This window comes from Knoellia sp. B-D-2, from assembly GCF_057714695.1.
This window is the reverse complement of the sequence record NZ_CM173189.1, coordinates 2,885,086-2,998,447: the sequence shown is the minus strand read 5'-3', so window position 1 is coordinate 2,998,447 and position 113,362 is coordinate 2,885,086. Positions and strand designations below refer to the sequence as shown.

The 113,362-nt window shown below is 72.7% G+C and carries 104 protein-coding genes, 2 tRNA genes and 1 pseudogene (2 of these 107 running past the window's edge); 52 read left to right on the top strand and 55 right to left on the bottom strand.

What is annotated here, in order from left to right; all coding sequences use genetic code 11:
- Positions 1-863 carry the 5' portion of a homocysteine S-methyltransferase family protein gene (locus tag AC3EU2_RS14165; protein WP_488176931.1) on the bottom strand. 121 nt of this gene lie to the left of the window's left edge, so only the first 863 of its 984 coding nucleotides appear in the window; it begins with the start codon at positions 861-863; its stop codon lies beyond the left edge, outside the window.
- A 198-nt stretch (positions 864-1,061) separates the two neighbouring features.
- On the opposite strand from AC3EU2_RS14165, the gene AC3EU2_RS14160 reads away from it, so the two are divergent.
- Positions 1,062-1,694, top strand: a complete 633-nt coding sequence (locus AC3EU2_RS14160) for a YceI family protein (RefSeq protein WP_488176930.1) — start codon at positions 1,062-1,064, stop codon at positions 1,692-1,694.
- Between the two features lie 133 nt (positions 1,695-1,827).
- On the opposite strand, the gene AC3EU2_RS14155 is transcribed toward AC3EU2_RS14160, so the two are convergent.
- Positions 1,828-2,295, bottom strand: a complete 468-nt coding sequence (locus tag AC3EU2_RS14155; protein WP_488176929.1) for a regulatory protein RecX — start codon at positions 2,293-2,295, stop codon at positions 1,828-1,830.
- 438 nt (positions 2,296-2,733) lie between these two features.
- Positions 2,734-3,732, bottom strand: a pseudogene (gene recA, locus AC3EU2_RS14150) (recombinase RecA); the annotation flags it as partial.
- Positions 3,733-4,046: 314 nt separating this feature from the next.
- On the opposite strand from recA, the gene AC3EU2_RS14145 reads away from it, so the two are divergent.
- The gene (locus tag AC3EU2_RS14145) at positions 4,047-4,946 is read left to right on the top strand and encodes an RNase H family protein (protein WP_488179494.1); all 900 of its coding nucleotides are present in this window, start codon (positions 4,047-4,049) and stop codon (positions 4,944-4,946) included.
- Positions 4,947-4,998: 52 nt separating this feature from the next.
- Here AC3EU2_RS14145 and AC3EU2_RS14140 read toward each other — a convergent pair whose 3' ends face one another.
- Both AC3EU2_RS14140 and AC3EU2_RS14135 read right to left on the bottom strand, forming a co-directional pair.
- Positions 4,999-6,006 (bottom strand): nitronate monooxygenase, encoded by a 1,008-nt coding sequence (locus AC3EU2_RS14140; protein WP_488176928.1) that lies wholly within the window; start codon positions 6,004-6,006, stop codon positions 4,999-5,001.
- 4 nt (positions 6,007-6,010) lie between these two features.
- The gene (locus AC3EU2_RS14135) at positions 6,011-6,235 is read right to left on the bottom strand and encodes a DUF3046 domain-containing protein (RefSeq protein WP_488176927.1); all 225 of its coding nucleotides are present in this window, start codon (positions 6,233-6,235) and stop codon (positions 6,011-6,013) included.
- Between the two features lie 96 nt (positions 6,236-6,331).
- Here AC3EU2_RS14135 and AC3EU2_RS14130 point away from each other — a divergent pair, with 96 nt between their 5' ends.
- Genes AC3EU2_RS14130 through AC3EU2_RS14115 form a run of 4 tightly spaced genes read left to right on the top strand, consistent with a single transcriptional unit; the run spans position 6,332 to position 13,833 of the window.
- Positions 6,332-6,919 carry a helix-turn-helix domain-containing protein gene (locus AC3EU2_RS14130; RefSeq protein ID WP_488176926.1) on the top strand — a complete coding sequence of 196 codons (588 nt, stop codon included), beginning with the start codon at positions 6,332-6,334 and terminating at the stop codon, positions 6,917-6,919.
- Positions 6,916-8,178 (top strand): MFS transporter, encoded by a 1,263-nt coding sequence (locus AC3EU2_RS14125; protein ID WP_488176925.1) that lies wholly within the window; start codon positions 6,916-6,918, stop codon positions 8,176-8,178. The genes AC3EU2_RS14130 and AC3EU2_RS14125 overlap by 4 nt, the downstream gene beginning before the upstream one ends.
- A gap of 15 nt (positions 8,179-8,193) precedes the next feature.
- Positions 8,194-12,921, top strand: coding sequence for an ATP-dependent helicase (locus tag AC3EU2_RS14120; RefSeq protein ID WP_488176924.1), 4,728 nt, complete (start codon positions 8,194-8,196; stop codon positions 12,919-12,921).
- Between the two features lie 45 nt (positions 12,922-12,966).
- On the top strand, positions 12,967-13,833 hold the full coding sequence (locus AC3EU2_RS14115) for a DNA-formamidopyrimidine glycosylase family protein (protein ID WP_488176923.1): 867 nt from the start codon (positions 12,967-12,969) through the stop codon (positions 13,831-13,833).
- Here the strand turns inward: AC3EU2_RS14115 and AC3EU2_RS14110 are convergent.
- From AC3EU2_RS14110 to rimO, 5 genes are all read right to left on the bottom strand, one after another.
- Entirely contained in the window at positions 13,818-14,384 is a 567-nt protein-coding gene (locus AC3EU2_RS14110) for a GrpB family protein (protein ID WP_488176922.1), read from the bottom strand. The two genes, AC3EU2_RS14115 and AC3EU2_RS14110, sit on opposite strands and share 16 nt — an antisense overlap.
- An 11-nt stretch (positions 14,385-14,395) precedes the next feature.
- Positions 14,396-14,695, bottom strand: a complete 300-nt coding sequence (locus AC3EU2_RS14105; protein ID WP_035933792.1) for a helix-turn-helix domain-containing protein — start codon at positions 14,693-14,695, stop codon at positions 14,396-14,398.
- 142 nt (positions 14,696-14,837) lie between these two features.
- Complete coding sequence (locus AC3EU2_RS14100) at positions 14,838-15,341, bottom strand: CinA family protein (RefSeq protein WP_488176921.1); 504 nt, start codon at positions 15,339-15,341, stop codon at positions 14,838-14,840.
- Positions 15,338-15,994: a CDP-diacylglycerol--glycerol-3-phosphate 3-phosphatidyltransferase gene (gene pgsA, locus AC3EU2_RS14095; RefSeq protein WP_488176920.1), complete on the bottom strand. Its 657-nt coding sequence runs from the start codon at positions 15,992-15,994 to the stop codon at positions 15,338-15,340. Before pgsA ends, AC3EU2_RS14100 begins: the two co-directional genes overlap by 4 nt.
- Positions 15,991-17,391 (bottom strand): 30S ribosomal protein S12 methylthiotransferase RimO, encoded by a 1,401-nt coding sequence (rimO, locus tag AC3EU2_RS14090; RefSeq protein ID WP_488176919.1) that lies wholly within the window; start codon positions 17,389-17,391, stop codon positions 15,991-15,993. Before rimO ends, pgsA begins: the two co-directional genes overlap by 4 nt.
- Before the next feature lie 78 nt (positions 17,392-17,469).
- Between rimO and AC3EU2_RS14085 the strand changes: the two genes are divergently transcribed.
- Positions 17,470-18,654 (top strand): dipeptidase, encoded by a 1,185-nt coding sequence (locus tag AC3EU2_RS14085; protein WP_488176918.1) that lies wholly within the window; start codon positions 17,470-17,472, stop codon positions 18,652-18,654.
- Between the two features lie 9 nt (positions 18,655-18,663).
- On the opposite strand, the gene AC3EU2_RS14080 is transcribed toward AC3EU2_RS14085, so the two are convergent.
- Positions 18,664-19,371 (bottom strand): ion channel, encoded by a 708-nt coding sequence (locus AC3EU2_RS14080; RefSeq protein ID WP_488176917.1) that lies wholly within the window; start codon positions 19,369-19,371, stop codon positions 18,664-18,666.
- Between the two features lie 71 nt (positions 19,372-19,442).
- Here AC3EU2_RS14080 and AC3EU2_RS14075 point away from each other — a divergent pair, with 71 nt between their 5' ends.
- Both AC3EU2_RS14075 and AC3EU2_RS14070 read left to right on the top strand, forming a co-directional pair.
- The gene (locus tag AC3EU2_RS14075; protein ID WP_488176916.1) at positions 19,443-20,189 is read left to right on the top strand and encodes a MauE/DoxX family redox-associated membrane protein; all 747 of its coding nucleotides are present in this window, start codon (positions 19,443-19,445) and stop codon (positions 20,187-20,189) included.
- On the top strand, positions 20,186-20,485 hold the full coding sequence (locus AC3EU2_RS14070) for a hypothetical protein (RefSeq protein ID WP_488176915.1): 300 nt from the start codon (positions 20,186-20,188) through the stop codon (positions 20,483-20,485). The genes AC3EU2_RS14075 and AC3EU2_RS14070 overlap by 4 nt, the downstream gene beginning before the upstream one ends.
- Positions 20,486-20,520: 35 nt before the next feature.
- Here AC3EU2_RS14070 and AC3EU2_RS14065 read toward each other — a convergent pair whose 3' ends face one another.
- From AC3EU2_RS14065 to dapA, 3 genes are all read right to left on the bottom strand, one after another.
- Complete coding sequence (locus tag AC3EU2_RS14065) at positions 20,521-23,238, bottom strand: FtsK/SpoIIIE family DNA translocase (protein WP_488176914.1); 2,718 nt, start codon at positions 23,236-23,238, stop codon at positions 20,521-20,523.
- A 245-nt stretch (positions 23,239-23,483) separates the two neighbouring features.
- Entirely contained in the window at positions 23,484-25,169 is a 1,686-nt protein-coding gene (locus tag AC3EU2_RS14060) for a ribonuclease J (protein WP_488176913.1), read from the bottom strand.
- The gene (gene dapA, locus AC3EU2_RS14055; RefSeq protein WP_488176912.1) at positions 25,166-26,053 is read right to left on the bottom strand and encodes a 4-hydroxy-tetrahydrodipicolinate synthase; all 888 of its coding nucleotides are present in this window, start codon (positions 26,051-26,053) and stop codon (positions 25,166-25,168) included. The genes AC3EU2_RS14060 and dapA overlap by 4 nt, the downstream gene beginning before the upstream one ends.
- 50 nt (positions 26,054-26,103) lie before the next feature.
- Here dapA and AC3EU2_RS14050 point away from each other — a divergent pair, with 50 nt between their 5' ends.
- Complete coding sequence (locus AC3EU2_RS14050) at positions 26,104-26,895, top strand: thymidylate synthase (RefSeq protein WP_488176911.1); 792 nt, start codon at positions 26,104-26,106, stop codon at positions 26,893-26,895.
- A 116-nt stretch (positions 26,896-27,011) separates the two neighbouring features.
- Entirely contained in the window at positions 27,012-27,476 is a 465-nt protein-coding gene (locus tag AC3EU2_RS14045; protein WP_488176910.1) for a dihydrofolate reductase, read from the top strand.
- On the opposite strand, the gene AC3EU2_RS14040 is transcribed toward AC3EU2_RS14045, so the two are convergent.
- A complete protein-coding gene (locus tag AC3EU2_RS14040; protein ID WP_488176909.1) occupies positions 27,464-28,273 on the bottom strand; it encodes an FAD-binding oxidoreductase in 810 nt (269 codons plus the stop codon). The two genes, AC3EU2_RS14045 and AC3EU2_RS14040, sit on opposite strands and share 13 nt — an antisense overlap.
- Positions 28,274-28,314: 41 nt before the next feature.
- Between AC3EU2_RS14040 and AC3EU2_RS14035 the strand changes: the two genes are divergently transcribed.
- From AC3EU2_RS14035 to AC3EU2_RS14015, 5 genes are all read left to right on the top strand, one after another.
- Entirely contained in the window at positions 28,315-29,043 is a 729-nt protein-coding gene (locus AC3EU2_RS14035; protein WP_488176908.1) for an enoyl-CoA hydratase-related protein, read from the top strand.
- Positions 29,040-29,633, top strand: a complete 594-nt coding sequence (locus AC3EU2_RS14030; protein WP_488176907.1) for an N-acetyltransferase family protein — start codon at positions 29,040-29,042, stop codon at positions 29,631-29,633. The genes AC3EU2_RS14035 and AC3EU2_RS14030 overlap by 4 nt, the downstream gene beginning before the upstream one ends.
- Complete coding sequence (locus AC3EU2_RS14025; RefSeq protein WP_488176906.1) at positions 29,630-30,376, top strand: AzlC family ABC transporter permease; 747 nt, start codon at positions 29,630-29,632, stop codon at positions 30,374-30,376. Before AC3EU2_RS14030 ends, AC3EU2_RS14025 begins: the two co-directional genes overlap by 4 nt.
- The gene (locus tag AC3EU2_RS14020; protein WP_488176905.1) at positions 30,373-30,687 is read left to right on the top strand and encodes an AzlD domain-containing protein; all 315 of its coding nucleotides are present in this window, start codon (positions 30,373-30,375) and stop codon (positions 30,685-30,687) included. The genes AC3EU2_RS14025 and AC3EU2_RS14020 overlap by 4 nt, the downstream gene beginning before the upstream one ends.
- Before the next feature lie 125 nt (positions 30,688-30,812).
- Positions 30,813-31,754, top strand: a complete 942-nt coding sequence (locus AC3EU2_RS14015) for a hypothetical protein (RefSeq protein ID WP_488176904.1) — start codon at positions 30,813-30,815, stop codon at positions 31,752-31,754.
- Positions 31,755-31,819: 65 nt separating this feature from the next.
- Here AC3EU2_RS14015 and dapB read toward each other — a convergent pair whose 3' ends face one another.
- Positions 31,820-32,578 carry a 4-hydroxy-tetrahydrodipicolinate reductase gene (gene dapB / locus AC3EU2_RS14010; RefSeq protein ID WP_488176903.1) on the bottom strand — a complete coding sequence of 253 codons (759 nt, stop codon included), beginning with the start codon at positions 32,576-32,578 and terminating at the stop codon, positions 31,820-31,822.
- A gap of 121 nt (positions 32,579-32,699) precedes the next feature.
- On the opposite strand from dapB, the gene AC3EU2_RS14005 reads away from it, so the two are divergent.
- Positions 32,700-32,840, top strand: coding sequence for a hypothetical protein (locus AC3EU2_RS14005; protein WP_488176902.1), 141 nt, complete (start codon positions 32,700-32,702; stop codon positions 32,838-32,840).
- Positions 32,841-33,308: 468 nt separating this feature from the next.
- On the opposite strand, the gene AC3EU2_RS14000 is transcribed toward AC3EU2_RS14005, so the two are convergent.
- From AC3EU2_RS14000 to AC3EU2_RS13980, 5 genes are all read right to left on the bottom strand, one after another.
- On the bottom strand, positions 33,309-35,786 hold the full coding sequence (locus tag AC3EU2_RS14000; RefSeq protein ID WP_488176901.1) for a polyribonucleotide nucleotidyltransferase: 2,478 nt from the start codon (positions 35,784-35,786) through the stop codon (positions 33,309-33,311).
- Between the two features lie 156 nt (positions 35,787-35,942).
- Positions 35,943-36,212, bottom strand: a complete 270-nt coding sequence (gene rpsO / locus AC3EU2_RS13995; RefSeq protein ID WP_035936369.1) for a 30S ribosomal protein S15 — start codon at positions 36,210-36,212, stop codon at positions 35,943-35,945.
- A 226-nt stretch (positions 36,213-36,438) separates the two neighbouring features.
- Positions 36,439-37,125, bottom strand: a complete 687-nt coding sequence (locus AC3EU2_RS13990) for a PglD-related sugar-binding protein (RefSeq protein ID WP_488176900.1) — start codon at positions 37,123-37,125, stop codon at positions 36,439-36,441.
- A gap of 235 nt (positions 37,126-37,360) precedes the next feature.
- Positions 37,361-37,552 carry a hypothetical protein gene (locus AC3EU2_RS13985; protein WP_488176899.1) on the bottom strand — a complete coding sequence of 64 codons (192 nt, stop codon included), beginning with the start codon at positions 37,550-37,552 and terminating at the stop codon, positions 37,361-37,363.
- 247 nt (positions 37,553-37,799) lie between these two features.
- Positions 37,800-39,323, bottom strand: a complete 1,524-nt coding sequence (locus AC3EU2_RS13980; protein ID WP_488176898.1) for an amidohydrolase — start codon at positions 39,321-39,323, stop codon at positions 37,800-37,802.
- Positions 39,324-39,371: 48 nt separating this feature from the next.
- On the opposite strand from AC3EU2_RS13980, the gene heR reads away from it, so the two are divergent.
- The 6 genes from heR (at position 39,372) to AC3EU2_RS13950 (ending at position 43,975) form a co-directional block, all read left to right on the top strand.
- Positions 39,372-40,142, top strand: a complete 771-nt coding sequence (gene heR / locus AC3EU2_RS13975) for a heliorhodopsin HeR (protein WP_488176897.1) — start codon at positions 39,372-39,374, stop codon at positions 40,140-40,142.
- Between the two features lie 92 nt (positions 40,143-40,234).
- The gene (locus tag AC3EU2_RS13970; protein ID WP_488176896.1) at positions 40,235-41,098 is read left to right on the top strand and encodes an alpha/beta fold hydrolase; all 864 of its coding nucleotides are present in this window, start codon (positions 40,235-40,237) and stop codon (positions 41,096-41,098) included.
- 61 nt (positions 41,099-41,159) lie between these two features.
- The gene (locus AC3EU2_RS13965; protein WP_488176895.1) at positions 41,160-42,599 is read left to right on the top strand and encodes a pyridoxal phosphate-dependent decarboxylase family protein; all 1,440 of its coding nucleotides are present in this window, start codon (positions 41,160-41,162) and stop codon (positions 42,597-42,599) included.
- 31 nt (positions 42,600-42,630) lie between these two features.
- Positions 42,631-42,969, top strand: coding sequence for an ArsR/SmtB family transcription factor (locus tag AC3EU2_RS13960; RefSeq protein ID WP_488176894.1), 339 nt, complete (start codon positions 42,631-42,633; stop codon positions 42,967-42,969).
- Entirely contained in the window at positions 42,966-43,418 is a 453-nt protein-coding gene (locus AC3EU2_RS13955) for an SRPBCC family protein (RefSeq protein ID WP_488176893.1), read from the top strand. The genes AC3EU2_RS13960 and AC3EU2_RS13955 overlap by 4 nt, the downstream gene beginning before the upstream one ends.
- A gap of 167 nt (positions 43,419-43,585) precedes the next feature.
- Positions 43,586-43,975 (top strand): VOC family protein, encoded by a 390-nt coding sequence (locus AC3EU2_RS13950; RefSeq protein ID WP_488176892.1) that lies wholly within the window; start codon positions 43,586-43,588, stop codon positions 43,973-43,975.
- Positions 43,976-44,091: 116 nt separating this feature from the next.
- Here the strand turns inward: AC3EU2_RS13950 and lpdA are convergent, their stop codons facing one another.
- The 9 genes from lpdA to AC3EU2_RS13905 all read right to left on the bottom strand — a co-directional run bounded on the left by lpdA (position 44,092) and on the right by AC3EU2_RS13905 (position 53,465).
- Positions 44,092-45,489, bottom strand: a complete 1,398-nt coding sequence (lpdA, locus tag AC3EU2_RS13945) for a dihydrolipoyl dehydrogenase (protein ID WP_488176891.1) — start codon at positions 45,487-45,489, stop codon at positions 44,092-44,094.
- 49 nt (positions 45,490-45,538) lie between these two features.
- Complete coding sequence (mrdA, locus tag AC3EU2_RS13940) at positions 45,539-47,548, bottom strand: penicillin-binding protein 2 (protein WP_488176890.1); 2,010 nt, start codon at positions 47,546-47,548, stop codon at positions 45,539-45,541.
- Positions 47,545-48,033, bottom strand: a complete 489-nt coding sequence (gene mreD / locus AC3EU2_RS13935) for a rod shape-determining protein MreD (protein ID WP_488176889.1) — start codon at positions 48,031-48,033, stop codon at positions 47,545-47,547. Before mreD ends, mrdA begins: the two co-directional genes overlap by 4 nt.
- Entirely contained in the window at positions 48,030-48,869 is an 840-nt protein-coding gene (mreC, locus tag AC3EU2_RS13930) for a rod shape-determining protein MreC (RefSeq protein ID WP_488176888.1), read from the bottom strand. Before mreC ends, mreD begins: the two co-directional genes overlap by 4 nt.
- A complete protein-coding gene (gene mreB / locus AC3EU2_RS13925) occupies positions 48,866-49,876 on the bottom strand; it encodes a rod shape-determining protein MreB (protein ID WP_488179493.1) in 1,011 nt (336 codons plus the stop codon). Before mreB ends, mreC begins: the two co-directional genes overlap by 4 nt.
- A 206-nt stretch (positions 49,877-50,082) precedes the next feature.
- On the bottom strand, positions 50,083-52,182 hold the full coding sequence (locus AC3EU2_RS13920; protein WP_488176887.1) for a M14 family zinc carboxypeptidase: 2,100 nt from the start codon (positions 52,180-52,182) through the stop codon (positions 50,083-50,085).
- A gap of 182 nt (positions 52,183-52,364) precedes the next feature.
- Positions 52,365-52,787, bottom strand: a complete 423-nt coding sequence (ndk, locus tag AC3EU2_RS13915) for a nucleoside-diphosphate kinase (protein WP_035936455.1) — start codon at positions 52,785-52,787, stop codon at positions 52,365-52,367.
- 10 nt (positions 52,788-52,797) lie between these two features.
- Positions 52,798-53,202: a DUF4233 domain-containing protein gene (locus AC3EU2_RS13910; protein ID WP_488176886.1), complete on the bottom strand. Its 405-nt coding sequence runs from the start codon at positions 53,200-53,202 to the stop codon at positions 52,798-52,800.
- On the bottom strand, positions 53,199-53,465 hold the full coding sequence (locus AC3EU2_RS13905; RefSeq protein ID WP_488176885.1) for a hypothetical protein: 267 nt from the start codon (positions 53,463-53,465) through the stop codon (positions 53,199-53,201). The genes AC3EU2_RS13910 and AC3EU2_RS13905 overlap by 4 nt, the downstream gene beginning before the upstream one ends.
- A 39-nt stretch (positions 53,466-53,504) precedes the next feature.
- Between AC3EU2_RS13905 and AC3EU2_RS13900 the strand changes: the two genes are divergently transcribed.
- The gene (locus AC3EU2_RS13900; RefSeq protein WP_488176884.1) at positions 53,505-54,158 is read left to right on the top strand and encodes a cation efflux transmembrane domain-containing protein; all 654 of its coding nucleotides are present in this window, start codon (positions 53,505-53,507) and stop codon (positions 54,156-54,158) included.
- A gap of 132 nt (positions 54,159-54,290) precedes the next feature.
- Here the strand turns inward: AC3EU2_RS13900 and AC3EU2_RS13895 are convergent, their stop codons facing one another.
- Positions 54,291-55,691, bottom strand: coding sequence for a bifunctional folylpolyglutamate synthase/dihydrofolate synthase (locus AC3EU2_RS13895; protein ID WP_488176883.1), 1,401 nt, complete (start codon positions 55,689-55,691; stop codon positions 54,291-54,293).
- A 179-nt stretch (positions 55,692-55,870) separates the two neighbouring features.
- On the opposite strand from AC3EU2_RS13895, the gene AC3EU2_RS13890 reads away from it, so the two are divergent.
- Positions 55,871-57,046, top strand: coding sequence for an IS30 family transposase (locus AC3EU2_RS13890; RefSeq protein WP_488176163.1), 1,176 nt, complete (start codon positions 55,871-55,873; stop codon positions 57,044-57,046).
- Between the two features lie 50 nt (positions 57,047-57,096).
- Here the strand turns inward: AC3EU2_RS13890 and AC3EU2_RS13885 are convergent, their stop codons facing one another.
- The 3 genes from AC3EU2_RS13885 to ileS all read right to left on the bottom strand — a co-directional run bounded on the left by AC3EU2_RS13885 (position 57,097) and on the right by ileS (position 61,493).
- Positions 57,097-57,540 carry a VOC family protein gene (locus AC3EU2_RS13885; RefSeq protein ID WP_488176882.1) on the bottom strand — a complete coding sequence of 148 codons (444 nt, stop codon included), beginning with the start codon at positions 57,538-57,540 and terminating at the stop codon, positions 57,097-57,099.
- Positions 57,537-58,037, bottom strand: coding sequence for a helix-turn-helix transcriptional regulator (locus AC3EU2_RS13880; RefSeq protein WP_488176881.1), 501 nt, complete (start codon positions 58,035-58,037; stop codon positions 57,537-57,539). The genes AC3EU2_RS13885 and AC3EU2_RS13880 overlap by 4 nt, the downstream gene beginning before the upstream one ends.
- A gap of 141 nt (positions 58,038-58,178) precedes the next feature.
- Positions 58,179-61,493, bottom strand: a complete 3,315-nt coding sequence (gene ileS / locus AC3EU2_RS13875; protein ID WP_488176880.1) for an isoleucine--tRNA ligase — start codon at positions 61,491-61,493, stop codon at positions 58,179-58,181.
- Between the two features lie 535 nt (positions 61,494-62,028).
- On the opposite strand from ileS, the gene AC3EU2_RS13870 reads away from it, so the two are divergent.
- The 6 genes from AC3EU2_RS13870 to AC3EU2_RS13845 are packed head-to-tail and all read left to right on the top strand — an operon-like array spanning position 62,029 to position 68,761.
- Positions 62,029-63,621: a hypothetical protein gene (locus AC3EU2_RS13870; protein ID WP_488176879.1), complete on the top strand. Its 1,593-nt coding sequence runs from the start codon at positions 62,029-62,031 to the stop codon at positions 63,619-63,621.
- Positions 63,618-64,550 carry a hypothetical protein gene (locus AC3EU2_RS13865; protein ID WP_488176878.1) on the top strand — a complete coding sequence of 311 codons (933 nt, stop codon included), beginning with the start codon at positions 63,618-63,620 and terminating at the stop codon, positions 64,548-64,550. Before AC3EU2_RS13870 ends, AC3EU2_RS13865 begins: the two co-directional genes overlap by 4 nt.
- 37 nt (positions 64,551-64,587) lie before the next feature.
- On the top strand, positions 64,588-65,715 hold the full coding sequence (locus AC3EU2_RS13860; protein ID WP_488176877.1) for an energy-coupling factor transporter transmembrane component T: 1,128 nt from the start codon (positions 64,588-64,590) through the stop codon (positions 65,713-65,715).
- Entirely contained in the window at positions 65,712-67,346 is a 1,635-nt protein-coding gene (locus AC3EU2_RS13855) for an ABC transporter ATP-binding protein (RefSeq protein WP_488176876.1), read from the top strand. The genes AC3EU2_RS13860 and AC3EU2_RS13855 overlap by 4 nt, the downstream gene beginning before the upstream one ends.
- The gene (locus AC3EU2_RS13850) at positions 67,343-68,191 is read left to right on the top strand and encodes an ECF transporter S component (RefSeq protein WP_488176875.1); all 849 of its coding nucleotides are present in this window, start codon (positions 67,343-67,345) and stop codon (positions 68,189-68,191) included. Before AC3EU2_RS13855 ends, AC3EU2_RS13850 begins: the two co-directional genes overlap by 4 nt.
- Positions 68,192-68,221: 30 nt before the next feature.
- Positions 68,222-68,761: an NUDIX hydrolase family protein gene (locus tag AC3EU2_RS13845; RefSeq protein ID WP_488176874.1), complete on the top strand. Its 540-nt coding sequence runs from the start codon at positions 68,222-68,224 to the stop codon at positions 68,759-68,761.
- A gap of 38 nt (positions 68,762-68,799) precedes the next feature.
- Here AC3EU2_RS13845 and AC3EU2_RS13840 read toward each other — a convergent pair whose 3' ends face one another.
- Both AC3EU2_RS13840 and eccCa read right to left on the bottom strand, forming a co-directional pair.
- Positions 68,800-69,564: a lysophospholipid acyltransferase family protein gene (locus AC3EU2_RS13840; RefSeq protein ID WP_488176873.1), complete on the bottom strand. Its 765-nt coding sequence runs from the start codon at positions 69,562-69,564 to the stop codon at positions 68,800-68,802.
- Positions 69,565-69,588: 24 nt separating this feature from the next.
- On the bottom strand, positions 69,589-73,554 hold the full coding sequence (eccCa, locus tag AC3EU2_RS13835; RefSeq protein WP_488176872.1) for a type VII secretion protein EccCa: 3,966 nt from the start codon (positions 73,552-73,554) through the stop codon (positions 69,589-69,591).
- 101 nt (positions 73,555-73,655) lie between these two features.
- Here eccCa and AC3EU2_RS13830 point away from each other — a divergent pair, with 101 nt between their 5' ends.
- Entirely contained in the window at positions 73,656-75,296 is a 1,641-nt protein-coding gene (locus AC3EU2_RS13830; protein WP_488176871.1) for a hypothetical protein, read from the top strand.
- A gap of 92 nt (positions 75,297-75,388) precedes the next feature.
- On the opposite strand, the gene AC3EU2_RS13825 is transcribed toward AC3EU2_RS13830, so the two are convergent.
- The 5 genes from AC3EU2_RS13825 to AC3EU2_RS13805 all read right to left on the bottom strand — a co-directional run bounded on the left by AC3EU2_RS13825 (position 75,389) and on the right by AC3EU2_RS13805 (position 79,674).
- Entirely contained in the window at positions 75,389-76,933 is a 1,545-nt protein-coding gene (locus AC3EU2_RS13825; protein ID WP_488176870.1) for a hypothetical protein, read from the bottom strand.
- On the bottom strand, positions 76,920-78,392 hold the full coding sequence (locus tag AC3EU2_RS13820) for a S8 family peptidase (protein ID WP_488176869.1): 1,473 nt from the start codon (positions 78,390-78,392) through the stop codon (positions 76,920-76,922). The genes AC3EU2_RS13825 and AC3EU2_RS13820 overlap by 14 nt, the downstream gene beginning before the upstream one ends.
- Before the next feature lie 2 nt (positions 78,393-78,394).
- Positions 78,395-78,940 (bottom strand): hypothetical protein, encoded by a 546-nt coding sequence (locus tag AC3EU2_RS13815; RefSeq protein WP_488176868.1) that lies wholly within the window; start codon positions 78,938-78,940, stop codon positions 78,395-78,397.
- A gap of 120 nt (positions 78,941-79,060) precedes the next feature.
- A complete protein-coding gene (locus AC3EU2_RS13810) occupies positions 79,061-79,357 on the bottom strand; it encodes a WXG100 family type VII secretion target (protein WP_488176867.1) in 297 nt (98 codons plus the stop codon).
- Complete coding sequence (locus tag AC3EU2_RS13805; protein ID WP_488176866.1) at positions 79,357-79,674, bottom strand: WXG100 family type VII secretion target; 318 nt, start codon at positions 79,672-79,674, stop codon at positions 79,357-79,359. The genes AC3EU2_RS13810 and AC3EU2_RS13805 overlap by 1 nt, the downstream gene beginning before the upstream one ends.
- 214 nt (positions 79,675-79,888) lie before the next feature.
- Here AC3EU2_RS13805 and eccD point away from each other — a divergent pair, with 214 nt between their 5' ends.
- The 4 genes from eccD to valS all read left to right on the top strand — a co-directional run bounded on the left by eccD (position 79,889) and on the right by valS (position 86,531).
- On the top strand, positions 79,889-81,220 hold the full coding sequence (eccD, locus tag AC3EU2_RS13800) for a type VII secretion integral membrane protein EccD (RefSeq protein WP_488176865.1): 1,332 nt from the start codon (positions 79,889-79,891) through the stop codon (positions 81,218-81,220).
- A gap of 9 nt (positions 81,221-81,229) precedes the next feature.
- Positions 81,230-82,570 carry a type VII secretion protein EccB gene (gene eccB, locus AC3EU2_RS13795; RefSeq protein ID WP_488176864.1) on the top strand — a complete coding sequence of 447 codons (1,341 nt, stop codon included), beginning with the start codon at positions 81,230-81,232 and terminating at the stop codon, positions 82,568-82,570.
- On the top strand, positions 82,567-83,781 hold the full coding sequence (locus AC3EU2_RS13790; RefSeq protein ID WP_488176863.1) for a S8 family serine peptidase: 1,215 nt from the start codon (positions 82,567-82,569) through the stop codon (positions 83,779-83,781). Before eccB ends, AC3EU2_RS13790 begins: the two co-directional genes overlap by 4 nt.
- Positions 83,782-83,873: 92 nt before the next feature.
- Entirely contained in the window at positions 83,874-86,531 is a 2,658-nt protein-coding gene (gene valS, locus AC3EU2_RS13785) for a valine--tRNA ligase (RefSeq protein ID WP_488176862.1), read from the top strand.
- A 45-nt stretch (positions 86,532-86,576) separates the two neighbouring features.
- Here the strand turns inward: valS and AC3EU2_RS13780 are convergent, their stop codons facing one another.
- Entirely contained in the window at positions 86,577-87,260 is a 684-nt protein-coding gene (locus AC3EU2_RS13780) for a hypothetical protein (protein ID WP_488176861.1), read from the bottom strand.
- Between the two features lie 116 nt (positions 87,261-87,376).
- Here AC3EU2_RS13780 and AC3EU2_RS13775 point away from each other — a divergent pair, with 116 nt between their 5' ends.
- Genes AC3EU2_RS13775 through AC3EU2_RS13755 form a run of 5 tightly spaced genes read left to right on the top strand, consistent with a single transcriptional unit; the run spans position 87,377 to position 91,603 of the window.
- Positions 87,377-88,078 carry a DUF4129 domain-containing protein gene (locus AC3EU2_RS13775; protein WP_488176860.1) on the top strand — a complete coding sequence of 234 codons (702 nt, stop codon included), beginning with the start codon at positions 87,377-87,379 and terminating at the stop codon, positions 88,076-88,078.
- Positions 88,075-88,572: a hypothetical protein gene (locus AC3EU2_RS13770; RefSeq protein ID WP_488176859.1), complete on the top strand. Its 498-nt coding sequence runs from the start codon at positions 88,075-88,077 to the stop codon at positions 88,570-88,572. The genes AC3EU2_RS13775 and AC3EU2_RS13770 overlap by 4 nt, the downstream gene beginning before the upstream one ends.
- On the top strand, positions 88,573-89,568 hold the full coding sequence (locus tag AC3EU2_RS13765) for an AAA family ATPase (protein WP_488176858.1): 996 nt from the start codon (positions 88,573-88,575) through the stop codon (positions 89,566-89,568).
- A complete protein-coding gene (locus tag AC3EU2_RS13760; protein ID WP_488176857.1) occupies positions 89,565-91,049 on the top strand; it encodes a DUF58 domain-containing protein in 1,485 nt (494 codons plus the stop codon). The genes AC3EU2_RS13765 and AC3EU2_RS13760 overlap by 4 nt, the downstream gene beginning before the upstream one ends.
- The gene (locus AC3EU2_RS13755) at positions 91,046-91,603 is read left to right on the top strand and encodes a hypothetical protein (RefSeq protein WP_488176856.1); all 558 of its coding nucleotides are present in this window, start codon (positions 91,046-91,048) and stop codon (positions 91,601-91,603) included. The genes AC3EU2_RS13760 and AC3EU2_RS13755 overlap by 4 nt, the downstream gene beginning before the upstream one ends.
- Before the next feature lie 56 nt (positions 91,604-91,659).
- Here AC3EU2_RS13755 and clpX read toward each other — a convergent pair whose 3' ends face one another.
- The 5 genes from clpX to AC3EU2_RS13730 all read right to left on the bottom strand — a co-directional run bounded on the left by clpX (position 91,660) and on the right by AC3EU2_RS13730 (position 97,177).
- Positions 91,660-92,937, bottom strand: coding sequence for an ATP-dependent Clp protease ATP-binding subunit ClpX (gene clpX / locus AC3EU2_RS13750; protein ID WP_488176855.1), 1,278 nt, complete (start codon positions 92,935-92,937; stop codon positions 91,660-91,662).
- 310 nt (positions 92,938-93,247) lie between these two features.
- Positions 93,248-94,201: a hypothetical protein gene (locus AC3EU2_RS13745; protein ID WP_488176854.1), complete on the bottom strand. Its 954-nt coding sequence runs from the start codon at positions 94,199-94,201 to the stop codon at positions 93,248-93,250.
- A gap of 251 nt (positions 94,202-94,452) precedes the next feature.
- A complete protein-coding gene (locus AC3EU2_RS13740; protein WP_488176853.1) occupies positions 94,453-95,112 on the bottom strand; it encodes an ATP-dependent Clp protease proteolytic subunit in 660 nt (219 codons plus the stop codon).
- 26 nt (positions 95,113-95,138) lie between these two features.
- Positions 95,139-95,762 carry an ATP-dependent Clp protease proteolytic subunit gene (locus AC3EU2_RS13735; RefSeq protein ID WP_488176852.1) on the bottom strand — a complete coding sequence of 208 codons (624 nt, stop codon included), beginning with the start codon at positions 95,760-95,762 and terminating at the stop codon, positions 95,139-95,141.
- Positions 95,763-95,881: 119 nt separating this feature from the next.
- Positions 95,882-97,177: an MFS transporter gene (locus tag AC3EU2_RS13730; RefSeq protein ID WP_488176851.1), complete on the bottom strand. Its 1,296-nt coding sequence runs from the start codon at positions 97,175-97,177 to the stop codon at positions 95,882-95,884.
- A 131-nt stretch (positions 97,178-97,308) separates the two neighbouring features.
- Between AC3EU2_RS13730 and AC3EU2_RS13725 the strand changes: the two genes are divergently transcribed.
- Positions 97,309-98,370, top strand: a complete 1,062-nt coding sequence (locus AC3EU2_RS13725; protein ID WP_488176850.1) for a LacI family DNA-binding transcriptional regulator — start codon at positions 97,309-97,311, stop codon at positions 98,368-98,370.
- A 126-nt stretch (positions 98,371-98,496) separates the two neighbouring features.
- On the opposite strand, the gene AC3EU2_RS13720 is transcribed toward AC3EU2_RS13725, so the two are convergent.
- Entirely contained in the window at positions 98,497-98,964 is a 468-nt protein-coding gene (locus AC3EU2_RS13720) for an SRPBCC family protein (RefSeq protein ID WP_488176849.1), read from the bottom strand.
- 211 nt (positions 98,965-99,175) lie between these two features.
- Positions 99,176-100,528, bottom strand: coding sequence for a trigger factor (gene tig / locus AC3EU2_RS13715; protein WP_488176848.1), 1,353 nt, complete (start codon positions 100,526-100,528; stop codon positions 99,176-99,178).
- Between the two features lie 275 nt (positions 100,529-100,803).
- Between tig and AC3EU2_RS13710 the strand changes: the two genes are divergently transcribed.
- On the top strand, positions 100,804-101,298 hold the full coding sequence (locus tag AC3EU2_RS13710) for a hypothetical protein (protein ID WP_488176847.1): 495 nt from the start codon (positions 100,804-100,806) through the stop codon (positions 101,296-101,298).
- Positions 101,295-101,750 carry a zinc metalloprotease gene (locus tag AC3EU2_RS13705; RefSeq protein ID WP_488176846.1) on the top strand — a complete coding sequence of 152 codons (456 nt, stop codon included), beginning with the start codon at positions 101,295-101,297 and terminating at the stop codon, positions 101,748-101,750. The genes AC3EU2_RS13710 and AC3EU2_RS13705 overlap by 4 nt, the downstream gene beginning before the upstream one ends.
- Before the next feature lie 62 nt (positions 101,751-101,812).
- On the opposite strand, the gene AC3EU2_RS13700 is transcribed toward AC3EU2_RS13705, so the two are convergent.
- Positions 101,813-101,886: transfer RNA gene (locus AC3EU2_RS13700), tRNA-Gly, on the bottom strand.
- A gap of 119 nt (positions 101,887-102,005) precedes the next feature.
- Here AC3EU2_RS13700 and AC3EU2_RS13695 point away from each other — a divergent pair.
- Positions 102,006-102,082 (top strand) — tRNA-Pro (locus tag AC3EU2_RS13695).
- Positions 102,083-102,162: 80 nt separating this feature from the next.
- Here the strand turns inward: AC3EU2_RS13695 and trmB are convergent.
- The 4 genes from trmB to AC3EU2_RS13675 form a co-directional block, all read right to left on the bottom strand.
- Positions 102,163-102,846 (bottom strand): tRNA (guanosine(46)-N7)-methyltransferase TrmB, encoded by a 684-nt coding sequence (gene trmB / locus AC3EU2_RS13690; RefSeq protein ID WP_488176845.1) that lies wholly within the window; start codon positions 102,844-102,846, stop codon positions 102,163-102,165.
- Between the two features lie 19 nt (positions 102,847-102,865).
- Positions 102,866-103,978, bottom strand: a complete 1,113-nt coding sequence (locus AC3EU2_RS13685; RefSeq protein ID WP_488176844.1) for a PP2C family protein-serine/threonine phosphatase — start codon at positions 103,976-103,978, stop codon at positions 102,866-102,868.
- Positions 103,979-104,074: 96 nt separating this feature from the next.
- Positions 104,075-104,542, bottom strand: coding sequence for a ribose-5-phosphate isomerase (locus AC3EU2_RS13680; protein WP_488176843.1), 468 nt, complete (start codon positions 104,540-104,542; stop codon positions 104,075-104,077).
- A gap of 55 nt (positions 104,543-104,597) precedes the next feature.
- Positions 104,598-105,212: a mycothiol-dependent nitroreductase Rv2466c family protein gene (locus AC3EU2_RS13675; RefSeq protein ID WP_488176842.1), complete on the bottom strand. Its 615-nt coding sequence runs from the start codon at positions 105,210-105,212 to the stop codon at positions 104,598-104,600.
- A gap of 110 nt (positions 105,213-105,322) precedes the next feature.
- Here AC3EU2_RS13675 and pepN point away from each other — a divergent pair, with 110 nt between their 5' ends.
- From pepN to AC3EU2_RS13645, 6 genes are all read left to right on the top strand, one after another.
- Positions 105,323-107,881, top strand: a complete 2,559-nt coding sequence (gene pepN / locus AC3EU2_RS13670; RefSeq protein WP_488176841.1) for an aminopeptidase N — start codon at positions 105,323-105,325, stop codon at positions 107,879-107,881.
- Entirely contained in the window at positions 107,878-108,819 is a 942-nt protein-coding gene (locus AC3EU2_RS13665; RefSeq protein WP_488176840.1) for a mechanosensitive ion channel family protein, read from the top strand. Before pepN ends, AC3EU2_RS13665 begins: the two co-directional genes overlap by 4 nt.
- A complete protein-coding gene (locus AC3EU2_RS13660) occupies positions 108,816-109,274 on the top strand; it encodes a globin (protein WP_488176839.1) in 459 nt (152 codons plus the stop codon). The genes AC3EU2_RS13665 and AC3EU2_RS13660 overlap by 4 nt, the downstream gene beginning before the upstream one ends.
- 102 nt (positions 109,275-109,376) lie before the next feature.
- A complete protein-coding gene (locus tag AC3EU2_RS13655; protein ID WP_488179492.1) occupies positions 109,377-109,895 on the top strand; it encodes an RNA polymerase sigma factor in 519 nt (172 codons plus the stop codon).
- The gene (locus tag AC3EU2_RS13650; RefSeq protein ID WP_488176838.1) at positions 109,888-110,751 is read left to right on the top strand and encodes a hypothetical protein; all 864 of its coding nucleotides are present in this window, start codon (positions 109,888-109,890) and stop codon (positions 110,749-110,751) included. The genes AC3EU2_RS13655 and AC3EU2_RS13650 overlap by 8 nt, the downstream gene beginning before the upstream one ends.
- Positions 110,752-110,835: 84 nt before the next feature.
- Positions 110,836-111,495, top strand: coding sequence for a hypothetical protein (locus tag AC3EU2_RS13645; protein ID WP_488176837.1), 660 nt, complete (start codon positions 110,836-110,838; stop codon positions 111,493-111,495).
- Positions 111,496-111,541: 46 nt separating this feature from the next.
- Here AC3EU2_RS13645 and AC3EU2_RS13640 read toward each other — a convergent pair whose 3' ends face one another.
- Positions 111,542-112,120 (bottom strand): dihydrofolate reductase family protein, encoded by a 579-nt coding sequence (locus tag AC3EU2_RS13640; protein ID WP_488176836.1) that lies wholly within the window; start codon positions 112,118-112,120, stop codon positions 111,542-111,544.
- Between the two features lie 128 nt (positions 112,121-112,248).
- Between AC3EU2_RS13640 and AC3EU2_RS13635 the strand changes: the two genes are divergently transcribed.
- A protein-coding gene (locus tag AC3EU2_RS13635; RefSeq protein ID WP_488176835.1) for a glycoside hydrolase family 13 protein crosses the window boundary here: on the top strand, positions 112,249-113,362 show its 5' portion. It continues 662 nt past the right edge of the window; 1,114 of the gene's 1,776 nt are visible here — the first part of the coding sequence; its start codon is at positions 112,249-112,251; the stop codon falls past the right edge of the window.

The following is a 113,362-nucleotide window of genomic DNA, read 5'->3' as shown; positions in this document are numbered from 1 at the left end:
AGGTCGCCCTCGTCCAGCTCCTCGGCCGCGTCGAGCTGGGCGTGCGACTGGCGTGAGGCGTTGACCCGCAACCCGGTGACCCGCTCGGTCCAGGAGTCTCCCTCGTCGAGCGCGGCGGCGACGTGGGCCGGATGCGCACAGTTGACGAGCAGGCCGTCGGGCGCCGCCTGGCTCCACAGGGACTCGACCGCCGCGTCGAGCGGCGTGCCGTCGGGCAGCCGCCCGTCGGTCTCCACGGTGAACGAGACCGCGACCTCGACGTCGTGGCCGCGGGCGGCCTGGACGACGCCCACCGCCTCGGAGACGCTGGTGAGCGTGTAGGCGGTGATCCGCTCGGCCCCCGCTTCGGCGAAGGCGCCGACCTGGAAGGAGTGGTAGGCGGAAAACTCGTCGGCGGAGCCGGTCGCGCCCGGGACGTAGCCGTCACCGCGCGGACCGATGACACCGACGACCTTGGTCCTGGAGCGGGTGAGGCGCCCCGCCGCCCCGAGGTTCTCCGCGAGACCGGCGAGGAAGACGATGCTCTCGAAGTTCACCTGGAGGACGTCGGCGAGCGAGCCGCCGAGGGCCGTCACCCAGTCCGGGCTGGCCCGCCACGTCGGCGTCTCGAGGAGGAGCCCGGCACCGGCGGCGCGGGCCACGTCGGCGAAGCCGGAGTAGTACGAGGTGAGCAGGGAGCGTCCGTGCGGCTCCGACAGGAGCGGGAAGGCGGCGAACATCGGCAGGTCCACCCCGTGGTGGAAGATGAGGTCCGTCTCCAGGCCCCCGTCGGTGACCCACCGGGGACCGGTCCGGGACGCCTCCCCTGACGCGGCCGATCCCGACGGGACCGGGTCGGAACCGTGACGCGTGCCAGCGCTCATCCAGGGCCTGCCTTCGGCGGTGCGGAGGTCCTAGCCTCTCCCGCCGCGGCCGCCCGCGCCAGACCCCGTCCGAATGGTCGTCGCCACCCCGAGGTACGCCCTCACGACACACCCCTCCCGGCCAATAGTTGACATGACAACTAATGTGGTGCACACTATCGATTGAAGGTTCAACCACCTACCACCGAAGGATTGATCATGGGACTGTTCACCCGCACCGCCAGGACCACCACCCCCGCCCCCACGTCGGCGCCCGCCGCCACCGAGCCGTCGTCGAGCTTCGTCTCCGACATCGCCGGCGACTACGTCCTCGACCCGAGCCACTCGCGTCTCGGCTTCTCGGCCCGTCACGCGATGGTCACCAAGGTCCGCGGCAACTTCGACGAATTCGAGGGCACCGCCCACGTGGACACCGCCACCCCGGCCAACTCCAAGGTCGACGTCACCATCCAGGCCGCCTCCGTCACCACGGGCAGCGAGCAGCGTGACGGTCACCTCAAGACCCCCGACTTCTTCGACATCGAGAACCACCCGACGCTGACCTTCGTCTCGACCGACGTGGTCCGCGACGGCTCCGAGTGGGCCATCACCGGTGACCTGACGATCAACGGCGTCACCAAGCCCGTCACCATCGACTTCGAGGAGACCGGCTCGGCCAAGGACCCGTACGGCAACACCCGGATCGGCTTCGAGGGCTCGACGACCATCGACCGGACCGACTGGAACCTCAACTTCAACGCGGCCCTCGAGACCGGCGGCGTCCTGGTCAGCGAGAAGGTCAAGCTGGAGTTCGACATCTCGGCGATCGCTCAGGTCCCGTCCCAGGTCTGACCGACCCGAGGGAGCGAAGGGCGGGGACCACACGGTCCTCGCCCTTCGTGGCGTCCCGGTGAGGCCGGCGCCTCGTGACGCTCCCGCGACCGGCCCGCCGTCCCACCCACCGTCAGGCCTCTTCGGCCCGACGTCAGTCGCGCTGGTGCTCCGGCGTCCCCGCGATCGCCTCACGGATGACGCGCATCGAGACGTCGGAGGGGTAGCCCTTGCGGGCGAGCATGCCCGCGAGCCGCCGGGTCTGCACGGTGGCGTCCAGGCCGTGCAGGCGGCGCAGACGCTTCTCGACGAGCGCCCGGGCGCGCTCCTCCTCGTCCGCGGGGTCGACGTCCTCGAGGACGGCCTCGGCCACCTCGTCGGACACCCCCTTCTGGCGCAGCGTCTGCGCGAGGGCACGCCGGGCGAGCCCGCGCCCGGCCCGTTGCGAGCGCACGAGCATGCCCGCGTACGCCTCGTCGTCGACCAACCCGACGTCCTCCATGCGGTCGAGGACCGCGGAGGCGACGTCGGGGTCGCACTCCCGTCGCGCCAACGCCTGCTCGAGCTGGGCGCGTGACTTGGGCGAGTTCGTCAGCTGGCGCAGGACGATCTGACGGGCCACGTCGTGCGCGTCCGGCTCGGTGCCCGTCGCCTCGGCGTCGGGCGGCGGAGGTGCTGATGCGGCGCGGCCGCGTCGGGACCCGCCCCCTCGGCCCGTCCGACCCTCCGCTGGCCCCTGCCCGCGCCGCTGACCCCGTCGTGACGACGATGACGCGGACGACCGGCCGGGCGTGGGTGAGGAGGAGACGGTCCCCGACCTGCCGGCTCCGTACCCCAGCGGCTCACCGCCCGCGAGCTCACGGCCCGCGGGATCGGAGCCCGGGCTCGCCGGCGGGGACGGGGAGGGCAGGGCGGGACACGCCGCCGCCCACGGGGGCGGCGGCGCGTCCGCGTCGGCGAAGGTCATCGCGTCAGCTCCGGGCAGCGGTCAAGGGTCGCCGGGTCAGAAGTCGACCGGGACCTCGGGGACGGCCTCCAACGGCGTGTCGACCCGGGGGCCGATGCCGAGCTTCTCCTTGATCTTCTTCTCGATCTCGTCGGAGAGGTCGGGGTTGTCCTTGAGGAAGTTGCGGGCGTTCTCCTTGCCCTGGCCGAGCTGGTCTCCCTCGTACGTGTACCAGGCGCCGGCCTTGCGCACGAAGCCCTGCTCGACCCCCATGTCGATGAGCCCGCCCTCGCGGGAGATGCCCTGGCCGTAGAGGATGTCGAACTCGGCCTGCTTGAACGGCGGCGCCACCTTGTTCTTGACGACCTTGACCCGGGTGCGGTTGCCGACCGGGTCGCTGCCGTCCTTGAGGGTCTCGATGCGGCGGACGTCGAGACGCACGGACGCGTAGAACTTCAGGGCCTTGCCACCGGTCGTGGTCTCGGGCGAGCCGAACATCACGCCGATCTTCTCGCGCAGCTGGTTGATGAAGATCGCCGTCGTGCCGGTGTTGTTGAGCGCGCCGGTGATCTTGCGCAGGGCCTGGCTCATGAGCCGGGCCTGGAGACCGACGTGGCTGTCACCCATCTCGCCCTCGATCTCGGCGCGCGGCACGAGGGCGGCGACGGAGTCGATGACGATGATGTCGAGGGCGCCGGAGCGGATGAGCATGTCGGCGATCTCGAGCGCCTGCTCACCGGTGTCGGGCTGGGACACGAGCAGGTTGTCGGTGTCGACGCCGAGCTTCGCGGCGTACTCCGGGTCGAGGGCGTGCTCGGCGTCGATGAACGCCGCGATGCCCCCCGCGCGCTGGGCGCTGGCCACGGCGTGCAGGGCGACGGTCGTCTTGCCCGAGCTCTCCGGGCCGTAGATCTCGACGACGCGACCCCGGGGCAGGCCACCGATGCCGAGCGCGACGTCGAGCGCGATCGAGCCGGTGGGGATGACCTCGATGGGGGGACGCACGTCGTCGCCGAGGCGCATGATCGCGCCCTTGCCGTGCTGCTTCTCGATCTGTCCGAGGACCACGCCGAGGGACTTCGCGCGGTCGTTGCTGACGGCTGTTGCAGCCATGTCGCACCTGCTCTTCCTGTGTCGTTCGATGTGCGCGCCCGCCGGCGACCCGTGTCCGCGGTCGGTCTCGTCGCGATCTCGGGTCAGACGCTAGGTCGTCGCACCGACAGCGGTCTGCAGCTGCCGTGGTGGCTGTGGACAGGGGCTGCGGATCCGGCGACCTGTGCACAAGAGTAGACGAACACGTGTTCGACGCACGGGAGGGCGGGGTCGCGACACGCCGGACCGTCCACCCGTTCGGCGACGCGCCGGACCCGGAGACGCGAGGCGACTGGCCCACGGGCGGAGCCCGGGCACTGGCAGACTCCTGCGCCGTGACGATCATCGCGGCAGCAGACGGCTCGGCCCTGGGCAACCCCGGACCCGCGGGGTGGGCCTGGTACGTCGACGACGCCCACTGGGCCGCCGGCGGGTGGCCGCACGGCACCAACAACCAGGGGGAGCTCACCGCGGTGCTCGACCTCCTCGAGCAGACGGCGGACGCCGACGACGACCTCGTCATCTACTGCGACAGCACCTACGTCATCAAGTCCATCACCCAGTGGATGCCCGGCTGGAAGCGCAAGGGGTGGAAGAAGGGCGACGGCAAGCCGGTGATGAACGTCGAGATCATGCAGGCGCTCGACCGCGCGATGACCGGCCGGACGGTGCGCTTCGAGTGGGTCAAGGGGCACTCCGGGCACGAGCTCAACGAGGAGGCCGACCGCCTCGCCAACGGGGCGGCGACGGCGTGGCAGCGCGGCGCCGCCCCCGACCCCGGCCCCGGCTGGGCCGGCGCGGGCACCACGCCCCCGGAGCGCACCGCCCCCGCCGCGGCACCCGCTCCCCCGGCGCCGGAGCCGGACCTCTTCTCGGACCTCGACGACACGCCCGTCCCCACCGACGAGGAGCAGGTCATCGCCCTCGAACGCGCCCTCCTCGAGGACGCGACCCGCTCCGACGGCGCCGCGGTCGCCGCCCTCCTGCACCCGCAGTGGTCGGAGGTCGGCCGGTCCGGCCGGCTCTGGACCCGCGCCGAGATCCTCGACGAGATCGGCCCGCTCGCGTCGCCGGTGACGCTCGACGTCATCACCTGCCTCCGGGTGGGTGAGGACGCGCTGCTGCTCACCTGGCGGGCGTCGACCGACTCCGGCTCGACGCTGCGGTCGTCGCTGTGGGTGCGCACGTCCGGCCACTGGCAGCAGCTGTTCCACCAGGGCACCCCCGAGGCCTGACCCACGCGGCTCGGCCGACCGGCACGCACGCGGGCAACCGGACCCGAGCGGGTCAGGCCTTCGACAGCAGCTCGGCCACGATGTCGGCGGCGGGCGCCTGGCGGGCGCTGCGGTGCCCGGTGCCCGCCCACAGGTGGACGAGGTCGGGCTGGCCGGTCGCCTTCCCGTGGCGGCGCAGCGGCGCCGTGAGGTGGTGCACCTGCGGGTATGCCGCGGGGGCCGCCTCGCTGAACACCTCCGTCCACGACGTGGAGAGCGCGCGGGCGCTGCGCCCGGTGAAGGCACGGGTCACGACGGTGTCGGCGCGGTGGGTCAGCTCGTGCCGGTGCACCTCGGCGGTGCCGGCCTCGTCCGCGCGCAGGAACGCCGTCCCGCAGGCCACGGCGTGCGCTCCGGCGTCGAGCAGCGCGGCCAGGTGCGCGGGGTCGGACACACCACCGGCGGCGATGACCGGCAGCGAGGTGAGCTGCCGGATGCTCTGCAGCAGCATGCGGGTCGGCGCCTGGTGGTGCCCGGTGTCGACCGGCCCCCCGCGGTGCCCCCCGGCCTCCCAGCCCTGGGCGACGATCGCGTCGACGCCGAGCTCGTCGGCCCACGCCGTCTCGCTGGCCTCGTTGAGCGTGACCCACACCTCCATGCCGGCGGAGCGGAGACGGTCGACGACGTCGGCGGGCGGCCACGCGAACGCGAAGGACACGACGGCCGGGCGTTCGGCGAGGACGACCTCGATCTTGGCGTCGAACGAGTCGTCGTCGTGGACCGGCTCCCCCAGCGCGACCCCGGCCTTCTCCGCCAGCGGCCGCAGCCGAGCGGCGTAGTCGTTGACGCGGGCCGCGCTGCCCGGCTCGTAGGGCGAGGGCGCGAAGAGGTTGACCCCGAACGGGGCGCCGCCGACGGCCGAGCGCAGCAGGACGATGTCGTCGCGCAGACGGTCAGGCGGGAGGTAGGCGCCGGCGAGGAAGGCGAACGCCCCGGCCCGCGTCGTGGCGGCCGCGAGCTCGACCGTGCCGGGCCCGCCGGCCATCGGCGCGAGGACGACGCGGCGGTCGAGGAGGGTCACGGGCTCAGGCGCGCTCGGGCGCGTCCTCGCGACCCAGCCGGCGCTCGTGCGGCACGTCCATGTCGTCGCACAGGGCGAGCCACACGAGGCGCGGGTGCATGCCGTCGTCGAGGGCCTGCATGACGCTGCGTCCGCCGAGGACTCCGAGGACGTGGTCACGCGCCAGTGTGGGTGCGTAGGTCTCGCCGAACTCGTCGTACATCAGCGTCCAGAAGTGGCTGATCCGCATGGGCGCGAGTGTGTCACACCGACCTCGTCGTCATGGATCGCCGAAGATCCGGGCCAGATCCTGCGATCCCACACATTCCTTTGTAGGGTCATCGCCATGGCGACCCCACTGGAGCCCGACCCGCGGCGGGACGTCGTCCTGGACGCGACGACGCTCAAGGCGTTGACGCACCCCCTGCGTCCGCGGATCCTCAGCGCCCTGCGCCTCCACGGACCGGCCACCGCCTCCCGTCTCGCGGCCCACCTCGGGGTCAACACGGGGGCCACGAGCTACCACGTCCGCCAGCTCGCCGAGGCCGGCTTCGTCGTCGAGGCGAGCGAGCTGGGCAACGCCCGCGACCGGTGGTGGCGGGCCGCCCATGCCCGGACCTACTTCGACACCCACGACGCGGACCAGGAGACGTCGGCCGCGTACCTGTCCGCGGTCGCGGCCGGGTACGCCGACAACGCCCAGCGGGCCATCGCCGAGATCGCCACCCTGCCGCCGGAGTGGGAGGACGCGGGGACGTTCAGCAACTTCACGCTGCGCCTCACGCCGGAGGAGACCACGACGCTCATGGCCGACCTCACCGCGGTCATCCGGGGCTACCGCCCGCACCAGGGCACCGAGGACGCCCCCGCCGACGCCCGGCCCGTCTCCGTCAACCTCGAGGTCTTCCTCGCCCCCGGGATGTCACCGGAGTGACCGCCGCACCGACGCGCCCGAGCCGGCGTGGTCTCTACGGCATGCTCGTCGCATCGGGCGTGTCCATCGCGGGCACGCGCGTCTCGACGATCGCGCTCCCGGTGTTCGTCTACACCCAGACGAGGTCACCCAGCCTCACCGGCCTCGTCCTCGCCGCCGAGATGGGGCCCTACGTCGTCTCGAAGGCGCTCGGCGGCCCCCTCGTCGACCGTCGCGGTCCGCGCGCCATCAGCGTCGTCGGGGACCTGCTGAGCGGCGCCTTCCTCGCGGTCATCCCGATCCTGTATGCCGTGGGGCAGCTCTCGCTGCCCGAGCGGGTCCCGCTGCTGCTGGCCCTCGTCGCCCTCGCCGGCGTCTTCCGCGGACCCGGCGACGGCGCCCGCAACACGATGATCCCCGCGGTCGCCGACGCCTCCGGGCTCCCGATCGAGAAGGTCACCGGGCTGGACAGCACGATCGACCGGGCGAGCGGGCTGCTCGGGGCCGGCATCGGCGGCCTCCTCGTCGCCGGGTTCGGTGCGCCCGAGACCGTCGCCGTGACCGCCGGCGCCTCCTTCCTCAGCGCGCTCGTCGTCGCGCTCCTCGTGCCACCCCTGGCCGCGGCCGGCTCGACGGACACCGGCTCCTACGTGTCCCGGCTCAGGGCGGGGGCGTCCTTCCTCCGCCAGGACCGGCTGCTGCGCTCGGTCCTCGCGATGATCGCGGTGACCAACCTGCTCGAGGCCGCCTACATCTCGGTGATGCTCCCGGTCTGGGTGCTCGACCAGGGGCGCGGGCCGGAGCTCATCGGCCTGCTCGGGCTCCTCTTCGGGGGCGCCGCCGTGGCGTCGAGCGTGGTGGCGACGACGATGTCGGGGCGCTTCAGCCGGCGCACGGCCTACCTCGTCGGCTTCACCTTCGCCGGGGCGCCGCGCTACCTCGCGCTCGCGGTCGACGCACCGCTGTGGGTCATCGTCGTGACCAACGTCGTCGCCGGTTTCGGGGCGGGGTTCATCAACCCGACGATCGGGGCGATCTTCTTCGAGCGCGTCCCGCGCCATATCGTCGGCCGGGTGGGATCGCTCGCCGACGCCCTCGCGTGGGCCGGCATCCCCATCGGCGGGATCGTCGGGGGCGCGGCGGTCGCCGCCGTGGGGGTGGCACCGGCGCTGGGAGCCGCGGGGACGGCATACCTCGTCTCGACGACCGTGCCGGGGCTGCGTCCGGAGTGGAGGGAGATGGACCTCGCCCGGAGCCCGTCGACTGTCGGACGTGAGTGAGAGGCTGGCCCTCTCATGACGACCGACGTTCTCGAGCGCTTCTCCCCGCCCACGGCGACGTGGTTCCGGGACTCGTTCAGCGCACCCACCCCGGCCCAGGCCGGGGCGTGGGAGGCCATCAGCAGCGGGCACCACGCGCTCGTCGTGGCACCGACGGGGTCGGGCAAGACGCTGTCCGCGTTCCTCTGGGCCCTCGACCGTCTCGGGTCCGAGCCCGTCCCCGAGGAGAAGCTGCGTCGCTGCCGGGTCCTCTACGTCTCGCCGATGAAGGCGCTGGCCGTCGACGTCGAGCGCAACCTCCGCAGCCCCCTCGTCGGCATCGGTCACGCCGCGACCCGGCTGGGCTCCACACCGCCCGACATCACGGTGTCGGTCCGCAGCGGCGACACTCCCGCCGCCGAGCGACGCGTCTTCGCGCGGGCGCCCAGCGACATCCTCATCACCACCCCCGAGTCGCTCTTCCTGCTCCTCACCTCGCAGGCCCGCGAGGCGCTGCGCGGGGTCGAGACCGTCATCCTCGACGAGGTCCACGCCGTCGCCGGCACCAAGAGGGGCGCCCACCTCGCCCTCTCGCTCGAGCGCCTCGACGCGCTGCTCGACCGGCCCGCGCAGCGCATCGGCCTGTCGGCCACCGTCGAGCCCGTCGACGAGGTCGCGCGGTTCCTCGCGGGCGGTCGACCGGTCGACGTCGTGCGCCCGCCCTCGACCAAGGAGTGGGACCTCGACGTCGTCGTGCCCATCCCCGACATGTCCTCGCTGGGCGAGGTCGTCGAGGGCGACCTCAGCGGTCCAGCCGCCGGGGCCGAGCGGCGCGCGTCGATCTGGCCTCACGTCGAGGAGCGCATCGTCGACCTCATCGCGTCGCACCGGGCCACGCTCGTCTTCGCCAACTCGCGTCGGCTGGCCGAGCGGCTCACCGCGCGGCTCAACGAGATCTGGGAGGAGCGGCTCGAGCTGGAGGCGCAGGCCCGGGCGCTCGAGGACGGCGAGCCGGCGGAGGCGGACCCCCGCCAGGCGCGCTCCCGCACCCCGGCCCAGGTGATGGCGCAGGCCGGCAGGTCCGCCGGCGCCCCGGCCGTGCTCGCACGGGCCCACCACGGGTCGGTGAGCAAGGACCACCGCCAGCTCATCGAGGAGGACCTCAAGGCCGGCCGGCTGCCCGCGGTCGTCGCCACCTCCAGCCTCGAGCTCGGCATCGACATGGGCGCCATCGACCTCGTCGTCCAGGTCGAGTCGCCCCCGTCCGTCGCGAGCGGCCTCCAGCGCGTCGGACGCGCCGGGCACCAGGTCGGGGCCGTCTCGCACGGCATCCTCTTCCCCAAGTTCCGCGGCGACCTCGTCCAGACCGCCGTCGTCGTCGAGCGCATGCGGCTCGGGGCCATCGAGTCGCTGCGGGTCCCGGCCAACCCGGTCGACGTCCTCGCCCAGCAGATCGTCGCGATGACCGCGCTCGACGAGTGGGCCGTCGACGACCTCGAGCAGGTGGTGCGGCGCGCCGCCCCCTTCGCCTCCCTCCCCCGCTCCATCCTCGAGTCCGTCCTCGACATGCTCTCCGGTCGCTACCCGAGCGACGAGTTCGCCGAGCTCCGCCCGCGCATCGTCTGGGACCGCGTCACCGGGGTGCTCACCGGGCGCCCGGGCGCCCAGCGCCTCGCCGTCACCTCGGGCGGCACGATCCCCGACCGCGGCCTGTATGCCGTGTTCCTCGCCACCGGTGAGGGCACCGGACGGCGCGTGGGCGAGCTCGACGAGGAGATGGTCTACGAGTCGCGGGTCGGCGACGTCTTCACCCTCGGCACCTCGACGTGGCGGATCGAGGACATCACCCACGACCGCGTCCTCGTCACCCCGGCCCCGGGCCAGCCGGGCAAGCTCCCGTTCTGGAAGGGCGACCAGCTGGGGCGGCCGGCCGAGCTCGGCCGGGCCGTCGGGGCGTTCGTGCGCGAGGTGGCGGCGTCGACCCCCGCGCAGGCCCGCAAGCGGGTGTCCGCGGCCGGGCTCGACGAGTGGGCCACCGACAACCTCGTCGCCTACCTCGAGGAGCAGCGCGCGGCCACCGGGCACGTCCCCGACGACCGCACCATCGTCGTCGAGCGCTTCCGGGACGAGATCGGCGACTGGCGCGTCGCCGTCCACTCCCCGTTCGGTGGCCAGGTCCACGCCCCCTGGGCCCTGTGCGTCTCGGCGCGCATGCGCGAGCGGTTCGGGGTCGACGTGCAGGCCATGCACGGCGACGACGGCATCGTCTTCCGGCTGCCCGACCTCGAGTTCGACGGCGAGGGCTCGTCCGGCCGCGGCGCCGCGGCGGAGCTGCTCGACCTGGTCCGGCTCGAGCCCGACGACGTCCACGACCTCGTCACCGGCGAGATCGGCGGGTCCGCCCTCTTCGCCGCCCGTTTCCGCGAGTGCGCGTCCCGGGCGCTGCTGCTGCCCCGGCGCCGGCCCGACCGGCGACAGCCGCTGTGGCAGCAGCGCCAGCGCGCCGCCCAGCTGCTCGAGGTGGCGAGCCAGTACGCCTCCTTCCCCATCGTCCTCGAGACCGTCCGCGAGTGCGTGCAGGACGTCTTCGACGTGCCCGGTCTCACGGCCCTCATGTCCTCGATCGCCTCTCGCGAGGTGACGCTCGTCGACGTCGAGTCGAGCCAGCCCTCCCCCTTCGCCCGGTCGCTGATGTTCGGCTACGTCGCCCAGTTCCTCTACGAGGGCGACTCACCGCTGGCGGAGAAGCGGGCCGCGGCACTGTCGCTCGACCCGACGCTGCTCGCCGAGCTCCTCGGTCGCGGCGAGGGCCTGTCCCTGCGCGACCTCCTCGACCCGGAGGCCGTGGCGCGCACCGAGTCCGAGCTGCAGCGCCTCGCCGAGGAGCGACGCTGCCGCGACGGCGAGGACGTCGCCGACCTCCTGCGCACCCTCGGCCCGCTGACGCTGGCGCAGATCGAGGCCCGCACCCGCGACGGCGCGAGCACGAGCGAGATCGGTGGCTGGCTCGTCGAGCTCGAGGGCGCGCGCCGCCTCATCCGCGTCCGGGTCGGCGGCGAGGAGCGGTGGGCCGCCATCGAGGACGCCTCCCGGCTGCGCGACGCCCTCGGGGTCTCGCTGCCGGTCGGTGTCCCCCAGACCTTCCTCGACCCCGTGCCCGACCCGCTCGGCGACCTCGTCGCCCGCTACGCACGTACGCACGCCCCCTTCCCTGTCGTCGCGGTCGCGCAGTGGTGGGGCGTCGGCCCGGCCGTCGCCATGGACGCGCTGCGCCGGCTGGTCTCGGCCGGTCGGATCGTCGAGGGCGAGCTGCTGCCGACCGAGAGCGGCGGTGGCCAGCACGGCCTCGACTACTGCGACGCCGAGGTGCTGCGCACGCTGCGCCGACGCTCCCTCGCCGCCCTGCGGGCCGAGGTCGAGCCGGTCGCGGCGGTCGAGCTCGCCCGGTTCCTGCCGCAGTGGCAGTCGGTCGGGGGAGGCCTGCGCGGGCGCGAGGGCCTCATCCGGGCCGTCGAGCAGCTGGCCGGGGCCGTCCTGCCGGCCAGCTCCCTCGAGACCCTCGTCCTGCCGGCGCGCGTCGCCGGCTACTCCCCCGCGATGCTCGACGAGCTGATGAGCGTGGGCGAGGTGGTCTGGCGCGGCCACGGCTCCCTCCCCGGCGACGACGGCTGGGTCTCCCTCCACCTCGCCGACACGGCCCACCTGACGATGACCGCGCCAGACGACGCCGAGCTCGGTGACCGGGCGCAGACCGTCCTCGACGTGCTCTCCCGAGGAGGCGCCTACTTCTTCCGCGCCCTGGCCGACGCCGTCGAGGCGAGCGACACCGAGGTCGTCGACGCCCTCTGGTCGCTCGTCTGGTCGGGACACGTCTCGGGCGACACCTTCACCCCGGTGCGCGCGCTGCTCGCCGGGGGACGCACCGCCCACAAGCGGGCCACGTCCGGTCCCCGCTCGACGAGGTATGCCGGCCGCACCGGTTCCCTCGGCACCCTCGGGGGGCGACGGGGTGGCTCACGCCCGCTCAACGTCGCCCGGTCCGCCCCGGCGACCGTCGCCGGGCGCTGGGCGCTGCTGCCCGAGGTGGAGACCGAGACCACCGTGCGCACCCTCGCCACGGCCGAGATCCTCCAGGACCGCTACGGCGTGCTGACCCGGGGCAGCGTCGTCGCCGAGGACGTGCCCGGCGGGTTCGCCGCCGTCTACCGCGTCCTCGCCGCGGCCGAGGAGTCCGGTCGGGTGCGCCGCGGCTACTTCGTCGAGTCGCTCGGGGCGGCGCAGTTCGCGACGACCGGGGCCATCGACCGGCTCCGCGCCGGGGCCCGGGCCCTCGGGGCGTCCCCGGAGCCCAGCGACCAGCGCGCCCTCGTCCTCGCCGCGACCGACCCCGCCAACGCCTACGGCGCGGCGCTGCCGTGGCCGGACCGCCCGGTGCCCGAGGGTGCCGACGAGTCCGACGTCCCCGGACGCAAGGGGCACCAGCCCGGTCGCAAGGCGGGCGCGCTCGTCGTGCTCGTCGACGGTGAGCTCGTCCTCTACGTCGAGCGGGGTGGCAAGACGCTGCTCTCGTGGACCGACGACGGCGTGAGCCTGCAGGCCGCCGCCGACGCCCTCGCCCTGGCGGTGCGTGAGGGTGCCCTCGGGCGCCTCACCGTCGAGAAGGCGGACGGTGGCGCGCTCCTCGGGTCCGGCCACCCGCTCGTCGACGCGCTGGCCCAGGCCGGCTTCCACGCGACGCCGCGCGGGCTGCGCCTGCGGCGATGACCACCGTGGCGGCGTCGTGCCCGGCCCCGGCTCGGGTGGGCCAACGTGCCTGAGGGTGACACCGTCTGGCGCACTGCTCACCGGCTCAACCAGGCTCTGTCCGGCGAGACGATCACGCTGAGCGACTTCCGGTTCCCCGAGATCGCCACGGCCGACCTGCGCGGCGCGGCGACCATCGGCGTGGTGAGCCGGGGCAAGCACCTGCTGCACCGCGTCGACACCGGGCTGACCATCCACTCCCACCTCAAGATGGAGGGGCAGTGGAGGGTCGAGCGCGTCGCGGACACGGCGCGCTGGCTGCGTCGGGCCGACCTGCGTGCCGCGGTCGGCACGCAGACCTGGTCGGCCCTCGGCCTCCGGCTGGGCCTGCTCGAGATCGTGCCGACCTCCCGGGAGGGCGACGTCGTCGGCCACCTCGGACCCGACGTCCTCGGGCCCGACTGGGACCCGGAGCGCGCCGTCGCGAACCTCCTCACCTCGGGCACCGTGGTCGGGGCGGCCCTGCTCGACCAGCGGGTGCTCGCCGGCGTCGGGACCCTGTGGGCGTCGGAGTCCCTCTTCATCGAGCGCGTCGGCCCGTGGACCCCGGCCGGCGAGGTGGGCGCGGACCGGGTGGAGGCCCTCGTGGCGCGGATCCACCGCCTCATGGACGCGTCACGCCACCACGCCGTCCAGTCGAGCACCGGCGTGCGGCGTCGCGGCGAGGAGCACTACGTGCACGCGCGCTCCGGACGAGCGTGCCGTCGCTGTGGCGGCCCGGTGCGGGTGTCGATGATCGGGCCCGCCGGACGGGAGCGGACGATGTTCTACTGCCCGGCCTGCCAGGGAGGCATGGCCCCCGGCGACGACGGCCGGGCGCAGCGCCCGCTCGGCTCCTCGGGCGGACGGTCGAACCCCTACCGCCGCGCCTGAGCGGCCCGGCGCAGGATGTCCTCGACGATCTCGGACTTCGCGTCCGCGTAGTCCTGGACGTAGCGCCACCGGCGCGTGGCCAGCTCGCGCTTCACCGCGGCATACCGCTCCCGGTCCCCCGGGTGGGAGCGGAGCCGCTCCCGGAAGGTGAGCATGCGCGCGATCTCCGACGACGCGAGGCCGGGCGAGAGCACGTGCAGGTTGACGTTGTGCGTGCTTCCCCGTGCCGTCGTCCGGTAGAGCACGCGGTGCTCCAGCCAGTCGGGCTCGCGGATCTGCAGCCAGTAGCCGAGCGAGACCAGGGCCGGGACGTAGGCGTCCTCGTCCGCCGAGTCCGGCACCTGGAGGAGGATGTCGATGACCGGCTTGGCCGGGAGGTCCGGCACCGAGGTCGACCCCACGTGCTCGACGGCGAGCGCCGTCGGTCCCAGGGCGGCACGGATCTCGGCGGCGTCCTTTGTCGCGACGGCCGGCCACGTCGGATCCGGGTCGTGGAGCACGACGGGGACGGACCAGGGTTCCGGCTTCTCCCCGACGACCGGGTCGGCCACCGCAGGTGGGCTCAGGCCGCGGACGCGGAGACGACGGCGCGGTCCCCGACGGGCAGCGAGACCGGGGCGCTGAGCGACTCGACGTGGGCGACGCGGCGGCTCACGTCGTCGAGGACGATGGACATCGGCACGTCGAGGGCGTCGCACACGGCGGCGAGGAGCTCGGAGGAGGCCTCCTTGACACCGCGCTCGATCTCGCTGAGATAACCGAGGGACACCGATGCCGAGGCGGCCACGTCACGCAGGGTGCGGCTCTGGTCCTGGCGGCGCTCACGCAGAACCTCACCGAGCTCGTGTCGGAGCAGGATCATGAGCGGGCCTCCCTTCGCTGTGTGCCGGTGGTCGTGGACTCCACGCTACATCGCGGGGGGCACCTCACGTCGAAGGGTTCGGCGAGTTGGGCTATTCCCGCAGGTCGCCGGTCGTCGCGGTCGGGAGAGCGCCGGTGTGTCGTCAGGGCGACGGGGTCAGCGCCTCGGCGAGCAGGTCGAGCACGGCGACCACCGACGCGGACCGGACGGCGTCGCGGTCGCCGGTGAGGGTCAGGGCGCGGGTCGTCGGCTCGGGAGCCCACGGGCCGGACACCGCGACGTGGACGGTGCCCGCCGGCACGCCGTCGGAGGGTCCCGGGCCGGCGACTCCCGTGGTCGCGAGACCCACGTCGGTGCCGAGCAGACGTCGCACGCCGAGGGCCATCTGCGCGGCCACGAGCGCATCGACCGGCCCCACCTCGGACAGCCGGCGGCGGTCGACACCGAGCAGGTCCGCCTTGACGTCGGTGGCGTAGGCGACGACGGCCCCGCGCACCGTGTCCGACGAGCCCGGCACCGAGGTCAGCGCGGCGCAGACGAGCCCGCCCGTGAGCGACTCGGCGGTGCCGACCGTCCACCCCCGAGCGACGAGGAGCGGCACGACGGCCTCCGGTCCGCGACCGGGTGCGGGGTCCGGTGCGGTCACCCGCGCTGCTCCGGGTCCCGCCTGGCGGCGCGGGCAGCCTTCTTGGCCAGGGCGCGCGGGCTGGTGCGGCGCAGGCGGAGGGCGTCGACGGCGTAGTCCACGCCGGTGACCACGGTGACGACGAGGGCCGCGACGAGCGTCACCCACGCCACCACGTCGAGCGCACCGTGGAGCGGGAGCGAGAAGCGCGGGAGGACGAAGAACCCGAGGGCAAGGGCCTGGAGGAGGGTCTTGACCTTGCCCCCGCGTCCGGCCGCCATGACGCCGTGGCGGATCACCCAGAACCGCATGGCGGTGATGCCCCACTCCCGCACGACGATGACGACGGTGATCCACCACGGGATGTCGCCGATGAGGGAGAGCCCGATGAGGGCCATGGTCACGAGCGCCTTGTCGGCGATCGGGTCCGCCACCTTGCCGAAGTCGGTGATGAGGCCGCGACTGCGCGCGATGTCGCCGTCGATCCGGTCGGTGATCATCGCGACGGTGAAGACGCCGAGGGCCCACCACCGGGTCGACGCGTCCTGGCCCTCCCCCCAGAGGAGCAGCCACCCGAACACCGGCACGAGGAGCAGCCGGAGCACGGTCAGCCCGTTCGCGACGTTCCACGCGCTGGGGGCGATCCGGGAGACCGGGGTCGTACGCTCGGTCATGTCGGGTCCGCGACCAGGTCGATGCCCTCGGTCCCGACGACCGTCGCGAGCACCGTCTCGCCGGGGGCGGCCGTGACCCCCACGACCCGGGTGGTGCCGTCGACGTCGGGACCCTGGTGCTCCGCGCGACCGACGGCGTCGCCCGTCTCGTCGTCGGTCTCCTCGACGAGCACCCGCACCGTCTCACCGATGCGGTCCTCAGCGCGCTGGGCCGTGAGCTCCTCGATGAGGTCGGTGATGCGCTCGACCCGATCGGCGATGGCCGCGGCGGGGACCTTGTCGGACAGCAGCTCGCCCTCGGTGCCGTCCTCGTCCGAGTAGCCGAACACCCCGACGACGTCGAGGCGCGCCGCCGTGAGGAACTGCGCGAGCTCGTCGACCTCGGCCTCGGTCTCGCCCGGGAAGCCGACGATGACGTTGCTGCGGATGCCGGCGAGCGGTGAGCGGCGGCGGACGTCGTCGATGAGGCCGAGGAACGCCTCCGTGCCGCCGAAGCGCCGCATGCGACGCAGGAGCGGCGCCGACGCGTGCTGGAAGGACAGGTCGAACCACGGCATGACCTCGGGGATCGCGACCATGGCGTCGAGCAGCCCGGGTCGGACCTCGGCCGGCTGGAGGTAGGAGACGCGTACGCGCTCGATCCCGTCGAGCCCGGCGAGCTCGGGCAGGAGGGCGTCCATGAGGGCGAGGTCCCCGAGGTCCTTGCCGTACGACGTGGAGTTCTCGCTGACGAGGAAGAGCTCACTCACGCCCTGGGTGGCGAGCCAGCGCGCCTCGTCGATGACGTCGGTGGGGCGGCGCGACACGAAGGACCCGCGGAACATCGGGATCGCGCAGAAGGCGCACCGACGGTCGCAGCCGCTCGCGATCTTCAGCGGGGCCCACGGTCCGGTCCCGAGCCGGGCGCGCGGGGCCGAGTGCCCGGGCAGCGCCACGTCGGCGGCGGCGCTCTGACGGGTGGCCGGGGAGAGCGGGAGGAGCTTGCGGCGGTCGCTGGGCACGTGGCTGGGCACGGTGCCGCCGTCGAGGATGGTCCGCAGGTGGGTCGACATGTCGGCGTACGTGTCGAAGCCGAGGACCGCGTCGGCCTCGGGGAGCTCGTCGGCCAGGGTCTGGCCGTACCGCTCGGCGAGGCAGCCCACCGCCACGACCTTCTGGGTGCGGCCGGTCTCCTTGAGGGCGGACGCCTCGATGAGGCTGTCGATCGAGTCCTTCTTGGCCTGCTCGACGAACCCGCACGTGTTGACGACGGCGACGTCCGCCTCCGATGCGTCATCGACGAGGGTCCAGCCGCCCGCGGCGAGCCGTCCGGCGAGCTCCTCGGAGTCGACGTCGTTGCGGGTGCAGCCCAGAGTGACGACGGCCACCGAGCGGGAGGTCGTGTCGGAAGCAGGCATGGGGGCCACTCTAGTTGCGCCGGAGCAGTCCGCCTGCAGGCCCGGATCCGCAGCCCTGAGGTGACCTAGGTTGGGGCGATGACCTCATCGCCCCGACGCATCGCCGACCTGCTCGCGAGCCACCCCGTCTGGGACGGTCACAACGACCTCCCGTGGGCGGCTCGCGAGCAGGTGGCGTACGACCTCGACCGCCTCGACATCGGCGGCGAGGTCCCCTCGACCCACACCGACCTCCCCCGGATGCGCCGCGGTGGCGTGGGCGCGCAGTTCTGGTCGGTCTACGTCGACGCGAAGTGGGCCGGTGAGCGGGCGGTCACGGCCACCCTCGAGCAGGTCGACTTCGTGCGGAGGATGACGAGCCGGTATGCCGGTGAGCTCGCTCTCGCCGTCAGCTCGGCCGACGTCCGCGAGGCCCGCGCGTCGGGCCGCATCGCCTCGCTCATGGGCGCCGAGGGCGGTCACAGCATCGACAGCTCGCTCGGTGCGCTCCGGATGCTGCATGCGCTCGGTGTCCGGTACCTCACGCTGACCCACAACGACAACGTCCCGTGGGCCGACTCGGCGACCGACGAGCCGGCCCTCGGCGGCCTCTCGCCCTTCGGTCGCGAGGTGGTGCGCGAGATGAACCGCATCGGCATGGCCGTCGACCTCTCCCACGTCTCGGCCGACACGATGCGCCACGCGCTCGACGCCTCGGTCGCACCGGTGATGTTCTCGCACTCCTCGGCCCGGGCCGTGTGCGACCACCCGCGCAACGTCCCCGACGACGTCCTCTCGGCGCTCGCGACCAACGGCGGGCTCTGCATGGTCACCTTCGTCCCGAAGTTCATCTCGCCGGCCGTGCGCGAGTGGGACCTCGAGGCCGCCGACGCGGCCGCGACGGAGGACGTCCACTGGGCCGACCACACGGCATACAGCGCCTTCATCGAGCGGTACAAGCAGACGAACCCGCAGCCCCACGCCACCGTCGACGACGTCGTCGCGCACGTTGAGCACGTCCGTGAGGTCGCCGGCATCGAGCACATCGGGCTCGGTGGCGACTACGACGGCGTCGACCAGCTCCCCACCGGGCTCGAGGACGTCGCGAGCTACCCGAGGCTGTTGGGCGCGCTCGCCGAGCGCGGCTGGTCCGACGACGACCTCGGCAGGCTCACGTGGGGCAACGCCATGCGGGTGCTCGAGGGCGTCGAGGAGGTCGCGCGCGACGTCTCCGCGACCCGTGGCCCGAGCGTCGCACGGATCGAGGACCTCGACGGCCGCTGAGCCGGCGACTCAGCGCTGGTTGCGCATCACGGTGAGCGCGACGAGCCGCGAGATGACCATGGCGACGTACATGACGCCGGCCAGCGACTCGAGGATCGCGATCGCACGCGCCTGCGGACCCACCGCGACGACGTCGGAGAGCCCGACGCTGGTGAGGTTGGCAGCGGAGTAGAAGAGCAGCTCGAGGAACGTGCGGTCCGTTCCCTCGCGGTGACCGATGAAGGAGCCGGTCCACACCTCCTGCACGGCGAGGAACAGGTAGGCGAAGGCGAAGAGGAGCACCGTGAACGCCGCGCCCACCGCGAACAGCTCGTCCTTGGTCACCCAGGCGTCCTCGAACATGTACGCGACAAGGCCGTAGGCCGTGTAGAAGTAGAAGAGCGACAAAGTGGTGTGGGCCAGTGCCACGATGAGCGAGTTGTCGTCCGAGACCGTGGACCAGACCTCGAGGATCCCGGCCGGCAGACCAAGGAGCACCGAGAGCCACGTGAGGGCCGGGGTGCTGCGCACCGTGAAGACGGCGACCGTGAGGGCACTGAGGCTGAGCACGCTCAGGGCGACGCGGCCGTACGTGAGGTCCTGCAACCACGGCAGCAGCACGATGACGAGCAGCTGGACGGCGAGGAGGAAGGCGGACGGCTGCTTGCGCAGCACCGCGGCCCACCGCTCGGTGCGGGTCGGAGGCTCGCGCAGGTCGTCCCAGAGAGTGGTCTCCATGGGCGTCACTCTAGGCGCGTCCGCGGATGGCAGCGCCGACCAAGGAAGACGACATGCGCCACGCCGCCTGAGTGATCCCGCCGCTCGTGCTCGCGGGGGGTGCTGGGCCTGGCCGCCGCCGCCAAGGGGGCAGGGGCGAGTCGCTGCGCTCGGTCGTGGCCAACCTCGAGCTCCCTGCCTGGCTGCTCCCGCGGGCCCTGGCCGGCGCCGTTCCCGTGGCCGAGCTCGCCCTCGTCGCCGGGCTCCTCACGCCCTGGCAGCCGGTGTTCGCCCTCGCCAGTGGCGGCGCGCTCGTCCTCATGGCGGTCTACTGGGGGCTCATCGCGCGCGGGCTCACCCTCTCCCCCCGCCCGTCCTGCGACTGCTTCGGCGAGGTCGGCAACCACGAGGTCATCGGGCGGACGCTGCTGCGCAACACGCTGCTCGTCAAGGCCGCCGTGGCCTCCACGGCCCTCGCGGTCTCCGGCCGCACCGTCTGGTCGCTCCTCGGCGGAGCCGACCGCGGCGACGGGTTGTGGCTGGCGCTCGGCGCGCTCGCCTGCGTCGTCACCGGGCTCGTCCTCGGGGGGTCTTCGGCGCCCCGGGCCGCCGGCGCGTCGACGCCCGAGCCGGGCGGGCCGGTCGGATCGGTCGGCCCTGCCGCGTTCCCCGGCGAGGCGAGGACGGAAACGACGACGGGTACGCGCGGGTCCCCACGCCCTCGGCCGTGCTCCACCGACCCGACCGGGGGCCGGTCACCCTTCTCGAGCTGTCCCACCACAAGGCCCAGCTGCTCGTCTTCGTCAACTGCTACTGCGCGTCGACCAAGGCGGCGATGACCGATCTCGACGGCTGGAACGCGCGCCTCGCCCGGGTCGACGTGCGGATCGTCTCCGCCGTGCCCATCGCGGAGAAGCTCGTCGGCACCCCGCCGGCCGGGACGCTCCTCGACCACGCCGCGCTCCTCTGGACGAGCCTGGGCCTGACGAGGTCGCCCAGCGCGGTGCTGATGGGAGTGGACGGCCACCTCGCCGGGGGGCCGGTGGGCGGCTCGGACGAGGTCGTCCTTCATCGACGACGTCGAGGACGCCCTGCAGGAGGTGTCCGACACGCCCGCAGACGCGCCGACGGCTGATGACCCGGTGTCGGCCCCTGCCGAGCCGGACCCGGTCACCTCCGACCGGTGAGCTCCCAGGCGTCCTCGCTGTCGTCCTCGTCCTCGTCCCACGACTCGACCCGCGGCCGGCTCTCGAGGTCGGCAGCCACGGCGTCGACGCCGTAGCGGTCGTGCGGGGCAGGTCGCGGCTCCGGGCGCGGTGACGCCTCCGACGGGGCGTCGAGCGCCTCGTTGTCGAAGGCAGGGTCGGCGTCGAGCACCTCGTCGCCGCGCATCAGGGCGAGGGTCGTCGGCAGGTCGTCGGGGCGGACGAGCACGTCGCGGGCCTTGGAGCCCTCGGACGGGCCGACGACGCCACGGGACTCCAGGAGGTCCATGAGTCGGCCGGCCTTGGCGAAGCCGACCCGCAGCTTGCGCTGCAGCATCGACGTCGACCCGAACTGCGTCGTCACGACGAGCTCGGTGGCCTGCAGCAGCAGGTCGAGGTCGTCGCCGATGTCGTCGTCGATCTGCTTCTTGGACGCGACGACGGTGACGTCGTCGCGGTAGGTCGGCTTGAGCTGGCCGGTGACGTGGGCGACGATCTCCTGGATCTCGGACTCGGTGACCCAGGCACCCTGGACACGCATGGGCTTGCTCGAGCCCATGGGCAGGAAGAGTCCGTCACCCTGGCCGAGCAGCTTCTCGGCGCCGGGCTGGTCGAGCACGACCCGGCTGTCGCCCAGCGACGACGTCGCGAACGCCATCCGGCTCGGCACGTTGGCCTTGATGAGGCCGGTGACGACGTCGACCGACGGGCGCTGGGTGGCGAGCACGAGGTGGATCCCGGCGGCCCGCGCGAGCTGGGTGATGCGGACGATCGACTCCTCGACGTCGCGCGGCGCGACCATCATGAGGTCGGCGAGCTCGTCGATGATGACGAGCAGGTAGGGGTAGGGGTGGATGACGCGCTGGGAGCCGGGCAGCGGCTGCACCTTGCCCGACTTGACCGCCTTGTTGAAGTCGTCGACGTGCTTGTAGCCGTAGGCCGCGAGGTCGTCGTAACGGGTGTCCATCTCGCGCACGACCCACTGGAGGGCCTCGGCGGCCTTCTTGGGGTTGGTGATGATCGGGGTGATGAGGTGCGGGATGCCCTCGTAGGCCGTGAGCTCGACCCGCTTCGGGTCGACGAGGACCATGCGCACCTCGTCCGGCGTGGAGCGCATGAGCACCGACGTGATCATCGAGTTGATGAAGCTCGACTTGCCCGAGCCCGTCGCACCGGCCACGAGGAGGTGGGGCATCTTCGCGAGGTTGGCGATGACGTAGCCGCCCTCGACGTCCTTGCCGACGCCCATGACCATGGGGTGGTGGTTGTCGCGCGCGACCCGGCTGCGCAGGACGTCGCCGAGGCAGACCATCTCCTTGTCCGGGTTCGGGATCTCGATCCCGATCGCGGACTTGCCCGGGATGGGGCTGAGGATGCGCACGTCGGCCGACGCGACGGCATACGCGATGTTCTTGGAGAGCGCGGTCACGCGCTCGACCTTGATGCCGGGGCCGAGCTCGACGACATAGCGGGTGACCGTCGGGCCGCGGGTGAACCCGGTGACCTGGGCGTCGATGCCGAACTCGTCGAGGACGGTCGTCAGCGACTCGACGACCCGGTCGTTGGCCTCGGAGCGCTCCTTGTGCGGCGCGCCCTGCTTGAGTGCGGCGTTGTCGGGGAGCGTGTAGGTGATGTCGCCGGCGAGGGACAGCTGCTCGACGCGCTGCGGCAGCGGCGTCGTCGGGGGCGCCTCGAGCCGGACCTGCTCGACCGGTGCCGCGGAGGGGGCGAGGACCCCGGGAGCGGTCGGGCGCTTCTGGCCGGGGCGGAAGCCGCTGTCGTCCGCGGCCGGGGCCGGCGTCGCCGGCGCCTTGCCCTTGCCGGACCTGCCCTTCTCCTCGTAGTCGACGATCGCCGCCTGCTCGTAAGCCTCGTCGCCGACCATCGGCTCGTCGGTGAAGTCACGGCGGCGCCGCGGCTTCTTGACCGGGACCTCGTCGGTGACGTCGGCGTCGCGCTCGGGCAGCGGGTGCCCGAGGAGCGCGGCCCGCAGGTGGTCGAACCGGTTCGGGATCTCGTGCACGGGCGTCGCGGTGAGCACGAGCAGCCCGAAGATGCCGAGGAAGAGGAGCAGCGGGATCGTGCCGTAGACGGAGACCGCCGCCTCGAGCGGGCTCGAGGCGAGGAAGCCGATGATGCCGCCGGCCGCGCGCATCCCGTCGGCCCCGGCCGGGGGCTGGGGGATGCCGGCGGAGACGTGGACCACGCCGCAGGCCGCGAAGGCGAGCAGGGCGGTGCCGATGGACATGCGGTTGGTGGCCGAGTGTCCCCGCGGGGTGCGCCACAGGTGGAGGCCGAAGAGGAGGAGGACGATGGGGAGGGCGTAGGCGACGCGCCCGAAGGTGCCCGCGACCACGGCGTGGACGGCGTTGCCGACGACACCGGTGAGACCCCACCACTCGCGGGCGGCGACGACGACGGCGAGCGCGATGAGGGCGAGGCCGGCGCCGTCGCGGCGGTGCTCGGGCTCGAGGTCCTGGCCGACGTAGGAGACCTTGCGGACGGTCCCGCCGGTGACGTGGGCCAGGCCCATCCAGGCGCCCTTGACGGCGGCGAGGGGCAGGGGGGTGGCGCCCTTGGCGGGTGCCTTCTTGCGGCTCGTCGTGCGAGCGGGCGCGCGCCGGTTCGCCGGACGGCTGCTCGCCGTGCGGGAGCGCGCTGGTGTCGTCGAACGAGAGGCCATGCTCCGCACCCTAGGCGAAAGTCACCCTGGACACACGCGTCACACGCGCCCCACCGACTGATTGCGCATTCCGCCCGACGAGCCCCCCGACTGATTGCGCATTCCGCCCGACGAGCCCCCCGACTGATTGCGCATTCCGCCCGGCGAGCTCCGGCGAGCCGGTCGGAATGCGCAATCAGTCGGTCAAGAGACGGCGAGCGCCAGCGAGCCGGTCGGAATGCGCAATCAGTCGGTCACGAGACGAGTCACGCTTCGATGACGACGGGGATGATCATCGGGCGGCGACGGATCTTGCGGCCGACCCACCCGCCGATGGCGCGCCGCATGACCTGCTCGAGCTGGTAGCTGTCGACGACCCCCTGCGCCGTCGCGTCGTCGAGCGCCGCGACCAGGCTCGGCATGACGTCGTCGAAGACCACGTCGCTCTCGATGAAGCCGCGGGCGGTGATCTCGGGTCCGGCGACGATCTTGCCGCTCGAGGAGTCCATGACGACGATGACCGAGATGAAGCCCTCGTCGCGCAGGATCCGGCGGTCCTTGAGCAGGCCCTCGTCGGCCTCCCCCACCGAGGACCCGTCGACGTAGACGTAGCCGCAGGGCACCGCCCCCGCCACGCGGACCCGGCCGTCGACGAGGTCGACGACGACGCCGTCCTCGACGACGACGACACCCCGGGGGTGGACGCCCGTCGCGAGCGCGAGGTCGGCGTTGGCCCGCAGGTGCCGCCACTCGCCGTGCACCGGCATGACGTTGCGCGGCTTGACGATGTTGTAGCAGTAGAGGAGCTCGCCTGCGCTGGCATGGCCCGAGACGTGGACGCGGGCGTTGCCCTTGTGGACGACGTCCGCGCCGAGGCGCATGAGCCCGTTGATGACGCGGTGGACGGCGTTCTCGTTGCCCGGGATGAGCGAGGAGGCGAGGAGGACGGTGTCGCCCTCCCCCACCTCGATCTGGTGGTCCCGGTTGGCCATCCGCGACAGGGCCGCCATCGGCTCACCCTGCGAGCCGGTGCAGATGAGCGTGACCTTGTCGTCCGGCAGGTCTCCGAGCCGCTTGAAGTCGACGAGGATGCCGTCCGGCACCTTGAGGTAGCCGAGGTCGGCGGCGATCCCCATGTTGCGGACCATGGAGCGGCCGACCATCGCGACCTTGCGGCCGGACTTCTCGGCGGCGTCGAGGACCTGCTGCACGCGGTGCACGTGCGAGGAGAAGCACGCGACGATGATCCGGCGGCGCGCGTCGCGGAAGACCCGGTCGATGGCGGGGGCGATGTCCTTCTCGGGGGTCGTGAACCCCGGCACCTCGGCGTTGGTCGAGTCGGTCATGAAGAGGTCGACGCCCTCCTCACCGAGACGCGCGAAGGCACGCAGGTCGGTGAGCCGGCCGTCGAGCGGCAGCTGGTCCATCTTGAAGTCGCCGGTGTGCAGGATCGTCCCGCCGGGCGTGCGCACGAACACCGCGAGCGCGTCGGGGATGGAGTGGTTCACGGCGACGAACTCGCAGTCGAAGACGCCGAACGTCTCGCGGTCGCCCTCCTTCACGGTGAGCGTGAGGGGCGTGATCCGGTGCTCCTTGAGCTTGGCCTCGATGAGGGCCAGGGTCAGCTGCGAGCCGACGAGGGGGAGGTCGGGCTTGAGGCGCAGCAGGAACGGGACGGCCCCGATGTGGTCCTCGTGGCCGTGGGTGAGGACGACCGCCTGGACGTCGTCGAGCCGGTCGGCGATGTGGCTGAAGTCCGGGAGGATGAGGTCGATGCCCGGGTGGTGGTCGTCGGGGAAGAGGACGCCACAGTCGATGACGAGCAGCTGGCCGCGGTGCTCGATGACGGCCATGTTGCGGCCGACCTCGCCCAGGCCGCCGAGGGCGACGACACGGACGCCGCCGTCCACGAGGGCCGGCGGCAGGGTGAGCTCGGGGTGCGGGTGGCTCACCGCAGCCCTGCTTCCGCGAGGCCGTGACGCAGGACGTCGAGGTGCTCCGGGGGCGACTCGACCAGCGGCAGCCGCACGAACGCCGACTGGATGACGCCGAGCTCGACGAGGGCCGCCTTGGCCATGATCGCCCCCTGCGACTGGGTCATGATCGCGTCGACCGCGGGGATGAGCCGGTGGTGGATCTCCCGGGCGGACGCGTAGTCCCCCCGGTTCGTGGCAGCCAGCATCGCGGCATACTCCCTGCCGGCGACGTGGCCGACGACGGAGACGACCCCGACGGCGCCCTGGGCGAGGTGGGCGAGGCTGAGGACGTCGTCGCCGCTGAACCAGAGCAGGTCGGTCGCGGCCATGACGTGGCTCGAGGCCCAGAGGTCGGCCTTGGCGTCCTTGACGGCCAGGATCCGCGGGTGCTCGGCGAGGGCGATCAGCGTCTCCGTCGCGAACGGCGTGCCGGTCCGCCCGGGGATGTCGTAGAGCATGATCGGCAGCTCGGTCGAGTCGGCGACGGCGCGGCAGTGCGCGAGCAGCCCGGCCTGGGTCGGCTTGTTGTAGTACGGCGAGACGAGCAGCAGCGCGTGGGCTCCGACCGCGGCCGCCCGGGCCGCCATCTCGATGCTGTGCGCGGTGGCGTTGGACCCGACCCCGGCGGTGACGGCGGCCCGGTCCCCGGCCGTCTCGACCGCGATCCGCACGACGTCGATGCTCTCGTCGTCGGTCAGCGTCGCGGACTCGCCGGTCGTGCCGTTGACGACGATCCCGTCGTGACCGGTCGCAACGAGGTGCTCGACGACCGCACGCACCCCCACCTCGTCGACCGATCCGTCGGGATGCATGGGGGTGACCATGGCCGTGAGGACCCGGCCGAAGGGGTTCGTCGTCATGCGGCTCAGGGTAGTGGGTGCCGTCCGAGGGCGCGGCTACGCTCTGGCCCATGCGCCAGTACCTCGACCTGCTCGACCGCATCCTCGACGAGGGTGTCGAGAAGTCCGACCGGACGGGCACCGGCACCCGCTCGGTCTTCGGCCACCAGATGCGGTTCGACCTCGCCGAGGGGTTCCCCGTGGTGACGACGAAGAAGCTGCACCTCAGGTCGATCATCGGCGAGCTGCTGTGGTTCCTGCGCGGCGACACCAACGTGCGCTGGCTGCAGGAGCGGGGCATCTCGATCTGGGACGAGTGGGCCGACGAGCTCGGCGACCTCGGCCCCGTCTACGGGCACCAGTGGCGCTCGTGGCCCACCCCCGACGGGCGCGAGGTCGACCAGATCGCCAAGGTCATCCACTCGATCCGCACCAACCCCGACAGCCGCCGCCACATCGTCAGCGCCTGGAACGTCGCCGACGTCGACGACATGGCGCTCCCTCCGTGCCACGCCCTGTTCCAGTTCTACGTGAGCGACGGCCGCCTGTCGTGCCAGCTCTACCAGCGCTCGGCCGACGTCTTCCTCGGGGTGCCGTTCAACATCGCCTCCTACGCGCTGCTCACGATGATGGTGGCCCAGCTCACCGACCTCGAGCCGGGCGAGTTCGTCCACACTCTCGGCGACGCGCACCTCTACTCCAACCACCTCGAGCAGGCCCGCCTCCAGCTCACCCGTCAGCCGCGGGCCCTCCCGACGATGACGATCGCGCGCAAGGACAGCATCGACGCCTACGACCTCGACGACTTCGAGCTCGTCGGCTACGACCCGCACCCGCCGATCAAGGCGCCCATCGCGGTCTGACCTCACGACGTCCGTATGCCGTCCGCGCGAGGTCCGTGTGCCGTCCGCGCACGCCGTGCGCACGACGTGAGCGGACGGCATACCGGCGGGTGTCGGTGGGTCATACAGTGAGCGGCATGACCCAGGTGACACTCATCGCGGCGGTGGGACGCAACGGCGTCATCGGTGCCGACAACGACATGCCATGGCACCTGCCCGAGGACTTCGCCTTCTTCAAGCGGACGACGATGGGCCACGCGATGATCATGGGGCGAAGGACATTCGACTCGATCGGACGGGTCCTCCCGGGTCGGCGCACCATCGTCATCACCCGGCAGCCGGACTGGCACCACCCCGACGTCGAGACCGTCCACTCGCTCGACGACGCGCTCGGACTCGCGGGTCCCGAGGGTGAGGTCTTCGTCGCCGGTGGCGGCGAGGTGTACCAGCAGGCGATGCCGTTCGCGCGCCGCCTGCTCATCACCGAGGTGGACCAGGAGCCCGAGGGCGACGTGCGCTTCCCCGAGATCGACCGGACGCAGTGGCGCGAGACCGCGCGCGTGGAGCGCGACGGCTTCGCCTGGGTGACCTACGAGCGCTGAGCCCTGAGCGGGTCGACCGGCCCGGTGGAGGTGAACCGCTCGCGGTGGATGTGCCCGGCGGCGATGCCCTGACCGCCGAGCCACGACTCGACGTCGGCGATGAGGCCCTCGGGCCCGCACAGCCACCAGTCGTCGACCCCCTCGATGCCGCCGACGTCGCCGAGCACGTCGCGCACGACCAGCGCGTCGATCCGGCCGCGGCGCACCCCGGGCACGCGCTCACGGCTGAGGACGTGCTCCACGCGGAGCCGCCCGTCGGCGACGGCCTCCAGCATGTCGAGCTCGCGGCCCAGGACGGTCGACTCCCGGGTGCGGTTGGCGACGATGAGGTCGACCGTGGACTCCGGGTGCTGCTCGAGGGCCGCGGCGGCGATCGCGAGGACAGGCGTGATGCCGGAGCCGCCGACGACCCCGACGTGGTGGCGCGGCACGTCGACCTCGTCGAGCACGAACTCCCCCAGCGGCGGCAGGACCCCCATGACCTCGCCGACCTCGACCTCGGTGGCCAGCCACGGGGACATCCGCCCGCCCTGCACCGCGGCGGCCGCGACCCGGATGATGCCCTCGCTGCGGGCGCGGCTCGGCGGCACCCAGATCGAGTAGGACTGGCGGACGTCCTCGCCACCGACGAGGGCCCGCAGCGTGACGTACTGCCCGGCCCGGTAGTCGAGGAAGACGGGCATCGTGCCGACGTCGAACCCGATCGACACGGCGTGCTCGGCGACCGGGTCCACCTCGGCGACGACGAGGGGACGGAAGACCGGGTGCGGCCTCGTGGGCCGACGGAGCAGGGACACGGCCCCATCCTCACAAACGCCGCCCGGTTAGGCTCGACCGCGTGGCGATTCACTCACGCAGCACGGACCGGGTCACGGTCATCACCCTCGACCGACCGGAGCGACGCAACGCCCTGAACCTCGACGCCCTCGACGAGCTCGACGGAGCCGTCGAACGGGCAGCCGGCGACTCCCGGGCCCTCGTCGTCACCGGGGCCGGCGGCCACTTCTGCGCCGGCGCCGACCTCACCGAGCTCGAGGACGTCGGCTTCACCGACCGTCTCGCCGAGGTCCTGGCCCGTCTGTCCGCGGCGCCGGTCACCACGGTCGCGGCGATCTCGGGGTCGTGCATGGGGCTCGGGATGCAGCTCGCCGTGGCGTGCGACCTCCGGGTCGTCACCGACGACGCGCGGTTCGCCGTCCCGGTCGCCAGGCTCGGACTCATGGTCGACCACTGGACGCTCGAGCGGGTGACCCGTTTCTGGGGCGAGGGCGCGGCCCGGCACATGGTGCTGACCGGCGCGGTGCTCACGGCCGACGACGCGTGGCGGCTGGGCTTCGCGCAGGAGCGCGGCGACCTCGACGCAGCGGTGGCGCTGGCATCGCGCGCCGCCGACCTCGCTCCCCTCACCCAGGCCGGGTCCAAGCTCGGGTTCGAGGCGCACGGCGGCGACCACGCCGAGGTCGCACGCTACGAGGCGGCCTTCGCCACGGCGTGGTCGAGCGACGACCTGTCGGAGGGACGCGCCGCCTTCCGCGAGCGCCGCACGCCGGAGTTCCTGGGCCGATGAGCGAGCACGAGGGACACTCGCACGCCGCCGGGCCGACCGCCGACGCGAGCGTGCGCACGGCCGTGCCGACCGACGCGCCCGCCGTCGGGGTGGTGCAGGCGGCCGTCTGGGCCCAGGCGTATGCCGGCCGCGTGCCCGACGACGTCGTCGCCCAGTTCGTCGCCCCCTCCTTCGCGAAGGCGTGGCGCAGCTCGCTCGAGCACCCGCCGGAGGGCGTCCACCGGCTGCTCGTGGCCCGCGCCGGCGAGCAGGTCGTCGGCTTCGCCGCCATCGGCCCGAGCCAGGACCCCGACGCCGGTCCGGCGCGCGGTGAGGTCACCGCCATCGGCGTGCACCCCGGCGGCCGGCGGCTCGGTCACGGCTCGCGGCTGCTCAACGCCTGCGTCGACCACCTGCGCGGCGCCGGCGCCGAGGACGTCGCGATCTGGGTCCTCGCCGACGACGAGGCCACCCGGGCCTTCCTCGTCGCCTCGGGGCTCGGGCCCGACGGGGCCTACCGTGACCGGGTGGTCTCCCCCGACGGCGACACCCTGCGGGAGGTGCGCCTCGTCGCCTCGCTCGCTCCCGACGACGCGGAGCAGGAGGGGTGAGCGCGGCCGACGCGCACGAAGGTGCGCACGCGGCATACGCACCGCTGGCCGGTGGGCAGCGCAAAGCCGTTCTGCGACAGTCCCTCTCGGTCGGCGTGGCGACCGGCGCGTACGGCATCAGCTTCGGTGCGCTCGGCGTCGCGTCGGGGCTGAGCATCCTGCAGACCGTCGCCCTGTCCGTCCTGCTCTTCAGCGGCGGGTCGCAGTTCGCGGTCGTGGGCATCCTCGGGGCGGGCGGCACCGGGCCGGCGGCGGTCGCGACGTCCACCCTGCTCGGCCTGCGCAACGGGCTCTACGCGCTGCAGACCTCGCGCCTCCTCGGGGTGGGCGGCCTGCGTCGGCTCCTCGCCGCCCACGTCACCATCGACGAGTCGACGGCCGTCGCGGTGGGCCAGGAGAACCGGCACGCCGGCCGGCTCGGCTTCTGGGCGACCGGGCTGACCGTCTTCGCCCTCTGGAACCTCATGACGCTCGTCGGGGCGTTCGTCGGCAACGCGCTGGGCGAGCCGGAGCGGTGGGGGCTGGACGCCGCCGCTGCCGCGGCCTTCACCGCGCTGCTGTGGCCGCGCCTGCGCAGCCGCGACGCGGCCGCGACGATGGTGCTCGCCGTCGCGATCGCGCTCCTCACCTCACCCCTGCTGCCGGTGGGGGTACCGGTCATCCTCACGGTGCTCGCCGCGGTCGTCATCGGGCTGTCCGGCGGCGGCCGCCACGAGCGGGTCGACCCGGAGGACGTGCCGTGAGCTCATGGACGATCGTGCTGCTCGCCTCCGGGCTCTCCTTCGCCACGAAGCTCGCCGGCTACCTCGTGCCGGCCGCGTGGGCCGACGGGCCCAGGCGCAGCCGGGTGCTCGCGCTGCTGCCGGTGGCGCTGCTCGCCGGCCTCGTGGCGATCCAGACCTTCGGCGGCGACGACGGGTCGCTCCACGTCGACGCCCGGCTGGCCGCGGTCGGGGCGGCGGTCGTGCTCCTGCTGCTCCGGGCGAACTTCCTCGTCGTCGTCATCGGGGCCGCGGCGGTGGCGGCGGGCCTGCGGGCGCTCGGCTGGGGTTGAGGGCGCACGGACGAGAGGTCACGACACCCCGCATGGGCGGACGGCATACGGGGTGTCGTGACCACTCGTCCGTGGGCTGTGGAGAACGCGGGATCGGTCGGCGGCGCTGCGACCACGCTGGTGCGGTGCGTCCTGCCCCTCTACCCGAGCCCCTGCGGACGGCTCCCATCACCCGGGACCTGGCCCGGGACTCGGGCGTGCCGCTGAGCAGGCTCGACCGCGGTGACCTCACCGTCGTCACCCGCGGGGTGCGGGTCGTCACACCGCCGTCGTCGCTGCAGGCCCGGGCCGCAGCCTTCGCCGCGGCGATGCCCCGCGAGGACCACGCCTTCTCCCACGTCACGGCGGCCATCCTCTGGGGACTCCCCCTGCCCACGAGGGTCGAGGGCCAGTTCGACCTCGACGTCGTGTGGTCGACGCGACGGGGTCGGGTGCGCCGGGACGGGTGCATCGGCCACCGCGGGCTGGAGTCGCGCGTGGTGTGCGACCACGCCGGGCTGCGCGTGACCGCGCTCGCCGACACCTGGTGCGACCTCGGCGAGGTGCTGCGTCGCGGGCTGACGCGTGACGACCTGGTCGTCGCCGGGGACGCCGTCGCGAACCTGCTCCGCACCGATCCGGACGAGGAGCCCGTGCAGCTCATGGCGGAGAGACTCCGCGGCCGCGTCCGACCGCGTGGCAAGGTCCTGCTCACCGAGGCGCTGGGGCTCGTGCGCCCCGGCGTCAGGTCCCCGATGGAGACCCGTACGCGCCTGATGTTCCACCGCGCCGGCCTGCCCGAACCCGAGCTCAACGTGCCCGTGATGTTCGAGGACGGTGGGTGGATGCTCGAGGGCGACTTCGTGTGGCGCCGGCAGCGGGTGATCGGCGAGTACCAGGGCGCCCACCACGCGACCATCCGCCAGCGCGGCGTCGACCACGCCCGGCGGCTGCTCGCGGAGGACGACGGCTGGACCTTCCTCGAGCTCTTCGCCGACGACGTCTTCACGCGCAGTCGTCGGATCGCGACGCTCACCCGTCTGGGTGCCGCCCTGGGGGTGCCCGCCGGTGACCTCCACCTGTGGTGAGCGGGTCGAGAGGTCACGACACCCCGCAAGGGCGGACGGCAGACGAGGTGTCGTGACCTGTCGACTCAGATGCCGAGGTAGTGCTCGAGCCCGACCGTGAGTCCTGGGTGGTCGCCGACCTGGCGGACTGCGGCGATGACCCCCGGCATGAAGGAGACGCGGTCGAAGGAGTCGTGGCGGATCGTCAGCATCTCGCCGGTCTGCCCGAAGAGCACCTCCTGGTGCGCGACGAGGCCGCGCAGACGGACCGAGTGCACGGGTATGCCGTGTGAGCGGGCACCGCGTGCACCGTCGGGGTCCACCGTGGTCCCGTCGGGGACGTCGCCGAGGCCCGCCTCCTCGCGCGCCCGCCCGATGAGCTCGGCGGTGCGAGCCGCGGTGCCGGACGGTGCGTCGACCTTGTCCGGGTGGTGCAGCTCGATGACCTCGACAGACTCGTAGAACTCGGCGGCCTTCTGGGCGAACGCCATCATGAGGACCGCGCCGATCGCGAAGTTCGGGGCGATGAGCACGCCCACCTCGGCGTGGGCCGCGAGGCGCGCGCGCAGGTCGGACACGGCGCCGTCGTCCCACCCGGTCGTGCCCACGACGACGTGCACGCCGCGGTCGACGCAGTGCGCGACGTTGGCCGCCGAGGCGGCCGGGACGGAGAACTCGACGACGACGTCGGCACCGGCCAGGTCGCCGAGGTCGTCGCCCTCGTCGAAGCGCCCCACGAGCTCGAGGCCGTCGGCCGCCTCCACCGCCCGGCACACCTCCGAGCCCATCCGGCCGGCTGCGCCGATGACCGAGACCGTGCGGGGAGCGCCCGTGTTCGCATTCACGCCGTGAGCCTAGCGGCGACCGGTGCGTCTCTCTGCGCGGTACGAATCGGCGGGCCGTTCACCTTCCGTTCATCTTTCGTCTATCATGAGATGAACATCAGGTGAACGAGGGGAATCCGCCATGAAGAAGGTCGTCGCGACCGCGACCGGTCCGGCGTGCCTGACGCTGCGCTGGGTCCCCGTGATCCGCGACGGACGCACCTGCATGGAGATGCGCTGGGTCGCCCCGACCCCGGTCCCCCGCACCACGCGCGTCGCCTGACGGCCACCCCACCTCGGTCAGTCCACCGACCGGCCGCTCCACGGTGCGGCTGCAACGGGAACAGGCCTCGGCGCCGCGCCAGTGCACGGCACACCACCGGGGCAGGTCCACCGGTGAGGGCGACGAGGTCGACGGTGGCGTTGTCGTCCAGGTAGTTCATCACCGCGATGATGTCGCTCGCGGCGGTGAAGACGATGTCGTCGTCCGTGGTGAAGACGAGCTCGATCCCTGCGTGTCGAGGGCGTTGCGGCCCGCGGGGACGCTTGCTTGTTGAAGGGGCATCGCGATGACATCGACCCGCTCCCAGACCGGTCACCGGCACGCGGGAGTTGTCGGGGACGACGATCCGGCCGTCGAAGACGGTGCGGGCACTCGCCAGGCACTCGCCAGGCCCCGCCGCACCGCACGCCGACGGGGCGGCACACCGTGTCGGTGTACCGCCCCGTCGTCACGCGAGTGCGCGTCGGGTCACTCGTCGCCGGAGGTGTCTCCGGACTCGGAACGCTGGCCACGGCCACGGCCCCCGCGGCGACGACTGCGCTGGCGGCGCTCGCCACCGTCCGTGGACTCGCCGGACTCGGCAGAGTCGCCGGAGTCGGTCGACCCGGTCGCGTCGTCGCTGCCGTCGACCTCGACGGGAGCGTCGAGCTCGGCCGGGGCGTCGTCGAAGGTCGGGGCAACGGCCTCGGCCGGAGCCTCGGAACCCGCGTCACCCTCGGAGTCGGTCTCACCCTCGGCGATGACGGCCGCGAGCGACAGCTTGCCGCGCGGGTCGACCTCCTTGAGCTCGACCTGGACCTTCTGGCCCACGGCGAGGACGTCGTCGACGTTGTCGATCCGCTTGCCGCCGACGAGCTTGCGCACCTCGGAGATGTGCAGCAGGCCGTCCTTGCCGGGCAGGAGCGAGATGAACGCGCCGAAGGTCGTCGTCTTGACGACGGTGCCGAGGAAGCGCTCGCCGACCTCGGGCATCTGCGGGTTGGCGATCGCGTTGATCGCCGCGCGGGCCGCCTCGGCCGACGGACCGTCCGTGGCACCGATGTAGATGGTGCCGTCGTCCTCGATGGAGATCTGGGCGCCGGTGTCGTCCTGGATCTGGTTGATCATCTTGCCCTTCGGGCCGATGACCTCGCCGATCTTGTCGACGGGGACCGTCACCGAGATGACGCGAGGAGCGAAGGGGCTCATCTCGTCCGGGACGTCGATCGCCTCGTTCATGACGTCGAGGATGTGCAGGCGGGCCTCACGGGCCTGGGTCAGCGCGCCGCCGAGCACGTCGGCGGGGATGCCGTCGAGCTTGGTGTCGAGCTGGATGGCCGTGACGAACTCGCGGGTGCCGGCGACCTTGAAGTCCATGTCGCCGAACGCGTCCTCGGCACCGAGGATGTCGGTGAGGGCGGCGTACTGCGTCTGTCCGTCGACCTCGGCGGTGACGAGGCCCATCGCGATGCCCGCGACCGGGGCGCGCAGCGGCACACCGGCGTTGAGCAGCGACAGGGTCGACGCGCAGACCGAGCCCATGGAGGTCGAGCCGTTGGAGCTGAGCGCCTCGGAGACCTGGCGGATCGCGTAGGGGAACTCCTCACGCGTCGGCAGGACCGGCATGAGCGCACGCTCGGCGAGCGCTCCGTGACCGATCTCGCGGCGCTTCGGCGAACCGACCCGACCGGTCTCACCGGTGGAGAACGGCGGGAAGTTGTAGTTGTGCATGTAACGCTTGCGCGTCACCGGCGACAACGTGTCGAGCTGCTGCTCCATGCGAAGCATGTTGAGGGTCGTGACGCCCATGATCTGGGTCTCGCCCCGCTCGAAGATCGCGGAGCCGTGCACCCGCGGCAGGACCTCGACCTCGGCGCTGAGGGCGCGGATGTCGGCGAGGCCACGGCCGTCGATGCGGACCTTGTCGGTGATGATGCGCTGACGGATCAGCTTCTTCTGGACGGCGCGGTAGGCCGCGGAGACGTCCTTGGACTGGTCCGCGTACTCACCCTTGACGTCCTCGCCGTCGCCGACGAGGGCGAGGTGCAGCTCGGACTTGATCTCGTCGAGACGGTCCTCACGCTCCTGCTTGCCGGCGATCTGGAGGGCCGCGGCGGTCTGCTCGGAGACCTTGGCCTCGACCGCGGCGTACAGCTCGTCGCTGTAGTCGAGGAAGAGCGGGAACTCCTGGATCGGCTTGGCGGCCTCGGCGGCCAGCGACGCCTGTGCCTCGCACAGGGTCTTGATGAAGCCCTTCGCGGCCTCGAGCCCGGCGGCGACGACGTCCTCGGTGGGCGCGGTCTTGCCCTCGTTCTTGACGAGGTTCCACGTGTAGTCGGTGGCCTCGGCCTCGACCATCATGATCGCGACGTCGCTGTCGTCGGCGTCGCCGACAACCCGTCCGGCGACGACCATGTCGAAGGTCGAACGCTCGATGTCGGAGAACTGCGGGAAGGCGACCCACTGGTCGTCGATGAGCGAGACGCGGACGGCACCGATCGGACCCGAGAACGGCAGGCCGGAGATCTGGGTGGACGCCGACGCCGCGTTGATCGCGAGGACGTCGTACTGGACGTCCGGGTTGAGCGCGAGCACCGAGATGACGACCTGGACCTCGTTGCGCAGGCCCTTGGTGAAGGTCGGGCGCAGCGGGCGGTCGATGAGACGGCAGGTGAGGATCGCGTCGGTGGACGGGCGGCCCTCGCGACGGAAGAACGAACCGGGGATCTTGCCCGCGGCATACATGCGCTCTTCGACGTCGACGGTCAGGGGGAAGAAGTCGAACCCCTCGCGCGGGTGCTTCCCGGCGGTGGTGGTGGAGAGGAGCATCGTGTCCTCGTCCAGGTAGGCGGCAACTGCGCCTCCGGCCTGCTTGGCCAGTCGTCCGGTCTCGAACCGAACCGTGCGGGTGCCGAACGAGCCGTTGTCGATGGTGGCTTCGGCGAACGTGATCTCAGGACCCTCCATGGGTCCTCCTTTTCTTGAGTGTCAGACCGTGCATCGTCGTTGTGCACGGGTTCTCGTGATGGTCGTGCTGGTGGTACGTCCTGCTATGGAGTTGTTCTGCACATCCGAAAGAGCGGCCCTCCGTGAAGGAGAGCCGCTCCGACGGAAATCGGTGGGTCAGCGACGCAGACCGAGGCGCTTGATCAGCGAGCGGTAGCGCTCGATGTCGATGTCCTCCAGGTAGCGGAGGAGGCGGCGGCGGCGGCCGACGAGGAGCAGCAGGCCACGACGGCTGTGGTGGTCGTGCTTGTGCTCGCGGGAGTGCTCCGTGAGGTCGAGGATGCGCTGGGTGAGGAGCGCGATCTGGACCTCGGGGGAACCGGAGTCGTTCTCGGTCGTGGCGTACTCGGACATGATCTTCTGCTTGACGTCTGCGTCCAAAGGCATGGGCGAGAGACTCCTTCTGGTGTGGTTGCGCGGCGCTCCCGGGCTGGTTCACCGAGGCTCTCTGGATCCGCGGCCGATTCTCACGGCGTGGCAAGGCTACCAGTGGGCGTGTGGGGGCCCTAATCACGCTCGACGCGGCCGTGAGTGCGCGCGAGGGCTTCCGCGCCGCTCGCCACCGTCCGATCCCGCACCCTGTCGGCCGCGGAGCATCTGCGTGAAGACGCCGTCAGGTCAGCGGCCACCTGCCGGGCACACCGGTGACCACCACCCCGCCCGGCACGTCGCACGTCACCACGGCACCCGCGCCGACGACGACGTCCTCACGCACCAGGAGACCCAGCAGGATCGTCGCGCTCACTCCCACGAGCGTGGCCGCGCCGACGGTGACCTCACCGGAGACGACCGCCCCCGCGTCCACCGAGACGAAGTCGGCCAGCAGAGCATCGGGACCGATGGTCGCGTGCGGGGCGAGATGCACATGTCTCCCGAGCCTGACGTTCGTGGAGACGACGGCCCCGGAGCAGATCACCGCTCCCGGACCGATTGAGGGATCCGAGCCGATGACCGCGCCCGGGTGGATCGCGGAGATCGCCGTGAACTCGGCAGCGTCCAGACGCTCGACGAGCGAGACCCGGGTCTGGGGGTGGCCAACGCCCAGCACGTAGCCGACCGAGGTGTCCCCCGCCGCGATGAAGTCGGCGACCGACCCGAGGTGCGTCACGCCGCGCGCGTCCAGGCGATCGCGGTCGGCCGGCGACGGGGCGTCGTCGACGACCCCAAGGACCTCGAGCTCCGAGCCGCCCTCCCGCATCGCTTCGAGGACGTCGAGGCACTCGCGCCCGAACCCTGAGGCCCCGATGACGACGACCCGCTGCCGTCGCGTCTCAGGCGGCGGGAGTCGGATCCTGCTCATGGTCCGACGACCTCGTGCCACCGGTGAACGGGCTCATGTTGCCTCGCCCTCTTCGCTGATCCCTGGTCGCCGCACCACCGCGACCACCGTAGGCCCGAGAATAGACACCTCGAGAGCGCAGGTTCGGCGTTCGATGCAACTGCCGTCGAGCGCGAACCGCGCCTCGCGCGACGGTCCTCGACACGGCACCTGCCCGCGCCCGGGGATGCCCGAGGATGCCCGGGGATGCCCGGGCTCAGCGGATCGGGATGAGCGGGTTGAGGGCAGCAGGGGTGAGCGGTCCGCACCGGTCGCACAGTCGGACACCCTTGACGACGCGTGTGTGGCGGCGTCCGCAGGCCAGGGCCGCGCACTGGTCGAGGTGGGGCACGCTGGGTCGTGCCGGGACGGTCGGGCGGGAGCGACGGAACCGAGACAGGATGCTCACGCGGTCACCCGGGCCGGAATGAGCTGGTCACGCAGCCGTGCGCCGGCATCCAAGCCGACCGTGACCGAGCCCCCTGCGACGATCTGCGACCTCAACCCCGCCCCCCGAACCTTTGTGAGACCGTCAGGTAGTGACGACGCGGCCCACGATAGGAGGGACGTCGAGTTGGCGAGTGCGAACGCCACGAAATCCCCCCTGTGGCACTGGGTGGTAGCCCAGTCAACTAGTTGCGCATGGCCCGAATGGGTCAGACACTCCCCGAGACCCGGCCGCCGACGACTGTCGTTGACACCTCGAGCGATCGCAGGTGGGCCGCCGCCTCCGGTCCGGACTCCCCTGCGGCGGAGGGGTCCGCGTCGAGCAGCACGAGGTCGGCCAGGCTGCCGACACCCACCGTCGGGGCACCGTCGAGGCTGCCGGCCAGCGCTTCCGTGACCGTGATCGTCTCCTGCGCGTTCCACTCCTCGCGGTCGTCACCCGTGCGGTGGACGGCCGCCGCCATGGCCTCCCACGGGTCCAGAGGCGCGACCGGCGCGTCCGAGCCGAGCGCCAGCGTCACGCCGGCACGGAGCATCGAGCGCAGCGGGAAGCACCGGTCCGCCCGGTCGGGCCAGCACTGGTGCGTGACGTCGCGGTCGTCGATGAGGTGCGCCGGCTGGACGCTCGCCACGACACCCAGGCGAGCCATCCGCTCGAGGTCCGGGAGTGCCACGAGCTGGGCATGCTCGATCGACCCGGTGGCACCCGTCGACGTGAAGGCGTCGAGGGCGATGCCCACAGCCGCATCCCCGATCGCGTGCACCGCGACGTCGAGCCCGTGGGCCCTGGCTCGGGCGAGCAGGTCGGCGAGCTCCTCGGGCGAGTTGTTGGCCCGTCCGCGGGGGTGCTCGAGGACGTCGTCGCCCACGTAGGGGTCGTGGCAGAACGCGGTCCGGGTGTTGAGCGACCCGTCGCTGATGATCTTCAGCGGCCCCATCGTCACGAGCCCGGCCTCGTCGAGGACGTCACCCGAGCGGCGTCCGGCGGCGATGGTGTCGGCCAGCCCCACGGCATACGTCGCGGTGCGAACCCGGAGCACCGCGAGCCCGGACGCGGAGCGCTCCGCCCACTCGGTCGCGTTGTCGGCCCACTCCATGTCGCGCACCCCGACGACGCCGCGACGCAGGGCCGCGTCGAGGACCTTCGCGTATGCCGTCCGCCCGCCTTCCGGTGTCCGCGTCACCTCGTCGAGCCGGGCGAAGACCGGGAACCACTCGTTCTCCTCGACGACGGTGTCCCTGGGCGCGACCCCGAGAAGGCGCAACGCCGCCGAGTTGAGCCAGCCGTGGTGGGCGTCGCCGCTGATGAGGACGACCGGCATCACACCGCTCACGGCGTCGAGCTCGGCGACGGTGGGCTGGCGCTCCCACCCGGCGGTGCGGTGGCCGAACCCCTGGAGCACCGTGCCGGGGGCTCCCCCGGACCTCGCGCCGATCTCGGCAGCGACGAGCCGCACGACCTCGTCGGCGCTCGACGTGGAGGACAGGTCGAGGCGGGTGGCGTTCGCGGCCCACTGGCCCAGGTGCACGTGCTGGTCCCACAGCCCCGGGGCGAGCCAGCGACCCTCGGCCTCGAGGACCTTGTCGGCGCCGGTGGGGCGCAGCGTGGGCGCCACCTCGACGACGCGGTCACCCTCGACCCTGACGTCCACCGGGACGTCGAACTCTCCCTCGGGCGCGGGGCGGCCGGCGATGGGGACGAGCCGGGCCTGGCGGATGAACAGCGAGCTCACGCGGTGATCCTAGGAGGAGAACCGCTCGAGGCCGGTTACGGTCTCACCATGGCGACGACCGAACTGTCCCCGGACCTCCAACACGGGCTCCGCAGGTGGAACCTCGCCGCCGCGGCGCTGCACGTGGCCCAGGCCGCCGCCGTCGTCGTCCTCGCGACCGACTTCGCCCTGCCCGTCACGGCCGGGTACCTCGCGGGGCCACCCGGAACCGCACCCCAGGAACCGACAGTCCTGTTCGACCTGTCCACCGGGCTGGCGGTGGCAGCGTTCCTCGCGCTGTCGGCCCTCGCGCACCTCCTCGTCTCCACGGTGTGGTTCCGCGGCTACGTCGCCGACCTCGCTCGGTCGATCAACCGGGCCCGCTGGGTCGAGTACTCGCTGTCGAGCTCGCTCATGATGGTGGTCATCGCCCAGCTCGTCGGGATCGCCGACGTCACGGCCCTGCTGGCGATCGCCGGGGTCAACGCGTCGATGATCCTCTTCGGCTGGCTGCAGGAGAAGTACGAGCAGCCTCGCGGTGGTGGCTGGCTCCCCTTCTGGTTCGGGTGCATCGCCGGCGCCGTGCCGTGGCTCGCGGTCGTGCTCTACGTGGTCGCCCCGGGGTCGCCGTCCGAGGCGAGTCCTCCCGGCTTCGTCTACGGCATCGTCGTCTCGCTCTTCCTCTTCTTCAACGTCTTCGCGCTCAACCAGTGGCTGCAGTACCGCGCCCGGGGCCGCTGGGCGGACTACCTGTTCGGGGAGCGGGTCTACATCGTCCTCAGCCTGGTCGCCAAGTCCCTGCTCGCGTGGCAGGTCTTCGGAGGCACCCTCGCGGGATAGGTCACACCCGGGACGCGCCGACCGGCGGCCCGCGTGGGGTTACCGTGGAGTATCCGCTCCGCCGATCGCCCGAGGACGCCTCCATGGCTCACATGACCCCACGCACGGTGCGTCTGCACGGTCACGAGCTGTCCTTCGTCGACAGCGGCTCCGGCCCGGCCCTGCTCTTCATCCACGGGATCCTCGGCTCGCAGCGGCAGTGGTCCCGGCTCGTCGACAGGCTCCATGACGACCACCGGGTGCTCGTGCCCGACCTCTTCGGCCACGGCGACTCGGCCAAGCCACTGGGTGACTACTCGCTCAGCGCGCACGCCGCCGCCATGCGCGACCTCCTCGACCACCTCGGCATCGAGCGGGTCACCCTCGTGGGGCACTCGCTCGGCGGTGGCATCGCCATGCAGTTCTTCTACCTCTTCCCCGACCGCGTCGACCGGCTCGTCCTCGTCGCCAGCGGGGGCCTGGGCCGCGAGGTGAACCTCGTCCTGCGTTCCGCGACGCTCCCCGGCGCGGAGCAGGTCCTCAGCGTCGTCGCCTCGGCGCCGGTGCTGTCGAAGGTCGAGGCCCTCGGCCGGGTCGCGGGAAAGGTCGGCTGGCGGGCCGGCTCGGACCTCACCGCCGTCTGGCGCGGGTTCACCTCCCTCGGCGACGGTGAGAGCCGCCGCGCGTTCCTCGCCACCACCCGGGCCGTCATCGACCTCGGCGGGCAGAGCATCAGCGCCCACGACCACCTCGAGGACGCACCGTCGGTGCCCGTGCTCATCGTCTGGGGCTCCAAGGACCGGATGATCCCGGCGTGGCACGCCCTCAGCGCCCAGCGCGCGGTCCCCCACTGTCGCGTCGAGCTCTTCGAGGGAGCGGGCCACTTCCCGCACCTCGACGACCCTGAGCGATTCACCCGGGTCCTGCGCGAGTTCGTCTCCCCCGCATCCGCGGAGGAGCCACCCGCCTCGGCGTAGGCCAAAGCCGTCCGCGACGCCGACTCTGGCGCGCGCCGGCCACGGCGGGGATGCTGGGCACATGGTGAGGACACCGCCGGAGGACGTCGCACACCTGTGGCAGCAGGCATACCGGGCCGCGATCGCGTTCCGTGAGGGCGTCGGCGACCGCGCCGCAGCCCCGGCGGAGGACTACGCCGCGTCGCTGCGCTCGTTCGTCGCGCCGCTGCCGGAGTCGGGCTCGCACCCGTCCGAGGTGCTCGACGACCTCGTGCGCCGCGCCGACCGAGGGCTCATGACCCCGACCGGTCCCCGGTTCTTCGGGTGGGTCATCGGCGGCTCCCACCCGGCGGGCGTCGCGGCCGACTGGCTCACGAGCGCGTGGGGACAGAACGCCGGCAACCACCAGGCCTCGCCCGCGGCCTCGGCGGCGGAGAAGGTCGCCGCCGGCTGGCTGCTCGAGCTCCTCGACCTGCCCCGCGAGGCGTCGGTCGGGTTCGTCACCGGGGCGACCGTCGCGAACGTCACGGCGCTCGCCGCCGCCCGCGGCGAGGTCCTGCGGCGCGTCGGGTGGGACGTCGAGCGCGACGGCCTGTTCGGGGCCCCGGAGGTGACCGTCGTCATCGGCGCCGAGGCGCACACGACGGTGTATGCCGCGTTGCAGCTCCTCGGGCTCGGTCGCGACCGCGTCACCCGCCTGCCGGTCGACGACCACGGGCGGGTGCTCGTGCGACCGGCCCTCGAGGTCCTGTCGCGGCTGGAGCCGCCGGCGATCGTCGTGCTGCAGGCCGGGCACGTCAACACCGGGGCCTTCGACGACTTCACGGCGATCGTCCCCGCGGCCCGGGCCGCCGGTGCCTGGGTGCACGTCGACGGGGCGTTCGGCCTGTGGGCGCGGGTGTCCGAGCAGACGTCCCACCTGGCCCTCGGCCTCGAGGAGGCCGACTCCTGGGCCGTCGACGGCCACAAGTGGCTGCAGACCCCGTACGACTCCGGCTTCGTCGTCGTCCGGGACGAGCAGGCGCACCGACGCGCCATGACGATCGCCGCGAGCTACCTGCCGACCCCCGGCGAGGGCGAGCGCGACCCGTCCCACTACGTCCCGGAGCTCTCGCGGCGGGCGCGCGGCTTCGCGGTGTGGGCGATGATCCGCACGCTCGGTCGGGACGGCATCCGGGAGGTGGTCGAGCGGCACTGCGCGTGTGCGCGGCTCGTCGCCACCCGCCTGCGCGCCGAGCCGGGCATCGCCGTCCTCAACGTCGTCGACCTCAACCAGGTGCTCGTCCGGTTCGGGTCCGACCGTCCCGACGACGAGGGCGACCGCGTCACCCGGGCGACCATCGACCGCATCCGCGCGGACGGCGTCTGCTTCACGGGCGGGGCGCAGTGGTGGGGACGCGAGGTGATGAGGCTGTCGGTCATCGGGTTCGAGACCGACGCGGACGAGGCGGCGCGCAGCGCCGAGGCGATCGTCACGGCATACCGCTCGGTCGTGGCGGCGGGTTCCGCGCCCGGGTCTTGAACATGTGACCATTTGGTCACATACTTGCCACATGGATGCGGACCAGCTCGTCTTCCGGGCACTGGCCGACCCGACGCGTCGGGCCATCCTCGACGCGCTGTTCGACGCCGACGGACAGACCGTCGGCGCGCTCGTCGCCCTCTTCCCCGCCGTCACCCGCTTCGCGGTGATGAAGCACCTCACCGTGCTCGAGGAGGCCGACCTCGTCGCGACCCACCGTGTCGGTCGCGAGAAGCACCACCACCTCAACCCCGTCCCCATCGCGCAGATCGCCGACCGCTGGGTGAGCAAGTACGCGCAGCCGTTCACCCGCACGCTCCTCGACCTCAAGGGCGCCGTGGAGACCCCGCACCACAAGGAGAAGACATGACGACGCAGCACGTCTACGAGATCGACATCCGGGCGGAGGTCGGGGACGTCTGGGACGCCCTCACCGACCCCGCGTCGACCCGGCAGTACTTCCACGCCACCCACTGGACCTCGCCCCCCGTGGCCGGTGATCCGTTCCAGACGCACCTGCCGGACGGCCGGGTCGCGATCGACGGCCTCGTCGAGGAGGTCGACCCGCCCCACCGTCTCGTCCACACCTGGCACCCCCTCTACGACGACGGGCTCGCCGCGGAGCCGCCCAGCCGCGTGGCCTGGATCCTGACCCCGGTCGGGGACGGGCTCACCCGGCTCCGGCTCGTCCACGACCGACTCGACGCGAGCCCGCTCACGGCCGAGAACGTGCGCGAGGGCTGGGTGAGCATCCTCGACTCCCTGAAGTCGCTGCTCGAGACCGGCTCGGCGCTGCCGTCCGGCGCGTCGACCCGCTGAGCGGCCGTGCGCGAGGAGGCGGTGCGCTGGGGGCCACGCCGGACGGGGTGGCCCACCTTCACCATCCGGTCACCTCTCTTCGACCCATTGAACGTGGAGGCCGGCGCTCCCTAGGCTCGACAGTGGCCGACCGTGCGAGGGTCGCCCGGTCCGCCGTGGGAGCAGTCATGATCGGTGACCACACACCCGTTCCGACGCTCGGCGTCAAGGAGATCGGCAGGGCCCGGGAGTTCTACGAGGGCACGCTCGGGCTGACCCCCGGCAGGGACGTGCCCGGCGGCGTGGAGTACCGAGCCGGCTCCGGCGGGGTCTTCGTCTACGAGTCGGAGTTCGCCGGCACCAACAAGGCGACCGCGATGATGTTCGAGCTGCCGGAGGACGCCTTCGACGCACAGGTCGCCGACCTCCGTGCGAAGGGCGTCACCTTCCAGACCTACGACCTGCCGGACGCCCAGTGGGACGACGGGGTGGCGAGCATGATGGACGGCTCGTTCCGCAGCGTCTGGTTCGAGGACCCGGACGGCAACATCCTCAACCTCGGTACCGGGATGGGCTGAGGCTCACGCACAGGACGGTTCGCGAACCCCAGGGGCGCTCGCGGACCTGATCGATCCGGTGTGCGAGCCCACCTGTGGTTCGCGAACCGGTTCGGGCGTCGTCGCACCCGGCCCGGTCAGAGGTTGATCATGTGGCCGGCGATGCCCTCGATGGCCTCCTTGACCGACTCGGAGAGGGTCGGGTGCGCGAAGACGTTGCGCGACACCTCGTCCGCGGTGAGGTCCCACTTCTGCGCGAGGGTGAGCACCGGGAGCAGCTCGGTGACGTCCGGGCCGATCATGTGGGCGCCGAGGATCTCGTTGTGCGTGGCGTCGGCGACGATCTTGACGAAGCCGACCGCGTCGCCCAGGCCCATGGCCTTGCCGTTGGCGCTGAACGGGAACATGGCCGTCTTGACGTCGTAGCCCTTCTCCTTGGCCTGGGCCTCGGAGTAGCCGAAGGACCCGATCTGCGGGTGGCAGTAGGTCGCCCGTGGGACGAAGTCGTACTCGACCGGCATCGTGTCGGCGCCGGCCATGGTCTCGGCGGCGACGATGCCCTGGGCCTCGGCGACGTGCGCGAGCATGAGCTTGGCGGTGCAGTCACCGATTGCGTAGACGTTGTCGACGTTGGTGCGGCAGTAGTCGTCGATCTCGACGGCACCACGGTCGGTGAGCTTGACGCCGATCGCCTCGAGCCCGTAGCCCTCGGTGCGCGGGGCGAACCCGATGGCGGAGAGGAACTTGTCGGACTCGAGGACCTGGGAGTCGCCACCGGCCGCCGGTGACACGGTGACCTTGACGCCGGACCCGGTGTCCTCGACCCCCTCGACCTTGGTCGAGAGCAGGACCTTCACCCCGAGCTTCTTGTAGTGCTTGAGCAGCTCCTTGGAGACGTCGGCGTCCTCGGTCGGCACCATCCGGTCGAGGAACTCGACGATCGTCACGTCGACGCCGAAGTTCTTCATGACGTAGGCGAACTCGACGCCGATGGCGCCGGACCCGGCGATGACGATCGAGCCGGGGAGGTCCTCGTCGAGGATCTGCTCCTCGTAGGTCACGACGTTCTTCGAGACCTCCATGCCCGGGAGCATCCGGGTCACGGCACCGGCCGCGATGATGAGCTTGTCGAACGTCACCGTGCGGCTGTCGCCGGAGCTGAGCTTGACGTCCATCGAGGTCGGGCTGGTCAGGGTGCCCCAGCCGTCGATCTCCTCAATCTTGTTCTTCTTCATGAGGAAGTGGACGCCCTTGACGATGCCGGCCGACACCTGGCGCGAGCGGGCGTGGGTCGGGCCGTAGGACATCGTCGCGTCGCCCTCGATACCGAACTTCTTCTTGTCGTGCTGCAGCGTGTGCGCCAGCTCGGCGTTCTTGATGAGCGCCTTGGACGGGATGCACCCGACGTTGAGGCAGACGCCACCCCAGTACTTCGCCTCCACCACCGCGGCCTTGAGGCCCAGCTGTGAGGCGCGGATCGCCGCGACGTACCCACCGGGACCAGCACCGAGAACAACGACATCGAAGTCAGCCATGGGCGCCAGCCTAGTGGGCGGCAACTGCCGGTCGAGCGGCGACCGACCCTCAACGCAGGACGCGCAGCGCCTCGTGGATCGAGCGCGCCACCGGGGCCGCCGTCTCGCTGCCGTGGCCGCCCTGGCTCACGGCGACGGACACGGCATACCGCGGCCTCGTCGTCGGTGCGTACGACAGGAACCACGACGTGTCCGAGCGGTCGAACACCTCCGCGGTTCCGGTCTTGCCCGACACCGGCCAGTTCGCCGGCATCCCCGCGAAGGCCTGCGCCGCCGTCCCCGACACGACGACGGCACGCAGCGCGCTCCGGACGTAGTCCCCGACGTCCTTCGGCAGCGCCGTCGCACGGGTGGGACCGGCCGCGACCGGCGTGGCCGCACCCGTGACCGGGTCCACGGTCCGCACCCCGACGCGCGGCGTGCGGACGACACCACCGCCGGCGATCGCGGCATACGCCACGCCCATCTGCAGCGGGGTCGTGGCGACGTCACCCTGCCCGATGGAGAAGTTCGCGGCGTCACCCGCGCGGAACTGTGCCCCGCTCACGCAGTTCTCCTTCGCGAGCGAGACGAGGTATGCCGCCCGCGCCGGGTCGGTGCGTGCCACGTCCGGGTAGCCGGAGGTCGCCCTGGCGCAGGTCTCGTCCTTGGTCTCCTCCCAGACCGCGCGCTTCCACCCGCGGTCCGGCACCCGGCCGGCGCTCTCCCCCGGCAGGTCGATGCCGCTGCGGCTGCCGAGCCCGAAGTCGCGGACGGTGGCGATGAACGGGTCGCGCGCGTCCGCGCCCGAGAGCCCGCCGAGGGCCAGCCACGACCGGTACGCGACGTCGTAGAAGACGGTGTCGCAGGAGATCTCGAGTGCCCTGTGGAAGGTGATCGGGCCGTAGCCCCGGGACTCGAAGTTGCGGAACGAGCGGTTGCCGATGCGGTAGCTCGACCCGCACTCGTAGGTGCGGCTCAACGAGTTGCCGGCGGCGACGGCGGCGGGGACGCTCAGCGCTTTCAGCGTCGAGGCCGGGGCCATGGCCGAGCCGGTGACCCGGGACAGCAGCGGGGTGCCGGCCTTCGGTGAGGTGAGGGCGGCGTACTCCTTGGCCGAGATGCCGCCGGTCCACACGTTGGGGTCGTAGGTCGGGGCGCTGGCGGAGGCCACGACGTTGCCGGTCGTCACGTCGAGGACGACGGCAGCGCCTGAGTCGGCGGGCTGGCCACGGGTCCGGGCGGCGGCCATCTCGCGGCCGAGGGCCTTCTCGGTGGCCGCCTGCACGCCGGCGTCGATGCTCGTCACGAGGTCGCGGCCCGGCTTCGGGTCGACCTGCGCGACGACGCCGGTGACGAGGCCACGGGCGTCGACCGACACGGTGGTCCGCCCGGGGGTGCCGCGGAGCTCCGCGTCGTACTGCTGCTCGAGGCCGGCCCGGCCGACGAGGTCGTCGGCGCCGACCCGCCCGGACGTGACCTCGGCCTCGGTGGCGCGACCGAGGTAGCCGAGCAGGTGGGCGGCGTTGACCCCGAGCGGCGCCGGGTAGCGCCGGACAGGGACCGCGTCGACGGCCACCCCCGGGAAGAGGTCGGGCCGTTCGACGAGGCTCAGTGCCCGCTGCGGGTCGACCCCGCTCGCCACGGGGATGGGCACCTGGGGCGAGCCCGCCCAGCAGGCCGGGGCGGGCGGCGCCCCGTCCGCGCCACAGAGGTGGGTGCGGTCGAGGAGCTCCTGCACCGGCCGGTCGATCGTCGCCGCGACCCGTTGGAGGACCCCCCGCGCCCCGTCGTCGCTGTCGGCGACAACGCGCCGCTCCACCGTGACGACGGTGACGGAGCTGTTGTCGGCCAACGGCTTCCCGGCCCGGTCGAGGATCCGCCCGCGCACGGCGGGGACGACGACCTCGCGCGTGTTGAGCTTCGCCGCGGCCACGGCGAAGTCGGCGTGCTCGGTGAGCTGCACCTGCCCGAGACGGCCGAAGAGGGCGACGAAGAGGAGGGTGACGACCGCGCCGACGGCGAGGAAGCGGCCCTGGTGTCCGGACCCGTCCCGCGGCCGCAGCCCGGCGCTCGTCACGCGAACCTCCGACGCTCGGAGCGCCGCTCGAGGCTGCCGACGAGCGGGACGAGCAGCAGGCCGACCGTGGCCGTCGCGACCACCCGGCCGAGCGAGGACCCCGCGCCGACGGGGACGCCCTGGGCGAGAGCCAGCAGGGCGCGGACGATCTCGAGACCCCCGGCAGCGGCCGCGATGACCGCGACCACCCAGACGAGCGCGACCGGGCCGGGGCGGCGAGCGAGGCCGACGAGAAGGCCGCACCCGGCATACAGGAGGGCCTGGGTCCCGAGCACCGCGGAGCCCGGCGGGAGCAGGTCGAGCAGCCACCCCCCGGCCAGGCCGGTGACCAGGCCCGCCCGCGGCCCCGAGCGCAGCGCCGCCGAGGCCACGACGACGAGGACGAGGTCGGGCAGCGGCGCGAGGTGGCGCGCGGCGAGGGTGACGCCGAGGACGGCGCCGACGAGCAGGAGGGCCGCCCGCAGGAGGGCACCGGTCGCCGTCACGACGACCCTCCGGTCGCGGCGGGACGGGGCGTCGTGCGGGGCGCGGTGAGCAGCACCCCGACGACCCAGAGGGACCCCGTGTCGACGGCCGGGCGCACCGTGCCCGTGGGCGCGAGGCGGCCGCGGCTCGGCTCGACCGAGGTCACCGTGCCGATGAGGACGCCGGGGACGAACGGTCGCCCGTCGACGCTGCCGAGCGTGCGCACCTCGTCGCCGACGGCGAGCCGGCCGACCTGGACGAGGGTGAAGCCGAGCGTTCCGGGCCCGCGGTCCACGGCGCTCCTCGCGTCCGCGCCGACGGTCGCGAGCGCGCCCGAGGCCCCGACGCGGGCCCCGACGACGACCTCCGGCCCGCCGACGACGAGGACGTCGCTGGTCCACGGGGCGACGGAGGCGACCCTGCCGACCAGCCCGCCGGACGCCACCACCGTGCGGTCGACGCTCACCCCGTCGCGGCTGCCGACGTCGATCGTGATCCGCACGACCCCCTGCGGACCGGGCGCGCCCACGCCCACGACACGGGCCGGGACGACCTTCGCCCCGGCGGTGGTGGGCGAGGCGAGCAGCTGCGCCGCGGCCGTGGCCTCCGCTCCTTCGAGGCGCGCCTGCCGCAGCTGGTCGCCGAGCCGCTCGTTGTCGCGGAGCAGCTCGTCCTCGCCGGGTCGCCCGGACGGGGCGAGGACGCGCTCGAGCGGGCCGAGGACGGTCGCGGCGCCACGGCGCAGGATCCCGGGACCGGGGCCACCGACGAGGTCGACGACGACCAGGGCCGCGGTGACGAGGACCGCGATCGCGAGGAGGCGGCGTCTCCGACGGTCGGGTGCGTCGCCCCTCACGGCCGGCGGTTGTCGACGAGGACGCGGTGGAGGGTGTCGAACTCCTCGACGCAGCGACCGGCGCCGCGGGCGACGGCGCGCAGCGGGTCGTCGGCGACGGTGACCGGCACGCCCAGCTCGTGGTGCATCCGCTCGGCGAGCCCGCGCAACAGGGCTCCCCCGCCGGTGAGGGTGACTCCGCGCTCGAGGACGTCACCGGCGAGCTCGGGCGGGCAGACGTCGAGCACGGCCCGCGCCAGCTCGACCATCTGCAGCACGGGGCCCTCGATCGCCCGACGGACCTCGGCGGACGAGATCGCCACGGTCTTGGGCAGCCCGGTGACGAGGTCGCGCCCGCGGACGCGCTCGCTCAGCTCCTGGCGCAGCGGGAACGCCGACCCGACGGCCACCTTGATCTGCTCGGCGCTGCGCTCCCCGAGGAGGAGCGAGTACTCGGACTTCACGTGGGCCACGATCGCCTCGTCCACCTCGTCCCCGCCGGTGCGGATCGAGCGGGAGGTGACGATGCCGCCGAGGCTGATGACGGCGACGTTGGTCGTGCCACCCCCGAGGTCGACGACCATCGACGCCATCGTCTCCTCGATGGGCAGCCCGGCGCCGATCGCGGCCGCCATGGGCTCCTCGATGACGTGGACCCTCCGGGCGCCGGCGCGCAGGGTCGAGTCCTCGAGGGCGCGGCGCTCGACGCTCGTGATGTCGCTGGGGACGCAGACGACGATGCGCGGTCGGAACAGCCGCGAGGGGGCCACCTGGTCGACGAAGTAGCGCAGCATCCGCTCGGTGACGTCGGCGTCGGAGATGACGCCGTCGCGCAGGGGGCGGACGGCGCGCACCGAGTCCGGTGTGCGGCCGAGCATCTCCTTGGCGCGGTGCCCGGCCGCGAGGAGCTCGGAGGTGCCGGTCCGGACGGCGACGACCGACGGCTCGTCGAGGACGACCCCGCGACCCCGCTCGTAGATCACCGTGTTGGCGGTCCCGAGGTCGATGGCGAGGTCTCGCGCGCGCATCCATCGGTCCAGTCCAGCCACGCTCGCGATGCTACGCGGGGGCGCTCGCGGGTCGTCGGCCCAACACGCCCACGCCCCCGTTGCGTCCGCAGAGATGGTCGGGATCCCGGCCATCCTTGCGGACGCAACGGGCCCCACACGCGGGTATGCCGCCCGCTCTCGGGGAGTGGACGGCATACCCTCTCGTGCGGGTCAGTTTCGCGGGGTCACTCGTTGCTGCCCACGACCTTGCCGCGGTTGCACGGGTTGCCGACGTCCACGGAGTCACCGCGGTCGACGACGATGCTGCGCGTCCCGAGCACCTTGCCCTTCTTGTTGGCGCAGGTGAGGTTCCACGTCTCCTTGACCCCGGTGACGATGAGCGGGGCCGGGGACTCGAACGACATCGTCCCGGTCCAGTCGGCCGTGGCGCCGCTGGCGTAGTTGATCGCCTCGACGCGGTAGTCGCCGGGCACCGGGTCGACGACCGCCGTGATCTCGGGGTTGTCGAGGGTCGCGGCCGAGGCCACCTGGTTGCCGGCCGCGTCGTAGACGTAGAAGTCCCAGTCGACGTTGGGGTCGGGGTTGGGGCCCACCCACCCGAAGGTGAAGACCACCTTGCCGTTGTCGTACGTCGGCAGGCCCTGCACCGTGACGTCCGAGAACTCGGACGCACCCACGGCGGGGATGCCCGCCGGGTTGGTGATCGGGCTGCTCGGCTGCGGCGGGGCGACGGCGTCGCGGCCGTAGCGCCCGGCGACCAGCGGTCGGGTCGACGGGTTGACCGCCCACGAGAACGAGCCACCCTTGCCGGCGAGCGACGAGGTGAGCACGTCCGTGTAGGGGATGGGGTCACCGACGCTGCCGTCGAGCTGGATGACCGGGGAGGTCATGCCGACGTAGGACTTGCGGATCGTCAGCGTCGTGTTGGCCGGGGCCTTGCCGGTGATCGTCGAGTGCAGCTCCGGGTTGCGGGCGGCCTCGGCGGCGTCGTAGTAGGCCTCCCGGTTGCCACCCTTGCCGGCACCGGCAGCGGGCGCGAGGCCCATGTACTCGGCGACGACACCGGTCTCGTACGCCGGGTGGAAGCCCTCCGTGCCGATCTCGAAGGTGAAGCCGAAGCCGCCGGTGTTCCAGTAGCTCCAGTCCTCCGTCGAGCCCGAGGTGTCGTACAGGCCGAACGACGGGATGTTGGCGTAGTCGTTGTGCTCGGCGAACTCGGCCCCGAGCGCGCGGTACTGGATCTCGTCGGGGCTGAACCCGGTGGAGGCCAGCGACGGCGGCCGCAGGACGAGGTTGCTGTAGGTGTGGTTGGTGATGAGCGTCGTCACCTGGCGGCTGCTCACGAGCTTGCGGATGTTGTCGACCTCGGGCTCACCACCGGGGGCGTCGCCACGGAAGGTGTCGTCGCTCCACACGGGCGAGGCGCCCGGACCGCCCCAGAAACCGGGGTAGTTGCGGTTCGGGTCGGTGCCGCGCAGGCGTCCCGCGGGGTTGTTGTCGCAGGTGCCCGGCAGGTACTGCGCCGGGGTCTGGGAGCTGATCGCGCAGTTCTTGCGCTTCATCTCGTAGTCGAAGAGCGAGAAGTTGCCGAGTGGTGCGGCCGTGCGCGAGATCTGGAACCCGTCGACGTTGACGACGGGGACGACGATCGTGCGCATGTCGTCGAGGAGTCCGGCGTTGCGGGCGTCGCCGCCCTCGAGGAGGTCGTAGGCGAACTCCATCGCGTGCTCGGACGAGGGCCACTCGCGGGCGTGGTGGGCCCCCATGATGAGGAAGACGGGCTTGCCGTCGTCGATGGTGGCCGCGTTGTTCGTGATCTCGATGCCCTGGACCGGCTTGCCGAGGACCGAGAGGTTCGGCAGCGTGAGCGCCTTGACCTTCCCCGGGTACTTCGCGGCGAGTGCGGTCATCTCCGCGTTGTAGTCGGCGAGCTGCCGGTAGCTCGTCCGGCCACTGGGGAGCGCGGACTCGGCTACGCTTGCGGCATACGCCTTGTCCTTCTTGGCGTTCGCGCGCTCCACCGCGGCGAGGTCGGCGACCTTGACGGTCCACTTCTTGCCCGAGGCACGAAGTCTGGCCACGTCGGCCCTGCCGTGCAGGACCACGTCGACACCCTTGGCATCGGCGTGCTCGGTCGTGTCGAGCCCCAGGGCGTTGACCGCCGAGCGCTCCTTCTGCGTGGCCGCGTGGACGGTGACGATCTGCACCTTGTCGTCCTGCGCACTGGGTTGCGGTGCCGCTGTGGCGACCCCTGCTCCCGCGAGACCGGCGGCGACCAGCGCGACGGCTGACACCACCCCCGGCCCGACTCGAGTGATCCTCATACTCGCTCCTTCGATCAAGAGTGCGGCCCGAGGGGGTCGCTGAAACTCAACCTAGGGCGCTGCCCGTGATTTGGCGACGGGGGAAAGTGACCAGATCTCGGGTGGGTTCGTGCCTTCCGCCCTCCGCCGAAGGGCGCGCGGACCGGCGTGCGGACCGGTGTGCGGACCCGGTGGAGCGGGGCTCAGAGCCCGGGGAACCAGATCGCGATCTCGCGCTCGGCCGACTCCGGCGAGTCCGAGCCGTGCACGATGTTCTTCTGGACCTTCTCGCCCCAGTCACGGCCGAGGTCGCCGCGAATGCTGCCCGGGGCCGCCTCGGTCGGGTTCGTGGCACCGGCGAGGGCGCGGAAGCCGGGGATGCAGCCCTGGCCCTCGATGACGGCCGCGGTGACGGGACCGGAGGACATGAACTCGACGAGCGGCTCGTAGAACGGCTTGCCCTCGTGCTCCGCGTAGTGGTCGGCGAGCATCTCGCGGGTGGGCGTCGTCACCGCGAGGGCCGCGAGCGTGTAGCCCTTGGACTCGATCCGGCGGAGCACCTCCCCGGAGAGGCCGCGGGCGAAGCCGTCGGGCTTGACGAGGACGAGCGAGCGTTCGGTGGTCACGCGGGTCAGCCTAGCGAGCGGCCTCCGGGCCGGAGGCGCCGGACTCGCGCGCCGCCATCATCGCGTCCACCTGCTGGCCCTTGACAAGGCACAGCAGCCACAGGCCGGTGAAGACCAGGCCCACCCCGATCATCGCCGGGACGATGACGGCGCTGGCCCAGGTGAGCAGCTGGACGAGCCAGCCGAGCGGGAGCCCGAGCGGCCCGCGCATCAGCCCGGCCGCGACGATCGCGAGCACCCCGAGGCCGCAGCCGGCCCAGAGCAGGGTGGTGGCGTTGCCGTCGCCCTCGGCGATCGCGGAGCCCCGGGCGACGAGCGCACCGAGGAAGATGATGAGCGACTGGCTCGCGAGGACCGTGGCGAGCATCCGCCAGGTGAACGTCCCGAGCCGACCGGTGAAGGGGACCCGGGTCATCCGCGCTTCCACTCCCGCACGTCGATCGCGGCCTTGGCGGCGGCCAGCGGGGCCCTGGTGGCCTGGCGGTAGAGCTTGACCGCGGTGACCTTCTTGCCGTGCGCGAGCGCGAGGTCGATCGACTGCTGGACCGTCGGCGGGAGGTCCTCGACCGGCCGGAAGCTCACCCTGTCGCCGCGGGTGCTCTCGCGCAGCCTCATGACGAGCCAGAACGCCAGCGCCGCGACGGCGAGGATGAGGACCAGCCTGGCGATCGGATGCATGGCACGAGGGTATGCCGCGTGCGCTGGTTGGATGGACCGGTGCCTCCCCCAGCCGTCCCCGGCGGCTTCCCCGACGTGCCCGGCGTCGCCGAACCGTGGCGACTGCGCCGCGTCGTCCTCACGGTGGCCGGGCTCAACATCGCGGGCTTCTGTCTCGAGGCAAGCGTGGCGCTGGCCATCGGGTCGGTCGCCCTGTTCGCCGACAGCGTCGACTTCCTCGAGGACACGGCGGTCAACCTCCTCATCGCCCTGGCCCTGGGCTGGGGCGCTCGTCACCGGGCGATCGCCGGCAAGGTCATGGCAGGGGTGCTCCTGGTACCCGCCGCCGCTGCCGTCTGGCAGGCGGTGTCCAAGTGGGGCGACCCGGCGCCCCCCGACGTGCGCTGGCTCGTGGCCACTGCGCTCGGGGCCGTCCTCGTCAACGGTCTCTGCGCATGGCTGCTGGTCCGGGTCCGGCACGCGGGAGGGAGCCTGTCGCGGGCGGCATACCTCTCCGCCCGCAACGACGTGCTCGTCAACCTCCTCATCGTCGCGATGGCCGCGGTGACGGCGGTGACCGGGTCCGGGTGGCCGGACCTCCTGCTCGGGCTGGTGATCGTCGTCATCGGGCTGCACGCGGCCGCGGAGGTGTGGGAGGTCGCGGCCGAGGAGCACCTCGCCGCGAAGGCGCTCGCCGGCGACGGGCTCGGCTGACTCCCGACGTGGTTCGCGAACCGCAGGGTGACTCGTGCGCCCGTTCGAACCGGTCCGCGAGCGCGGGTGCGGTTCGCGAACCATCACGAACCGACGCGAACCGACGCGAACGTGGGCCGGCGAGGTGGTGGGTCAGGCGTCGGTGACGCCGAGCAGCATCCGCACCTCGGCCGCCGTGACGACCGAACCGGTGGCGAGCACTCCCCCACCGACGCCGGCGCCGTCGGCGATGCCCGCCGCGCGGTCCAGGGCGTCGGGCAGGTCGTCGATGACGGTGACTCGCGCGTCACCGAAGATGCCGCGCGCGAGCTCCCCGAGGTCGTTGGGGCGCATGGCGCGCGATGAGGTCGTGCGCGTGACGATGACCTCGTCGAGGACCGGCTCGAGGATCTCGAGCATCGACGAGGCGTCCTTGTCCTTGAGGATCGCGATGACACCCACGAGCTTGGTGAAGGTGAACGCCTCCTGGAGGCCGTCGCGCAGGGCGACCGCCCCGGCCGGGTTGTGCGCGGCGTCGACGAGGACGGTGGGGCTGCGCCGCACCACCTCGAGGCGCCCGGGCGAGGTCGCGGCCGCGAGGCCGGCCCGCAGGACCTCGAGGTCGAGCTCCTGCTCGCCGCCGCCGACGAAGGCCTCCACCGCGGCGATGGCCACGGTGACGTTCTGGGCCATGTGCGACCCGTGGAAGGGCAGGAAGAGGTCGGGGTAGGTCGTGGCGAGGCCGCGCACGGTGACGGCCTGTCCTCCGACGGCGACGTCGCCGCCCTCGAGGCCGAACTGCTCACCCTCGTGGGCGATCTGGGCGCCGACCTCCTCTGCGCGGGCGTTGAGGATGCCGATGACGGCCGGGTCGTCCTGCCGGGCGCTCACGGCGATGGCCTCGGGCTTGATGATCCCGGCCTTCTCGAGGGCGATGTCGGTCTCGGTGTTCCCGAGGAAGTGCTGGTGGTCGAGGCTGATCGGCGTGATGACCGAGACCGCGCCGTCGGCGACGTTGGTGGCGTCCCAGCTGCCGCCCATCCCCACCTCGACGATGGCGACGTCGACGGGGGCGTCGGCGAAGGCGGCGTAGGCGACGGCGACGAGCACCTCGAAGTAGGTCATCCGCGGCTCGCCCTCGGCGGCGGACTTCGCGTCGACGATGTCGATGAGGCCGATGACGTCGTCGTAGGCCGAGAGGAACTGCTCGGCCCCGATGGGGCGCCCCCCGATGGCGATGCGCTCGAGCATCGTGTGGAGGTGCGGCGAGGTGAAGCGCCCCGTCGTGAGGCCCATCTCGCGCAGGATCGACTCGATGACCCGCGCGGTCGTCGTCTTGCCGTTGGTGCCGGTGAGGTGGATGACCGGGTAGGTGCGTTGCGGGTCGTCGGCGAGCTCCATGACGGTGCGGATCCGGTCGAGGGAGGGCTCGAGGTCGTGCTCGGGCGCCCGGGCGAGGATGGCCTGCTCGACCTCACGCAGCCGCTTGGTGATCTCGAGGGTGCGCGCTGCCTCGCGCTGGGAAGAGTCGGGAGCCGGTGCCATGCGTCCCATTCTCGCAGCCCCGGCGCCCACCCCGGCCCCCCGACTTATTGCGCATTTCGGTCGTGCAGGTCCCACTGATTGCGCGCACGGCGTTCAGCCGTGCTGGTCGTCATGCGCAATCAGTCGCTCCGCGGGGAGGCGGGTTCAAGGGAGTCACGCAACACCTCGATCACGAGGAGTTGTTTGTCATGAGGGGTCGGCCGAGGGCGCCGCGGGAGCTGGATCGCCGGTTTTGGGCTGGGATCCGGGACGGGTTGAGCGTGGAGGATGCGGGCGGGTTGACGGGGCTGTCGTACAGGTGGGCCAGTCGCATCTTCCGGGAGGCTGGCGGGGTGAAACCCACGTCTGTTGCCGCCCCGGTTGGCCGGTACCTGTCGTTCTCGGAGCGGGAGGAGATCGCGGCGTTGGTCCATGCCGACCGCGGGGTACGGGAGATCGCCCGCCGGCTGGGGCGTGATCCGGGCAGCATCAGCCGCGAGCTGGCTCGGGGCGCGACCAGGCGCGGCTACCGTCCCTCGGTGGCCCAAGCCGCAGTCGATCGTGGCCGCACGGCTCCTCGCGCGGCGAAGCTGGCCACCAATCTCCGGCTGCGTGGGGAGGTCCAGGCCAGGCTGGAGCGGCACGAAAGCCCGGAACAGGTCGCTGGAAGACTGAAGGTCGACTTCCCCGACGAACCGGAGATGCGGGTGTCGCACGAGACGATCTACCAGTCGCTGTACATCCAGGCCCGTGGTGGTCTCAAGCGGGAGCTGACCGCGTGCTTGCGCACCGGCCGGTCGATGCGCCGACCACGCCGCCGCGAGGGTGAGCGCCGCGCGCGGATCCCGGACATGGTGATGATCAGCTCGCGCCCGCCCGAGGTCGAGGACCGCGCGGTGCCCGGACACTGGGAAGGCGACCTCATCCTCGGCTCCACCGCCTCGGCGTCCGCGGTCGGCACGTTGGTGGAGCGCACCACCGGCTTCACGATGCTGCTGCACCTGCCCGACAACCACGGCGCCCTGGCCGTGCAGGACGCGCTGGTGGCCAAGATGCTGACGCTGCCTGAACAGCTCAGACGGTCGCTGACCTGGGACCAGGGCAGCGAGATGGCACGTCACGCCCAGATCGCCGAAGCCACCGGTCTGGAGATCTACTTCTGTGACCCCCACTCGCCCTGGCAGCGCGGCACGAACGAGAACACCAACGGGCTGCTGCGCCAGTACCTGCCCAAAGGTAGCGACCTCAGCTTCTACGGGCCCGGGATGCTCGACAACATCGCCGCCGAACTGAACTCCAGACCCCGCAAACGCCACGCCTTCAAAACCCCAGCCGAGATGCTCAACGAACTACTGTCTGCGAACATCGCCAACGGTGTTGCGTGACTCCCTTGATTCCGCCGGACCGGAATGCGCAATAAGTCGGGGGGTGGGGGTCAGTCGAAGGAGGCGTCGTCGAAGTCCTCGGGGGTGAACTCACGTGGTTCGACGAGCACCATCCAGTTGCCGGAGTTGTCGCGCATGAGGGCCTCGACGCCGTACGGCCGCTCCTCCGGCTCCTGGAGGAACTCGACGCCCTTGGCCTTGAGCTCCTCGACCGTCCTCCGGCAGTCGTCGACGTGCAGGCCCACGCCGGGCAGCCCGCCGTCGAGCTGGGCTCGCTGCATCGCGGCGATGAGCTCGTCCGAGAGCGGCTTGCTCGGTGTCGTGAGGTGCAGGGAGAGCTCGGGCTGGGACGGGTGGGTGACGGTGACCCAGCGGAAGTCCGGCCCGAGGGTGATGTCGTCGCCGGCGGCGAAGCCGAGGACGTCGGTGTAGAAGGCGAGGGACTCGTCGAGGTCCTTGACCCAGACGGACACGAGGGAGACGTTGGTGATCATGGGCTCGACGCTATGGGCCCGGGCCCTCCCGCCGCTTCTCCCGGATTGCTCGGTATGCCGTCCGCCGGGCTCCCCGGGTCCCTGCGCCTCTCGACGAGACCCGACATGAACACCCAGCAGCCCGGGACACGGGGGGCGCCGTGGACGGCATACCGGGTCTGGAAGGCGCTGGGAGTCTCGCCGACGACCTCGCGGAAGCGGCTGCTGAACGAGCCGAGGCTGCTGTAGCCGACGGCGTGGCAGACCTCGGTGACGGTGAGGTTGGTCGTGCGCAGCAGGTCCTGCGCCCGCTCGACGCGCCGCTCACCGACGTACGCGAGGGGGGTGAGCCCGTAGACGGCCGCGAACGAGCGGATGAAGTGGAACTTGCTCAGCCCGGCGATCGCCGCGAGCTCGTCGAGGTCGAGCTCCTCCGCGAAGCTGCGGTCGACGTGGTCGCGGGCTCGACGCAGGTGGACGAGGACGTCCCCGGGGACCCGTCGCGCGCTCTCGCTCACCTGCGCAGCGTATGACTGCCGCCATCCGCATCCCGACTGACGGCGCATTGCGGACCCTCACGACCAGGCCGGCGGCCTGCTGGGTCGGTCCACAATGCGCAATCAGTCGGGATGCTGGGAGCGGAATGCGCAATCAGTCGGTCAGGGGAGCCTGGCGACGCGGATCCGGACGGTCTCGCCGTCGCCCACGGTCGCCTCGCTCGTCCCGTCACCGAGCGGCAGTGCGTCGAGGGTCGGCGCGGACCCGAACTGGGTCGCGAGCGTCTCCTCGACGATGAGCGCCTGGTGGGCCACCGTGGCCTCCCAGACGGCCGGGGAGCCGGTGAGGGTGAGGGAGATGCGGTCGCTCACGTCGAGACCGCCCTCGCGACGGGCCTGCTGGACCGCGCGGACGATGTCGCGCGCGACGCCCTCGGCCGCCAGCTCGGCGGTGACCTCGGTGTCGAGGACGACGAACCCGCCACCGGGCAGGACCGCCGTGGCCCGCGAGCCCGCGGCACCACCCTCGACGACGGTGTCGAGGGTGTACTCGCCCTCGACGAGCTCGAGGCCACCGCTCGTCACGGTGCCGTCCTCACCGACCGACCAGTCGCCCGACTTGGAGCCCTTGATCGCGGTCTGGACCTCACGGCCGAGGCGCGGCCCGGCGGCGCGGGCGTTGACGGTGAGCTTCTGGCTCACACCGAAGTCGCCGTCGGCGGCGGCGTCGAGGTCGAGCAGCGAGACCTGGCGGACGTTGACCTCGTCGGCGATGATCCCCGCGAAGCCCTCGAGCGCCGAGGCCCCGGGCACGACCACGGTGAGGTCGCGCAGCGGCAGCCGCACCCGCAGGCGCTCGCTCTTGCGCAGCGACGACGCGACCGAGCAGATGACTCGGGCCTGGTCCATCCGCTCGACGAGCTCGTCGTCGGCGGGCAGCTCGTCGGGCGAGGGCCAGTCCGTGAGGTGCACCGAACGTTCGTCGGTCAGCCCACGCCAGATCTCCTCCGAGACGAGCGGCAGCAGCGGCGCCGTCACGCGGGTGAGCACCTCGAGAGTGGTGTAGAGCGTGTCGAACGCCGAACGCGTGTCGGCATCGGAAGAGTCGCCAGAAGCAGTGTCCCAGAAGCGTTCTCGCGACCGACGGATGTACCAGTTGGTGAGCACGTCGACGAAGGCACGCACCGAGTCGCAGGCGCCGGCGACGTCCAGCCCCTCGAGCTGGGCCGTCGTCGTCTCGACGAGCTGGCGCAGCTTGGCGAGGAGGTAGCGGTCGAGCGGCGCGGTGGACGCGGTCGACGGCGACGCGGCGTACCCGCTGCCGCCGCCGTGGGCGTTCGCGTACAGCGTGAAGAAGGACCAGCTGTTCCACAGCGGGATGAGCACCTGGCGCACGCCCTCGCGGATGGACTCCTCGGTGACGACGAGGTTGCCGCCGCGCAGGATCGGTGACGACATGAGGAACCAGCGCATCGCGTCGGCGCCGTCTCGGTTGAAGACCTCGGAGACGTCGGGGTAGTTGCGCAGCGACTTGCTCATCTTCTGGCCGTCGTTGCCGAGGACCACCCCGTGGCTGATGCACGACGAGAACGCCGGGCGGTCGAACAGCGCCGTGGCGAGGACGTGCAGGGTGTAGAACCAGCCGCGCGTCTGCCCGATGTACTCGACGATGAAGTCACCGGGGAAGTGGTGCTCGAACCACTCGGAGTTCTCGAACGGGTAGTGCACCTGCGCGAACGACATCGAGCCGGAGTCGAACCACACGTCCAGGACGTCCTCGACGCGACGCATCGTCGAGCGGCCCGACGGGTCGTCGGGGTTGGGTCGCGTCAGCTCGTCGATGAACGGCCGGTGCAGGTCGGGCTCGCCGTCGGCGTTGGTCGGCAGGCGCCCGAAGTCGCGCTCCAGCTCGGCGAACGAGCCGTAGACGTCGATCCGCGGGAACGCCGGGTCGTCGGAACGCCACACGGGGATCGGGCTGCCCCAGAAGCGGTTTCGCGAGATCGACCAGTCCCGGGCGTTCTCGAGCCAGCGGCCGAACTGGCCGTCCTTGACGTGCTCGGGCACCCACTGGATGTCCTGGTTGAGCTCGACCATGCGGTCCTTGACCTTGGTCACCTCGACGAACCACGAGGAGACGGCCTTGTAGATGAGCGGCTGGCGGCAGCGCCAGCAGTGCGGGTACGAGTGGTCGTAGGTCTCGCGGCGCAGCAGCACCGTGCCCTCGGTCACCGCGCCCCGCTCGCCACTCCCCCGCGTCGCCGCCTTGAGGTGGTCGATGATCGGCGCGTTGGCGTCGAAGACGAGCAGGCCCTCGTACTCGGCGACCGGGAAGGTGAAGGCGCCGTCGGGACCGACCGGCATGACCGGCTCGATGCCCTCACGGTCGGTGACGATCTTGTCGTCCTCACCGAACGCGCCGGCGCTGTGCACCAGACCGGTGCCGTCGGTCGTCGTGACGAACTCGGCCTCGACGACGCGGTGCGCCCGCTCGTGACCGGCGTAGTAGGAGAACGGCGGGGTGTAGCCGCGACCGAGCAGGTCGGCACCGGTGAGGCGCTCGACGACCGCGGCCTCGAGGGCGTCCGGCTCGAGGCCGAAGTCCTTGGCGTAGGCGGCGAGGCGCGCCGCCGCGATGACGTAGCGCTCGGTGGTGCCGGTGGCGTCGGACTCGACGACGACGTAGTCGATGTCGCGACCCACCATGATCGCGAGGTTGCTCGGGAGGGTCCACGGCGTCGTCGTCCAGACGAGCGCGAGCTCACCGGTCTCGAGGCGGAGCCCGACCGTGACGGCCGGGTCCTGGCGCATCTGGTAGACCTCGTCGTCCATGCGCAGCTCGTGGTTGGACAGCGGCGTCTGGTCGTTCCAGCAGTAGGGCAGCACGCGGAAGCCCTCGTAGACCAGGCCCTTGTCGTGCAGCGTCTTGAACGCCCAGAGCACCGACTCCATATACGGCGCGTTGAGCGTCTTGTAGTCGTTGTCGAAGTCGACCCAGCGGGCCTGGCGGGTGACGTAGTCGCGCCACTCGTCGGTGTACTTGAGGACGGACTCGCGGCACTTGGCGTTGAACGCCTCGATGCCGAGCTCGACGATCTCGTCCTTGGTCTTGATGCCGAGCTGGCTCATCGCCTCGAGCTCGGCGGGCAGGCCGTGGGTGTCCCAGCCGAAGCGGCGCTCGACCCGCCGACCGCGCATGGTCTGGAAGCGCGGCACGAGGTCCTTGACGTACCCGGTGAGCAGGTGGCCGTAGTGCGGCAGGCCGTTGGCGAACGGCGGCCCGTCGTAGAAGACGAACTCGTTCGCCCCGTTGGTCCCTGCGTCCCGCTGCTCGACCGACGCGCGGAAGGTGTCGTCGGCGTCCCAGTACGCGAGGACGGCCTCCTCGATCTGCGGGAACCGCGGGCTCGAGGGCACCTTGGTGCTCGTCTGCTCCGGCTGGTCGCCGCTGCTGGTGGAGACCCGGGGGTAGGTCATGTCGTCGCTCGTCCTTCAGTCGGTCGCGTCACCCGGCCTGCTCGACCGTGCTCTGCTGCTCGTTGACCGAGGACGACGTCACCGGGATCGATCCCGGTGGCACCGCGGTACCACCCCGCTTGCCGGGTGCGAGACCCGACCACTCTTGCCGAAGGCCGTGACGTGGCCCGGGCGTCCGGTTCTAGTGAGCGGGCCCGAGGGAACCGGACCGCGCCGTTCTTCCGAAGGCTCGCCGCTGATGACGGCTCAGACGCCTGTGGGGTGAGTCTACCGGCAGCGAGGGGTCCTGTCGGATCGCGCTACACTCGCCGCTGTCGCCGATCGTTCGGTGACACCAACCGTGTCCGCGGGGGGAAGCCGGTCCGATTCCGGCGCTGACCCGCAACCGTAGGCCGCCCGTGAGGGTGGCGAGCCGGACTGCCTCGTGGACGCGAGCGGCTCCACATCACCCGTCGAGGTCACGGGACGGAGCCCGGACTGCTGCTGACAGCCGCTCGGGCGTTCGTCACGAACCGCTCATGCAAAGGCTGTTCCCATGCACCGTTCCACCCTCCGCCTGCGGGTCGTCGCGCCGCTGGCGCTCGCCGCCCTCACCCTCGGTATGCCGGCCGCCGCCGTCGCCGAGACCACGCCCGGTCCCAGCCCGACCGCGTCGGCAAGCCAGAGCACGAGCCCGAGCACCAACCCGTCCCCGACGGCCAGCGCGACGCCGACCCCCGCGGCGAGCCCGAGCCCGAGCCCGAGCCCGAGCACGAGCACGAGCGCCCCTTCCACGAGCACCCCGAGCCCGACGACGGACCTGCCCGCCCTCAGCGCCCCCGCGAGCCCGGACGCCCCCGAGGCCCCGAAGGCCGCGGCCGACCCCGTCCTCACCGTGGTGCCGGTCGGGAGCCTGCAGGAGCAGCAGGCCCGCTACGCCGCACACTTCCTCGCCACCCAGCTCGCCGCCACCGGCGACCACCTCAACTACCCCGAAGCGGGCTTCGGTCTCTTCGCCGACACGGGCAACACGATCGACGCGGTCCTCGCCCTCGACGCGACCCGCACCGGCGGGACCGCCGCGGGGCGGGCGACCACGTGGGTCGAGCAGAACCTCGCCGAGTACATCGAGTACCCGGGCACGCCGATCTCCAGTGGCGGGGTCGGGAAGACCCTCATCCTCGTCGCCGCCCAGGGTCGCGACCCGCGCGCGTTCGGCGGCTACGACCTCGTCGCCGAGCTCCAGGACCTCGTCACGGCCGAGGGCCGCTTCGGCTCCTCGGCCAACGACTACGCGGTGACGATCAACCAGGCCCTGGCGATCATCGGTCTCCAGCGCGCCGGCGTCACCCTCCCGGCGGCCAGCGTCGAGTTCCTCGCCGCGCAGCAGTGCGCCGACGGGGGCGTCCGCGGCGGCCTCGGCGCGGCCACGTGCACGAGCGACCCCGACGCGACCGCCTTCGCGGCCCAGGCGTTCCTCGCCGGCGGCGACGTGGCGAGCGCCACCCGCGCGCTGGACCACCTCGAGTCGCGCCAGCGGGCCGACGGCGCGCTGACCAACGCCACCGGTGAGGGAGCGAACGCGAACACGACGGGTCTCGCGGCCCAGGCCTTCGCGCTCGGTGGACGCACCCCGGCATACCTTCGGGCGACGAACTTCATCCTCGGCCTGCAGTGGGGCTGCGAGGTCCCGAGCCAGTACCGCGGCGGCATCGCGTTCAGCGCCGACACGCGCACCGCGACCAGTGCCAACCTCGAGAAGGGGATCCGGGCGACCCCCCAGGCCGTCCTCGGACTCGTCGGCGGCGCCCTCCCGACGGTGGTGGCCGACGACCTCGCGGCCGGCACCGTGGCCACCCCCTGCGCCGCACCCAGCCCGACGACGACGCCGACGAGCGCGCCCACCGGGTCCGCGACCCCGACGACCACCCCCACCGGCGCCGTCCCGACCGGAACCGGAACCGCCCCCGGCACCGGCGCTGCCGACGGCACCGACGGACCGGCCGCCGGCCCGAACCGCCCGGGTGCCGGCCCCGGCCTCGCCTACACCGGCGCAGAGCTCACCCTGCCCCTGGCCGTCGCGACCTTCCTGCTCCTCGCGGGAGCGGCGACGATCCTCGTGGCACGGCGTCGGGGCGTCCACCAGTGACGGCGTCCCACCTCCGAACTCGCCTGCTCGCCGCAGGGGGCGGGCTGGCGCTGGCGGCCGTCGGCCTCGTCGGGGCTGCTGCCCCGGCGCAGGCCGCGGCCTGCTCGGGCACGTCCGGGGTGACCGTGGTCGTGCAGTCGTCCGCGGGCACCTCGACGCGCTGCGCCGGCGGCGACCCGTCGTCGGCCATGTCGGCCCTCAGGGCGGCCGGTCACTCGATGACCATGCCGAGCCGCTTCCCGGGGGCGGTCTGCCGCATCGACGGCTACCCCGCCTCGGACCCGTGCGTCAACATGCCGCCCGCGGACGCCTACTGGGCCTTCTTCCACGCCTCCTCCGGTGGGTCCTGGACCTACAGCCAGAGCGGCGCAGGCAGCCACGACCCTCGTCCCGGCTCCTCGATCGGGTTCCGCTTCGGCTCCGGCTCCGCCCCGTCGGTGAGCCCGGCCAAGCCGGCGCCGGCGCCAGCGCCCCCACCGAAGCCGAGGCCGACGACCGCGCCCCCCCGGCCCACGACCACGGCGCCGAAGGCCACGAGCACGCCCCGCCGCACGACGTCGGCCCCGCGAACCAGCGCCGGCTCCGCGGGCTCCACGCCCGGGACCACCTCCGCACGGACCCCGGCCCCCACGGCGTCCTCACCCGCGGGTCGGACGGCACCGAGCGGCGCAGCCAGCGCGAGCGCACCGGCGACCGCGACGCCGACCCCCCGCCCCAGCGCCTCGACCGGCGCGTCGACCGGCTCCTCGCCGTCACTGTCCGCGTCCCCCTCGCCCTCGGCGAGCGACGTCGTGGCAGCAGCCCGTCCCGACCCCGACGCCGACACCGGCACCTCCGGCTCGAGCCGCCTCGTCGGCGGTGGCGTGCTGCTGGCCGGCCTCGCCGCGGCCGTCGCCGTGGTCGCCGTCCGACGCCGCCCGACGGGGTGAGCGGCCGCGAGGTCGCGCACCCCGGCAGGATGACTCCATGAGCCCGGCCCTCCCCCGCTCGGTCCACCCGGTCGCGTGGTGGGGCTGGGCCCTCGGGCTGGCCGTGGCGGTGAGCGCGGTGACGAACCCGTTCCTCCTCCTCGCCGCCCTCGGCGTCGCCGCCCTCGTCGTCACTTCACGGCGCGGCAGCTCGCCGTGGGCGAGGTCGTTCCGGCTCTACCTGTGGCTGGGCGTCCTCATCGTCCTCGTCCGAACCGTGCTCCACGTCCTCGTCGGCCTCAAGTCCGGGGACACGGTCGTCCTCCCCCTCCCCGAGGTGACGCTCCCCTCGTGGGCCGCCGGCATCGACGTCCTCGGTGACGTGCGGCTCGAGGGCCTGCTCCGGGCGGTCACCGACGGGCTCCGCCTCGCCGTGATGATCGCCTGCATCGGCGCCGCCAACGCCCTGGCGAACCCGAAACGGCTCCTGCGCAGCCTCCCCGGCGCGCTGAGCGAGATCGGCTCGGCCGTCGTCGTCACCATCACCGTGGCCCCGCAGCTGGCCGACAGCGTCCAGCGGGTGATGCGCGCGCGGGCCCTGCGCGGCGACACCGCCCGGGGCATCCGGGCGCTGCCCCGCATCGCCCTGCCGGTGCTCGAGGACACCCTCGACCGCTCCCTCATGCTCGCCTCCGCGATGGACTCCCGCGGCTACGGCCGTCGCCGGGTGGTCACGCCGGTGGCTCGCGCCCTCACGTCGGTGTGCACCCTCGGCGGCCTGCTCGCCAGCGCCGTGGGCATCTACGGGATCCTCGACTCCTCGTCCCCCGGGTGGCTCGGGGCTCCCGCGCTCCTCACCGGGGTCGCCCTCTCGCTGGCCGGCATCTGGCTCGGTGGACGCGCGAACGCCCGCTCGACGTACCGGCCGGACCCCTGGCGGGCGGCCGAGTGGCTCACCGTCGGCTCCGGCGTCGCGGCCGCGGTCGCCGTCCGGGTCGTCATGCGCGGCGACGCGGCCTCCCTCGGCATGCCGCTCGACCCCCTCTCGGTGCCGGCGCTGCCGCTCGTCGCCGTGGCGGGCCTGCTCGTGGCGGCCCTGCCGGCGTTCCTCACGCCGCCCCCGCCTCCCGCGGCGACGCGGGGCGCGACGGCACGGACCGCCGTCACCCCGGTGGTGGCGGCATGAGCACCCCCGTGGTCGAGCTCGACCGGGTCACCGTCACCTTCGACGGCGCCCCGGCGCCCACCCTGCGCGACGTCTCGCTCCGCCTCGACGAGGGCGAGCTCGTCCTCGTCGTGGGCCGCACCGGCTCGGGCAAGTCCACGCTGCTCGGGGCCATCACCGGGCATGTCCCCCACTTCACCGGCGGCACGCTCGCCGGGCACGTGCGCCTCCTCGGTCGCGACACGCGCGAGCACCGCCCGCGCGACCTCGCCGACCTCGTGGGGGTCGTCGGCCAGGACCCGCTCGCCGGGTTCGTCACCGACACCGTCGAGGAGGAGCTCGCCTACGGCATGGAGCAGCTGGGCCTCGGCGCCGCGACGATGCGCAAGCGGGTCGAGGAGACGCTCGACGTCCTCGGGATCGCCGACCTGCGCGGCGCCGCGCTGCGCGAGCTCTCGGGCGGCCAGCAGCAGCGCGTCGCCATCGGCTCCGTGCTCACCGCCCACCCCCGGGTCATCGTCCTCGACGAGCCCACGTCGGCCCTGGACCCCACCGGCGCCGAGGACGTCCTCGCGACCATCACCCGCCTCGTCCACGACCTCGCCGTGACCGTCGTCGTCGCCGAGCACCGGATCGAGCGCGTCCTCCAGTACGCCGACACCGTCGTCCACGTCGGCACCGACGGCGTCGTCACCCAGCACGACCCGGCGGCGGCGATGGCCACCGCCGATGTCGCACCGCCCGTCATCGAGCTCGGCCGCTGGGCCGGCTGGTCACCGCTCCCCCTGTCGGTGCGTGACGCCCGCCGCCGCGCCACCGCGTGGCGCTCCCTCGCGCCGACCCACCCGGACCGCCCCACGACCGACGGGCCGACCCTCGTGCAGGCCCGCGACGTCGTCATCACCCACGGAGCGGTCGTGGCGGTCGGCGGGGTGGACCTCACCCTGCGCGGCGGCGAGGTCACGGCGCTCATGGGTCGCAACGGCGCCGGCAAGTCCTCGCTCCTGTGGGGGCTCCAGGGCTCGGGTCCGCTCCGCTCCGGCAGCGTCCGCGTGCACGCCACCGACGCGCCCCTGGACGGCGTCGACATCCACGGTCTCGACGCCGGACAGCGACGCCGTCACGTCGGGCTCGTCCCCCAGTCCGCGGCCGACCTGCTCTACCTCGACACGGTCGGCGCCGAGTGCGCCCAGGCCGACCGCGAGAGCGGCCGTGGGCAGGGCACCTGCCGCAGCCTGCTCGACGGGCTGGCACCCGGCATCCCCGACGACCGCCATCCCCGGGACCTCTCGGAGGGCCAGCGGCTCGCCGTCGTGCTCGCCGTCCAGCTCACCGCCGACCCGCCGGTCCTGCTGCTCGACGAGCCCACGCGCGGGCTCGACTACGCCGGCAAGGCGGCGCTGCGCCGGTCACTGCACGACCTCACCGCGCGCGGCCGCGGCGTCGTCGTCTCGACCCACGACGTCGAGTTCGTCGCCGAGACCGCCGACCGCGTCGTCGTCCTGGCCGCCGGCGAGGTCGTCGCCGACGGGCCCACCCGTGAGGTCGTCGTCTCCAGCCCGGCCTTCGCCCCTCAGGTCGCGAAGATCACCGCACCCCAGCCGTGGCTCACCGTCGACGACGTCCGGTATGCCGTGGGCGAGCCCTCGTGACCGCCCTCGCGCCCGCACCCACGCCCGGAAGGCGCCGGGACCGGACGCGGGCCGTCCGCCTGCGGCCGCGCTCGACCCTCGCCATCGTGGCCGTGAGCCTCGCGGGCGTCGTCGCCTTCGGGTGGCCGCTCATCGTCGACCCGGGGACCGCCTTCGCGCACTCGACCGACGCGCCCCTGCTCTTCTCGCTCCTCATGCCGCTGCTCCTCGCCGTCGTGCTGGCGGAGGTGTCCGAGGGTGGGCTCGACGTCAAGGCGATCGCGATGCTCGGCGTCCTCTCGGCCGTCGGAGCAGCGCTGCGGCCGGTGGGGGCCGGCACCGCGGGGCTCGAGACCGTGTTCTTCCTGCTCATCCTCGGCGGGCGGGTCTTCGGCGCGGGCTTCGGCTTCGTCCTCGGAGCGACCACGCTGTTCGCGTCCGCGCTCATCACCGGGGGCGTCGGACCCTGGCTGCCCTTCCAGATGCTCGGCGCCGCCTGGGTCGGCCTCGGAGCGGGCCTGTTGCCCCCGCTGCGGGGACGGGCCGAGATCGCCCTGCTCGCGGCATACGGCGCGGTGTCCGGGCTGCTCTACGGCATCGCCCTCAACCTCATGTTCTGGCCGTTCACGACCGGGCTCGGTGGCGGCCTGTCGTTCGTCGCCGGCGCGCCCGTGCTCGACAACCTCCACCGCTTCCTCGTCTTCTCGTTCGCGACCTCGCTCGGCTGGGACATCGGCCGGGCGGTGACGAACATCGTCCTCGTCGGCCTCACCGGCGGCGTCGTGCTGCGCACGCTGCGACGGGCGGCCCGCAGGGCGGCCTTCGAGGCCCCCGTCGAGTTCACCCCGGCCACCACGCGCGACTGACCGACCGGCAGCACTGGCACAATCGCCGCCATGAGTCATCTCGAGCTTGACGCGACCCGAGCCTGGCTGAGCCGCGAGGAGCTCGACAGCGCCCGTGAGCGGTTGCCGATCCTCTACGTCGACGCCGTGCCCGTCCGGGTCGACGAGCGCGGGTCGGTCGTGGCCGTGGGTCTGCTGCTGCGCGCCTCCGACGACGGCGACATCCAGCGCGAGCTCGTCTCCGGGCGGGTGCTCTACCACGAGCGCGTGCGCGACGCCCTGCTCCGCCACCTCGAGAAGGACCTCGGGCCGATGGCGCTGCCGCGGGTGCCGACCTCGCCGGTGCCGTTCACCGTGGCGGAGTACTTCCCCACCCCGGGCGTGACGCCGTTCCACGACCCGCGCCAGCACGCCGTGTCACTGGCGTTCGTCGTGCCCGTCGCCGGCGACTGCGCGCCACAGCACGACGCGCTCGACCTCGCCTGGCTCACTCCCGAGGAGGCGCTCGCCCCGGGCGTGCTCGCCGAGATGGAGCGCGGGCACGGGGTCCTGCTGCGCCAGGCGCTCGGCCACCTCGGCCACCCGGTCTGACCCGGCCGACGGTCCGAGCGGCAGCCGCTCGCTGACGGTCAGCCGCGGCGCTTCTTGTTGAACTTGTCGACGGTGCGGCTCATGTCGTGGGCGTCCTCGGCGGCGGCCTCCTCGGGGGTCGGAGCCCGGCCTCCCAGCCGCGCGGGCTGGAAGACGAGGTCCTCACCGGTGAGCGTGGGGTAGGCCGCCTGCTGCTGCCGGAGCTGGCCCTCCATGACCGCCTGCAGCCGTTTCGTCGCCTCGGCCCGGTTCTCGTCGGGGCCCACGTGGAACGGCTCGCCGATCATGATGGAGATCGGGATGTTGCTGCGCCCGAGGTGCTTCGGGGTGTTCTTGCTCCACACCCGCTGCGAGCCCCAGATCGTCGTCGGCAGGATCGGGACACCGGCCTCCTGCGCCATCCGCACCGCCCCCGGCTTGAACTCCTTGAGGTCGAACGAGCGCGACATCGTCGCCTCCGGGAAGACACCGACGACCTCGCCGTCCTTGAGCGCCTGCACCGCGCGCATGAACGAGGCCTTGCCGTCGCGCCGGTCGACGGGGATGTGCTTCATCCCGCGCATGAGCGGCCCGGCGACCCGGTGCGAGAAGATCGACGTCTTCGCCATGAAGCGGACGAGGCGCCGCGACGGATGGGCCGCGAGACCGGCATACGTGAAGTCGAAGTACCCGGTGTGGTTGATGGCCATCACGGCGCCGCCCACGCGCGGCACGTGCTCGGCACCCTCGATCCGGAACTTCAGCCCCTGAGCGAGGAACACGGCGCGAGCCGCGGTGATGACCGGGGTGTAGACAGGTTCCATGGGGCGAGCCTACGGCCCCGTAGGTCAGCTGTGCTGCGCCGGCAGCCACGCCAGCTGGACGAACTGGTTGCCCTCGTCGCGGGTGACGAGCCGTCCCCGTCCGGCCGGCTGGAGGGAGCCCTTGACGGTGCCGATGAGGGCGCCCTCGTCGGGCGGCGTGCTGAGCATGATGCCCGGGGTGGCGAGGTCGCGCATCGCCTGCAGCACCGGCTCGTAGCTGGCCCGCGAGGCGCCTCCGGCACGTCGCGTCACGACGAGGTGGAGCCCGACGTCGGCGGCCTGGGCGAGCAGCGGGACGAGGGGGCGCAGCGGTGAGCCCGCCGACGTGACGACGAGGTCGTAGTCGTCCACGAGGATGAACGCCTCCGAGCCGGACCACCAGGAGCGGGCGCGGAGCTGCTCCGGCGTGACGTCCGGGCCGGGGAGGCGGGTGCGCAGGAAGGCGGTGAGGCCCTCGATCTCCGCGGTGACCTGCTCCTCGGTCGTCATGTACTCGGCGACGTGGTCCTGCGGCAGCTCGCCCAGCAGGGCCCGGCGGTAGTCGACGACGAAGAGCTTGGCCTGCGCCGGGGTGTAGAGGCGCGCGATCTCGCTGGCGTAGGCCCGCAGCATCGAGGACTTGCCCGAGTCGGTGTCGCCGAAGAGGTAGAGGTGGGACTCCTCCGTGACGTCGACGCCGACCGGCTCGAGGTTGCTCTCGTTGATGCCGAGCAGGACGCGCCGGTCGTCGGGACCGGCCTGCGCGCGGATCGCCTCGAGGCTGATCTTCTCGGGCAGGAGGCGCAGCTTCGGCCCCTGCGGACCCGTCCAGGCGGCGCTCACCCTGGCGACGAGGTCGTCGACGCCCTCGCCGAGGTCCTCGACGCTCCCGGAGCCGTCGACCCGCGGTATGCCGGCGAGGAAGTGGTGCTTCGTCGTCGTGATCCCGCGCCCCGGCCGGCCCTTGGGCACGTTCGCGGCGAGCTTGCGGTCGATCTCGGAGTCGCCCGGGTCGCCGAGACCGAGCTCGACGCGCGTGCCGAGCATGTCGCGGATCTGCATGCGGAAGTCCATCCAGCGCGACGTCGTGATGACGACGTGGATGCCGAAGGTGAGACCCCGCCCGGCGATGCCGCTGATCGACTGCTCGAGCTCGTCGAACTCGGCGCGGATCGTCGGCCACCCGTCGACGACGAGGAAGAGGTCGCCGTAGCCGTCGTCGGCCCGGCCCTCCGCGCGGCGGCGGCGGTAGGTCTCGATGGAGTCGATGCCACTGGCCCGGAAGTAGGCCTCGCGGCGGTCGATGATGCTCGAGATCTCCGCGACGGTGCGACGGACGATGTCGGGCTCGTTGCGGTTGGCGACGCCCGCGACGTGCGGCAGCCCGGCGAAGGGCGTGAACGTCCCGCCGCCGAAGTCGAGGATGTAGAACTGCGTCTCGAGCGGCGTCGAGGTGAGCGCGATCGAGGCGACGAGGGTGCGCAGGAAGGTGCTGCGACCGGTGCGCGGCCCACCCACGACGGCGACGTGACCGGCGGCCCCGCCGAGGTGCAGGGTGAAGATCTCGCGTCGCTGCTCGAGCGGGCGGTCGACGATGCCCATCGGGAAGACGTAGGCACCGCGGGCGCGCCAGCGCTGGCTGACGAGGCCGAGCTGCGGGTCGACCGCGAGGTCGCCGAGGAGCTGGTCCATCGAGTTCGGCACGTCCAGCGGCCGCAGCCACACCTGGTGGGCGGGACGGCCCTGACCCCTCATCCGGGCGACGGCGATGTCGAACACGGCCCGGGTCTCCTCCGGCTCGTGGGCCGGCTGCGGCTCCTCCTCGACGCGGGGCATCGCGGAGACGGCCTTGGCCGACGTGAAGGGCAGCACCTGCATCGACCCGCCGGTACCGGCGGCGCTGCGTCGGCGACGGCCCTTCGGCGGTCCGGAGACGTAGGCGGCCTTGAACTTCGTCAGGGTCGTCTGGTCGGGCTTGAGGTAGCCCAGGCCCGGGATGGGCGGCAGCTCGTACGCGTCCGGCACGCCGATGACGGTGCGGGACTCGCCGGCGGAGAAGGTGCGCAGGCCGATCCGGTAGGACAGGTGCGACTCCAGCCCGCGCAGCCGCCCCTCCTCGAGGCGCTGCGACGAGAGGAGCAGGTGCATGGAGAGCGACCGGCCCAGCCGGCCGATGGCGACGAAGAGGTCGGCGAACTCGGGCTTGGCGGAGAGCAGCTCGGAGAACTCGTCGGCGACGATGAGCAGCGCGGGCAGGGGCTCGAGGTCGGCCCCTCCGGCCCGGGCCTTCTCGTAGTCGGTGACGTTGGCGAAGTTGCCGGCCGAGCGCAGCAGCTCCTGGCGCCGGGTCATCTCCCCCTGGAGCGCGTCCTGCATGCGCTCGACGAGGGTGAGCTCCTGACCGAGGTTGGTGATGACGGCCGAGACGTGCGGCATGTCCGCCATGCCGGCGAATGTGGCGCCACCCTTGAAGTCGACGAGCACGAAGTTGAGCTGCTCGGACGAGTGGGTCATCGCCAGCGCGAGGACGAGCGTGCGCAGGAGCTCGGACTTGCCGGAGCCGGTCGCGCCGATGACGAGCCCGTGCGGACCCATGCCCTGTTGGGCCGACTCCTTGATGTCGAGGGCGACGACCTGGCCGTTCGCGCCGACGCCGATGGGCACCCGGAGCCGGTCGCGCTGGAGCCGGGGGCGCCACGCCGTGGTCGGGTCGAAGTCGCGCACGTCCCCGAGACCGAGCAGGTCGACGAGCTCCGTGCTCGACGTGAGCGCGTCGCGCACCTCGACCTCGCCGCTGGTGAACATGGGGGCGAGGCGACGAGACGCCGCCTCGGCCTGGGTGAGGCTCATCTGGTCGGCGAGGCCCTTGGCGCCGCCCCGGCTCAGGCTGAGGATCTCGAAGGGCATTTGGCCGTCCGCGGTCGCGTGCGGCGCCCCGTCGACCGCGAGCCGCAGGGTGGTCGTGCTGTCGAGCTCGCCCCACTGCTCGGGCAGGTCGAGGACGGTGACGCCGAGGACCCCGTCGTCGGTGACGAGCGGGTTGTGCCGGGGCAGGCGGGCGCCGTCGACGATGACGAGGACGTGCGGCGCGGGGCGCTGGCTGCCCGGCCCGAAGCGCGGGCGGTCGGTGACGTCGTCGGGCAGCAGCTCGAGGAGCTCGTCGACCGACTCGGCGACGAGCCGCGACGGACCGACCGCGTCGCGCTCGCGCGGGCTGAGGGCGTGCGGCAGCCACTTGAGCCAGTCCCACTCGGCCCGCGCGTCGGGCCCGGTCAGGGCCGCGACGATGAGCGTGTTCGGCGAGTGCATGAGCGCGGCGTTGACGACGAGGGCGCGCGCGAGCGCTCGCGTCGGGCCGGCCTCGCCGGTGACCTGGACCCGCGCCCACGCCGGGAGCGACACCGACGCCGGGAGCCCGTGCTGGACGCGGTGGGTGGTGAGCAGGCGATGCAGCGCGGACGCGGCGACCGGGTCGAGCTGGGCGAGCGGCGGCGTCTCGGCCGGCTCGAGGGTGAGGCAGAGCGGCTGGGAGGTCGTGCCCATCCGCACGTGGAGGAAGTCGTCGTCCTTGGGCAGGCGCTCCCAGACGCGGCTCTTCTCCTCGGCGAGCAGGGGGAGGGAGTCCGGGGCGGGGAAGTTCCAGAGCCCGGCCTCGCGCTGCTTGCTCGCGGCGTCGCGCACCGTCCCGCGGACCTCGGCGAGGTAGGCGAGGTACTCGCGACGGTTGGAGACGACCTCGGTCGTGTGCTGCTGGCGCTGGCGCATGCCGCTGGCGAAGACGAAGCCGAGGGAGGCGATGAGGAACATGCCGGCACCGATGATCCCGCGCGGGCCGGGCTGGGAGAGCGCGACGAACCCCATCGAGCCGACCGAGCCCAGCATCGGCACCGCCTGCATGAGCAGGGTGCTCAGGCCCTCGGCCGGGGTGATCTCCGGCGGCGGCTGCAGGACGATCCGGCCGGTGGGCACCGACGGTGCCTCCTGACGCGCCCCTCCGACCGTCGCGGTCACGCTGCCCTCCCCAGTGCTCGCACCGGGTCAACCTATCTCCTGTCCGCCACGCGCACCGAGGGTGCCGCACCACGGAACGGCCCTGCCGCCTATCCTTCGACGTGGGTGCTGGCCGTGTCGACGACGAGGGGTGGGGTATGCCGGGTACGGACGTGGGTGCCGGGCTCCAGATCACCCTCAGCGCCGGCGGACGCCGCTACGACCTCGTCGTCCCCGTCGGCGCGCAGGTCACCGAGGTCCTGTCGGTCCTCGGCATCGCCTCCCGCGCCAACCCGCACGCCGTCTCGACCCCCAGCGGCCGGATCCTCGGACCGCTCGACACCTTCGACGAGTCGGTGCCCACCGGGTCGATCCTCAGCGTCGTCCCGGTGACGACCCACGCGGTGACCCGCGACATCCTCAACCTCGACCGCGGCCGCAGCGCCGGGGGCGCCCGGTCCAGTGCGCCCGCCGGGTCCGGTGGACGCCACCGCGAGCCCGCCGAGCCGGCCACTGCGAGCCCCGAGGTCGACGCGTCGACGCGCCGCCGTGGGGAGGCCTCCTCGAGCGAGGTCTCGGAGGCGACCACCCCTCGCTCCGGCCTCGTGACGGTGGGCGCGGTCCCCCGCGCGCCGCACCGCAAGCGGGCCGCTCCCCCGGCGGTCGCCACCCAGCTCATCTGGCTCGCCGCCGCCTTCGGCGCGATCGTCAGCCTGGTCGCGGCGTGGGGCCTCGCGCTCGGCGCGACGACGGGAACCGGCACCGTCCTCGGGGCACCCACCTCGTGGATGCCGACGGTCGCGGCGGCGCTGCTCGCGGCCGGGGCCATCGGGCTCGCGGCGCTGAGCAGCAACCGCTCCCACCGTTTCGCCGCCGCCGCGACCGCGCCCGCCCTCGGACTGGCCGCGGGGCTGACCCTGCCCTGGCCGGCCACGCCGGGGCGCGAGTCCGTTGCCGTCGTCGCGGGCTGCGCGGTGGCCGTGCTCGCCCTCGCGATCACGCGGACCCGGGTGGACGCCGACTCCCCCGGCGACCGGACCGTCCTCGCCACGATCGGCGGGCTCGGGCTGCTCGTCGGGACGGGCACCGTGCTCGACTGGCCGGGCCACTCCATCGCCGCCGTCGTCACCGGGCTGTGCCCGCTGCTCGTGCGGCTCCTGCCCACGACCAGCCTCGTCGTCGACGCCAACCAGCTCGTCGACACCGACCGCCTCTCGACGACGATCTGGTCGGTCCGCGAGCGCAGCGCGGGTCGGCGCAAGCGGATCACGCGCGACGACGTGCGCGCCCGGTTCGACGCCGCGCGCGAGATCGTCGCGATCGGGACGGCATACCTCTCCCTCACCGCCGCGGTGGGCGGGTGGCTCGCCGTGACGACCCCGGCGCCCGACACCACCTCGCGGTGGGGCACCGTCGCGGTCGTCGTCGTCGCCGCGCTGGCCTGCGGCTACCAGTCACGCACCGTCCGCGACCGGCTGCCGCGCTACAGCATGCTGGGCGCCTGCGCGGCCCTCCTCCTGGCGGGCGCGTACGCGCTGCTCACGAGCGGCTGGGGCGGGGCGACGGTCGTCGTCTTCCTCTTCGCGACCGGCATCGGCTGGGTCAGCGTGCTCAGCGCCACCGCCCTCGTGCAGGGGTACCGCTCGACCCGCATGTCCCGCTTCGCCGACTCCCTCGAGGGCCTCACGGTCGCACTGTCGGTGCCGCTCGGCGTGGTCGCCGCGGGTGGCGTGGAGGCCATCCGGCGGATGACCTCGGGCTGAGCGACCCGACACGGTCGGCCGGGTGTCGGGGATCCGGGTGCCCTCCGGGGGCCAGAACCCCGGATCCCCGACACCGGACGGCGGGTGACGCCTCAGTCCCAGACCTGGGGGCTGGACTCGTCGGTGCCGTCGTACCAGGTGTCCTCGTCCTCGCGGGTGAGCTTGTCCACGTCCGTGGCCGTGCCCTTATCGCCCTTGCGCGCGCCACCGGCACCGGCCGCGCCGACGGGTCCGCCCCGTCCCGCGGCACCGGCCCCTCCGCGTCCGGACGCGCCGCGTCCGCCGGCCTTGCCGCCACCGACCCTGCTCACCTGGCCGGAGCCCGCCGGCACTGCGCCGGTGCCCTTGCCGTCGAGCTTCGGGACGCCGTAGCGGCCCGAGCCGCTGGCTCCCTTCACGGCACTGCCCCGTCCCGACGCACCGGCCCGGGACTGACCCCCCGCCCCGCCGCCGCCGCCCGGGACCATCGCGCCACCGCGGGCCCCGCCGGCGGCTCCGAGGGCCGTGCCCCCGCGCCCGCCGGCACCGCCACCGGGGCGAGCGCCGCTCGCTCCGCCGCGCGCACCCCCGCGGGGTCCGCCGCCGAGTCCGGCCAGGCCCCCTCGGGAGCCGAGGAGGCCCCCGATGCCGGCCGCGCCGGCGCCCACGCCGCCGGCCGCGAGCCCACCGGGCCCGACGCCACCGCCACCGCCCCCACCGGCGGCCTGCATGCCGGCCGAGGTCGGCCCACCGGTCGGGTTCGTGCCGATCGTGCCCGTGGTGTCGCCGTCGGAGCTGATCGGGTCGAGCTGGGTCTCCGGGTCGGGCTCCGGCAGCTCGGGGTCGACGACGGTGACCTCCGGGTCCTGGGGGTCCGGGTCGGGGATCTCCTCGCCGTCCGGGTCGCGGTCGCCCCCGTCGTCGTCGTCCTCGTGGAGGACGAACCCGGTGTCGGGATGCACGGCGTAGCCGCCCGAGGTCGAGGGGGTCCTCGTCCCGGTCGGGTGGTCGCCGTCGCCACCACCCGGACCCGGGGGGCTGTACGGCGTCTCGGACTTCGTCCTGGTCTCGATCGGCATCGTCGCGGTCGCCGTCTGCGTGTCGGTGCCGAGCTGGTCGAGGACCCGCTTGGCGGCCTGGTTGCGCTGCTCCCACAGGGCGTCCTCGGCCGCGGCTGCGGCCGCGCCGTCGGGAACGCTGTACGCGGCGCGGTTCTCGGCCGTCGGCAGGTAGGGCGCCGGGAGGCGGGTGTGGGCGGCCGGGTCGACGTGGGTCGAGATGCTCGCCACCTCGGAGTACCACGCGGACTTCGCGTCGGTGATGGCCGTGTAGACCTGCCCGAGGCTGGTGTCGACGTCGCCGACCTTGGTCGCGTGGCCGTCGAGGGTGGCCCCGAGCTTCTCGAGGGTGGACAGGGCCGCCTCGGCAGCCGGGCCGACCCAGCCACGTCCACCGTTCGGGGGCGCCTGGAGCTCGTCACGCACGGTGCGCACGTCGCGCGCGAGGTCCTCGAGCTGGGTCTTCGCACCCTTCCAGTCGTCCTGGGTCAACCAGATGGACGCCGTGCTGGACGAGAAGACCTTGAAGAGCTGCCGCTCGAAGTGCTTCGCCTTCGGGTTGAGCGTGGGTCCGCCGCCCCCGTCGTCAATGACCGCCATGACTGTGCTCCTTCGTCGTGACTGCGAGCCCATCCGTCGCTGCCGTGGTGTCGTGGGACGGTGAAGTGGGTGCGGGGGCATCGGTGCCGTGGGCCCGCGCCGCCCGGCGTCGGAGGGTGAGGACGAGGGAAGCGGCCACCAGCGCGAGCGCGAGGAGGCCGACGAGCACCCACCCGAGGGCGGCCCCGCCCCCCTCGGAGGTGTCGTCCTCGGCCGGAGCGGGCAGGGCCGCGCCGGTGGGGGTCGCACCGACCGACGGCGATGCCGGGGTCGAGGGCGAGGAGGAGGGTGCGGCGCCGACGGCGGCGGCGATCTGCGCTGCGGTCGGTGAGACGACACCCGTGTCGACGACCATCGGGTTGGAGTCGGGAAGCGACTCCACGTCGAGCCTCACCGCGTCGGCGGGAGCGAAGATGCCGAAGCCGTAGGACTCGGTCTTGCCGGTCGACGCCGGCAGGTTGCTGCCCACGCGCCGGAACCAGGTGAGGTACTTTCCGTTCTCGGCGCGCAGCCCGATGGCGTCCTTGGCGGCCTGGAGGACCTGGTTGCCCGTGGCGTCCGGGTGCGCCGACCAGACGGCCGCGAGGCCCCCCGCCGTGATGGCCGTGGCCTGCGAGGCGCCGTCGGCGATCACGTCGCTGCGCCATCCGGACGAGGTCGAGGCACCCGAGGCGACCTTGCTCCCCGGGGCCGCGAAGTCGAGCAGCGGGCTCTTGCGCAGGGCGCTGGAGTCGAGGTTCCCCGAGGCGTCGACGTGGGTCACCGTGACGACGCCGTTGCCGATCCCGGGCCAGAAGACGTTGCGGGTGTCGTTGTTGGTGGAGGCGACGACGATCGCCCCGGCCCGGTAGGCATCGAGAAGCGCCTCGACGAGCGCGCCGTCGTAGTCGACCGACAGGCTGACGCTGATCACCCTCGCGCCGTCCTTGACGGCCAGGCGGATGGCGCGGGCCGTGGCCGCACCCGACTGGTCCAGCCCCGTGTCGTCGAGGCGGCAGCCGTCCCGGCCGCCATCGGTGGTGTCGGCGTAGAGCACCGCGTAGTGGCGCAGCGTCGCTCGTGGGGCGATCCCGGCGATGCCGCGCCCTCCGACAGCCGTGCCCTTCCCGCTCCCGACGATGAGTGAGGCCATGCTCGTGGCGTGGTCCGCGACGGCACCCTTCGCCGTGGCGGACTGTCGCCCCCCTCCCTGCGTGAGGCACTCGGTGCTCGAGGACGTGACCAGGCCGCGCAGCTCGGGCACGCTCGAGTCGATCGGCCCGTCGATGACCGCCACCGTGACCCCCTGGCCAGCGCCGGTGCGGTGGAGCTCGTCGACGCCCATCGCCGCGCGCCACCACTGCCCGTCGTCCAGCGCGTCCGCGGAGGCCGAGGGCACGCCGACGAGGGTCGCGAGCGCCGCCGCTGCGGCGACGGCGAGGGCGACCCCACGACGGAGGTGTGGTGGGCGGGCGGGCATCGTCACTGCGGGGGCGGCGTCTGCGACGTGGGCCCGCCCGTCGGGACGGCGCCCTCGTCGCGGGTGCTGCCGGTCTCCCCGGCGGGGGTGACCCCGCCCTCGGGCGTCACGGTCGTCCCGGTCGTCGCGGCCTCCGCCGACTCGGCGGTCACGGCCGCGGTCTGCGCCGACTCCGTCGACGACGCCTGATCGTGGTTCTGCGTGCTCGCGAGGGGTCCGTTCTCCCAGCGCTGCCACAGCTCGAGGAAGGCGGCCCCCGCCTGGTCGTCACGGTCCTGCATCTGCTGGGCCGAGGTCCGGATGCCCTGGGCGACCGCGTCGAGGTCGTCCTTGGCGCCACGCAGCGTCTCGAGGTAGATCGTGCGGACCTCCTCGAAGACCGAGCCGTACGAGGCGAGGTCCGGCAGGTCGCCGAAGGAGTCCCGGTCCGCGATGGCGTCGCGGATCCTCCGGACGCCCTCGGTGGACTCGTCGGCCCACTTCGTCTGCTTGGTGTTGGCCAAGGTGTTCATGTACTCGGTCGGGTACTCGACCTCGTCGCCCGCCATCGCTCTCTCCCCATCTCGCTCGTCACCGCACCGCCGCGACACCCCGTCGCAGCGACGCAGTCCGTGCCGGCACCCGGTCCTGGGGTGCCGGCACGGCCCCACCTGTCCGTGACCGTGCGGTCAGGACCAGCTGTTCTTGTTGCGGAGCTCACCGGCGAGGTAGGCCTCCTTGGACTGCTCGACGGCCTTCTTGATGTCGAGGAGCAGCTCGTTGAGGTCGTTGACCTCGGTGCCCCACGTGCGCTTGACGTCCTCGAAGGCCCCCTTGGCGCCGGCCTCCCACTCGCCCATGTGGGGCTTGAGGTCGCGCTCCATCTCGTCGACCTTGCTGCGCAGGTCGGCCACGCCCTTGACCATGTCCCCGATGAGCGCGTCGAGCCCGCCACCGACGACCTTGATGTCCTGACCGCCACTCATCACTTGCCACCCATCTGCGAGACGTACTTGCTGAGGAGCTCGGACGACCCCTGGTCGTCCGCGGTGTACTGCTTGTCGTTGGAGATGAGGTTCTCGCGGAAGTTCTCGAGGATGTCGACGAGGTCCTGGGCCTGCTTCGTCCAGGCCACCTGGACGTTCTGGAAGGCGCCGGCGCCGGCACCCTCCCAGTGCGCCTTCACCTGCTCCATCTGCCCCTGCAGGGTGCCCAGCTTGTTCTTGAGGTCGCTCTTGGACTGGTCGACGATGCTCGCGCTCTTGGCTATGGCGCCGGCGCCAACCTTGTGGCTGTCTGACATGTCACTTCCCTTCTCTGTTGGGGGACCTCGGTGGTCCACCCGACCACTCATGGTGGTGCGACCCCGGCCTGTCGTTCCCCCGAAGTCCTGACAGGGAAGACCATACGGGGGGAGTCACGGAGCGCCAATGGGGAGAACTCCCCGGTCTATGCTCATGTCCGTTCTCCGCTGCGGCGGGACACATCAGGGCATGCACCACCGGGGAGGACCACACGTGAGTCAGAGCACGGCGACGTCGCTCGTCAGGCTGTCGGTGACGTCGGGGACCCGGCGCGCCGACCTCGGGATCCCGGGGTCCATCCCGGTGGCCGAGGTCATCCCCGACCTGGCCCGCGAGCTCGGCGTGTTGGACGCCCACTCCGCAAGCATGGGGTACCGCCTGGTCCGCTCGGACGGCTCCGCTGTCGAGAGTGACAGAAGCCTTGCGGCACAAGGGATCGAGGACGGCTCGGTCCTCGCGCTCGAGCCCAACCGCCCCGATGGCGACAAGGTCTACGACGACGTCGTCGAGGCGGTCGCCGACCTGGTCGAGACGCAGTTCACGCCGTGGACCGCCGCCAACAGCGCGGGCACCGCCGTGGGCGCCGCGGTCGTCCTGTTCGTCGCCGCGGCCTACGCCCTCTTCACCGCCCGGGACAGCGGCCTGCTCATCGCCGCCCTCGCCGGCGCGTGCGCGGTCCTGCTCGTCGGTGCGGCGGCGGTCCTCGCCCACGTCCGCCAACAGCCCTCTGCCGCAGTCGCGCTCGCCCTGACTGCCGTGGCGTATGCCGGAGTGGCGGGCTACGCCGCCGTGCCCGACGCGCCGCTCTGGGGCGAAGGCCTCGTGTATGCCGGGGCGGCGGTCGCGCTCATGGGCGTGCTCGGTGCCGTGGCCGTCACCCGCTCCCGCCTCCTCGTCGGGGCCACCGCCGTCGTCGGCGTCGCCATGGCCGTGCTCGGCACGCTGACGCACCACGTCGGCTGGAGCATGACCACCGTCGCAGCCGGGACGTTCCTCATGGCGACCATGGCCGGCAACGTCCTCCCGTGGGTGGGCATCTCGACGAGCAGGCTCTCGACGCACCCGCCCAAGTCCGACCTCGAGATCTTCGCCGACACCCCCGAGGTCGAGCGCGAGGCGGTGCGCCGGCAGGTCGCGGCCGGACACGAGCTCATGGTGGCCCTCGGGGTCGCGAGCGCCGCCGTCATGGTCCTCTGCACCCCCCAGCTCGTCTCCGCCGGGGTGACGGGTGCCCTCCTCGTCTTCGTCGGGTTCATCGCCACCCTGCTGCGCACCCGCCACAGCCGGACCCGCACCACGGTCCTCATCGCCATGGTGTCCGGGGTCGCCGGCGTCGCCGTCGCCGCCGTGAGCGCCGCCCAGACCCACCCGGGCTGGCGACCGGCGCTCGCGCTCGGTCTGGCCGGTGCGGCGGCCGTCGTCGTCGCCCTCGCGCTCATCCTGCCGCGCACCCGGGTCCAGCTCGGCCGGATCGCCGACGCCGTCGAAGGCGTGGCCCTCGTCACCCTCGTCCCCCTGGCGGCCTTCGCCGTCGGGCTCCTCTGAGGTCGCGGGGTGGCCACCAAGAAGGACCTCGTCGACGCCCAGTCGTTCAGCAAGCGGCGCCTCACCACCGCGTTCGTCAGCGGGGCGCCCGGCGGGCGCGAGGTCGAGCCGCACCGCCCCATGAGGGCGGTCATCGGCGGGTTCGCCCTCACCGTCGTGCTCGTCATCGGGAGCCTTGCCTTCGGCTGGCTCAAGGGCTCCCTGCCCGACAACTGGGGTGACAACAAGCTCGTCATCGCCAAGACGAGCGGCGCCCGCTACGTCTCGATCAAGAAGACGCTGCATCCGGTCCTCAACACGACGAGCGCGCGCCTGCTCATCCCGGCCAGGAGCTTCGAGGTCATCACCGTCGCGGACGACAAGCTGGCCACGAAGAAGCGGGGCAGCACCATCGGCATCCTCGGCGCCCCCGACTCGCTGACGCCCCCCGACTCCCTCACCAACTCCGGCTGGGTGTCCTGCCTCGGTGCCGAGAACGGCGTGACCACCGCCGTCGGCGCCTCGGCGAAGAGCACCCCGACCGCGCCCGGGGCGGCGCTCGTCACCACCAGCGGCCAGACGTTCGTCGTCTCCGGGGGCCTGCGCCACCCGGTCGCCGCGGGCAACCTCTCCACCGTCACCATCGCGCTCGGCCTGGACGGACGCAGGCCACAGGCCGCTCCGGCCGTCTGGACCAACCTCTTCGCGCTCGGCCCGGAGCTGGCCCCGCTGCGCATCCCCGACTTCGGGAAGCCGGCCGCCGGCCTTCCCCCGGGCGCCACCGTCGGCTCCGTGCTCGCGGTCGCCAACACCGGGCAGGAGGCCCGCCGCTACCTCATCAACGCGGCCGGCGAGCTCGAGCCCCTGCCCGACGTCGCGCACGCCCTGTACCGGGTCGGCTCGGGCAGCACGACCGACGACCTCCCCGTCACCCCGGCGCAGGTCACCCAGCTGACGGTGCAGCAGCAGCGCATCGCCCCACAGGCCTGGCCCACCTCGCTGCCGACCCTCGTCAGCGAGGCGCCGTGCGCGACGCTCACCTCGGCGCGCGGCAAGGAGCCCGCGGTCGCCCTGTCGACGTCAACGACGGTCAGGGCCGCCCCGGGCCGCACGAGCGCGGCCGTCGACCTCGGCACCGGCGCGCTCGTCCGCGCGGTCGGCGCGGGCTCGGTCACCGCGGGCCCGCTGCTGGCCATCGACCAGACCGGCACGGCCTACGCCATCGACGGGTCGACTCCCGACCTCCTCCAGCGCCTGGGCTACGAGGAGGGTGACGTCTCGCCCGTGCCGCAGTCCTGGGCCGAGCTCTTCCGCACCGGACCGGTGCTCAGCGTCCGCGCGGCGCAGACCGCCGTGGCCGCCGCGTCGTGACGTGTCGCCGTACGGGCGCCGCCGGCCTCGTCTCCGTCGGCCTGCTGGCCGCCGGGGTCGTGGTCCCCGTGGCGACGCCGCTCGCCCACGCCGAGCCGCGCGCCTGCACCGAGAACCAGGTCCGCTACGTCGCCGAGGAGCCCGGGGGCGTCGCCCGCCTCGGGGCCCGTCGCGCCTGGGGGCTCTCGACCGGCAAGGGAGTGCTCGTCGCCGTCGTCGACTCCGGGGTCTCCGCGACGAACGCGCACTTCCCGCGGGGGTCGGTCCTGCCGGGTCGCAGCTTCGTCGGGGGCCCCGCCACCACCGACGAGTCAGGCCACGGCACCGCCATCGCCGGGATCATCGCCGCCCGGGACCTCGGTGAGCGGTCAGGAGTCGTCGGGATCGCCCCCGACGCCCTGATCCTCCCGGTGAAGATCACCGGGGGTGAGGCCGGTGGCGACGAGGCCCAGCAGCGCGCGGCCAACCTGGCCCCGGGCATCGCCTGGGCGGTCGCCGCCGGTGCGGACGTCATCAACCTCTCGCTCTCGACGACGGCGGACCGCCGTGACGTCCGAGCCGCGGTGGCCGCCGCGGTGAGGGCCGGTGTCGTCGTCGTCGCCTCGGGGGGCAACCGCGATCAGGCCGCCGAGGTCAAGGACGGCCTGCGCTTCCCCGCCGCCAACCCCGGCGTCATCGGCGTCGCCGCGACCACCGGGTCCGACGTCGTCACCGAGGACTCGATCCACGGCCCGCACGTCGACGTGGCGGCCCCGGGTGACAACGTCGCCACGACCTTCCGGGCCTGGGGCGACTGCATCTTCTCGCAGGAGGGCCAGTCGAGCAGCTACGCGACCGCGTACGTCAGCGGGGCCGCCGCCCTGCTCCGCCAGCGGTTCCCGTCGGCGAGCCCGGCGGACCTCACCTACCGGCTCCAGGCCACGGCCTCCCGCGGCACGCGCACCGTCCGCGACGACGTGTCCGGCTGGGGCGTCGTCCAGCCCTACGAGGCGATGACCGCCGCCTTCGACGACAGCGTCGCCGGACCGGTCCGCCCCGGTGGAACCCCCAAGGCGCCCGTGGCGCCCCGGGTCACGACGGTCGACCTCACCCCCTCCGCGGACCCGCGAGCCGCCGACCGGACCACGGTCCTCTGGCTCCTCCTCGGCGTCGGGGTGGCCGTCGTCGGCCTCGGCATGGGCCGGATGCTCCGCGTGCCCCGCGGCTCCTGACCCCGCCCGGCCGCGCTCCCGGGCGAGCGGACGGCATACGCCGCGGGGAACCCGGTTGGGAGCACCCGTGACGTTCTGGGAGAATCACGCCCATGTCTGCTGACCTCACCCCGTCCCGCGCTGCCACGATCCCGGAGCGCCCCTCGCTGGACGGCCTCGAGGACAAGTGGGGCCGGGTGTGGGCGGAGCAGCAGACCTACGCGTTCGACCGGGCCAAGGCGCTCCGGGGCTCGCGGGCCGAGGTGTTCTCGATCGACACTCCCCCGCCGACCGCGTCGGGCAGCCTGCACATGGGCCACGTGTTCTCGTACACGCACACCGACTGCATGGCCCGCTACAAGCGGATGGTCGGCCTCAACGTCTTCTACCCGATCGGGTGGGACGACAACGGCCTGCCGACCGAGAAGCGCGTCCAGAACTACTACGGCGTGCGCGGCGACGCCTCTCTCCCCCACGACCCCTCCTTCGTGCCGCCGCACCGGGGTGACGCGAAGAGCCTGCGGGCCGGCGACGCGATGCCGATCTCGCGCCAGAACTTCATCGAGCTGTGCGACGAGCTGACCGTCGAGGACGAGAAGGCGTTCGAGTCGCTCTTCCGCCGCCTCGGCCAGTCCTTCGACTGGACGATCTCCTACCGCACCATCGACGACCACTCCCGCGCGACCGCGCAGCAGGCGTTCCTGCGCAACCTCGCGCGCGGCGAGGCCTACCAGGCCGAGGCTCCCGGGCTGTGGGACGTGACCTTCCAGACCGCGGTCGCGCAGGCCGAGCTCGAGGCGCGCGACTACCCGGGCGCCTACCACCGCGTCGCGTTCCACGGCGCCGGCGCCGAGCCCGTGTACGTCGAGACGACGCGCCCCGAGCTCATCCCGTCGGTCGTCGCCCTCATCGCCCACCCCGACGACGAGCGGTATGCCGGCCTGTTCGGCACCACGGTCCGCTCACCGCTCTTCGGGGTCGAGGTGCCCGTCGTGGCCCACCCGATGGCGGAGATGGACAAGGGCGCCGGGATCGCGATGTGCTGCACCTTCGGCGACCTCACCGACGTCATCTGGTGGCGCGAGCTCCAGCTGCCCACCCGCTCGGTCATCACCCGCCAGGGCCGCATCCAGGCGGAGGTGCCCGCATGGGTCGCCTCCGGCCCCGGCGCGGAGCTGTTCGCCGAGCTGGCCGGGAAGACGGTGCACGCGGCCCGTGAGGCGGTCGTCGCCGCCCTGCGCGAGAGCGGCGACCTCGACGGCGAGCCCAAGGCGACCCAGCGCAAGGCCAACTTCTACGAGCGCGGTGAGAAGCCGCTCGAGATCGTCACGTCGCGCCAGTGGTACATCCGCAACGGCGGCCGGGACGCCGCCCTCAACGACAAGCTCGTCGGTCAGGGCCAGTCCGTCGACTTCCACCCGCCGTTCATGCGGGCCCGCTACTCGAACTGGGTCACGGGGCTCAACGGCGACTGGCTCGTCTCGCGCCAGCGCTTCTTCGGCGTGGCGATCCCCGTCTGGTACCCCCTCGACGCCGAGGGCGAGCCCGTGTGGGACCAGCCCATCGTGCCCTCCGAGGAGTCGCTGCCGGTCGACCCGGTCACGCAGGCACCCGAGGGCTTCGAGGAGTCGCAGCGCGGCCGGGCCGGTGGCTTCATCGGCGACCCGGACGTCCTCGACACGTGGGCCACGTCGTCGCTCTCGCCGCAGATCGCGGCCGGGTGGCGGCGGGTCGACGAGGAGGGTGCGGTCACGACCGACCCGCTGTTCGACAAGGTCTTCCCGATGGACGTGCGGCCGCAGGGCCACGACATCATCCGGACGTGGCTGTTCGCCACCATCGTGCGCGCCTACTACGAGCACGGCACGGCCCCGTGGAGGAACGCCGCGATCAGCGGCTGGATCCTCGACCCCGAGCGCAAGAAGATGAGCAAGTCCAAGGGCAACGTCGTCACCCCCGAGGACGTGCTGCGCGAGCACAGCGCCGACGCGGTCCGCTACTGGGCGGCCTCGGGACGGCTCGGGACCGACGCCGCCTACGACGTCGGCCAGATGAAGGTCGGCCGACGTCTCGCCATCAAGGTGCTCAACGCGTCGAAGTTCGCCCTGTCGTTCGGCGACGTCGACGGCGACCTCGCCGCGATGGTGACCGACCCGCTCGACCGGGGCCTGCTCGCCGGGCTCGCCGACGTCATCGAGAAGGCCACCGCCGGCTTCGAGTCGTGGGACTACACCCGCTCGCTCGAGGTGACCGAGACCTTCTTCTGGACCTTCTGCGACGACTACCTCGAGCTCGTCAAGGACCGGGCCTACGGCGCGAGCGTCGACGCCACGGCAGCGGCCTCCGCCCGGGCGACACTGCGCCTCGCGCTCGACTCGCTGCTGCGCCTCCTCGCGCCCTTCCTCCCCTACGTCACCGAGGAGGTCTGGTCCTGGTGGCACGAGGGCTCGGTGCACCTCACCTCCTGGCCGACCGCCGACGAGGTCCGGCTGGCCGGTGAGCCCGCCGACCCGGCGATGCTCGGGGCCGTGGGCGCCGCCCTCGCGACGGTGCGCAAGAGCAAGTCCGAGGCCAAGCTGTCGATGCGGGCCGAGGTGGCTCACATCGTCCTCGGCGGGCCCGAGTCGCTGCTCGACCACGTCCGGGCGGGCGAGTCCGACCTGCGGGCGGCGGGGAAGATCACCGGCTCGCTCGACTACGTCCCGGCGCAGACGTGGACCGCCAGCGACGTCGAGCTCATCCCGGTGGAGAAGCCCAGGCCCCAGGCCTGAGCGGGCGGGCCGGTCCCGACGACGCGTCGGCCGGAACCCCGCTCGTCAGGCGCGTGAGGTCATCCGGGCGGCGCTGAGCCCCGGCTTGAGCGCGGTGACCGTGACCCGGCGGTGCCCGGTGGGCTGGACGGCGAACCACGGCACCTGCCACCCGCTCAGGGCGACGCGCCGCTCGACGACGGAGTCGCGCCGGAGGTGGTCGACGCGGCCGCTGCCGGGGTCGTAGACGTCGAGGACCCGGTCACCGTCACCGGGGAGCACGAGGACGACGTGCCGCGGCAGCCGGCCGTCGCCGATGTAGAGCAGACCCGGCTCGCCGTCGGCCACGACGTCGACGAGGCGGTCGAAGGCCTCGCGCAGGGCGGTCCGGGACAGCGGGCGCAGGGTCGCGACGTCGTAGCGGGTGCCCTGCCGGGACGCACCGAGCTCGAGCTCGCGCCTCGCCCCCCACGGCGGGGTGCCGAGGGCGCGGGGCCACGGCAGGTGGGGGCGGCGGCGCGCGTCGAGGATGCCGTTGGTCCGCCGCATGACCACGCGTTCGTATGCCGCGAAGCGCTCCTGCTCGTCGGCCCCGTGAGGTGAACCCGGCAGGTGGGGCTCGCCCGTGCGCACCCAGCTGGCGAAGACGGGGTCGACGAGCATCCGGGCCACGGTGAGGCAGGCCGAGCCGCACGTGACCGGGGACTGCTGCACCGGTCCGGTGTCTCCCGCGCGGAGTCGGTATGCCATGGCCACGACGCCATCCTCGCCCGTCGGGGTGTCGCGCCGCCACCCCCCACCGGCCGGCCGTGACCCGGGCGTCCGATCAGGCTCCTCGCCCGGGCCGCTGGCATAGGCTCGGTCGGGTGAGGCGTCGTGAGTGGGGCTGGGTGGGCGGCACCGTCGCCGCGCTGCTGCTCGCGGCCTGGGTCTCGGGCGCCGGGACGGTCTCGGCCTTCACCGTGCCGGGTCAGAGCCCGCCGGCGACCCAGGAGTTCGGTGAGCTCGTCGAGCAGGAGACCGGTGACAACCGGATGCCCGGAGTCGTGGGCGTCCCCCTCGACGACAACGAGACCGTCGCCGCCGTCGTCGCCTGGACGCTGCGGGCACTCCTCGTCCTCGTCGTCGTCGTCGCCCTGGTGCTCGCGGCGCGCGCCCTCGTGAGCCGGCTCCGCCGCGACCCCGTGACCGTCAAGGACGAGGTCCGGGCCGGTCTCCTGCCCGACGTCCTCGTCGCCGGGGTGCGCGAGAGCGAGGCCCAGCTCGACCGCGGGACCTCGGGCGAGGCCGTCATCAACGCCTGGCTCACCCTCGAACGCAGCGCCCGGGCCGTCGGCATCGCCGACGACGAGGCCCGCACGCCGGCCGAGCTCGTCGCCGCGGTGCTCGACGAGCACGCGGTCGACCCGGCCGCCATCGAGCGGCTCGCCTCGCACTACCGCGAGGCCCGGTTCTCCGAGCACCCCATCGGGGAGGGGCACCGCGAGGACGCCCGCCGGGCGCTGCGCACGGTCCGGGAGGACCTCCTCCGGCCGCTGGCGGCGCTCGGCGGGGGTACCCGCTCATGAGGGCACGCGTCCGGGAGCTCGTGCGCGGTCGCGAGCTCACCGCCGCGATCGTCGTCGCGGCCGTCCTCGGGCTGCTCCTCATGGTCGCGCCCGGCCTCGACCAGCCCCTCCTCCTCCTCGCCTCGGCGGGGCTCCTCGTCGTCGCAGGTGCACTGGGGACGTGGCTCGTCGGTGAGCGCGGGACGGTGGAGTGGACCACGAGCGCCGGGACCCCCACCCGGGTCCGGGGCAGCGACCGCCGGGTCACCTCCCTCACCCGGACCATCGACCGGGCCATCGCGGGCGACGCGGTCGCCCAGCAGGAGGTCCAGCAGACCGTGCGCTCGGTGGCCCGGGCCCGGCTGGCCCACCTCGGGCTCCCCGCGGACCTCGACGACGACGGGTCGCGCGCCGCGCTGGGACCGGACCTCACGGCATACCTCGTCTCGTCCCCCCCGCGCCGCGTCGGCGCCGACGAGCTCGCTTCATACATCACCACCCTCGAGGAGCACTGAGTGACCGAGACACCGTCCCTGACCGAGGTCTCCGACCTGGCCGCCGCCGTCCTCGTGGCGGTCGAGCGCGCCGTCGTCGGCAAGCGCTCCAGCCTCGAGCTCGTCCTCGCCGGTGTGCTCGCCGGGGGGCACGTGCTCATGGAGGACTTCCCCGGGCTCGGCAAGACGCTGGCAGCGCGCTCGTTCGCCCAGGCGCTCGGGCTCGACTTCGCGCGGGCCCAGTTCACCCCGGACCTCCTCCCCAGCGACCTCACGGGCGCGTTCATCTACGACCAGCGCAACCACGAGTTCGTCTTCCGCCGTGGGCCGCTGTTCACCGAGCTGCTGCTCGCCGACGAGATCAACCGGACGCCGCCCAAGACCCAGGCTGCGCTGCTCGAGGCGATGCAGGAGGGCCAGATCACCGTCGAGGGCGAGACCTTCGTGCTCTCGCAGCCCTTCCACGTGCTCGCCACGGCCAACCCGGTCGAGTACGAGGGCACCTACCCCCTGCCCGAGGCGCAGCTCGACCGCTTCCTGCTGCGGGTCTCGTTCGGGTACCCCACCGCCGGGGAGGAGTGGGAGGTGCTGCGCCGCCGCCTCGAGCGACGGCAGGAGGCCCAGACGGTGCCGGCCGTCACCGACGCGTCCGGCCTCGTCGCGATGCAGCGGGCGGTCGAGACGGTCACCGTCGACGAGGGCGTGGGCCGCTACTGCGTGCGCCTCGCCGCGGCGACGCGGTCGCAGTCGAGCCTCGTCATGGGCGCGTCCCCGCGCGGCGCCCTCGCGCTCATGCTCGTCGCGCGGGCGTATGCCGTCATCCGCGGCCGTGACTTCGTCACCCCCGAGGACGTCAAGGCGGTCGCCCACGCCGCGCTGGACCACCGCGTGACCGTGCGTCCCGAGCTGTGGATCAACGACGTCACCGCGACGAGCGTCATCTCCTCCCTCCTGTCGACGGTGCCGACGCCGTCGCCGACGGGGCGAGAGGGACGCACCGGGTACGAGGGGCCGTGAGCGACGGCGAGCGCGGCGCCGCTGCGGCCCTGCCGGAGCCCGAGCCGGAGCCGGAGCGCCTCGAGGGCGGCGCTCCGGCCGACGACGTCGACGCCGACTCCGACGACGCGCTCCACGTGCCACCGGCGGGCAGCCGGCTCGCGGCCCGGTGGCGGACGACGCCCGCGCACGCCCGCGCCGTCCTCCTCGGGGTCGTGCTCGTGGGCCTCGGCGCGATCATGCGCCGACCGGACGCCGTGGCCATGGGCGCCCCCTTCGTCATCGTCGCCGCGTGGTCGCTCATCCTCTGGCCGACGACCTCACCCGTCGTCCACGCCTGGCTGCGGCACCCGGTGCTGCGCGAGGGGCAGACGACTGCCTGGACCGTCGACGCCCGGCCCGGCCGGGGTGTCGAGGACGTCGCGCTCGCCGTCACCGAGACCGAGTTCACCCGCTATACGCCGACCAGCCAGTGCGCGGCGAGCGGTGACGTCACGCAGTCGCCCCGCATCGACGTCCTGTGCGAGAGCACCCGCTGGGGACTGCGCCAGCTCGGACCGGCCACGTGCGCGGTGAGCAGCGCCTTCGGGTCGCACGTGTGGGCGCCCCGCCCGGCCGAGGCTCCCCCGGTGCCGACCGTCCCGCTGCCCGAGGCCTTCTCCGCGCGCAGCCCGACCCCCGACCCCGACGGCCTCGTGGGCCGCAGCCGGTCCCGACGGCACGGTGACGGCAGCGAGCTCGCCGACGTGCGCGCGTTCCGCTTCGGCGACCGTCTGCGCCGGATCCACTGGCCGGTCTCGGTGCGCACCGGCGAGCTGCACGTGACGACCACGTACTCCGACGAGGACAGCGAGATCCTCCTGCTCGTCGACGCCATGCAGGACCTCGGCCGCAGCACCGGCCTCGACGGCGACGGCAGCAGCCTCGACAACGGCGTGCGCGCCGCGGCCGCCGTCGCCGAGCACTACCTGCGTGCCGGCGACCGGGTCGGCCTGCAGGTGCTCGGGGCGCACCGCAGCCCGCGCCTGTCTCCGGGCCTCGGGAGCAACCAGTTGCGCCGCGTCCTCGACGTGCTCGCCCGGGTCCGGGTCGCCGACGGTGGCGTCGTCGACGAGAAGCGCCTCACCGGGCAGCTGCGCCACCCCGTGTCGGTGGGCACCCTGGTCGTCTTCCTCACCCCGGCCGTCTCCGTGAAGGTCCTCGCGCACGCCGCACAGCTCGCCCGCCGAGGCACCTCGACGATCGTCGTCGACACCCTCCCCCGCTCGATGGCCACCGGGGACGTCACCGACGAGCAGCTGAGCGGTCTCGTGCCCGAACAGGACCTCTCGCCGGGAGCCCGCCTGGCGTGGCGGATCCGGCTCCTCGAGCGCTCGCGCGAGATGACGCGCACCCGGCTCAGCGGCGTCCCCATCGTCACCTGGGTCGGCCCGGGCACCCTCGACCTCGTCCTGCGCGACCTCGCGCGGCAGCGGCGGGCCCCGAGGATGGTGACCCGATGACCTCCCCCTCGCAGAAGGCGCTGCGGGCGATCATCGCCGTGGCCTCGGTGGGGCTCGCCGTGCTCACGACTCTCGTCGCCCCCGGCGGCTCGCTCGTCGCCGGGTTCGTCCTCGTCGCCCTCACGCCGTTCGTCGTCCTCGACCCCGCCTCGCGGCTCACCACGGTCCTGCTCGGCCTGCACGCGGCCAACTGGCTGATGAGCGTTCCCGTCCCCGGCGACGCCGGGGACTGGCTGGCGGTGCTCGTCGCCGCCGTCGCGCTGGCCACGATCCACCTCGCCGCCGCCCTGTCCTCCTCGTTCCCGGCGGCGGCCACCGTGCCCGGCGCCACGTGGCGACGGTGGGGGCGGCGCTCCGCGGCCGTGCTCGGCCTCTCCGTCCCGGTCTGGGTGCTGCTCGTCGCCCAGGCGGAGGCGGCCCCCGAGGGCGACGCCCTGCTCACGTACGCCGCGCTGGCCGCCCTCGCGCTGCTCGCGCTCGGCTTCTGGCAGGCCGGGGCCCGTGCGACCACGGCCGGGCAGCCCGGCGCGTCACCGGCCCCCCGGGGTCGGTGACGCGACAACGCCCGGGGCGCGGACGGCATACGCGCCGTCGTGGGCGTGCGGGAGCGTCAGGCGGTGCGCTTGCGGCGCTTCGGGCCGGCGTCGCGGCGCACGATCGTCGGAAGGACGTTCTTGCGGACGACCTCGTCGGTGACGACGACCTTGGTGATCTCGTCGTCGCTGGGGACGTCGAACATCACGGGGAGGAGGACCTCCTCCATGATGGCCCGCAGGCCACGGGCGCCGGTGCCGCGGGCGAGGGCCTGCTCGGCGACCGCCTCGATGGCCTCGGTGGTGAACTCGAGCTCGACGCCGTCGATGCGGAACATCTTCTGGTACTGCTTGACGAGCGCGTTGCGGGGCTCGGTGAGGATCTGGACGAGCGCGCTGGTGTCGAGCGGCGCGACCGTCGTGATGACCGGGAGCCGGCCGATGAACTCGGGGATGAGCCCGAACTTCATGAGGTCCTCGGGCATGACCTCGTGGATCGACTCGGCGAGGTCCTTCGGGGTGTGCAGCTCGGAGCCGAAGCCGAGGCCCTTCTTGCCGTTGCGCGACTCGATGAGCTTCTCGAGGCCGGCGAACGCGCCGCCGACGATGAAGAGCACGTTGGTCGTGTCGATCTGGATGAACTCCTGGTGCGGGTGCTTGCGGCCACCCTGCGGCGGGACGCTCGCGGTCGTGCCCTCGAGGATCTTGAGCAGGGCCTGCTGGACGCCCTCGCCGGAGACGTCGCGGGTGATCGACGGGTTCTCGCTCTTGCGGGCGATCTTGTCGACCTCGTCGATGTAGATGATGCCCGTCTCGGCCTTCTTGACGTCGTAGTCGGCGGCCTGGATGAGCTTGAGGAGGATGTTCTCGACGTCCTCGCCGACGTAGCCGGCCTCGGTCAGCGCCGTCGCGTCGGCGATGGCGAAGGGGACGTTGAGCATCTTGGCGAGCGTCTGGGCGAGGTAGGTCTTGCCGCAGCCGGTCGGCCCGATGAGGAGGATGTTGGACTTGGAGATGTCGACGTGGTCGGCGTCCTTCTTGCCACCACTGGCCTCACCCGACTGGATCCGCTTGTAGTGGTTGTAGACGGCGACGGCGAGCGAGCGCTTGGCGACGTCCTGGCCGATGACGTACTGCTCGAGGAAGTCGAAGATCTCGCGGGGCTTGGGCAGCTCGTCGAGGCCACCGAGCTCGGAGGACTCGGCGAGCTCCTCCTCGATGATCTCGTTGCACAGCTCGATGCACTCGTCGCAGATGTAGACCGCGGGTCCGGCGATGAGCTTCTTGACCTGCTTCTGGGACTTGCCACAGAACGAGCACTTCAGCAGGTCGCTGGTCTCTCCGACTCGTGCCACTGGTCTGGGGTCCCTTCGTCCACTCGGCTGGTGTCGCGCCCCGACCACCGGCCGAGTGTCTTCAGCGACGTCACCGACGCTACCTCGCAGCGACGCCGACGCAACCCATTGAACGCCTCCGGGGCGTCGCGAGTCGCCCTTGTCCGCTGAGGGCAGAACCTCCCCGGGGCGGGTGTGTGGAGGGGCCGGGGCCCTCTCCTCGGGTCCTGCTCGCACCGCCACGTCGTTCTCGCCGCAGCATGCCGCCACGGCGACAGGGACCGTCGGGAGCGCCATGGACGTGCGGGACGGACCCGACGACCCCGAGGCGTCAGGACGCGGTGCCGCCGAGGTCGAACCACCCGGGACGGGCGACGGGCCGGACGCCCGCGGCGGCGAGGACCCGGGCCATGAGCTCCGGGTGCATGGCGTCGCGCCAGGTCCAGCGCGCGACGGCGGCCTGACGCCGCAACCGGTCCTCCCGCTTCTTCTCGCGCCAGAGGACCTCGGCCGCCTCCCGCGGGTCGGCCCCCGCGGGCACGCCGTACTTGCCGCGTCCGTCGAACTCCCCGACGACCCCGCGCCACCAGAAGTCGACGACGCCGATCTGCCCCTGCTCGTCGCTCATCGGGTGCTGCAGCGTCGGGCGCGGCAGGTGGAGCACGAACATCTGCACCCGCGACAGGCTCTCGCCCGGGGACATGCCGAGCGGGTCGGCGAGGTCGCGGGTGAGCGCGGCCCGGACCCGGCCGTGCGCGCGGGGACGGAGCCGCGCGACCTCCTCGGCGAGGTCCGCGGCCGAGCACAGCTCGTGCCGCAGGGCGTGGTCGGCGGCCGCCACCGCGGTCACGAGCGTCCCGGACCGCGCGAGGTCCACGATGGTGCGCGCGACGGGGGTGACGAGCAGCCCGTGGACCTCGACCGGCTCGACCTCCTCACCCAGGTGCGGGCGCAGCAGGGCCGAGCCGCGCACGTGCCGGCCCGTGACGAGGTGTCGCACGTGTCGCGGCCACGTCTCGATGCGCGGCAGCCCCCAGACGGCCGCGGCGGACTCGACCGCGCAGACCAGGGGCTCGTCGAGCCGTCGGAGCAGGGCGGTCGCGTGGGTGAACGCGGCATGCCGCTGCGTCGGGTCCAGCGTGGCCCAGACACCGGCATCGACCCACACCCCGCGCCGGACGTGGTGCCACCCGCCCCGGGAGGGCTCGATGCCGCTGCGACGCAGGTCCGACGCCAGGCGGAGGGTTCCCGGGTCGAACGGGAGGGGAGCAGCGGCACCGAGCATGGTCCGAGCGTGACACCGTCGCCCGGTCCGCCGTCGGCGTTGTCCACAGGCCCCGGCGGGCCCACGGGGCCCGGTTGTCGGGTCCCTCCCGCGGGGCCATGTCGCTCCCGCACCGGCATGCCGCCGTGGGGCCATGCCCGGGCGAGAGCGGCATGGACGACGGGTCAGGCGCCCGTACCCGCACCCCCCGGACACAGGTGTGCCGTCCGCTCCCTGAAGCGGACGGCACACCCGAGCGTGTGGGGCCGGACTCAGACCTCGAGCGCGGCCTTGCGCGAGACGAGGACCTCGTCGATGAGGCCGTACTCCTTGGCCTGGGCCGCCGAGAGGATCTTGTCGCGCTCGATGTCCTTGCGGACGAGCTCGACGTCGCGGTCGGCGTGGTGGGCGATGGTGTCCTCGAGCCAGCCGCGCATCCGGAGCACCTCGTTGGCGTGGATCTCGAGGTCGGAGGCCATGCCACCGGTCCCCTCGATCGCCGGCTGGTGGATGAGCACCCGGGCGTTGGGCAGGGCGTACCGCTTGCCCTTGGCGCCGGCACCGAGGAGCACCGCGGCGGCCGAGGCCGCCTGGCCGACGACGAACGTCTGCACGTCCGGCCGGATGTACTGCATCGTGTCGTAGATCGCGGTCATCGCCGTGAACGAGCCGCCGGGGCTGTTGATGTACATGAGGATGTCGCGGTCGGGGTCCTGGGACTCGAGCACGATGAGCTGGGCGATGACGTCGTCGGCGGACGCGTCGTCGACCTGCACGCCGAGGAAGATGATGCGGTCCTCGAACAGCTTGGTGTAGGGGTCGGTCCGCTTCATGCCGTAGGAGGTGCGCTCCTCGAACTGCGGCAGGATGTAGCGGCTCGACGGGGCCGGGACACTGAGGCCGCTCGGACGGGTCGGGTAGTTCGCGTTCATGTCTGTTGTCTCTCCTGGTCGCCGGGTCAGTCCGTGACCGGGTTGTCGGACGACTTGCCAGCCTGGTCGGCCCGTGAGAACACATGGTCGACGAAGCCGTACTCCTTGGCCTCCGCGGCGGTGAACCAGCGGTCGCGGTCGGAGTCGAGCCCGATCTGCTCCGCGGTCTGCCCCGTGTGCTCGGCGATGAGCTCGGCCATCTGCTTCTTGATGTGGAGCAGCTGCTCGGCCTGGATCTTGATGTCGGACGCGGTGCCACCGATGCCGCCCGAGGGCTGGTGCATCATCACGCGCGCGTGCGGCGTGGCGTAGCGCTTGCCGGGCGTGCCCGCAGAGAGCAGGAACTGGCCCATCGAGGCGGCCATGCCCATGGCCACGGTCGCCACGTCGTTGGGGACCCACTGCATGGTGTCGAAGATCGCCATGCCGGCGGTCACCGAGCCACCGGGGCTGTTGATGTAGAGCCAGATGTCCTTGTCGGAGTCCTCCGCGGCGAGCAGGAGCATCTGCGCGCAGATGGCGTTGGCGTTCTCGTCACGCACCTCGGAGCCGAGGAAGATGATCCGCTCCTTGAGGAGGCGGTTGTAGATGCTGTCGTCGAGCCCGAGCCTCTCGCCCGGTCCGGCTGCGACGATCTCGTTGCTGCTCACGCTGGTCTCGCTCCTGCCGTGATCGGTGGTCTTGCCTGTCGCTGACCCTAACGCGCGGGTTCGCCCTCGCACTCCCGCTGCCAGGTCGTGTTCGCCCTGAGCACAACGGCGTATGCCGGTCAGCCGCGGTCGTGGACCGGCTCCCCCGCCTCGACCGCGGCGGTGGGCTCGGGCCCGCGCACCGGCTCGCGCACCGACTCGAGGATGAGCTGGACGAGCAGCGCCATCGTGCCGACGGCGAGCAGCGAGCGGAGCACACCGACGTGGTCGCCGAGGAACCCCAGAGCGGGCGGCCCGGCGATGAACGCCAGGTAGCCGATGGTCGCGACGACCGACATCCGCGCCCCGGCCCGGGCGGGGTCGTCGGCGCTGGCGCTCATCCCGACAGGGAAGCCGAGCGAGACACCGACACCCCAGACCGCCGCGCCGACGAAGGCCAGCCACGGGTTCCCGAAGATGACGAGGACCGAGCCGAGGACGGCCAGGGCGAACGTCAGCCGCAGGACCGGCACGCGGCCGTAGGTGTCGAGCCAGCGGGTCCCGAGCAGGCGTCCCACCGTCATGAAGGTGAGGAAGGTGGCGAAGGCCAGCACGCCGGCCCAGGCGGGGACGCCGTGGCCCTCGACGAACGCGACCGCCAGCCAGTCGTTGGCGGTGCCCTCGGTGAAGGCGGCGACGAGCGTCACGAGGCCGATGAGGAGGGTGCGCGGCTCGAGCCACGCCGACCGGGAGCGCGCGACCGGCTGGCCGGCGCCGGCGCCGGCGCCGCCGTCCGAGGCTGCGGCCGTGGCGGACGGGTGCGCCTCCGCGGCCTCGGCGTCCTCGACCTCGCGCGGCAGGAACTGGCGCATCGCCCAGAACCCGCCGGCGGTGACGACGAGCGCGGAGCCGAGGAGGTGCGGCAGCAGCGGGACCGACGCCCACGACATGCCGGCGCCGACGAGCGCCGAGAGGACGGTGCCACCGCTGAACGCGGCGTGGAACTGGGGCATGACGGTCTGTCCGAGGAGCCGCTCGACGCCGGCACCCTCGAGGTTCATCGCCACGTCCCAGACGCCGACACCGCTGCCGATGAGGAAGAGGCCGACCGCGACGACCGCCCGCGACTCGGCGAGGTCCACCCCGGCGCCGACGACCGCGAAGCCGACCACGCTGATGACCATGCCCGCGCGGATCGTGCTGACGACCCCGAACCGGTCGGCGAACCGGCCGGTCGAGGGCATGGCGAGCAGTGAGCCGGCCGACATCGCGAACAGGGTGAGCCCCAGCTCACCGGCGGTGAGGCCGAGCGTGGCCTTGGCGTCGGCGATGCGCGAGGCCCACGTCGCGAACGCCACGCCCGCGAGGGCGAAGACGACGAAGACGGCGGTGCGTGCGGACACGACGCGCTCGCGGGGCAGGGCGGGGCTGGTCATGGAACGGTCTCTCTCGGGGTGCGGGCAGGTCGAGTGGTCGCGACACCCCGGGTGCGCCCCCGGCATACGAGGTGTCGTGACCGCTCGACCCGGGGGAACGGGTGTCGAATCGATTCGATAGTCTGTCGCGCATGACCCGTCCACGTCAAACGCGCAAGGTGACGCTGCGTGACGTCGCCGCGCGCGCCGGCGTGTCGATCAGCACCGCCTCCCTCGTCTTCAGCGGGCGCGGCCCGGTCGCCGACGCGACCGCCGCCCGCGTGCGCGCCGCCGCCACCGACCTCGGGTATGCCGGCCCCGACCCGCTCGCGAGCTCGCTGCGCCAGGGGCGGGCCGGCGCCGTCGCGGTCATCGTCGAGGAGCGCCTGCGCGACGCCTTCCGGGACCCCTTCGCCCTCGCCGTCCTCGACGGACTCGCGCAGGAGCTCGACGCGATGGGCACGAGCATGCTGCTCGTCGCCGACCACGGCGGGGTCGGCGCCAACCCGGTCGCCGGGCACGCGGTCGACGCTGCCGTCTTCCCCCTCTGCGGACGCACGGACAGCCCGCTCGTCGACCACCTCCTCGCCCGCGGCATCCCCATCGTGGGCTCCGGGGCGCCGGTCCACGACGCGGTGGGCCACGTCGTCGTCGACGAGCACGGCGCGTCGGCAGCCGCCACCCGCCACCTGCTCGACCTCGGCCACCGCCGCCTCGCCCACGTGAGCATGCCGCTCGGCCACGCCCGGCCCACCCACCGGGTCGATGCCGCCGAGCTGGCGGGCGCGATCTACCCCGACGCCTGCGACCGGGCGCGAGGCTTCGTCGACACCGCACCGGCGGGAAGCGCGCTCGTCGAGACCGAGCGACCCGACGTCGCGCAGGGCGAGGCCGCCGGCCGGCTCCTCCTCGACGTCGCCGCCGACGAGCAACCGACGGGCGTCGTGGCGCAGTCCGACCTGCTCGCTGCCGGCGTCATCCGCGCCGCCGAGGCGCTGGGCGTGAGCGTCCCGGAGGACGTGTCGGTGACCGGGTTCGACGCGGTCGACCTCCCGTGGCTCGACCGCACCCTCACGACGATCGAGCAGCCGGGCGAGGCCAAGGGCCGGCTGCTCGGCGAGCTGATTCGCCGCCGCCTCGCCGGGGAGCCGGCGACGAGCGAGCCGTTCCCGGTGTCGCTCCGGGTCGGCGACACGACCGGACCGCCCAGCTGAGACGGGCCGTCGTCCACGGCGCTCTCGCGCTCGCATGGCCCCAGGGCGGCAGGCCGCTGCGAGTGCGACATGGCCCCGCGGGAGGGACCCGACAGCAGGCCGGAACGCGTCAGGCCCACCCGGGGGTCACGCGCCCGACGACACCTCGGCGAGCGTCGCGAGGGTGGCCTCGAGGGCGCTCTCGGGGACGAGCGGGAACGAGACCTTCTGGAGGAGGGCCTTGTCGGTGACCTTGCTCCAGTCGTAGGTGTGCGTGACGAGCGTCTGGCCCGGGCCCTGGGGCTCGAGGCGCCAGACCCATTCCCAGCCGAGCGGCTCGGTGCCGGCCGGCGCGGTCTGCCACGCGAGCAGGGCGTTCTGGGAGAAGCCGACGACGTGGTTGTCGGTCTGGTAGTCGCCACCCATGTGGTCGCCGGACATGTTCATCGTGAACACGTCGCCGACCTGCTGGATGCGGTTGGACTTCTCGTCCGACCGGACGAACCCGGAACCGTCGAGCTGCTGGTGGCGCTCGGGGTTGCTGAGCACGTCGAAGATCGTCTGGGCGGGCGCGTCGATGGTGCGCGAAACGGTGATCTGCGTGTCGTGGGTCATGCCTCGATCCTCATCACGGATCGGCGGCAGGTGCAAACCGGGCGGCCGTCGTCCAGTGCGTTCTCGCCCTCGCATGCCCCCACAGCGGCAGGCCGCTGCGGGAGCGACATGGCCCCGCGGGAGGGACCCGACAGCAGGCCTGAAACGCGCGAATGCCGTGTGCTCACCTCTCGGTGGGCACACGGCATACGCGGTGGTCGGGCTGGACACCTCAGGCCTTGGCCGGCTCCTCGGTGGTGGCGACCTCGGGCTCGGACTCGGACTCGTCGTCCTCGAGCTCGGGGTCGACGGTCTCGGCCTGCGGCACGAGCTCGTTGAGGTCGATGGTCCTGCCGGCGGTGTCGGTGACGACGGCCTTCTCGAGGACCGCCGCGAGCGCCTTGCGACGCGCGACCTCCTGGACCATCGCGGGCACCTGGCCCTGCTGGTCGATCGCCTGGGCGAACTGGTTGGGGTCCATGCCGTACTGCTGCGCGCTCATGATGAGGTACTCGATGAGCTCGGGCTGCTCGACCGAGATCTCGAGCTTCTCGGCGAGCGCGTCGAGGAGGAACTGGCCCTTGAGCGCCTTGCGGGTGCTCTCGCCGACCTCGGCGCGGTGCTCGTCGTCGTCGAGGCGGTTCTCGCCCTCGAGGTGGCTCGTGACCTCGGCCTCGACGATGCCGTCGGGGACGGGGACGTCGGTGGAGTCGAGGAGGTGCTCGAGGACCTTGTCGCGGGCCTGGACGCCCTGCTCGAACTTCTTGGCCTGCTCGGCCTGGGTGGCGACGTCGGCGCGCAGCTCCTCGAGCGTGTCGAACTGCGAGGCGAGCTGGGCGAAGTCGTCGTCGAGCTCGGGGAGCTCGCGGACCTTGACCGACTGCACGGTGACGGTGCACTCGGCGGCCTGGCCCTCGCGGTCGCCACCGGCGAGCGGGGCGGTGAAGGTCTTGACGTCACCGGCGGTGGCGCCGAGGACGGCGTCGTCGAGCCCGTCGAGCATGTTGCCGGAGCCGACCTCGTAGGTCACGCCCTCGACGTTGTCGACCTCGTCGCCGTCGATGACCGCGGAGAGGTCGATCGACAGGACGTCGCCGTTCTCGACGGCGCGCTCGACCGGGGTGAGGGTGCCGAAGCGCTGACGGAGCGAGGTGAGGCGCTCCTCGATGTCCTCGTCGCTGGCCGTGACCTCGTCGACCTCGACGGCGATGCCCTCGAGCTCGGGGAGCTCGATGTCGGGACGCACGTCGGTCTCGACGGTGAACTCGAGGTCCTGCCCGTCCTCGAGGGGGACGGCGGTGACGTCGACCTCGGGCTGGCCGATGGCGCGGATGCCCTCGGCCTCGACCGCCTCGGAGAAGAAGCGGGGCAGGGCCTCGTTGACGGCCTCCTGCACGACGGCGCCCCGGCCGACCCGCTGGTCGATGATGCGGGCCGGGACCTTGCCCTGGCGGAAGCCGGGGATCTGGATCTGGGACCCGATCGTCTGGTACGCCTTGTCGAGGTCGGGCTTGAGCTCGTCGAAGGGCACCTCCACGACGATCTTGACCCGGGTCGGGCTGAGGGTCTCGACGGCACTCTTCACTTCAGGCACTCCACACGGTTGGGATCACGGGATGGTGCGGGCGCGTGGCCCGCGGTGCATGACCTCCGGTCGGCGCGCCGGTTCCGCGAGCAGCTGGGGCTGGCGGGGTCGGCGTGAGCACGTGGCACACCGGGGAGATCACACTCGCGACCATGCTAACGGCACCGGCGGCCCCGGCCCGAATCGCGTCGGGCCGGAGCCCGCTTTCGGGTGGGGTGGCGGGTTACGGTCCCCCGCGCGGCCCGACCGGGCCGGACCCCTGAGGAGATCCCCCGATGTCACGACGTCTCATCCGGCCTGCCCTGGGCGCCATCGCGCTCACCGCGGCCACCCTGGCCCTGTCCGTCCCCGTGAGCGTGAGCGCCACCTCCGCGCCCTCGCCCGCCGTCGCCGAGTGCGACCCCGCGACGGGAGCCACCTCGGCGGCGCGCGTGCGTGACGGTGCCAAGGGCGCCACGGAGCCGGCGCTCCACGGCAAGAACGAGGCCAACGCCCACGGCGTGCTCAAGGACAGCCCGCTCATGGCGGCCGGCTCGGTCACCATCCCGACCGTCTTCCACGTCGTGTCCAAGATGGCCCTCAGCGGCGCCGCCGAGACGCGGATGACGACGATGATCGCCGCACAGATGAAGGCCTCAACGACGCGTTCGCGGGCACGACCGCTGCCGACGCCGCCGATTCGCCGTTCCGCTTCGAGCTCGAGGCCACGACCCACACGGTCAACCCGACGTGGACCACCGTCGTCCCCGGCAAGGTCGAGCGCGACATGAAGCAGGCCCTGCACCTGGGCGACTCGACGACCCTCAACGTCTACGTCGCCGACATCGGTGGCGGGCTCGTCGGCTGGGCCTACTTCCCCAAGGGCGTCGACAACAACGGCCGGAGCTACATCGACGGTGTCGTCATGCTCGACGAGTCGATGCCCGTTGGCACTGCTGGCAAGTACGCCCTCGGTGACACCCTCGTCCACGAGGTCGGGCACTGGATGATGCTCGAGCACACCTTCGCCCACGGCTGCTCGGCCGCCGGCGACTTCGTGGCCGACACCCCCCGCGAGGCGGTCCCGCAGTTCAACTGCCCGACCGGCGCCGACACGTGCACCGCTCCCGGGCTGGACCCGATCCACAACGTCATGGACTACCGCCAGGACTCGTGCATGAACATGTTCACGCCGGGTCAGGTGGAGCGCATGAACGACGCCTGGGTCGCCTTCCGCGCCTGACGCGTTCCCCGTGACAGAGGTATGCCGTCCGCTCACCGGGAGCGGACGGCATACCTGCGTCGTGGAGCGGGCGACGGGAATCGAACCCGCGTAGTCAGTTTGGAAGACTGGGGCTCTACCATTGAGCTACGCCCGCATGCTCGTCGCGGTCGAGATGTCTCGGCCGGCTCGGAGCAGGAGTTAGCCTAGTGGCCGCCTCCTCGTGATCCGAAATCGAGCCCACAGATCCGGGTCACGGGGCGGTACGAGAACGTCCGGGGTATGGCGCAGGTTGGTAGCGCGTCCGCTTTGGGAGCGGAAGGTCGCCAGTTCGAATCTGGTTACCCCGACCAGGCACCACTGACGGGATGCGGTGCACGCTCAGTTGCTCCTTCGTCGCAGACGCGCGCACCTCATCCCCTCAGTGGGGTGGTCAGGCGCGGGTGAGGGTGAACTCGACGACGGAGCGACCGGCCCGCAGCCCCTTCGCCTCGAACCCGTCGTCGGGCCGCCAGGACGGCCGCTCCCCCTCGACGAAGGTCCACCCGCCGTGGTGGGCGACCTGCGTGCGCACGTGGGCCGCGTAGACGTGGTGGTCGGTGGCGATCCGCAGGACGCCGCCGGGCTCGAGCCGGTCGGCGAGCAGGCTGAGGCTGTGCTGCTGGACGAAGCGCCGCTTGGCGTGCTTGCCCTTGGGCCAGGGGTCGGGGAAGAACAGGTGCACGGCCGCGAGCGACCCGGACGGGAGGCGGTCGGTGAGCAGGGGGACCGCGTCGTCGCACTGCACCCAGAGGTTGCGCAGCTCCAGCGGCTCGGCGAGCGCGAGCATGCGGGCGACGCCGGGCACGTGGACCTCGGCGGTGAGGAGGTCGTGCTCGGGGTGGGCGGCGGCGTAGGCGACGGCGGCGGCGCCGTACCCCGAGCCGACCTCGAGGACCACCGGCGCGCTCCGCCCGAACCACGCCTCCCGGTCCAGGATGCCCTCCGCCGGGACGACGTGGCGGGGCAGCAGCCGCGCCATGCGCTGCGTGGTCAGCGCCGAGCTGCGCCAGCGGGGCGTGAAGGTGCGCACGCCGTGACGGGCGACGTGGTCGAGGGTCGAGCGGGTGGAGGACACGCCACGAGGTTAGCCGCGGTCAGCGGCGGACGATGACGAAGACGGCGCGGTCGTCGGAGTCGCCCGAGCGCGCGACGGAGACGACGGCGTCGGTGATGGACGCGGCTCCCCGGACCATGGCCTCCGACGCAGCGCCGAGCATGCGGTCGGTCCCCTCGCTGAGGTCGTGCTTGCGCGACTCGATGATCCCGTCGGAGTAGATCATCAGCGCGTCGCCCATCCCCAGACTTCCGTGGGTGCGAGTGAAGTGCACGCCCTGCATGATGCCGAGGACCGGGCCGCGACCACCCTCGAGCAGGCCCCAGGTGCCGGCGCCCGCGGAGTAGCGCACCGCGGAGGGGTGTCCGGCGTTGCCGACGGAGTACTCGCCGGTGTCGAGGTTGATGTCGACGTGGACGGCGGTGGCGAATCCCTCGTCCCACCCCTGGCGGACGAGGTAGCTGTTGGCCGCCCCGAGGAAGGCCGGCGGGGTGAGGGCCCCCAGCAGCGCCCCGAGCGCGCCGGTCAGCAGCAGCGACCGGGTGCCGGCCTCGCGACCCTTGCCACTGACGTCGACGAGGGCCACCTCGAGGTGGCGCCCGCCGTGGGTGCGGTCGGCCACCATGAAGTCACCCGAGAAGCCCTCACCGTTGGCCGACAGCACGGCGGCCTCCGCCGTCCAGCCCGGGGGCAGACCGGGCAGGCGCGCGGACCGCGCGATCCGGTCCCGCAGCTCGACGAGGAGGTCCTCGCTGTGGAACCCGATGGAGCCCACCCGCACCCGGGAGGACGCGACGACGAGCATCATCACCATGAGCGCGCCGATCGCGGAGAGCATGACGATCTTGGTGGGCCCGGGAGTGGGCAGACGCGGGGCGGCGATGCTCATCCCCAGCGCGATGACGACGTAGAGGGCGACGAGGTGGCGGTTGGCGAGGTACAGCCCGGCGAGCAGGATCAGCGGGGCGACCGTGATCGTGGGGAAGCGGCCCGGCAAGGTGAAGATCGCGAGGATGAGACCGAGCGCGACGACGAGCGCCAGTGCGAAGAGGACCCGGTCACGGCGCGCGCCGGCCGCGAGGGTGTAGGCACGGAACCGCCGCGCCAGCGTCAACGGGCGCCGGCGCGAGAGGACGGTGACGTCCGTAGCCACCTGTCTGTCTCCTGTCTCAGGGCTGCTCGAAGGACACAGTAACCGAGGAGTAGCCGACGGCGGAACCCTTCGGGGAACCCCACGACGGACTCGACGTCAGGGCAGGTCAGGCAGCCTTTTCGAGCTCTCGTAGGAGGTCACCATGTCGATCCGGCGCTGGTGGCGCTCGTCCCCCGAGAAGGGGGTCCCGAGGAAGGTCCGGACCATCGAGCGGGCCTCGTCGGCGGTGTTCATGCGGGCACCGATCGAGATGACCTGGGCGTCGTTGTGCTCGCGGGCCAGCCGGGCCAGCTCGTCGTCGTAGCAAAGCGCCGCCCGCACCCCGGCCACCTTGTTGGCGGCCATCTGCTCGCCGTTGCCGGACCCGCCGAGCACGACCCCGAACGAGCCGGGGTCGGCGGCCACGCCCTCGGCGGCACGCAGGACGAACACGGGGTAGTCGTCGAGCGGGTCGAGGCCGAACGGCCCGTGGTCGCTGACCTCGTGCCCCTCCGACTCGAGGAAGGTGACGAGCTCCTGGTGCAGCTCGTATGCCGCGTGGTCGCCGCCGATGTGTACGCGCATCTGTGGTCGGTCTCCTGTGTCGAACGTCAGTGGTCGAGAGGGGTGTGACGAGGGGTCAGTCGAACTGGGGGCCGACGGTGCGGCTGCGCTTGATCTCGAAGAAGCCCGGGGTGCCGGCGACGAGGACGCAGCCGTCCCACAGCCGGCCGGCCGCCTCACCCCGGGGGGCCGGGCTGACGACGGGGCCGAAGAAGGCGACGCCGTCGACGGCCACGACGGGCGTGCCGACGTCGTCGCCGACGAGGTCGAGGGCGCGCTTGGTGGAGTCGCGCAGCTGGGAGTCGTACTCGTCGGAGGAGGCGAAGCGCGCGAGGTCGGCGGGCAGCCCGGCCTTTTCCAGACCGATGGCGATGGCCTCGTCGTAGTCGCCGACCCCGCCGGGGTGGATCGCGGTGCCGATGGCGTCGTAGAGGGGCTTGACGACCTCGGGTCCGTGCAGCTCACCGGCCGCGGTGACGACGCGGACGGGTCCCCACCCGCGGTCCATCATGTCGCGGTACTCCGCGGGGAGGTCGCGGCCCTCGTTGAGGACGGCGAGGGACATGACCGACCAGGTCACGTCGACGGGTCGGGTCTGCTCGACCTCCCCCATCCACCGTGAGGTCATCCAGGCCCAGGGGCACAGCGGGTCGAACCAGAACTCGGCGGTGGTGCGCTGCTCGTCAGTCATGCCGGCAATCGTGCCACTGCGCCGGGGGGAGGTGACGCCGAGTCCACATGCGAGGATTTGGGCAGGCCACTCGATGTCTCCCTCCTCCCCCCGGACAAAAGGACGTACCCGTGCCCGGCAAGAACCTCACCCGTCTCGAGGCCGAGGAGCGCTCCGCGCTCGTCGACGTCGACTCCTACGCCGTCGAGCTCGACCTCACGACGTCCGAGGCGACCTTCGCGACGACGAGCACCATCCGTTTCCGCGCCTCCGAGGGCGCCTCGACCTTCGTCGACTTCCTCGGCACGTCGGTGGACTCGGTGACCCTCAACGGTGCGGCGGTCGAGCCGGCATACGACGGGACGAGGATCGCGGTCGACGGGCTGGCGGCGGACAACGAGCTGCGCATCGAGGCCACCGGCACGTACATGAACACCGGTGAGGGACTGCACCGGTTCGTCGACCCGGTCGACGACGAGGTCTACCTCTACAGCCAGTTCGAGGTGCCGGACAGCCGGCGCATGTACCCCGTCTTCGAGCAGCCGGACCTCAAGGCGCGCTTCACCTTCACGGTCACGGCGCCGAGCCACTGGCAGGTGCTGTCCAACTCCCCCACCCCCGAGGGCGAGCCGACCGGCCGTGACGGTGTCTCGACGTGGCGCTTCGCCGCGACCCCGCCGATCTCGAGCTACATCACGGCGCTCGTCGCCGGTCCCTACGACGTCGTGCGCGACACCGCCACGAGCCGCAAGGGCGAGATCCCGCTCGGCATCTTCTGCCGGAAGTCGCTCACGCAGTTCCTCGACGCGGACAACCTCTTCGACCTGACGAAGAAGGGCTTCGCGTTCTTCGAGGCCGAGTTCGACCAGCCCTACCCCTTCGAGAAGTACGACCAGGTCTTCACGCCGGAGTACAACATGGGCGCGATGGAGAACGCCGGGTGCGTGACCTTCAACGAGATGTACGTCTTCCGCTCCAAGGTCAGCGACGCGCTCGTCGAGCGCCGCGCCCTCACCCTGCTGCACGAGCTCGCCCACATGTGGTTCGGCAACCTCGTGACGATGCGGTGGTGGAACGACCTCTGGCTCAACGAGTCGTTCGCCGAGTGGGCCTCGACCACGGCCCAGGCTGAGGCGACCGAGTGGACCGAGGCGTGGACGACGTTCGGCACCCACGAGAAGGACTGGGCCTACCGCCAGGACCAGCTCAGCTCGACCCACCCCATCGTCGCCCCGATCCGCGACCTCGAGGACGTCGAGGTGAACTTCGACGGCATCACCTACGCCAAGGGCGCCTCGGTCCTCAAGCAGCTCGTCGCGTACGTCGGCCGCGAAGCCTTCCGCGACGGCCTGCGGGCGTACTTCGCCAAGCACCAGTGGAGCAACACGACCCTCGACGACCTCCTCGACGAGCTCGAGGCGACGTCCGGTCGGGACCTGCGCACGTGGAGCAAGGCGTGGCTCGAGACCGCCGGGGTCAACACGCTGCGCCCGCTGATCGAGGTCGACGACCGCGGCCACGTGTCCGCGGCCGTCGTCGAGCAGACCTTCGCGGAGGGGTTCGAGACGATCCGCCCGCACCGCCTCGCGATCGGCCTGTATGCCGTGGGCACCGGTACGGACGGCGCACCTCGCCTCACCCGCACGGACCGCCTCGAGCTCGACCTCACCGGCGCGCGGACCGAGATCCCCGAGCTCATCGGGCGCGAGCAGCCGGACCTGCTGCTCGTCAACGACGACGACCTCACGTACGCCAAGATCCGGCTCGACCCGCGCTCGCTCGCGACCGCCCTGGAGCACGTGCGCAGCTTCGAGAGCTCGCTGCCCAAGTCGCTCGTGCTCGCCTCGGCGTGGGACATGACGCGGGACGCCGAGATGAGCGCGCGCACCTTCGCCGACCTCGTCCTCGAGGTGCTGCCCGGCGAGGACGACTCGACCCTCATCCGCACGCTGCTCACCCAGCTGTCGACCGCCGTCCACCTCTACGTCGCCCCCGAGCACCGTGACGAGACCCGCCGCTCGACGCTGGACCGCCTCTGGGAGGCGACGCGGGTCGCGGAGCCGAGCAGCGACGCGCAGCTCCAGCTCGTCAGCGCGGCTGCCGGGTTCACGACGACCGGTGACGACACGGCATACCTCCGTGGCCTCCTCGACGGCACCGAGCAGCTCGAGGGCCTCGCCCTCGACACCGACATGCGGTGGACGCTGCTCACCGGGCTCGCCGGCGCCGGTGTCCTGGGCGACGGCGAGGTCGAGGCCGAGCTGGAGCGCGACGCCACGGCGACCGGTCGTGAGCGCGCCGCTCGCGCGCGCGCCGCGGTCCCGACGCCGGAGGCCAAGGAGGCCGCGTGGAAGGCGGCCATCGAGGACGCCGGGCTGTCGAACTCGATGGTCGACGCCTACGGCCTCGGGTTCGGGCGGCTCGGTGACGTCAGCGCCCTCGAGCCCTTCGTCGACCGCTACCACGCCGCGCTCGACTCCCTCAAGGACAAGGGCTCGATGGCGCTCATCGAGTCGATCGTCGTCGGGTTCTACCCGCGCGGCCTCGCCTCGGCCCGGCTGCGCGACGCGACCCAGGAGTGGCTCGACGCGCACACGGACGCGCCGGACGCCCTGCGACGCCTCGTCGCCGAGAACCGCGACCCGATCACCCGCGCCCTGGCGGCGCAGGAGCGTGACGCGCGGGCATGACGCGAGTCGACCTCACCACCACGCGGCTGACCGCCCAGCAGGTCCAGGACTGGCTGCTCACCGACGGGCTGCGAGTCCTCCTGACGATCGTCCTCGCCGTCGTCCTGCGCTGGCTCGCGCACCGGATCATCACGCGCACGGTCGCGGCGATGACCGCCCGCACCACCGAGCGCCGCGACGACGCGACCGACACCTCCCGGGCCGGCCGGCTCTGGACCGAGGCCACCGGCCTCGCCCGGGCCCGGCACCAGCAGCGCATGACGACCCTCGGCACGTTGCTGCGCAGCACCGTGACGTTCGTCGTCGGCGCCATCGCCGCCCTCACCGTCATGGACCTCGTCGGCATCCCGCTCGCCCCCCTGCTCGCCTCGGCGGGCGTCGGTGGCGTGGCCCTCGGCTTCGGCGCGCAGAGCCTCGTCAAGGACTTCCTCTCCGGGGTGTTCATGATCCTCGAGGACCAGTACGGCGTCGGTGACGTCATCGACACCGGTGAGGCGATCGGGACGGTCGAGGAGGTCTCGCTGCGGGTCACGCGGCTGCGGGACGCCGACGGGGTCACCTGGTACATCCGCAACGGCGAGATCATCCGCATCGGCAACCTCAGCCAGCACCGCGCCACCGCGATCGTCGACGTCCCCGTGGCCTACGACGAGGACGTCGCCCGTGTCTCCGCGGTCATCCACGCGGCGGCGGAGGCCATGGCGGGCGAGGAGGGCTGGCAGGGGCGGCTGCTCGACACCCCGACCGTGGCCGGGGTCGAGTCGATCACCGGCCAGACGATGACGATCCGCGTGCTGGCCCAGACCTCGCCCGGCGACAAGGTCGACGTGCAGCGCGCGCTGCGCCAGCGCATCAAGTCGGCGCTCGACGAGGCCGGCGTCAAGGCACCACCGATGGGACCCTTCGGTGGGTTCGGCGGACCGGGAGGACGCGGATGAGCTTCTACGACGAGGTGGGCGGCGCCGAGACCTTCGAGCGTCTCGTCCACGCCTTCTACCAGGGGGTCGCGACCGACCCCGCGCTGCGGGCGCTGTACCCGGAGGAGGACCTCGCACCGGCCGAGCGCCGGCTGCGGATGTTCCTCGAGCAGTACTTCGGCGGTCCGCACACCTACAGCGAGGAGCGGGGCCACCCTCGGCTGCGGATGCGGCACGTGCATTTCCCGGTGACGCTCGACATGCGGGACCGCTGGATGCGCCACATGCTCGCGGCGATGGAGACCCTCGACCTGCCCGAGGCCAACGCCGAGGCGATGCGCGAGTACTTCCTGCGCGCCGCGCACATGCTCGTCAACACCGACGACGCGCCGTCGGGAAGCGGTGGTGCCCCGTCGCCCTCCGGTGGCGCGCCGTCGTCCTCCCCCGTCACCCCGGGCGGTCGCCCCACCCTCTGACGCCCGCCGGGAACCGGAGCGGCCCGCGCGGTGTAGGACTGGTGGAACACACCACCCGCGGCGAGGGGAGCACCGATCGAGACGGCTGACGAGGCCCTGGTGATGGCCCGCGTCCGGTCCGGAGACACGGCCGCGTACGCGGAGCTGGTGACCCGGCACGCCCCCATGGCCCGACGGCTGGCGGTCCTCTCCGGGGCCGGTGCGGACGCCGACGACGTCGTCCAGGAGGCGTTCGTCAAGGCCTACCGCTCGCTGTCGTCCTTCCGGGACGGCGCCGACTTCCGGCCGTGGCTGCTGCGCATCGTCGTCAACGAGACCCGCAACCTGCACCGTGGCCGGTCGCGCCGGGTCGACCGGGAGCGGCGGGTCGTGCGCGAGGGCGCCCCGCTCGTGGGCGAACGCGACCCGGCCGAGGCGGCCGTGGGCCACGAACGACGCGAGACCCTGCTCGCCGCGATCGGGAGGTTGCCGACGGAGCTGCGTGACGTCGTCACCTGCCGCTACCTGCTCGAGCTGTCCGAGACCGAGACCGCGGGAGCGCTCGGCATCCCCCACGGAACCGTCAAGTCACGCCTGCACCGGGGCCTGGCCCGACTGCGGGAGGAGCTCCCCCATGGCTGACCAGACCCGGCCCGACCCGCTCGAGGCGGAGCTCGTCGCCCTGGGCCGGACCCTCGTGGTCGACCCGCCCCCGGCGGACCTCGCCGACCGCGTGCTCCTGCGGATCTCGGACCCGGACGGTGCGTATGCCGTCCGCGACGGTTCACCGGCCGGCTCCGCCTTCGCGACGTGGTGGCGCAGCCTGCGTGCTCCCCGGCGGCGGGCCGCGGCCGTGGCGGCCGCCGCCCTGCTCGTCGTCGTCCTCGTGCCACCCGTGCGAGCCGCCGTCCTCGAGCTCCTCCGCATCGGCGGGGTCACCGTGCGCGAGGTGCCTCCGCCCTCCGGCGCGCCGCTGACGGCCGGGCCCGTGGCTCCCCCGACGGGCGCCGCCGGCAGCGGCGGCAGCGGCGGCAGCGGCGGCGGCACCGCCGGCACCGCCGGCGCCGTCGTGGTCGGCTCCGTCGCGGAGGCCTCGAGCCGCGTCGGTTTCGACATCGCAGTGCCCTCGACGTTGGGTACACCCACGGCCATCGCGCTGACGCACGACGCCCGGGTCGTCGAGATGACCTGGGGTGCCGGTCCGGGGTCGACCCGTCTCGACGTCTTCACGGGCAGCCTGTCGTTCGGCTACCTCAAGTCGGTCTGGGACGCGGTGACACCCACGGACGTCGACGGACGCGACGCCGTGTGGTTCGACGAGCCCCACCTCATCGAGTGGGTCGACCGCTCGGGCCGGACGGTCTCCGCTCCACCGCGGGTCGCCGGCCCCACCCTGGTCTGGGTCGACGAGGGACGAGGGGGCAGCGGGGTGACCTACCGCCTCGAGGGACCCACGACCCTGGACGCCGCCACGGCTGTCGCGGAGTCGGCCGGCTGACTCACGGGGACGCGTCGGGGTGAACCGACCCTGCCGCGGCGGTGTATCCCACGCAGGACCCGAACTCACCCCCGGAGGCACACCATGCGCAGGCTCCTCTCACTCACGCTGGCCCTGGTCACCGCCCTCGTCGTCCTGGGCGTCCAGCCCGCGGTGGCGGGCGGCCCGACCTCGGTCCTCGTCGTCAACCACGGGACCGGCCAGTCGGCCGCCGCCCTCAACGGGAGCGCCGCGTACACCGAGCTCCAGTCGATCCTCGGCGACGAGAACCCGCCCGCGGGGGGCAGCACGGCTCCCGAGGCCGTCACGGGCTCCGAGGCCGGGATCCGTCTCGTGTGGCTGATCCACGACGTCAGCCCCTGGCGCATCGACACCGTGCACCTGGCCGGGGCGGACGCCTGGGTGGAGACCTACGTCACCACGTCGGGGACCGACCCGTATGCCGGGACGCCGGTCTGGCACCGGCCCGCTCGCGGCGGTGAGCTCGTCACGACCCTGACCACCCTCGGCGTGCTGGCGGCAGGGTCGGGCTCGGACGGTGACGTCGCTGCTGCACCGGCGCGTGACGCGGCCGTGGTGGGCGGGCCCGAGCCGGTCGAGGCCTCGGCGCCCGCCGTGTCCCGGCGCCTTGCCACCGTGCTGGCGGCGATCGCCCTCGTGCTCGGGGTCGGGGTCGGCGCCCTGCTCGCCCGGCGGGTGGCCCCGCGGGTCAGCACCCGTCGCCGCGTCGAGGTCCTGGGGTAGCGACCGTCCACGCGCTCCCGCCCGAGTGCGCTCCCGCGCGGGTCGGTCAGCGGCGCACCCGATGGAGCAGGTGCAGCACCCGATGGCCGCGGATCACGTCCGGATCCTCCAACAGGTGCTGCGCGTCGACCGACCCGAAGTAGCGCTTGCCGGACCCGAACACGACGGGGACGACGTCCATGCGCACCTCGTCGACCAGGCCCGCGGCCAGCGCCTGGCCACCAACGTCGCCGGCGGCGACCTCGACCAGCCGGTCACCGGCGAGCTCCTGCGCCCTGGCAACTGCCGCCTCGACGCCGTCGACGAAGTGGAACGGCGCCGCGGCGTCCCAGCCGTCGGGCTCCGGCCGGTGCGTCACGACGACCACGTGGTCGATGCCGCTCGGGGGCTTGCCGTCCCAGCCGTCCGTCAGATCGAAGACGTGGCGGCCGGCGACCGTCACCCCGATCTCGTCCCAGTACGCCCGTGTGTAGTCGTAGGACGGCTGCGACACCATGAGGATCCCGGAGTCGTCCAAGGGGACGTCACCGCTGGTCAACCAGTTGAACAGCGGTCCGGGCTGGTCGTTCGCGTCCGCGATGAAACCGTCCACCGAGACCGAGCCGTACATGACCACCGTGCCCATGGGGCGCTCCTCTCCTCCGGGTGCCCCCAAACTAGCGCGTCGTGAGTGATCGCCCCGGTGAGACCATCGGCGCCGACCGCCAGAACGTGAGACTCACAAGTTGGAGGGGGCGGACGGCATACGGAAGCATGGGGTCCGTGACCCAGACCACTCCTGACGTCCTGCGCACCACCCTCCACCCCGCTGACCCGGCCGATGCGCCGTGGTGGCGCGACGCGGTGATCTACCAGATCTACCCGCGGTCGTGGTCGGACTCCGACGGCGACGGCATCGGCGACCTGCCGGGCATCACGGCGAGGCTCCCCTACCTGCGCGACCTCGGGGTCGACGCGATGTGGCTGTCCCCGTTCTACGTCTCGCCGATGAACGACGCCGGCTACGACGTCGCGAACTACCGCGACATCGACCCGCTCTTCGGCTCGCTCGAGGACGCGGACGCGCTCATCGCCGGCGCGCACGACCTCGGGATCAAGGTGCTCGTCGACCTCGTCCCCAACCACTCCTCCAACGAGCACGAGTGGTTCCGGGCCGCGCTGGCCAGCCCTCCCGGCAGCCCCGAGCGGAGCCGCTACATCTTCCGCGACGGCCGCGGCGAGGGCGGCGCGGAGCCGCCCAACAACTGGCCGTCGGTCTTCGGCGGCGCCGGCTGGACCCGGGTGACCGAGGCGGACGGCACGCCCGGGCAGTGGTACCTCCACATCTTCGACACCACCCAGCCGGACTACGACTGGAACAACCCGGAGATCGGCGACGAGTTCGCCTCGATCCTCGAGTTCTGGTGTGCGCGAGGGGTGGACGGCTTCCGCGTCGACGTCGCCAACGCCCTGGTCAAGGAGGAGGGACTCCCGGACTTCGAGGGTCCGTTGCAGGCGTTCGACGCCACCGACCACAACCCGGAGGCGGCCCTCCCGTCGTCCCCCGACGAGCAGGCCGAGTTCGACGACGAGGAGCCTCGGGCACCGATGTGGGATCAGGAGGGCGTGCACGAGATCTACCGGCGCTGGCGCACCGTCCTCGACGAGCAGCCTTCTCCACAGCGGATTCTCTGCGCCGAGGCGTGGGTGAAGCCGGGCCACCGACTCGCCCGTTACGTGCGCCCGGACGAGATGCACCAGGCGTTCAACTTCGACTTCCTCGACACCCACTGGCAGGCCGCGAGCCTGCGTGCCGTCATCGAGCACTCCTACCGCGACAACGACGCCGTCGGCGCGCCCACGACGTGGGTGCTGTCCAACCACGACG

What these genes read in the sequence shown, in the direction of transcription:
- AC3EU2_RS14160 (WP_488176930.1), top strand. Translation starts at nt 1,062, where the DNA reads ATGGGACTGTTCACCCGCACCGCCAGGACCACCACCCCCGCCCCCACG.
- AC3EU2_RS14135 (WP_488176927.1), bottom strand. Translation starts at nt 6,235, where the DNA reads ATGCGGATCAGCCACTTCTGGACGCTGATGTACGACGAGTTCGGCGAG.
- AC3EU2_RS14130 (WP_488176926.1), top strand. Translation starts at nt 6,332, where the DNA reads ATGGCGACCCCACTGGAGCCCGACCCGCGGCGGGACGTCGTCCTGGAC.
- AC3EU2_RS14120 (WP_488176924.1), top strand. Translation starts at nt 8,194, where the DNA reads ATGACGACCGACGTTCTCGAGCGCTTCTCCCCGCCCACGGCGACGTGG.
- AC3EU2_RS14105 (WP_035933792.1), bottom strand. Translation starts at nt 14,695, where the DNA reads ATGATCCTGCTCCGACACGAGCTCGGTGAGGTTCTGCGTGAGCGCCGC.
- pgsA (WP_488176920.1), bottom strand. Translation starts at nt 15,994, where the DNA reads ATGACCGAGCGTACGACCCCGGTCTCCCGGATCGCCCCCAGCGCGTGG.
- rimO (WP_488176919.1), bottom strand. Translation starts at nt 17,391, where the DNA reads ATGCCTGCTTCCGACACGACCTCCCGCTCGGTGGCCGTCGTCACTCTG.
- AC3EU2_RS14085 (WP_488176918.1), top strand. Translation starts at nt 17,470, where the DNA reads ATGACCTCATCGCCCCGACGCATCGCCGACCTGCTCGCGAGCCACCCC.
- AC3EU2_RS14080 (WP_488176917.1), bottom strand. Translation starts at nt 19,371, where the DNA reads ATGGAGACCACTCTCTGGGACGACCTGCGCGAGCCTCCGACCCGCACC.
- AC3EU2_RS14070 (WP_488176915.1), top strand. Translation starts at nt 20,186, where the DNA reads ATGACCGATCTCGACGGCTGGAACGCGCGCCTCGCCCGGGTCGACGTG.
- AC3EU2_RS14065 (WP_488176914.1), bottom strand. Translation starts at nt 23,238, where the DNA reads ATGGCCTCTCGTTCGACGACACCAGCGCGCTCCCGCACGGCGAGCAGC.
- dapA (WP_488176912.1), bottom strand. Translation starts at nt 26,053, where the DNA reads ATGACGACGAACCCCTTCGGCCGGGTCCTCACGGCCATGGTCACCCCC.
- AC3EU2_RS14050 (WP_488176911.1), top strand. Translation starts at nt 26,104, where the DNA reads ATGCGCCAGTACCTCGACCTGCTCGACCGCATCCTCGACGAGGGTGTC.
- AC3EU2_RS14045 (WP_488176910.1), top strand. Translation starts at nt 27,012, where the DNA reads ATGACCCAGGTGACACTCATCGCGGCGGTGGGACGCAACGGCGTCATC.
- AC3EU2_RS14030 (WP_488176907.1), top strand. Translation starts at nt 29,040, where the DNA reads ATGAGCGAGCACGAGGGACACTCGCACGCCGCCGGGCCGACCGCCGAC.
- AC3EU2_RS14005 (WP_488176902.1), top strand. Translation starts at nt 32,700, where the DNA reads ATGAAGAAGGTCGTCGCGACCGCGACCGGTCCGGCGTGCCTGACGCTG.
- AC3EU2_RS14000 (WP_488176901.1), bottom strand. Translation starts at nt 35,786, where the DNA reads ATGGAGGGTCCTGAGATCACGTTCGCCGAAGCCACCATCGACAACGGC.
- rpsO (WP_035936369.1), bottom strand. Translation starts at nt 36,212, where the DNA reads ATGCCTTTGGACGCAGACGTCAAGCAGAAGATCATGTCCGAGTACGCC.
- AC3EU2_RS13990 (WP_488176900.1), bottom strand. Translation starts at nt 37,125, where the DNA reads ATGAGCAGGATCCGACTCCCGCCGCCTGAGACGCGACGGCAGCGGGTC.
- heR (WP_488176897.1), top strand. Translation starts at nt 39,372, where the DNA reads ATGGCGACGACCGAACTGTCCCCGGACCTCCAACACGGGCTCCGCAGG.
- AC3EU2_RS13970 (WP_488176896.1), top strand. Translation starts at nt 40,235, where the DNA reads ATGACCCCACGCACGGTGCGTCTGCACGGTCACGAGCTGTCCTTCGTC.
- AC3EU2_RS13965 (WP_488176895.1), top strand. Translation starts at nt 41,160, where the DNA reads ATGGTGAGGACACCGCCGGAGGACGTCGCACACCTGTGGCAGCAGGCA.
- AC3EU2_RS13960 (WP_488176894.1), top strand. Translation starts at nt 42,631, where the DNA reads ATGGATGCGGACCAGCTCGTCTTCCGGGCACTGGCCGACCCGACGCGT.
- AC3EU2_RS13955 (WP_488176893.1), top strand. Translation starts at nt 42,966, where the DNA reads ATGACGACGCAGCACGTCTACGAGATCGACATCCGGGCGGAGGTCGGG.
- AC3EU2_RS13950 (WP_488176892.1), top strand. Translation starts at nt 43,586, where the DNA reads ATGATCGGTGACCACACACCCGTTCCGACGCTCGGCGTCAAGGAGATC.
- lpdA (WP_488176891.1), bottom strand. Translation starts at nt 45,489, where the DNA reads ATGGCTGACTTCGATGTCGTTGTTCTCGGTGCTGGTCCCGGTGGGTAC.
- mreB (WP_488179493.1), bottom strand. Translation starts at nt 49,876, where the DNA reads ATGCGCGCGCGAGACCTCGCCATCGACCTCGGGACCGCCAACACGGTG.
- AC3EU2_RS13920 (WP_488176887.1), bottom strand. Translation starts at nt 52,182, where the DNA reads ATGAGGATCACTCGAGTCGGGCCGGGGGTGGTGTCAGCCGTCGCGCTG.
- AC3EU2_RS13910 (WP_488176886.1), bottom strand. Translation starts at nt 53,202, where the DNA reads ATGACCCGGGTCCCCTTCACCGGTCGGCTCGGGACGTTCACCTGGCGG.
- AC3EU2_RS13905 (WP_488176885.1), bottom strand. Translation starts at nt 53,465, where the DNA reads ATGCATCCGATCGCCAGGCTGGTCCTCATCCTCGCCGTCGCGGCGCTG.
- AC3EU2_RS13895 (WP_488176883.1), bottom strand. Translation starts at nt 55,691, where the DNA reads ATGGGACGCATGGCACCGGCTCCCGACTCTTCCCAGCGCGAGGCAGCG.
- AC3EU2_RS13890 (WP_488176163.1), top strand. Translation starts at nt 55,871, where the DNA reads ATGAGGGGTCGGCCGAGGGCGCCGCGGGAGCTGGATCGCCGGTTTTGG.
- AC3EU2_RS13885 (WP_488176882.1), bottom strand. Translation starts at nt 57,540, where the DNA reads ATGATCACCAACGTCTCCCTCGTGTCCGTCTGGGTCAAGGACCTCGAC.
- ileS (WP_488176880.1), bottom strand. Translation starts at nt 61,493, where the DNA reads ATGACCTACCCCCGGGTCTCCACCAGCAGCGGCGACCAGCCGGAGCAG.
- AC3EU2_RS13870 (WP_488176879.1), top strand. Translation starts at nt 62,029, where the DNA reads ATGCACCGTTCCACCCTCCGCCTGCGGGTCGTCGCGCCGCTGGCGCTC.
- AC3EU2_RS13860 (WP_488176877.1), top strand. Translation starts at nt 64,588, where the DNA reads ATGAGCCCGGCCCTCCCCCGCTCGGTCCACCCGGTCGCGTGGTGGGGC.
- AC3EU2_RS13855 (WP_488176876.1), top strand. Translation starts at nt 65,712, where the DNA reads ATGAGCACCCCCGTGGTCGAGCTCGACCGGGTCACCGTCACCTTCGAC.
- AC3EU2_RS13845 (WP_488176874.1), top strand. Translation starts at nt 68,222, where the DNA reads ATGAGTCATCTCGAGCTTGACGCGACCCGAGCCTGGCTGAGCCGCGAG.
- AC3EU2_RS13840 (WP_488176873.1), bottom strand. Translation starts at nt 69,564, where the DNA reads ATGGAACCTGTCTACACCCCGGTCATCACCGCGGCTCGCGCCGTGTTC.
- AC3EU2_RS13825 (WP_488176870.1), bottom strand. Translation starts at nt 76,933, where the DNA reads ATGGCGGTCATTGACGACGGGGGCGGCGGACCCACGCTCAACCCGAAG.
- AC3EU2_RS13820 (WP_488176869.1), bottom strand. Translation starts at nt 78,392, where the DNA reads ATGCCCGCCCGCCCACCACACCTCCGTCGTGGGGTCGCCCTCGCCGTC.
- AC3EU2_RS13815 (WP_488176868.1), bottom strand. Translation starts at nt 78,940, where the DNA reads ATGGCGGGCGACGAGGTCGAGTACCCGACCGAGTACATGAACACCTTG.
- AC3EU2_RS13810 (WP_488176867.1), bottom strand. Translation starts at nt 79,357, where the DNA reads ATGAGTGGCGGTCAGGACATCAAGGTCGTCGGTGGCGGGCTCGACGCG.
- AC3EU2_RS13805 (WP_488176866.1), bottom strand. Translation starts at nt 79,674, where the DNA reads ATGTCAGACAGCCACAAGGTTGGCGCCGGCGCCATAGCCAAGAGCGCG.
- valS (WP_488176862.1), top strand. Translation starts at nt 83,874, where the DNA reads ATGTCTGCTGACCTCACCCCGTCCCGCGCTGCCACGATCCCGGAGCGC.
- AC3EU2_RS13780 (WP_488176861.1), bottom strand. Translation starts at nt 87,260, where the DNA reads ATGGCATACCGACTCCGCGCGGGAGACACCGGACCGGTGCAGCAGTCC.
- AC3EU2_RS13770 (WP_488176859.1), top strand. Translation starts at nt 88,075, where the DNA reads ATGAGGGCACGCGTCCGGGAGCTCGTGCGCGGTCGCGAGCTCACCGCC.
- AC3EU2_RS13755 (WP_488176856.1), top strand. Translation starts at nt 91,046, where the DNA reads ATGACCTCCCCCTCGCAGAAGGCGCTGCGGGCGATCATCGCCGTGGCC.
- AC3EU2_RS13745 (WP_488176854.1), bottom strand. Translation starts at nt 94,201, where the DNA reads ATGCTCGGTGCCGCTGCTCCCCTCCCGTTCGACCCGGGAACCCTCCGC.
- AC3EU2_RS13740 (WP_488176853.1), bottom strand. Translation starts at nt 95,112, where the DNA reads ATGAACGCGAACTACCCGACCCGTCCGAGCGGCCTCAGTGTCCCGGCC.
- AC3EU2_RS13730 (WP_488176851.1), bottom strand. Translation starts at nt 97,177, where the DNA reads ATGACCAGCCCCGCCCTGCCCCGCGAGCGCGTCGTGTCCGCACGCACC.
- AC3EU2_RS13725 (WP_488176850.1), top strand. Translation starts at nt 97,309, where the DNA reads ATGACCCGTCCACGTCAAACGCGCAAGGTGACGCTGCGTGACGTCGCC.
- AC3EU2_RS13720 (WP_488176849.1), bottom strand. Translation starts at nt 98,964, where the DNA reads ATGACCCACGACACGCAGATCACCGTTTCGCGCACCATCGACGCGCCC.
- AC3EU2_RS13710 (WP_488176847.1), top strand. Translation starts at nt 100,804, where the DNA reads ATGTCACGACGTCTCATCCGGCCTGCCCTGGGCGCCATCGCGCTCACC.
- AC3EU2_RS13705 (WP_488176846.1), top strand. Translation starts at nt 101,295, where the DNA reads ATGAAGCAGGCCCTGCACCTGGGCGACTCGACGACCCTCAACGTCTAC.
- AC3EU2_RS13680 (WP_488176843.1), bottom strand. Translation starts at nt 104,542, where the DNA reads ATGCGCGTACACATCGGCGGCGACCACGCGGCATACGAGCTGCACCAG.
- AC3EU2_RS13675 (WP_488176842.1), bottom strand. Translation starts at nt 105,212, where the DNA reads ATGACTGACGAGCAGCGCACCACCGCCGAGTTCTGGTTCGACCCGCTG.
- AC3EU2_RS13665 (WP_488176840.1), top strand. Translation starts at nt 107,878, where the DNA reads ATGACGCGAGTCGACCTCACCACCACGCGGCTGACCGCCCAGCAGGTC.
- AC3EU2_RS13660 (WP_488176839.1), top strand. Translation starts at nt 108,816, where the DNA reads ATGAGCTTCTACGACGAGGTGGGCGGCGCCGAGACCTTCGAGCGTCTC.
- AC3EU2_RS13655 (WP_488179492.1), top strand. Translation starts at nt 109,377, where the DNA reads ATGGCCCGCGTCCGGTCCGGAGACACGGCCGCGTACGCGGAGCTGGTG.
- AC3EU2_RS13650 (WP_488176838.1), top strand. Translation starts at nt 109,888, where the DNA reads ATGGCTGACCAGACCCGGCCCGACCCGCTCGAGGCGGAGCTCGTCGCC.
- AC3EU2_RS13645 (WP_488176837.1), top strand. Translation starts at nt 110,836, where the DNA reads ATGCGCAGGCTCCTCTCACTCACGCTGGCCCTGGTCACCGCCCTCGTC.
- AC3EU2_RS13640 (WP_488176836.1), bottom strand. Translation starts at nt 112,120, where the DNA reads ATGGGCACGGTGGTCATGTACGGCTCGGTCTCGGTGGACGGTTTCATC.